The following is a 115,343-nucleotide window of genomic DNA, read 5'->3' on the forward strand; positions in this document are numbered from 1 at the left end:
TCAAAATGAGCTTGACATTGTGGGCAAACCATTTCGGCAGTTGGTATGGTTTGTGGCAAGCTTTCTGTTTTAAGGCTCAAATTATTGTTATAATTCATAACGCTCCTTTTGTGTTTTGGTTTGGTCACTTAAACTTTAACACAAAGGAGCTATTTGTTAACATGTCAGCCTATTTATGAAAGGCTCACAGTCCTTATCAATCAGTCCGTGGTGGCGGTCATTCAGCCGCATATCTATCATGGTAATTTTATGCAAGAGATAAATTTGTATCTGCAAATCTTAAATAACTTGACTGATCAAAAGCGCTTTTTGGCGGAATCCCTACTCGCTAGACTTGCGCTACATTTAACACAAAATTCGCAAAATGAGAAAACGAGGAAGCAACTTTGGATTGAATACACTTATTTGCCAGATGCAATTGAGAAGAATAATTTTAGTTTCCTTGATTATTTAACTGATTCTAACCCAACTTTAACATTTGAGCGAAGCATTGAACAGGTTGGAGAAGTATTTGGTTGGGCGTTAGAGTCTGGTTTTTTAGATAGTACTGAGCGTCTGCTTTTCTTCTCAAACCCTAGGCTCCAATATTATTTCTGTGCATTAGGATGTTACCAGTTGCAGATAGATCCAACTAAATTAAGAATAGATGGGGAGTCAGCTAAAGTGTTGGAATATTGGCAATACATTGACCCAACTCTTCAAGAAAAAGTTATAAATACATTAAAACAAACCAAGGACAAACATTTTTATATAGCAGTTAATATTTTGGGAGCTTTACTAAGTCATAAGATAGATAAAAATATTATGAGTCTTATAACAGATAGAACTATGTTAGGAGAGATTAGATCAGAATTAATTAAAAGCTTTTTTTGGATTAACCCTGATACAACGTGGATAGAAGAACTCTTTATAATTTTGAGTGACGTTTCTGAACATAAATGGACTCGACAGTCTGCTGCAATTGCTATTGGAAAATCTAAAAGCCAATCCAGTGATCGGCTGATTAATTTGTATTATGGTAGTCAAGATCCTTTTACTCGTCAATTAGCAATAATTGGACTTGGTCAAATACTTTTACCTGGAACAGTCGAGGTATTCTGCTCAGCGTTAAACGACTCTGATCAAAAGGTTAGAGAGAAAGCTGCTAGTTTTCTATATCAGCTCAACTCAGGTAACAAAAAAGCCTGGTATTGGGACAAGTTGCTGAAATTTATAGACGACTCAAACAAATATGTGAGAATTGGTATTGTAGCAGCGCTGACAACAATCTTTCCTGAAGAAAGCGTTGATTTATTGGGCAGTAGATTAATAAATGAACCTGGGGGATTTATAAACAGCTGTATAGTAACACACTTAAGAGTGCAAAAAGCGATTCCCTATCTGATAAAAGCATTAGATGATCCAGAGAAAGAACCTGTAGCTGTTGAAGCCGCCTATTCATTGCAATTAATTGGCGATAAGCAGGCTATTCCAACCCTATATCGCAAATTAAAGGATAAAAATGAAGATCATATTTTAAGATCTGCTTGTGCATCTGCTTTAATTGTTTATAAGGATGAACAATTACCATCTGTATTACTTGCCATTGCCAGGAAAGAAGGATACTCGCAATGGTGGTTTGAACTACTAGAAGCAATAGAGGAATATCAGCTTCCCCAATTTCCGCGTGAACTAATTGTAGAAATGAGAAGTTTAGGTTATTACGAATTAGAGAAAGCCTGTGAGGTATGGGGGTCTTTGCAACTTCCTGAAAGTGAGGAGTACTTTATTTTGTTATTAAATGAGGGAAGTGAAGCAGAGAAGAATGCAGCATTAGTGGGACTGGGAGCTACAAGAAGAAAAGAGTATTTTGAGATGTTAAAAAATAAGTATCAAAGCGGTAATACTTCTACTCGAATAGCGGCAGTAAAAGCTTTGAAGTTGCTGGGTGGTGATGAAGCTAAAAATTTACTAGAGTGGATAAAACTGAATGATATAGGAGAAAAAGTTCGAGGTGATCAAATCAGATATTATGCCACTGCAGCATTAGAAGAATTAAATGCTGAAGGTAGAACTTAACCTGATATTCTAAACCACAATAGTTTAGACCTGATCTGACAACTTCTACTTGACTGACATGCCTGAGCAAATCGGCTTGATTGATCAGGTGTGCGGTTTCTTTCAGCAAGTCCAACCGCTTCTGATTAACCGATGCTTGCAATCCTGAAAGTCGCCTATATGGTATAGATGTTCAGAAAAGGTTTTGGGAAATTACGGCAATGGTTAAGTACAAAACCTGACAGAAATTCCAAAACCAAACCTGAACATCTATAGTACGATAAATATTAGCCTGCCCCTTTGTAGCTACTACAAAGTTTTCAGAATACTCGGATATATAAAACTAAAACCAAGTTCATACCCTTTAAAACAGAAGCTAATATGGAATATTTACAGTTATGGTTGGTAGTAAAACTTAATTATTTCACAGATAACCCAACCAAACCCAATCCGAAATTGATCGGGGCTTTCAAAATCCCAAAGCACGTTTTCTTGAAATTTCTATCAAGAGAAACCATTCTTTTAGCCAAGTCCGGACTAACAATAGACACAGCGCTCTTCGCTGCATTTACTACTACCCCATCCAAGGCTTTTGCAGTGCCCAATACTACCCCAATTATACCTCTCCCGGCGGTGGAAGTTTCCTCGTCCAAAATTTCCTCATCCATTTTTTCAGCTCCTTTCAAACTGTTGATGCACATACTTGTCAGTGCTAGCACCAAACAACAAAAACATACGGCTGATAAACTTCTATAGGCAAGTATATTGCATTAGTGTAAAAAAAGAGGTAAATAATGGTAAACACTACAAATATACTAGTATGAATTAAGCGAAATAACCTGTTAGGATGCTCGGTTCAATCGAGTGTTAGACTCAATTCTATACTACCCTTTGATTTAACAGATTCCACATCTTTTAAATACGCTGGGAGAACTGTATTTGGCTTGCGCTTTGTGCTTCCTTCAAGGCGACTCGTCTTTTGTCATAGCAAAATTTTAGACCCTTAGCCAGCCACGGAATGCTCTACCTGCATAGTAAGAGGACGCACCGTTGTGATATACGAAAACATTGTCATAGCGGCGATCAGCAAAGAGAGCGCCACCGAGTTTTCTAATATCAGAGGGTGTTTTCACCCAGCTCGACGTTTTCGCATCGAAATTCCCAAGTTTTTGCAACTCTCGATATTGTTCTTCCGTTAAAAGCTCAATGCCCATGGCAGTTGCCATATCCATAGCGGTTTCTTCTGGTTTAAATGCCTTCCTTGACTCCAGCGCTTCACGGTCGTAACAAATATTTCTGCGACCTTTAGGACTTTCCTCTGAGCAATCATAAAAGATGTATTCGCCCGTGTTTATATCATGACCAACAACATCCGGTTCACCACCGGTTCTTTCCATCTCGTTGAGTGACCAAAGTTTTTCAATATTAGCTTCCAGCTTTGCTTGTACTTTAGCCCATTCAAGACCTTTATGGCGGTTCATGTTTTTCTCAAAACGGGCTTTCAATACACTGAGTAGTTCTTCAAGTTGTTCTGGTGACAACTCCTTTTCATTGCTATTAATGTTGCTCATACTTTTATATTATTCCTGCCTATTCTCGGTTGTGTTAGCTTTCAATTTAGCCTAGAGTTATTATAACAAATAACAGGTAGTGTCAGAATGTAGAAAGCTTGGAAGCGTGCAGAGTTTTGATAGTATTTATGCTAAGTTGATTAAATTTTGCCATTAGGAGGATAGCTTTGCCCTATCCGGGGATTTAAAATGTGCAGAATCTAAATCTAATACTTAAAATAGCCGCAAGAAAGGCGCTTGCGGCTTTTCAAAAAATGTCAGCCCCTTTTGGTTTACTCTTTCGTACCAGATTCTTCTTCGAGCGCCATCAAACGGATTATATCAGAGCGACTTACAATACCGCTTAGCTCCCCCTTTGCGTTAACTACCGGCACTGGGTTTATATCTTTCTTCATCATCAAGGTGGCTAAGTCCTGCACTGTGGCAGTTTCATCAATAGTCAACACATGAGCGGTCATCAACTCGCTGGCGTTAGTTGCCAATACGCTGGTCAACTCTTTCTCGAATTCTTTTTTCTTGCCGAAATAAAAGACCGAGTCAAATAGGCTAAAGACATGCGGCGTGTCTATAATTGCGGTGCGAATGATTAAATCTTCTTCGGTAACAATACCGAGAATTTTACCGTTATCTACCACCGGAACACCGCTGATTTTGTACTTATTTAAGAGACTGGCTATATCGGGAACCTGTGTCTCTGGCGTAACAAAAATTACATCTTGGGTCATTATATCTTTAACTACAATCTGTCTTTGCATTTTCGCCCGCTTTCCCCTAAAACCTATTCAAGACTCTCGCCTTGTTTTATTGCTTCGACCGCGAGTGGAATAAGTGGTAATAAATCTCCCGCCAGTACCCCCATATCCCCTTTTTCGCGTTTCGCCAATTCTCCCGCCATAGCGTGAAGATAAACCCCACAACAAGCAATTTTAAAAGTGTCAAAATCTGCGAAACGGGCAGCCTGTACCAACAACCCACCGCAAATACCTGCCAGTACGTCGCCACTTCCTGCTGTAGCAAGTGCAGAATTAGCCGCAGGATTCACCGCAATACGCCCATCCGGTGCGGCGATCACGGTATAAGCGCCTTTTAATACAATCACCTGCCCGAATTTTTGCGCTGCCTTTTGTGCCGATTCTAACCTGTTTGCTTCTATTTCGCCAATCGTACTTTCGGTGAGTCTTGCTAATTCAGCCGGGTGGGGTGTAAGGATATTGCCTTTGCTCAGATTAACCCACCATTCCGACGTGCGTGCCAGATAGTTTAAACCGTCTGCATCAATCACCAAAGGAAGTTTCTTGATGGAATCAATTGCCAACAATTGCGCTAATAGATTGCTATTCTCTCCAAGACCCGGTCCGATTAAAGCGGCGCGATAATCCGCCAGTTTTTCTGCAAAACTACTGAGAGTTGCTTCGGTTAATTCAAGATAGGTGTTTTCGCTGCTACGGGCTGCCATAACCGCAATTACGTTGCGGGTGGCTGCCAGCGTTACAAGCCCTGCTCCAGCCCGCATTGACGCAACGGTGCTGAGATAAGGTGCGCCTAAAAATTCATCAGAGCCGCTGATCACCATCAAGCGCCCAAACGTACCCTTATGTCCGCTGGCAGGACGCGGTGGTAACCACCGTTTGATATTGTCTGCCAGTACAAAGGTTGGCAGGTCTGAGCTTTCAAAGTCGTCCACCAATTTGGGAGGCAATCCAATATCGCCGAGTGTAACCACCCCGGTATATTCAAGGGCTTCGTAGCTTATCAACCCCACTTTAGGCATGCCCAAAGTAACGGTCAAATCAGCTTTCAAAGCAATTCCCATGGCTTGCCCGGTATCGCTGTTTATACCGCTCGGCACATCAATTGCTACAACCGAGAGAGGGTATGGGTCAAAACTACGCGCTTCTTTTACCTCGTTTATCTGCCGAATGATATTGGCGAGTTTTCCGGTAACCTCGCGGGATAAGCCTGCCCCCAATAAGCCATCCACTACCAGATGTGTTTGTTCAAGATCGGCACAAAAATCCGCCCAATCGTTTTCATCATTGATAAATTGACCAGTCTGATTTTCAGCCTCAGTGTAAGTAAGTTTGTTGTTAAAGCCGTTTTTGGGGCGAGGGCGATTATAAAAGTAGATTCTAACCTGCAAATCGGGCAATTCTTGCTTGAGCAAATTAGACACAACCATAGCATCCCCGCCATTATTGCCCGCGCCGGCAAGAATCAGCACCATTGTATTTTCTTGGTAGTAATCGTCGCCATCACGATCAATTAACTCTGCTCGGTAAATTGCCTCGGTAACGCTAGAACCGGCATTGAGCATTAACTCCGATTCTGGTACTGCAAGTTGTGTCGCTCGAAGCTCAATCTCTTTCATCTGGGCAGATGTTACAAGTTTCATGTCTTCCCCTTTAGTTACCCATAGCAACCACAAAAGCAATAGCATCACCACGCGAATGAGAAATGCTAATACTCCACTCAGAAAGCCCCAATTTTTCGGCACGCTTGGCGGCTTCCCCGCTTAAATTAAGGTGCGGCTTGCCCTCCAAGTCGTTTACTACCTCAATCTGATGCCAGCTAACTCCCTGCCGCCATAACCCTGTGCCTAAAATCTTAGCAGTTGCCTCTTTGGCAGCAAAACGTGCTGCGAGTTGGGGAGCGCGTCCCCGACAATACTCACGTTCTCTTTCAGTGTATATTCTGTTCAGAAAACGTTCGCCCAGACGCGCTACCGCTTGCTCAATTCTTGCTATTTCAACCAAATCAACGCCACATTCGAGCATATTAACCTGCTAAAATGGGCGACCTACACCCCGATACTCGAAACCGAGTTTTTGAATTTCAAGCGGGTCGTAAAGATTACGCCCATCGAAAAGATAGTGTTGCTTCATCAACTTTTTAACCTTTTCAAAATCTACCTGCTTGAACTCGTTCCACTCAGTCAGAAGCAATACTGCATCAGCTTCTTGGACTACACTATAAGGATCATTGCAGAACTCAACCGCATGTGGTAGATAGCGTTCTGCTTGTTTCATTGCCACCGGGTCGTAGACACGCACCTCTGCGCCCTTACGAATCAGCGCATTTATAATGTCTACCGAAGGGGCTTCGCGCATATCGTCAGTATTCGGCTTGAAAGCTAATCCCCAAACCCCAATGCGGCGGTGTGTAACCGAACCCAATGTTCGCTCAACTTTTTGGACAAAAACGCGGCGAGAGTCTTGGTTAATATCCATAACCGCCAGCAAGAGTTGCGGATGGCAATTGCTCTTTTCCGCCATATGCGCCAGCGCTTTTACATCTTTCGGGAAACAACTGCCGCCATAGCCAATCCCTGCCTGAAGGAATTGATGTCCGATACGTTTATCGTAACCCATACCCTCTGCTACTACCTTAACATCCGCTCCCAACGCATCGCAAATTTGCGAGATTTCGTTAATGAAGCTGATACGGGTTGCCAGAATAGCGTTTGAGGCATATTTGATCATTTCGGCGGTACGCAGATCGGTAATAATGACCGGCGCTTTCAGCGGCGCGTATAGCTCTGCCACTTTCTCCGCGCTTGCCCTTACTGTACTGCCGAGTACAATCCGGTCAGGAGTCATAAAATCGAAAATAGCAGAACCTTCCCGTAGAAACTCAGGATTGCTGACCACTGCAAAGGTAGCCTTTTTTGGGTTACCGGTTCGTTCGAGGGTATCCTGCACAATATTGGATACCCAATCGCCTGTTCCAATCGGTACAGTGCTCTTGTTAATTATGATCGAATGCCCTTCTAACACCTGCGCTATAGATTGTGCGGCAGTTTCCACATAGTTTAAATCTGCCCCGCCATCTTCGCCTTGAGGCGTGCCGACCGCAATAAAAATAAAATCTGCGCCCGGTACAGCATCCTCATAACTGGTGGTAAACTTCAACCGTCCGGCTTTGACATTATTCTTAACCATCTCTTCCAAGCCGGGTTCATAAATGGGCATTTCGCCTCGTTTTAGGCTGAGTATCTTTTCTTCTATAATATCTAGACAAGTGACATTATTTCCCAAATCAGAAAAGCAAGTTCCCGTTACCAGACCAACATAGCCTGTTCCAATTACACAAATATTACTCACTTAAGTATGCCTCCTGCTCAGCCTTTACCCACCAATGAAAGGTCGGTAAAATAAGCTTCATAATCATGACCTGCCGAACCTACAGTGATAGATAATATCTTTTGTGGTTTGTTACGCCGCTGCATTAAATCCTCACTTGAGAATTCTATCCACTCACCCTGCTTAACTTGCTCTGATACTATATACTTTGCAACACGAGTATTATCTTTCGGGTCAAAAGGGGTAATATAAAACCCGGCAAAATATTCATTATACGGATTACCTTGTGTATCCACATAACTGATTCTAACAAACAACGGGAATTCGATGCCTTGCTCACCACCACCGCTCAAGCTTTGAGTTTGAATTTTGAGTTTGAAATTTAGAACAAGACTTTGATAGCGTGAGACATCGGTGTTAAGTTCCTGTATCACACTACATTCATGAGAGTCTTTAGTGTTCTGACCCCTGTAGGTGTGTGCCCGGTAAATAGTGCCGTCATCTACTTTTTCACTATCAATAAATAAGCTGCAAAATATATTATCCAGATTGCCGCTGTCTTTTTGCTGCACTTCCCAGCCATCTAACCCATTAATAAAAGCGCGGTTGTTTCTGATAAGTTCGTCCTGTAACCCGTTCGATTCAACCGGAGGTTGTCCACTATCTACAAATACACGTTTGCCCGGCGCTAATGTTTGAGTTTTACCGGCTGCGCTAATCTGTAAATTACCCGTATTAGTCACAGTGGAATTTATCAGTGTACGGCTAGAACCGTCAGTTGAATGTATCAAGTCAATCGAGTAAGAATCTTTATCTTCGCTGCCCTCAAATATGAGGGAGGCTCCATCAGTGCAATTAATTTCTAATGGCTTCCCGATATATTCTTGGTCGTCCTTATTATCGAATTGTACTGAAACCTTGCCAACTCCGGCTCTATCATCCTCGCTTGAGTTCAGGCTTACTTCTACCACAAGCTGTTTTTCACGGCGAACAAAGTTTGTAGTTACGATACGCGACTCACTTAATCTTACTTTACTGGAGGAATATATATCCAGTTTTGTTCCGTCAAATAACTCTAGCACCGCTTGGCTTTGGTTATCTGTAAGGATAGAATCGCCGGGTTGGAGGGTATCAAGGGGATTTGCCACCAATAAACTGCCTTGTCCAGTGCGAGCAATATAAACAGGACCGCGAGTTACAGTTACAATGGCGCTTCGGTTCTGGCTAGAGCGGCTGAGGTAATCACTGACCAGATTAGCTACCAGATAAACCAGCAAACAAAAGATTGCGAAGGATATAAATATTACTACCCAAGCAATTGTTTGCGGCTTGAACTTTGGTTTGAGATTGCCTTTTTCTACATTTACCGGCGCTGTTTTCAAACTCATGCTTTTAGTAAGCTAATGAATATTAGTTGTATGCGCATTGTTGTGCTATTTTTGGCAAACTTTATATTTGCGTTCATTTTACCTTCCAGCCCTACCCACGTCAATGCGCCGACACTATTCTTTTATTTCACCGTCAGCTAAGGTTTCTTTACCTCGTTTACGCGCCTGACGTTGTGTTGAAGTAACCTCATTAACAACGCGCTTCTCATTATCGGTTTTAATTGCAGGAGAGTCGCTCGAATCAAATTTTGAGCCTAGAAAATTCATCAGCTCAATCGGAAGTGGGAAAATAATAGTTGAATTTTTCTCAACCGATATTTCACTGAGGGTTTGCAAGTAACGTAATTGCATGGTTTGCTTTTCCTGCCCCATTATATGGGCGGCTTCTGCCAGTTTTTCACTTGCCATCAATTCGCCTTCTGCACTAATTATTTTAGCCCGTTTCTCGCGCTCGGCTTCTGCCTGTCGTGCCATTGCGCGTTGCATTGACTGGGGCAATTCTACATCTTTTACTTCGACACTGGAAACCTTGATACCCCATGGTTCGGTTTGGGTGTCGATTATCTTCTGTAGTGACTCATTAATTTTATCACGGCGTGAGAGCAAGTCATCAAGATCAGATTGCCCGATAACGCTACGGAGGGTAGTTTGAGAAATTTGCAGGGTTGCCCGGATAAAATCAATGACGTTTACCACCGATTTGGTCGGATCGGCTACCCTGAAATATAACACCGCATTTACTTTAACCGATACGTTATCACGTGTGATGGTTTCCTGAGTTGGAACTTCCATTGTTACCGTGCGTAAGTCAACTTTAACATAGCGATCAATTCCGAAAGGAATTATAAAAAACCAGCCCGGTCCTTTTACTCCTAGCAAACGCCCTAACCGGAAAATAACGCCCCTCTCGTACTCCTGAACAATTTTTAGGGAGCTGAAAAAGATTGAAATAATGACTATCAAAATTACCAGAAGGATAAGCGGAGTTTCCATTGTGACCTTAAGCTCCTATAATTCATTTTAGCAAGCAGATTACAAAACCACTATTTTACAAATACTTGATTATCAGATTTCGGAAGGGTAATTTAATCGTTTGTAATCTTTTCTTGTCTTCAGGATCGAAACCACCCAGCATTTTGAAAACCACTACAAATATTATCACGCCTGCCACTACAACCCCAAATGTAACAAACCAATTTACCGGAAGTAGCAAGACCAGTATTTGTAAAGGAATGGCAAAGGCAAGGCTGGATTTTAGCACCTTCATAAAGAACCCCACCGGATACCGTAGCCCAAATTGGCGTTGCGCAATGAATACCTGAATTGCTCTTGAGAGTACTGCCAACCCACCCATAACCAGAACTGCTACAATCGCCCCCAATTTCAGCAAAGCAACTAATGCCAGTAAAGGTCCGGTAAGGTAGGGCAAAAGTTGGGTGAATATAATCGCCCGGTATTTTTCATATACCATTAATATAATAGAAGGTATCACCAGCAATGACTCGCCGAAGGTCATAATCACAGTAATTATCACCGACCAAGTAGCAGGAGTAAGCATGTCAGGGGTTAGCACTGCGTCACCACTCTGGCGCAACATTAATAATTGCAGCAGGTTACGCGCCAACACAATGAACCCTAACGCGCTTGGCACGAGTAAGAAAATTTGAATCCTTGTTAGGGTGGCATAAGCTACCTGAAGGTCTTTATGCCGCTCTTCCGCATAAATCGAAGAGAATAGAGGCATTTGCACCCCATTTAAGGGAGTCATCAAGTTTTTAAGTAAAGTTCTTATAAAAGTGTAAGTGATACGAACAATTGTAGCAGCTACAGCTTCGCGGAAATATACCAATACCACTACTGCAAAAGAATAATCCGAAAGTGAGTAGGATACATTCAGGAAATACATTAGGGTTGAGTACTTTATAAAACGCCAACGCAGTTTTACTTTTTCTGCAAGATTCTGTTTCTCGGTAATGCCTCCGCCGCTTCCAACACTTTTCTTGCCAATCTCACGTGCTTCGTGTGAAGCAGTCCATGCTTGCCATGTAGCAATTACCACACTTACGATAGTAGTTAATAGCAGTGCGACTATAACTCCAAATACTTCCCATTTGAATATCAGAATAAACACAAGAGTCAGAGAGGTATTGACAATAGTTACAGTTATATCAAGTATATTTGTGACTTTTTGCTTAAAAAAGCTGTATAGTACTTGGGTTGCTATATCATAAAAAGCTCCCAACACCAACAGCAACAAAATGAGGGAAAGATAGGCTCTGGCATATTGGGTTAAATCCAGCCATTGTGCCACCGTATCAGCGAATATCCCGAAAACGAGGCTTAAAACCGCTAGAATTGCCAGCTTGATTATGACTATATTAAAGATAAAGCGGCGTAGGTAAGTTCTGCCAAATTTGACCTCAATTTCGCTCACAAAACGGGGCAATGACCTTTCAATACCTAGATCGGTCACGACTCCTAGTAGTGCAAGCGACGCGCTAATTGCCGCTAGGTCTATATAGGCGCTTCTCTTGAAATCCTTAATAATTACCAGAGAGACAACCAGTCCAAGCAAAGCTTTAGCAGGAAGAAAAATTATATTCCAGAAAAGCGCCCAGCCAGCCTTTTTTTGCAAAGAGGGTGGTTTTGGAGGTTTTGGGGAAGTGGCTTTTTGATCAGGCTGTTCTTTTAGGTCTGTTTGCATAAATTCAGGCTGCTTCTATCAAGCTGCGCAAACGGGCGAGGTTTTCAATATCTTCCAGCCCTTCCTGTCCTTTGGGGGTTTCTAATACCTTTGGTATTTCGGCTAGTCGCACATCATTCATTATAAAGCGGAAGGGTTCTAGACCCATTGCGCCTTGCCCAATATGCTCATGACGGTCAACCCGACTGCCCAGACCTTTTTTGCTGTCGTTCATGTGAAAGGCTTTTAGCTTTTCTAAGCCGATATAGCGGTGAAATTGCGCCATTGTATCTTCATAGCCTTCCGGCGTTGTTAGGTCGTAACCGGCAGCAAACACATGGCAGGTATCAAAGCATACCCCAACTCGCTCAGGTCTTTTGAGCTTTTCGAAAATAGTACCCCAGTGCTCGAATCGATAACCTATAGCTGTACCTTGTCCGGCAGTCGTTTCCAGCAAAACCGTAACCTGTTCAATTCCGGGAATACCGGATTCACTGAATTCATCTATTACCCGGTTAAGCGCATCTGCCACCCGTTGCAACGCAAATTCTTCCCCGCTACCAACGTGTGAACCGGCATGTGTAACCAAATAGGGAATCCCTAGGATCGCGCAGCGAAGGAGTTCATCCTTAAAGGCAGTCTGCGACTTTTCCCAACCTTCTTCCAGCGGTGAAGCAAGGTTAATTAGATAGCTATCATGGCTTAAAATCGGTCCTACCTCGCTGGTACTGCGGGCATTCTGCCATGATGCAATCTCTGCCTCATTCAAGGGGCGGGATTGCCATTGGCGTTCATTTCTAGTAAATATTTGCATGGCGCTGCAACCCGCTTTTGCCGCTCTTTCAAAAGCTAAGTGTAAACCGCCCGCCACCGACATATGCGCCCCTATTAGCACACTGAATCCTTTCAAATTTTTATATGAACATTAGCATTATAGCATAGCCACTTCATGACTTTTCACTTTAAAAATAAGACCGCCGCCGGACAAGTAAGCTACTTATTCCGGCAGCGGTTAGGGAAATGTTATGAGTTAATAGTTATTTGAAAAGGTCTGGATAGAGAGCAAGCGCAATTTGCTCCACCCCTTCAGCAGCGCGAGGTCCGGGGCGATTGGTGAGATCGGCAATTACAGTTCGAATATTTTTGTTTTTTACTGCCGTAAGTTTATCCCAACCGGCGCGGGCGGTAACGGTGCTAATGGCAGCAGCATCATCCTTCACAAATCCGCCATCCCCAGAACTGAGAATAATAACCTGCGGATCGGCGGCAATTATCACTTCGTTTGTCAATTGGGGATAGGGGTTAGTTCCGGCAGGCGCAATATTTACCCCACCGGCTTTTTCAATCATATCGTTCAGGAAGGAACCGGCGGCAACCGTATAAAGGTCGCCAAGATCAAAGAAAACGGTTACCTTTTTGCTGGCATTTTTGACTTTGGAAGCTACATTATCAAGGCGATTCTGGAAATTCTTCGCCTCAGTATCACCCTTATCCGGCACACCGGCGGCTTTACCCACCAGTTTAATGTTAGCTACTACTCCCGCCAAATCCTTTGGATCAAACACTATCACGTTTATGTTTCTTTGTTCAAGAGTCGGCACTACTGTTTTGAGGTGCAGGCTGGTAGCCAAAACCAAATCTGGGCTGAGGCTAATAACTTTCTCAAGATTAATATCGGCAAAGCTACCGACCTGCTCTTTTTTGGCAGCTTCCGGTGGATAGTTGGAAAACTGGTCAACCCCAACCACCTGCTCTGCTAAGCCTAGAGCATAAAGTATTTCAGTGCTGCTGGGTGCAAGCGAAACTATTTTCGTGGCAGCTTTAGCCAGCTTAACAGTGCGTCCGGCATCGTCTTTCAACTCTAGCGGAAAGGTTGCAGCGGTAGTGGCAGCAGCGGTAGTGGTTAGAGCACTTGCAGTAGTAGCTGCCGAGGTGGTTGCAACTTTGGTTGTAGTAGTAGCCGGTACAGAAGTTGCGGTATTATCACCACAAGCAACGAGCAGCACCGTCAGAATTAGTAGAGCAGTGCCAAACCAACGAGTCAAATAGGATTTTTTCAAGTCTCTTCCTCTTTCTAGCTCTGGGCGGGTTTCACGCCCGGTTTACACATCCAGAACTCATTGCCTTGAAAAAAGAGGAGATGCTAGCCAATAGCAACATTTTCGGGAATTAAAAAAGCCCGGCAAATGTTGCGCTGGGCTTAAAGAATGATTCTGAGTTTACTTCTATTTAATCAATACATAGAAGTATGACCCGTGCGTCCTCTCTCTCGAAGGCGTTCGCAACGGCACGATTAGGGACAGGCATTCTGGCTTTCGGGATGAACCGATTTACAGTAGCGGGACTGCGCCGGAATTTCACCGGACTTTCCCTGTGTCAATCTTCTGCTTGGCGGATTTGCACCGCGCCTATTTTATTCAAAAGGCGAGAAGATATTCCCTAATTGTATCTATATGCAAATTTAAATGAGCATTTCGGAAAACTGGGTTAATAATATCATCCGGTTTTGGGACTGTCAAACGATAAGTGGATAATGGGCTGAATAAAACCAAACCCAAAAGGATATAGTACGTTCCTTCGGGTGGAATAGTTACTTTAGAAGCATAGCTGCCAATATGAAAGTTAGTTTGTTTCGTGCTATTTCTATCAAAGGGCTAAGCTTGGCTATCTTAATGCGGTAAATTGGCTTTGTATTACGCTTTGACTACTGCAAAATAAATCTGACAGTTGTAAAATGAGATCAATCTTTTGTCTATGTACTTTGAGCCTTAATACCTGTTAATTGCAGAGTAATAGATTTGTTGGAATAGAGGGTAGCTATGAGCAACTTTAATATAAATCATTATACTGAACTCAATCGGGAAGATTGGAATCGCGAGACGGCGCGTTATCAAGAGAAACACAAGGATAATTTGGTAGGTGCAAACGGTCTGTGGGGACCTATATTTGGCGTACCGAGAGAAAGCGAACTTCAGATATTGGGAGATGTAGCCGGTAAAAAGGTGCTTGAACTGGGGTGTGGTGGCGGGCAATGGTCGGCGAGATTGGCGAAACAGGGCGCACATGTTATCGGGCAAGATATCAGCGACAGTCAGGTAGAATTTGCACGACACGCCTTCAGTAAGCTTGAATTATCTGTAGAGGCAAAGCTTGAATTTGTACAGGGTAATGCAGAAGATTTGAGTGAATGGCAGAATGAATTCTTTGATATTGTCTTCAGCAATTTCGGGGCAGTTGGGTTTGTAGATATAGTGCGTAGTTTCAAAGAGGTGGCGCGTGTGCTCAAAAAAGGTGGGCTTTTTGCTTTTAGCTGGCTCAATCCCTTTTTTGATTGCTTTGCTGATGATGGTGAAAATCAGCTTGAGATAGTGCGCAGCTATTTTGATCGTAGCCCCATGACCGCCGAAAGTGGTTGGAAAGATGGGGTTAGTACGCTTTACGTGCAATTTCACCATACCTATGGCGATTGGCAACGCGCTATCACTGCTGCGGGTTTGCTTTTAACCGACATTATTGAGCTTGAGCCACAGCGTGAACGTTGGAGAGAGAGTACATGGACTAACGTACCTTGGTATAAGGTTTCGATGATACCATCTACCACAATCTGGCGTGCTAGAAAACCAAAAGTGCCCTTGAGCGCAATCTTTTAATCAAAGAACTGTTCAAGCGAGTAGGTTGGGAAGAATTAGATGACCAGCAAAAGTGTTAAAGAGCGCAGCCAACAAGCTTTGACCCTGCTTTTTCATGGTCGATATAGATAGTCGCTAATCCGGAAAAAGTAGATGGCGCTCACCTGACTGCGAAAACAACCTAAGACCTTTAAAAGGCTTTCGGCAGTTCCCTGTTGCAATAATCTGCCCCTCTATTAATTAAAACTTGCATCCCAAAAGAACAACATGCTATATTAATCACCAATTAATATATTATCAAAAGAGGTTATTTTGAAGATTTTACCCGTTACTCTTGAAGGAAGCTATGTAAGGCTAGAACCGTTGACGCATACTCATGCGGTGGATTTGTTCGAGGCAGCACAGAGCGATGAGGTTTGGCGTTATTTACCAGCCCCACGCCCAACCCGTTTAGAGGAAATAAACAACTTAATCGAGAGCGCCTTTGCTCTAAAAGTTGGGGGTACCCAAATGCCCTTCGCTATCATTGATCGTGCTTCTAACCGGGCAATCGGCAGCACTCGCTATCTGGATATTCAACCAACTAACCGCAATCTGGAAATAGGCTGGACATGGTTAGGGCGTGATTACTGGCGCAGTCCCCGCAATACTGAGTGCAAGTATTTATTATTGCAACATGCTTTTGAGACTCAGCAAGCCATCCGCGTTTGCCTCAAAACCGACAAACGCAACCTGATTTCGCAAGCTGCGATTGAGCGGATTGGCGGCGTAAAAGAGGGTATTATGAGAAACCACATGATACTACACGACGGTTATATCCGAGATTCGGTGTATTACAGCATTCTAGATAGTGAATGGGGGGCAGTCAAAGCCACCCTCGAAACATTCCTTAAGCGTTAATTCGGCTTATCGGCGCACAAGGCGGTGATTCTGGAACTTGCCGGGATTTTCCGCCATGCATTTGTCACATTCGCATAGAGCGCGCAACCAATCATAAGTATATAACCCGGTATCGTGACCATCTTTCCAACTAGGGCGCAGCGCATACAGTCCAATTGGTTCGAGGCTCTCCAACACTGATTCATCAGCTTTTAGTTCTTGCACAATATCGAGCCGACCCTTAGATCCCATCTCTCCGGCACACCCGGCGCATGGGCAATTCCAGCGCAAAGTCAAAAAGTTATTACGTCCGGCGTGCCCGTCATTCCACTGCACCAACATATAACTATCGGCACGTTTAAGTTCAATTTCAACCGGTTCTAAATAATCATAGTTTGAAGTCATTTATTACCTCTTCTGACAAGGGATTTTAGCTCTTTGCCTTTACTGCAAAGTGTTGTGTTTTACTTGGAGCCAAGTTGCTGCCCCAGAAAAGTACGTACCGTCTCCACCAAGAACGTACCACCCAGTTGTGATGGGCTGATTTCCTGCAAGGCTACTACCCTTTGCGGGGTAAGACTATAACGCCGAGCAATATCCAAGGATAAGCCCAAAATAGCGCGAGTTTGCTGCACCCCGGGTTGCTCATCTGGCGCACCCCAGCGAGCAATGCTAATCACAATATAATTCAACAGGTCGGAACCGTTATACTGACCTTTCCACTCGGTATTGAAAGGATCAACCCACCTTGAAGGAGCAGAATCGCTACCATGTATTGTAGAAGTTACTCCGGTTTCAGGGCAAATTAGAAATACAGGTGCTCCTAACTCTTCTGCTCCAACATAATAATTAACCGAGTAACCGTTGGCGCTTTGCAATGCGGTTATCGAAATATTTTCCCGCGCCTGATACCCCGCTGCATCAAGATTTAAATCATTTCGATCCGGGTTACTGCTGTCACCGACCGTATCGAGAATAACCAACAACTGCGGTCGAAAGGGGTTACGATCAGCCAGATAAGCCTGCGGTGAGGTGTTATCCGTTCGATCGGTAAGCACCGGCATTTCAACCGGAGTATAAACCGCAGTTCCAATTACCGGGGTTGGCGGCTTTTCTATCGGTGGCGTGAAGGTGGCAGCGAGGTTCATTATTTTTTCAATATTTTCGCCATAGCCCGTTCCCGGCACCGCCCATTTCCCGTTAAGGTCTGTCAGAACTTGCACAATCGGTAACTTCCAACCCTTTGCGGCAAAATAGCTACGCGCAGCTTTAAAGCGGGGGTCATATTGGCTGGCATTATTACGCTCATCGCTGGTAGTATATGCCACCATATGCGCATAATGACAATTCACTGCCGCTGTCCAATCCGCAAAGGATAAGCCCTTGTACCATTTGCCATCTTCCTGCTTAAAAGCCCATTCACTAGTATTGGGGTTAGTATTAGCCACTTCACCGGTTACACCGATACCCGCCATATTGCGGCGAGGGGGCTTGCTCCACCAACTGGTAAGATACCCGGTTTCATGGCACATCTGTGCTGCCAGTACATCTGCTCTTATGCCCCATTTTGATTCAAGGTCGTAATACGAATCTATTACTTCCAACGGGGCAGCAGGATTTCGTTGTGATAAAAAGGCTTTATAAGCTTCACGGGAGACAGTTGAGCTACCCAGTATGGTCACGGACATTCAATTTCTCCTTTAAATTACCGATTCTCAGCCTAATAATAATAACCGCACTTAACATAGTTGTAAATCTTAAAGACGGCACAGGTTAATTTTAATACAGATATGCTATAATTGAGCCAGTTAAACAACCATTATGGAATTGTTCTACCTTATGCAGGAATTGCCACATCAAGAAAATGAAAGATTATATCGCACTGAAGCGGTCATAATACGGCGTGCCAACATGGGTGAGGCAGACCGTTTATTAACGGTATTTACCCCCGCGCGAGGCAAGTTACGAGTGGTGGCAAAAGGCGTGCGCCGTACTAACAGTAGGTTAGGGGGGCATGTTGGTCTATTCACTCAATCACGTTTGTTAATCGCTGCCGGGCGCAATCTTGACCTTGTAACCCAAAGTGAAATCATAAATCCTTACCCACAACTTCTCTCCGACATTAACCGGATAAACCATGCTACTTATGTGGTTGATCTGCTCAACCACTTGACCGAGGAAGAAGACCCGAACCTAGAAATTTATCGGTTGTTGGTAGATACTCTTTCCGCCATCAATAACGATCAAGACCCTGATACTACCATTCGCGCCTATGAGTTGCACCTATTAGCCCACCTAGGTTACCGCCCACAACTAACCTCCTGTGTGCGCTGTAATAACAGCCTTCAGCCGGTGCGCAATTATTTTAGCCCTGAAATGGGGGGTGCGTTGTGTCCAACTTGCGGCGGACAGGAAAAACGTAGCCTTGTTTTGAGCGCAGAAGCGTTGAAAATTTTGCGCTATTTGCAACGCAGTGAGTTTACATCAGTGCAACGTATCAGGCTAAAAACGGAGTTACGGCGGGAAATGGCTATCGTAATGCAAGGTTACACCCGCTATTTGCTGGAACGAGATTTAAAATCGGCAGAAATGATCCATACTCTTTATTAAAGAGAGGCAGGTTCACATATGGCGTACATTGACGATAAACTGGGACGTGGTGAGAAAATAATTCATCAAGGTCATCAGCACATTATCGTAGTAGCCCTCAAATCCCTTAAATGGGTAGGTTTATTTGTAGTAGGTTTTGTAGCAGCTTTATGGGTAGGTTTCGCGTGGAAGCCAAAAGCCGGAGACTGGACAAGTACCGCTCAAACAGTAGTGATACTGGCGTTGGCGTTGGGCTGTTTGATTGCTTTTGTAAAGTTGTTTATCGACTATCTGGTATGGCAAGCGGAAGAATATCTGGTTACCAATGAACGAGTCATCAAAGTCTGGGGGATAATCAACAAAAACCTCAGTGATAGCAGCCTTGATAAAGTAAATGATGTGGAAATGTACCAGTCAATGTTTGGCAGGTTATGGGGTTATGGCACTATCAAAATCCTGACCGGCAATGAAACAGGCGCAAATGAGTACGACTACATCAGCAATCCAAACGAATTCAAAAAAGCAATGCTGGATTCTAAGAACGGCTTTTTTGGAGATGCTTCGGATTTAGCGCGCCAAGAAAGAGCTATGCATGAACAGCCCCAACCCGCGCCCATTCCACAGCAACAACGTTATTATGATGAGCGTGGCGCAGGCGTTCCGCGCCAACAAGCGCAACCGCCAAACTACGGCTACCAAAATCAGCCCCAACCCGCGCCTAAAACTGCCCCTACCAATCCGTCTCAAGCGGATATACCTGCATTAATTGCGCAACTCGCCCTCTTGCGAGATCAAGGGGTTCTTAGTGAAGCCGAATTTCAAGAGAAAAAGAATGATTTATTAAGAAGAATGTAGGCATGGATAAAATATACGAAAAGGCGGAAGCCGCTACAGATTTTCTACGCAAGGTGCTTGAAGACAGGCTATCAAAAGTTGCTATTGTGCTGGGTAGCGGTCTCGGCGCTTTAGCCGATGAGTTGACCGATCAGGTAGCGATTCCCTACCGACAAATACCTTTCTTTTCCCAATCAACCGTAGAGGGGCATGCCGGGCAACTGGTAGCAGGTAAACTAGAGGGTATCCCTATAATCGCCATGCAAGGACGTTTGCATACCTATGAAGGTTACGACATGGCGACTGTAACCTTCCCGGTGCGCGTGTTGAAAGCGTTGGGAGTTGATATTCTCATCTTAACCAATGCTGCCGGTGGGTTGAATCCCTCGTATCAAGCCGGAGACCTGATGGGCTTAAACGATCATATCTTTCTACCCGGTATGGTTGGCAATAACCCCTTGCGCGGCTTTAACGATGAGAGATTAGGGACACGTTTCCCGGCAATCAATCGCGTTTACCCTCCCGAATTTCTTGATATAGCGGTGGAAGAAGCCGAAAAACTGGAGATAAATTTCCATAGGGGCGTTTACATTATGCTGACCGGACCAAACTTTGAAACGCCCGCAGAATTGCGCTTCCTGCGTGGAATCGGTGCCGATGCAGTGGGAATGTCCACCGTCCCAGAAGTTATTGTAGCTGCCCATAGTGGAATGAGAGTTTTGGGAATAAGCACCATCACCAATATGGCAACCGGTGCGCCGGGAGTTGAACCCAATCATCTTGAAGTGCTAGAGGTAGGCAAGCAGGCAGGGCCACGACTTGCCAAACTAATCAAAAATATCATTCCTCGACTTCTGGAGAGTTCAAATCAAGGATAGATTGGCTTAAATGAACCTGCTTGCTAACGTTATGCGCGGCAATATTATGGAAAGCCGTCATTATGGTTTTATTGCACTGGCTGACTCAAGCGGACGAGTGCTTTTGAGTAGCGGTGCGCCGACGGACGATTTTATCAGTTTCTTGCGCTCTAGCGCGAAACCGTTGCAAGCAATCCCGCTAATCGAGAGTGGCGCAGCTGATAGATACGGATTAACCGATAAGGAGTTAGCGTTGGCATGCGCTTCTCATAACGGTGAGCCTGAGCATGTGGAAACCGCGCTAGGCATATTGCGAAAGGCAGGTTTAGAGCCTGAATATCTGCGCTGTGGTAGCGATTACCCGCTTTATGAGGCTGCTAGAGATGCACTGTTAATACAGGGTATTGCGCCCGCTCCGCTCTTTAACAATTGCAGCGGAAAGCATGCCGGAATGTTGCTGGTATGCAAACACATGGGCTGGGAACTAGAAACCTACACCGAACCAGATCATCCGTTACAGCGCGAAATTATGGGTGTGGTGACAGAGTTTAGCGGACTTGACGCGGCGAACATTGCTACCGGAATTGACGGTTGCTCGGTAGTTTGTTTCGGAATGAGCACCGCTCGGATGGCTACCGCTTTCGCGCGACTTGCCGATGCCGCCTACTGGGAGAAACAAAATAAACCCCAACGCGCTATAGCAGTTAGGCGCATCGCAGCGGCAATGCAAGCGCATAGCTTTATGGTGGGTGGCACTGCTCGTAGCGATACCGATTTGATGAACTCGGCTGGCAGTAGTAAAATTTTCAGCAAGATAGGGGCAGAAGCAGTGTGGTGTGCCGGGTTTCCGGAACACGGAATCGGTCTTGCTTTCAAGATAGCGGATGGGGCAAGCCGGGTGCATCCGGCAATAATGGCGCGAATATTGCGACAGGCTCATTTGTTACCGGAAGCGGACATCCAGAAGTTTGAAGAAGTACAGCTAAAACCGATAACCAACAAACGGGGAACAGTAGTTGGCGAGTATCTCCCCATGTTCAACCTTCAGGAGTGGGCTTGAAACTATGCAAGACCTTAAAGACTGGCAAGATTTGGTTATTTTCTTCTTACTCGGCTTGGTAATGGGCTTATTGGCAGAATTGGCAGCGCGTCGCAAAATCTGGATTCCCACCCTCCAGCGTTTGATGGCAGCAGTGCTGGGAATTGTAGGCGGGTTCTTAGGTTCACTTGTCTTTAATGATTTATTTGGCTTACTAAATGAGCCGATTCTGGATCATGTCTCAATTGTACCTGTTTTAATTGGAACACTACTTCTTTTAGTGCCGTGGTGGTTGATTCGCTCAGGACGCACCAAGCTTTCCGCCAATCAGAAATGGCGTAAAAATTACTGGCGAAAGTGAGCTTTTCTTGAATTTTAACAAGCTCTACGATGTAAGTGTACCGATCCATCCCGGCTTGAAAGTGTGGCCCGGAGACCCTTTGCTTGAGATTGAGCAAGCCGATAAAATCTCGGAAGGGGCAACTGCCAACGTTTCGCGGATAAAAATGAGCGTGCATACCGGAACGCATCTGGATGCGCCTGTTCATTTTATTGAAGGGGCTACCGGAATTGATACTCTCCCGCTTGAGGCGTTGGTCGGTACTGTGCTGGTGGTTGAAATTAACCCTAGCGGGGCACACATCGAAGCAACTGACCTTGAGAAATTAGACTTGCCCGATACGTTTGAGCGTATCATCTTCAAAACCCGCAACTCTGAGTTCTGGAATGATAACACTTATTTCAGGCGCGATTTCGTAGCGATTAACCCTAGTGGCGCAGAATGGTTGCTGCAACACGGGGTAAAGCTTATCGGGATTGATTATCTCAGTATTGAACGGTTTGATTGTGAAGATTATCGCACCCATCACCTGCTACTCTCAAACAGGGTAGTTATTGTGGAGGGGTTAGACTTACGCGCTATCGAACCGGGCGAATATACCCTAATGGCGCTTCCTCTTAAAATCGAAAATGCCGATGGCGCACCTGCGCGAGTTTTGCTGGCAAAATAGAGCGACCTGATTAAAATTTAAATCTGCTTTACCCTTCAAAGGAGAAGATTATGGCAAAAGAGCATGAACAAGCCCTAATTGCTGAGTTCGGCGCAGAAACTATACATGGCGGGCGATTGGTAGCTCGTATGCTTAAACGTGAAGGTGTGGAAGTAGTATTCACTCTCAGCGGCGGGCATATTGCGGCGATTTACGAGGGTTGCAAGCATGAAGGCATCCGGGTAGTGGATGTTCGGCACGAGCAAAGCGCGGTTATGGCTGCCGAAGGTTGGGCGCGAGTCACCGGAAAAATCGGGGTCGCGCTGGTCACTGCCGGACCCGGTGTAACCAACGCTATGACCGGAATTGCCAACGCTTTCCAAGCAGGTAGCCCTGTAATAATTATTGCCGGACGCGCTCCTCTGTCACAGGATGGGATGGGTGGGCTTCAGGAATTGGATCATATCGGAATGGTACGCCCTGTTACCAAATATGCCCGCACCGTTTATGAGACTCGCCGCATCGCCCAATATGTAGGGGATGCCTTTCGCGCTGCTCTGAGCGGCAAGCCCGGTCCGGCTTTTCTCGATATTCCGTTTGATTTACTCAACAACCTGATACCGGTTACAGATGCGGTCATTCCTGCTCCCGGTTATCGTGCCATATACGGGAGTGAAGCGCATCCGCAAATCGTGGAAGAGGCTGCGGAGTTGCTGGCGCAAGCAGAACGTCCGGCTATAATGGCGGGTGGGGCAGTATGGTGGTGTCGGGGGGTTGCGCCCTTCCGCCAACTGGTTGAAAATCTTCAGATTCCCACTTATTTGAACGGCATGGGGCGCGGTTTGCTACCGAGCGACCATCCTCTTTTCTTTTCACTGAGCCGCAAGCATGCCCTTAAAAATGCCGATGTGTTGCTGATTATCGGAACACCGCTGGATTTCCGGTTGAATTTTGGTGAGGGTATCGGCGCGGACACAAAAATAATCTGGATGGATGTTGAACCGCGCGAAGTGGGCGTAAACAAAAGCCCAACGCTTGCTATTGCAGCGGATGTAGGCTTAGCGTTGGATCAGATAATAAGAGCCTTAAACCTTCCCGGCTGGCGCAATAAAGGTGAAAGCAACGCGCGACATGATTGGTTGAAAACTCTGCATGAAAATGAAGCCAAGCAACTGGCAAAAGATGAGCCATTGATGAACAGCGATGCAGTACCGATTCATCCGTTGCGTTTGTGTCGCGAAATCCGCGATTTTCTTGATCGAGATGCAACTGTTATCGGAGATGGTGGCGATATTGTAACGTTTGGGGCGCGGGTGATTCGAGTAAATGAACCTGCCCACTGGCTCGACCCCGGAGCAATGGGTACTTTAGGAGTGGGACCCGGCTATGCCATTGCCGCCAAATTGGCACGTCCTGATAAGCAAGTGCTATTGCTATTTGGAGATGGTAGCTTCGGCTTAAACGGGATGGATCTGGAAGCAATGGCGCGACAGAATATTCCGGTTGTATGTGTAATTGGCAATGACGGCGCATGGGGGCAGATAAAACATCCACAAAAGATGTTTTTCGGTAACAGCATCGCCGCCGAACTTTCTCAAACGGTACAGTATGAGAAAATGGCAGAAGGCTTGGGCGGTTACGGTGAGCGGGTGGAACGTCCTGAAGATATTTGCCCTGCTCTAGAACGAGCTTTTGAGTTTGCCAAACAACGGCAAAAACCGGCGCTGATTAATGTAATTACCGACCCAACCGTAGCTTACGGGCGTAGTTCAGTAGTAGGCTTGTAGAGGGTCTTGCGTTCGGTCAATGGGTAAGAACGAAACCTCTTTTTCCATGTTGACAGGCATAAAGCAGTTGAAAGCCAACTTACTCGTGGGTAAGCTGGCTTTTTGACTAAATCGCACAATTTCCATGTAGATGGCACACAATTCAAAGGACATTTTGCCATCCCATAGTAAAAGTTCTAACTCCGATTAGACATTCTCGTTGTCGCGAAAATGGTCTATTACGCGCCTCAAAATTTCATCCAGTGATACTTTAGGTTCAAATCCGATCATCTTTTGAACCTTAGTGATGTCCGGCACGCGCTCTCGGATATCTTCAAATCCTTCGGTATAGGCGTTGATATAAGGCACATATTCGATGGTGGATTTACTGCCGGTAAGCTCAATCACCCGACGAGCAAGATTTTCGATTGTTACCGGTTCTGGATTTCCGATATTATAAATCTTTCCTGCTGTATCTGGATGCGCCATTAGTTTTTCTAGCGCCCCTACAATATCGCCCACATAGGAGAAAGCGCGTACCATTTGACCATCATCATATACGGTGATATGCGAACCGGATAGCGCCTGCTTTACGAAACGCGGAATTACCATACCATATTGCCCGGTTTGGCGAGGTCCTACAGTATTAAATAGCCGAGCAACAAGCACCGGAGTACCCATTTCTCGGTAGTAAGCCAACCCAAGAAACTCATCCAATAATTTAGAGCAGGCATAACTCCAACGCCCTTTATAACTGGGACCGAGCAACAGGTCATCCGTCTCTGTAAATGGGATTTTTGTACTCTTGCCATAAACTTCGCTGGTAGAGGCAATTATGACTTTCTTCTTTTTCTTAGCTGCCCACTTCAAAACCAGTTCAGTTCCTTTGGTGTTGGTTTCGATGGTGCGAATGGGCGACTCGACAATTAGGCGGACACCCACTGCCGCCGCCAAATGATAAACCACATCGCAACTATCAATTAATTCCGCCAGCACCGGTTCGTGCATCATAGTATCAATCACATAATGAAAGCGTGGGTTCTCCTTGAGATGTTGGATATTATAAATGCTGCCGGTGGATAAGTCATCAATTATGTAAACTTCTTGACCCAAATTTAGCAAATACTCAGCCAGATGAGAGCCGATAAAGCCCGCGCCACCGGTTATCAGTGCTTTGGTCATGCTTTCCTCTTCAATAGTTTATCTATTCTTGTTCTAAGGTGAACCGCCTTACTTTTCAGCTGAAATTCCAGACTAGAGGAGTGTTCACTATCTAATCGCTGGAACTGCTCTTCCAGCTTTTGAATATGCTCGTTTTTGCGAGAAACTTCACTTTCTAGAAATTGGATATAGTCGGCGGGTGTCGTTGGTTGATCTGCAACAGACTTATTACCCTCAGCATAGGAATGTAGTAATGCTTGCAAGGTTTTATTGTCTTCTTCAAGGTGATTTGCCCACGCACGCACATCATCTGCCATTTTAAGTAACCTGCGAATGGCAAAATCTGTGGATTTCCCCACTTTATCGGGAAATTGTGCTGCAATTAATTGGCGGGCTTTAATCAGGCTGGTTCTCATGCGTTCTTCTTTACGACTGTTGTTGGAATCATGCATGCGGTAATATGCCCCTCTAAAATCGAGGTAGTGCACCTGACAGCCCAAACCGACTATACGCAGCCAATATTCCCAGTCTTCATTGGCTGCCAGCAAGTCTTTGTTAAAGTATCCGGCTTTTTGTATCCATTCACGCCGAACCAACGCGGTATGGATTGGGAATACGCCTTGTAACCACAAACTATCGAATATATCACCTTCCGCTGGTCCAAGGCATCGCCGCTTGCAAGAGTCCCACTCTTCAATTTCATCTTCACTCTTGGCAGCATAAAATTCAGAGTAAGACAACCCGTATTGAGGCTCATTTTCCAGTATTTCCACTTGGAGTTCTATTTTTTGGGGATGAAGCCAATCATCGCCATCCAGAAACTGCACATAGTCACCTGTTATAGCCGCGATTCCAGTGTTACGGGCAGTTTCAACCCCCGAGTTTTGCTGGTGTATTATTTTGATACGGGGGTTATCTTTATAACATGAGAGTATTTCAGGTGTCTGATCGGTAGAACCATCGTCTACAACTATAATTTCAAGATTATCGTAGGTTTGCTCCAAAACACAGCCGATTGTTTGGGTGATAAAATTTGCTTGGTTATAAACTGGAATAATAACACTGACCAACGGTTTGCTCATTTATTATTTTACCTTTTATTTAATTGTAGATTTCCTCATTTTTTAAGCAAAGCTCTGGCTTTTGTAACAAGCCTTGAGATATTATCGGCGATAATTTTGGAACCACGGACAGTTTTGGAATTTTGCAACCTATTCAATTCTTGCTCTAGTCCTTGTGACCAATGTTGTAACTCCTCGAAATTTCTCTGCCAGATATGATACTGTTCATCGAGTTTGAGTTTTGCTTCTTTAATCTCCAGCTTTGCCAATTCCCGGTATTCTTTTTTTTCTTCCAACACTTGCCGAATAGTGCTAACCTCAGTCAGAATAGACCAACTTTTTAACCAAGCCAACCGCTGCAATAAGGCTGTTTCCTTATCACTTCCCTGTTCTGTAGCAATAAAATTTATACTTATAGTTATTTCAGAGGCAGTTTCCACCTGAATGAAATTGGCAAGACGCATCAGAAAGACCCAATCAAATGGTACTTCGAGTTCTTCCCTGAATCGCAGTTTTGTGTCCTTAAAAATAACCCGTGGGATTACCAGACAAGCCAGCGGTACATTTGGGTGGTAGGCATAATGAAAAGAGTTAAAAGGGGTTGTATAACTAGGGTCAATATTTTCGACAGTATATGAAAAATGCTCGAGCGTATTATTTAATAGTTTTACCGTACGCGAAACTCCCAGAACCTGCATTATCTTCCGCGAACCATGCTCGGTTAGAGCTTTCTTAATAACTTCAACATGGTGTTCAAATAATAAGGTATTCTCATCAATAAAATTCAAAAAGATTCCATTTGCCGCTTCAGCCAGCGCATTAAATCTCAACGCGGGTTCTTGTTGCTCAATACCAACAATTCTGATTCTGTTAGCCAGAGAAACGGGTAAATATTGAAGCAAACTACTTATTTCCGGTTTGCAAGCTTCTGAAGTACCAATTATTACTTCGTAATCATCTGAGGATTGCACAAAGATGGAGAAAAGAGTTTCTTCCAAAAGTTCCGGACATAGTCCTGAATAATTGATTAATATTGAAATAACGGGGTAACTTAAAGCCTCATTCTCAATTTGATTAGTTAAAATCCCGGGATTATTCAGCCATTCAATCAAATCTGCTAAAGATTGAGAGGGAAATACTGACTCAAGTTCAGTAAGCCAGTTTGCTATGGGTATCTGATTTTCAGCTTGATTAATTTTACTGGTAGCAGATTGTGCGGTAGTTATAGGATCACTCATTATTAAAGTTGATCGCTCCTTCCAAACTTGTCACGGAACGAATCATATTTCCAACGGTGGTGGGCGTAGAAACCAGAACCTTCAAACCTAGCTACTTTCCGTTCCTCCGGCGTGGCAGGAGTCATATTTTCCAGCGCTTTTTCATAACCCTCAAGAATAGCTTTATTTATAGGTTCGGTATTTCGCTTCAGCCAGGCTAAGGCATTTTCGTTTAAATCTTCGCGCCCATATTTCGCTTGAAGCATAAGGCTATATATCGGCGAATAAAACAGCTCACTTTTGGAAGCAACTAAACCCGTTTGATTAAGTCGCTTTACATGATAAAACCAGCCATTCGGGCAATAATATATCTTGTAACCTAATGCTCGAATACGCCAGCTAATATCGGTATCTTCCGCATATAGAAAAATGTTCTCGTCAAAGCCATTACAGCGTTTAAATGCTTCATATTTTACAAGACTACACGCCATGCTTGCCCATGCACCCTCATAAGTTTGGTAATCAAAGGCTTTAGGATGTTCAAGAGGGTATTGACGTGCCTCAATAATGCCGTAATCGGGGTGAGTCTCTGCCATTGCAACCAAGCGTGAGAAAAAGTGATAGGGGAAAACTGTATCGGGGTTGAGAATTATTACCGCTTCGCAATCGGGTAATTCCTGAAACAGTCTGTTATGTCCTTTGCCAAAACCGAGGTTCTCATTAAAAAAAGTATATTTAAATGAGACATCCGAAACAGAGAGTTCCGCCTCAATTTGTGCAAGTTGCTCTTTATCCAATAGCGGTTCTACCGAGCAATCGCCCAGATGGAAAAATAATTGCCAGCCCACCGGAACTTGAATAACTTTTAGACACTCGATGAACTTACGGATACTGTGTGCTTCATTATGGTAGAGCAAAGTCTGGAGTTTAAGTAATTTCAATGGCATATTATTTTCTACGCACTCGCTCAATACCATTTTCAACCTTTAAGGCTAACCTTATGTAGCGATTGCTTTCCAACTCCTCCAATTTTTCTTTGAGTGTTAAGGCATAATTTTTGGTTTCTGACAAATCTTGTTCAAGCTTACGCACATATCTAGTTTGAGCATGATAAACTTCGTCTAGCTCAGAATAAGCATTCTCTAGAATATCATGATTTTCTTTTAGTTCATTGAAAGATTCCGATAAAGAATTGAAAGATTCCGATAAAGAATTGATAGATGCTCTCAACTCGACAATATTATAATCCTGACGTTGTTCCCAATTATTTTTTTCTTGAAAATATTCGGCAAAAAACCTGATCATTTCGACCGTTGTTGCTGCTACTTTTTCCGGGAAATCTTGAGCAATCGCGGTTCTTGCTCCAAGATAAGCATGCTTCATGCGCTCTTCATTTTTGCTTAAGCTCTCCGGGAAATCACGATAATAGACCAGTTTGCGGTTTAAAAGATACATTTTGCAACCGAGCGCCGCCAACCGCAACCACATTTCATAATCTTCGCAGCCTTCAACACCAACCCGAAAGCCCGGAGTTTGTATCAACCATTCACGCCGTAACAGCGCAGACAGCGGGGAAAACACATTACCAACCCAAAGAGCAGTTAAAAGCTCTTCCTGCAATGGCATTATATGACGGGTTATAGGTAGCTCTTCCGTAATACCCCGATCAGGATAGACTACATACCAGTCGCAATATACCAATCCAATATCAGGACGCGCTTCCATCACTTCCATTTGAAGTGCGGTTTTTTCAGGATGCAACCAATCATCCGCATCTACAAACTGAAAATATTCCCCTTGTGCCAGAGCAATTCCGGCATTACGCGCTTTAGATACTCCCTGATTTTCCTGATCAATTATTTTCACTCGCGGGTTTTCTGAATACGCCTGCAATACTTCCAGCGTATTATCCAATGACCCATCATTTATGACTATTACTTCAATTTCCGGGTAAGTCTGATTAAGTGCGCTATCTATTGTCTGAGCCAAATACTGCGCTTTGTTGTAGCAAGGAATGATAACACTGACGAGGGGTTTCATTTTATTATTTTCCTCTTAATACCACTGGCAAGTGAGGTTGCTTTCCCAGCCAAACCATTTAACCCGGAAGCATTAGCCTGTTCCATATTTTTGATTTGCTCTTCTAGGCTGGTTATATATTGAGTCTTATTTTGCCAATCCAATTCCAGTTGTTCATTGCGTTTTTGTAATTGTTCCAACTTCGAGAGCATGGTTACTCTTTCAGAATTCAGAGTATCATATTGTCCTTTTAGCCAGTCATGACCTTCTTGCAGAGAGGTGTTTTGCTGTTTCAACCAATCTATGCTCTCCACAAATTCTTTTTCGCGGCGAGACATAAAGCTTACTATTTCAGCGATATGGGTGGCATGAAAATTTTCAGCCTTGAGTAAAAGCTCGTCCCATTCAAGAATACGTGCAGCATCGCCAAGATAATCAATTGCCCAGTTTTGGGGCTTGCCCATCCAACCTTCAGGCTTACGATAGCAAAACCAAACCAGATAATCCGGTACATTTTTATAAAAAGACTCTTCTAGCTCAGGCAAGTGAATCAAACCTTGCGCACTAAAAGCGGCTCGCCACCATTCTTTGGGTTTAAGCGAAATATGCGACTCTATTCCGGCATGGGCAATGGAGATGCTAAGACAGATATATTGGCGTGAAATTCTAATAGTTTCATTTATTAAAAGTGGTAGTTGTGAGCGCGGCACATGTTCGAAGGCTTCAGAACTAAACACAAGGTCAAATGAATTATCTTCGAAGGGAAGTAGACTATCAGAAAATTGAATAAAACGCGCTTTTGGAGCTGCTTTTGTGGCTTGATCGAGCGCAAATTGGCTGACATCTACTCCGGTAACATTATAATTCTCATCTTCTGAGAGTAATTTGCATACTTGCCCTAGACCACAACCAATATCCAATACCGATTCCAAACCGCTGATTGCTCTGATTGTGGTGACTTGACCTCCATATAGAGCCTTGCTTTGATACCAATCGTTATTAAAAAATTCTTGGTCGTAGTATTCGCTATCAAAATTAGGCTTTACGGTCATTTTTGAATTTTCTCCTCAACCAATTGAGTACGTAGGTATTCCCAAAGTCTGTCTTGTGCAGGGGAGGGTTGGCGATCCAGATTTGCTGCAAGTTTTACTAGGGTTAATTCACGACACAAGGCAGCGCCTGCTGCCTGTTCCTGCACTGAGAGTTCAATTCTCGCAATAGCTAACGAACCACCTACTGCAAAACGAGTAACTACCGATTCGCTAATTAACCCAACCCCTAGCCCATTTTCAACTGCCAGCGCAACCCCTTCACCGCTATCCATTTCAGCTACAACCTGTAAGTCACTATAAGTCATACCGGCAGAGCGCAGCGCTAATTCACCCATTCGGCGTGTCTCCGAACCGGTAGAGCGTAAGATGAAAGGAACACCTTTTAAATCAGTTATTTTAATTTGCTTACCTTCCCACTTATGCCCAATGGGAACTGCCAACACAACCTGATCTTTAGTTAGCATCAGAGAATCAAGACCACGTTGACGTGTCACACCGGTAATAATACCAAAGTTAATTTCTCTTTCCAGCACCATATTCTGGATGGTTTCTTCGTTCATTTCGTGGAAAGAAAACTGTACTTTATCATAGCGTTCGCGGAAAGATGTAAGTAATTTAAGAAAGGAATAAAGTGCCGCAGCACTATTACGCCCATAACTAATATTAAGCCGACCTCGCAAATCGCCCAATCCAGCGCTAAAGTGTTCTTCTACCAAATAAGCTTGGGATAATAATTTGCGAGCGGGTTCTAGCAGGCTTCTACCCGCTTCGGTCAGTTCGATTCGTTGCCCGATTCGGGAAAATAGCTTCACACCATAGCGTTCTTCGAGGGTACGCACTTGCATACTGACTGCGGGTTGAGTCAGATGTAATTCTTCGGCAGCAGCAGAAAAGCTTCCCTGCTCCACCACCGATAGAAATATTTGCAATTGGTACATACTTATCATTTAAAAACCCATTCCCTCAAACTGGTCAAGAGGAAATTTAGCATGATTGCGTGCGAGTTTGTGGATGAATGCTTCTGACAACTCCAACCCATAAGCATCGGCTAACTTTAGCATGTGAAAATATACGTCCGCCAGTTCGTCCGCCAATTCTTCGAGAGTGGAGACTGCCGCACCACGCATTTCTTGCACTTCAGCGCGGCGACTTTCTAGATGGGTAATACTGCGGGCTACTTCTCCTAATTCTTCCATCGCGTGAATTACAGTGTAATAGCGCCCCTCGGTGTCGCGCGGCGACCAACCCCGTTCTTCAAGGAATTTACGCACTTCACGTTGACACTGCGCCACTGTCAGGTTTTCAGGCTCAAGTTCTTCCATGTAATTTATTGTATCCCAAATAGCTCTTTTACATTTCCCCCGGTGATCTGAACCACCTCATCATAACTGATTGCCTTTATTTCGGCAATTTTTTCAGCTACAAATCTTACATAAGCGGGTTCGTTCCTTCTTCCCCGAAAGGGATGAGGAGTCAGGAAAGGACAATCGGTTTCTACCAGTAACCTGTTCATAGGTACAATGCTGGCAACCTGATGACGTTCATGTGCATTTTTATAGGTGACAGGTCCTGCCAGAGAAATATATACGTTTTCGCCTAATTTAAGACAGTCCATTGCCTCTTGGGGTGTACCTGTAAAACAATGCATCATAATTGGCAATTGGCTAGCATAGCGGCGAAGAAGGGCAATGGTATCAGCCATCGCATCTCGGCAATGGATTACAAGCGGTAGCTTTACCCGCCGCGCCAACTCGATTTGCTTCAAAAAATATTCTTCTTGTAGTTCGGGAGTGGTATCTTTGTGATAATAATCCAGTCCTGTTTCGCCAATCGCTACGATTATATTAGGGTTGTCAATAGCCAGCTTTTCTAAATAAAGCAAGGCTTCATCAGGGTTTTGCTCTCGATTAATATCGTTAGGATGTAAACCTAACGCCAAATAAATATAGCCTTGATTCTGTCGCGCTAGTTCGAGCGAATTTTGCCAGCGCGAAGATTCAATCCCTACATTTATGATTCGCTCAATCCCATTTGCCTTAGCGCGTTCTATGGTTTGATCACGGTCATGATCATAATGTTCGAGATCAAGATGTGCATGCGCATCAATTAGCACTGTCTGATTTTTTCCTTGAAACACTAATTCCCCCTACCTGTTCGGAAGGGGGAAACTAAATTCTTTAGTTATTAGCGGTGGTCGCGGCGTGTAGGTGGCGTGTTATTTCCAACACGAGTATTGTTTTGCGGCTTATTCCCCCTAGACTCAACGCCCTGATTTGTTCTTGTCCAATCACGGTGTTCAGGAGGCAACTGTCTATAGTCATCTGCTTGGTTAAACAAAACCAAACGACATAGAGCCGCATCGCCTATACGTGAACGAATCCGACCATCCAACATATCCATATCCACATTAGTGGTGAATACTGTTGGTAGCTTCAGATTATAGCGGTGATTGATAAGTTGGTAAAGCTTTTCACGCGCCCAAGGGCTGGCATTTTCTGTACCTAAATCGTCCAAAATTAACAAAGGCACATTTTTGATTTCTTCAAAGCGATCATCATAGCTACCGCCGGTAGAATTGGGGTCAAAAGAGGCACGGAGATAATCGAGCAAATCAGGGACAGCCGTGAAATATACCTTCATTTTGAGGTTGCGTAGCGCATAATTGGCAATTGCAGCGGCAAGGTGGGTTTTCCCGGTGCCAAAGTTGCCAAAGAAAAGCAACCATCCGTTGGGGTCACGGGCATATTGCACAGAGATTTCGAAATTTTCGCGCACGCCCCTAAGGCGATTAAAATTTTCAAAGGTCATATTGCGGAAAGCATCGAGGTTACTGAGCTTCTTCAGCCTCTCAAATTCGCCCGCAAGTTGTTCGTCTATTTTACAACCGCAAGGAATAATCCTCCCAAAGTTGGGGTCACCAACCTGCGCATCCATTCGTAACCAGCCAGTTCCTCTGCAAACCGGACAAGAACCCGGCTCTGGCGGAAGCTCAGGGTAGATTTCCTGTTGAGGTGTAACTACGCGCCAACCTTGTGGAATCCGCCTTTGGGGAAAATCATTGTTTGTCTTTGGAGTCTGGTCTGGTTCGGCGTTGGGCGTTGAGATAGGCGTATTTGCCGGTGGTATATTTGGAGTAGTCGATTGCTGCATCGCCCGGCGCATGTCTAGACCCAGATCTTCCAGACCGATTCGGCGTGGCATGTCTTCGCGATCCCGACGTGGCTTCTGACTCTTGGGGCTGCGTTCCAGGCGTTCCTGTTCCGCTGCCTGCCAGATCAGATCTTCCATTTCTTCCGCGGGCTGCTTGTCCTTCTCGTTCATATCCATAATTCTCGCGCCCTTCCGTAGCCCAATTTTCCAATATTCTAGAGATATAAGCCCAGTTTCGCCGATTATATGTTACTGCTTGTTGGAAAGCATCTTCCAACCATTCTATCGGGTAAAGCTTTGTAGCTTCTCCAAGTCGCTCACTCAACATAGGGGTTAATACCCCAATATTTTGCTCGTAAAGAGTATATACGTCAGGTCGGGCAGATTGCAAACGCACTTCCTGCCAGCGATTGATTGCATTCCGTGCGCCTTCCACAGAGTCATATGAAGCATTTGAGGCAGTATTCCATTCAGGAAAATCAATCCCGCTCACCAAATTGGTGTTTTCCAGCGCAACTTTGCCGCTTTCGAGGTCTGCTATAAAAGTACGGTTACCGGAGGTATTTAATAGAAACCATGTCACAGCGCTAGGCTCGGTCAAAGGCTCGAAATCATTCCCTTCGGCAAAATCGTTGGGGGCAGGCGCAACCATCAAACGCAAGAGCGAACCACGAGTAACTGCCAATTCTAGACCTTCGCGTAATAGCTCAACAGTGGGACGAGGGTCTCCCGGACGCTTCAGCCCTTCCAAAAGCTCTTCATTGCGCGCCAATTCCCAGTAGCCAACCCATTTGGGTTCGCCCCGTTTTTGACCTGCTAAGTAGAGAATATAAAGCACAACTTTTAGTTCGCTAAGATTATTGATGCTAGGCAGCAAGCGGGTAAAAAAACTGGCAGGAACTCCGGTCAGGCGTAAATCCCCTGACTTCCCACTATCAAAACCATTAAAAAGATTAGATGGCAAAGCCATTAAACACCTACTTTGCCCTATTGGCGCATGGTTTCAAGGTCAGTAAAGCGCGTGGTCTTATTATGGAAGAAGAGTTGGACTGTTCCAACCGGGCCGTTGCGATGTTTGGCAACATGGACTTCAGCAATATTCTTTTTCTCAGTTTCCGGGTTGTATAGTTCATCGCGATAGATAAACATTACAATATCTGCGTCCTGCTCAATCGAGCCTGACTCACGCAAGTCGCTTAGCTGTGGTACATGGCTGGTGCGGCTTTCCACTGCGCGGCTCAACTGGCTCAAGCATATAACCGGAATATTGAGTTCGCGGGCAAGCGCTTTAAGATTGCGGGAAATTTCCGAGACTTCTTGCACCCGGTTCTCATTGCGAGAGCCGATCATCAATTGGAGGTAGTCAATTACCAAACACTCGATACCGTATTCTGCATGAAGGCGGCGCGCTTTGCTACGCAATTCCATAATGGTTATGCCCGCCGAGTCATCTATGTAGATAGGCGCAGTGGCAAGCCGTCCAAATGAGCGGGTTAATCTATCCCATTCGCTTTCATCGACATATCCGGTGCGTAAACGTTGCGAGTCAACGCCCGTTTCCATTGCCAGCATACGCTGTACTAACTGCTCTCGCGACATTTCAAGGCTGAAAACGCCAACCGGACGATTATTTTTCATCGCCATGTTATAGGCAAAACCTAACGCAAGGCTAGTTTTACCGACAGCAGGGCGGGCAGCAAGGATAATGAGGTCAGAGTTCTGGAAACCTCCGGTCAAGCGGTCGAGGTCGGCATAGCCGCTCGGCACTCCGATGATTTCACCCCGATGCTCATGGAGATACGCCAAGCGGTCAAAATATTCTTCTAGAATCGAGCCGACTTTTACAGCGTCACGTTTAACCCCGTCTTGTACTACACCAAATACGAGTTCTTGCGCCTTATCCAGCATTTCCTGCGTTTCGATACGATCATCGAAACCGAGGGCAGTTACCTGCGCTCCGGCAGCAATCAAGCGGCGCATAATAGCGAAGCGAAGCACAATTCGTGAGTAATATTCGACATGCACCGGAGTAGCGGTGGCGCGAATCAGGTTTATCAGGTAACTCGACTTAACCTGACCGTCCCCTTCACCAAGCCTTCCACTCCGCCGCAATTCATCACGTAACGTAATAATGTCGCCGGGAGCGCGCTGTTGGTAAAGACTCATGATAGCCTCATAGATAGAGGCGCGTTCTTCTCCAAAGAAATCGGTAGGCTTAAGGATGGGGGCAACTTTTATGACTGCATCTCTATCAATCAGCAGCGAGCCAATTACTGCCTCTTCCGCTTCAGGGCTATGGGGAATTTGCTTCTCAACAGGGGCAGAAGCTTGGATATTTGTATTGAAGCGGCCTCTAGGGTTTTGCCCTCTCAGGCTATCGCGGTTATATTCAGGGTTGGGGGAGTAAACTTGCTCAACGGTCATAGCCAGACCACCCTTTTAAACTTGATAGCCCGACTACAATATAAAAGCTGAAGCGTGCGCAAATAAACCTTTTCGGTAAAGCACAGACAACAGCCTTTGCTTACAACCGTCCAGAAGCGCCACAGAGTCTGTTTATATACGCAAAAAGGGTGTCTTCTTTCAGACACCCGACACGTAAATATACATAACTCCGCGCTTTGCAACGCGCTACAAATGAGCGCCATTAATGAAATGGCTAGACTCACTTTGAGGATTATTACCTTGCGTCGGGGACAAGGCGTAACCCATAAATTATTATGTTTTTAGAATGGCTGGCAAGGCTTGCACCTTGCCGATTACATAAATTCTAACTCTCGGTTGAAACGGGTTATTCGGCAGTCTGTTCTTCTGCCTCGCCCACCACTTTTACCGTTACCTTAGGTGCGAGTTTGCCTACTAATTTGATAGCAACCTCATAAGAACCGGTAGTGTGAATGTTTTCGGTGAGTTCAACCTTGCGGCGATCAATTTCATGACCGATTTTTGCACTCAAAACTTCAGCAATTTGAGCAGCAGTTACCGAGCCATAAAGGCGACCCTCTCGCCCAACCTTGGCAGTGATGGTGAGAGTTTGCTTAGCAATAAGTTCTGCCAGCGACTTGTTTTCTTCTTCAAGCTGAGTTATACGGCGTTCTTCCGCAGCTCTTTTGCGTTCAACTACCTTTACTGCGCCTACAGTAGCAGGTCTTGCCAATCCGCGAGGCAACAAAAAGTTGCGCGCGTAACCGTTTGCTACTTCTTTAATCTCACCGGTGTTTCCCAGGTGAGCAATCTCCTGGGTCAAAATGACCTTCATTGTATCTAGATTTCTCCGCGTTTCTTTGAATTACGAATATAAGTTCCAATATCGGTTTACACTTTATTATACCATTGACCTACAGACATGGCAAGGTGAAAACGTGGTCTGAATTTAGCCTCGTTGCTTTTTTGCACGAGGTGCGGGAGCAGCAGGTTATTGCCCTAAAAACGTTTCTTGTAACAGTCCTGAAACCGTAACATCACAGTTGAGAAGGCTACTAGGCTAACTGTTATAACTTATTTTCGGGGTCTGGTCTTTTGGAGTTCACTCCAGATTCTCTAAAAAGCATAAGCCAAAGTAGCAGCATAATTGCAGTCAGAACTAATAGGTACGGTAGTAAACTCCATAAGCCCAGTTTTTCTGCTAGATTGCCCGCCAGCCAAGGGAAAAAAGCCGCGCCCATACTACCCAAACTTACCAGAAGCCCTACTGCACTGGCAAGTAATCTTTCGGGAACAATGTTGGAAATAAGCGCTATAGTGGTGGGAAATATAGGACCCAAACTGTAGCCGCATAGGGCTAAACCAATGGCAAGCCAAACTCCCGAAGTACCTGCCAAAAAGATTAGTATTAAAATACCACTAACTGTCCCAGCCAAACAACCCCAGATTAAACGTTGCGTACCAACCCATTGCGAAACTCTAGCCAGCGTTAGCCTACCCAATGTCAGCCCCATCCAGTAGCCGCTTACCAACCAACCCGCAAACCAAGCAACTTGTTCTCTCTGTTGGGTGAGCCAACTGTAGCCCCAATTTCCCAGACTTACTTCACTTCCAACATACAGGAACAAGAATAGCGCAGTTAGCCAAACAACTTTTAGCTTTAAAGCTGCCAGCAAAACATTTTCACCTGATGTTTGTGCCTCTTTAGTATGTAATTCTTGTTTTGCTGTTTCGAGCGGCTTGCTGAAAACCAACCGGAAGCTAATCAATACTAGCGCTGCCAGAAAACACCATACATAGTAAGTGTTATTCCAACTCCAGCCGTTGTTAATCACGAATGAGGCAGCTAATGGTCCTGAGAGCGCCCCTACCCCGTAAAAGCCATGCAAATAATTCAAAATAGCCGAGTTGTGGGGCCAACTGGCGACATAGGAATTGACTCCAGAATCGAGGGAGGCTATTCCAAATCCAAGACTAAGCCATACCAGCATCAACAAAACGAAGGGAGGTTGTAGAGTTACCAGAAAAGCTCCGGCAAAGATTATAGCAGTTCCAAAGAGAATAAAGTTTCGATGCCCGAATTTTTCAACCAGCAAGCCACTGAGTATTGCTGCCGTCAAATACCCGCTAGTACCTGCCAGAAATAAGAGGCTGACAACTGCTTTATCAAGACCATAACTTAGCTGGATGGAAGGAATCAGTACCCCTACACCACCTTCAGTAGCGCCAATCAGAATAAATGCCAGAAAAAGCAGTGCAATTTGCAGTCTTTGAAGCGGTTTCATACTTGAGGCGCTAACAGGGTTACCTTCAATTACCATAATTTATATTTCTTCGTGTTTCTGCCCGTTATAATTCGTTTTATAGCTAATATTAATCCTTATACACGTATAAACACGAAATGTCAAGATGATATAAGAATTACTGTGAGGATATTTGGTATTTGGATAGCAATTTAGCTTTAATTATTGATTATATTGTAGCTACTATCGGCAACCATGAGTATAATACATACGAAACAAATTATTTGGATAATCAGTTTGTACCAACCTACAATCCGAGATTATAACCTATTGTCGCATAATTGAAAGGCTTTCCGGGAAATTTTATAATGCTAGAACCGTCAGAGAATACTCCTGAAGTATCGAACGAACAGCCAAAAGTCGGTCTGGGCTTAGGCTTCTGGATAATTATTATACTTTTTTATCTTAGTTTGGTAATTATGCTTTTCACTGTTTTACTTATAATTGCTTTGAAGTAAAAATATGAATTCAGCAAATAGTGAAACACTTGTAGTACTTATCAGACATGCCGAGTACGAATTGCCCTACCCTGCCGGGGACTCTATGCGCCCACTGACACAGCATGGGAAAAGGAGTGTGCAAATTCTGGGCAATGGTCTGGTCAAAAATCTTCCACCTATCCACTTCGAAGATACTCTAGCTTATACCAGAATCATTTTTACCAGCCCCTTCCTGAGAGCAGCAACAACTGCTAGGCTACTTTCGACTCAATTAAACCCTATTGCCGGGGTGCATGAAGTGGATGAACTGGCGTTGCAATCTCCAAATGTAGTCAATTGGAGTCTTAAAACAATTGTTGCTAACCTCGGAGTAGAAAGCCTAGTATTTGTAAGCCACATGCCTGAGTTAAACGCTATCGGACAACGTTTGAAAACCGACCTCAAACTGGATTTACAGCTATGCGAAGCTGCTTGCCTGAGTATTTCCCCTAATGCTTTAGGTTTCTGGCAAGTCGGTAGCGCTCAATTACTGTGGAAAATCAAAGGGTAATCCGACAATCTAGGGAAATTTTTCCGGAACAATCCTATAATCGTATCTAGATAAATATAGAGCATTTTTATTGCTTGTTTCGGTTTGCCTTTAATTGTCTAATCTGTCTGGAGAGGAATTATAAAATGATATACCGCCAACGTGAGGAATTTTCCCTTGACCGATTAAACCAGATGCAATGCTATCTGGCGGAAGAAACTATTGATGATTATCGTGCAGGACACATGAGTCGGAGGCGAATGCTAAGACGCTTGATATATATTTGTGGCAGTAGCGCCGCAGCAATGTCTTTGCTGGCAGCCTGCGGGGATTCTACCGCAACCAACGTTCCAGCAACCTCTACTGCTACAACTACCATAGCAACTACTACCACTGCTGCTACCACCACTACCTCGGTGGCAGCTACTACGGCAGTCGCTGTAAAAAGTCCGCTCAGTGTCGCTGCAAATGACCCTGCGGTGGATACCAGCGAAGTTACATTCCAAAGCGATACTCAGATGTTCGGGTATCTGGCAAAACCAAAAGCGTCCGGCACTTATCCGGGAATCATTGTCATACACGAAAATAGGGGATTGACAGACCACATTCGTGATGTAGCGCGGCGATTGGCAAAAGCGGGATATATTGCATTAGCGCCTGATCTGGTATCCAGAGCGGGTGGTACTGGCAAACTTTCCGCCGACCAAATTCCCGGATTCCTCTCTCAAGCTAAAATTGAAGATTTGGTGAAAGATTTAAACGCCGGGGTAACCTTTCTGGAGAAACAGCAAGGGGTAAAAGCTGATAAATTAGGAGTGGTAGGTTTTTGTTTCGGGGGGTCTTACACCCTCCAATTAGCTGCTGCTAACCCTAAAATCTTAGCGGCAGTGCCCTATTATGGTGTAACCCCTAATCCTGCTAGCATAATGAGCAAGACCAACGCGGCAATTCTGGGGAACTACGGAGCAACAGATACTCGTGTGGACAGCACAATACCTGATCTAGAAAAAGTCATGAAGGACAACGGCAAGATTTACGAAAAGAAATTATATGATGGAGCAGGTCATGCCTTTAATAATGACACAGGCGCAAGCTATAACGAACCTGCGGCACTGGCAGCATGGCAGGCAACCCTCGACTGGTTTGGCAAATATCTCAAGTAAATTTCATCAAACCGTTTATGAGTAAGTCAGTATGGGTGAGTAGAAGACTCACCCTTTTTATATGCTTTTGCTCTAAAAAATGTGCGGAAATAGGCTATAATACCCCTTACATTTTCCTGAAAGAATACATGATTTAATTGAAAGGGGAATATAGATAAATATGCAATCACTATCAAAACGCGCCGAAATAGATGAGAAATACAGGTGGAATCTAGAAAGCATTTATGCTACTGAGGCTGATTGGGAAAAGGATTTTATTGCGGTAGCTGAAAGCTTACCGGGGTTGGAAGCTTTCAAGGGCAAATTGGGCGAATCAGGTAAAGTTTTGTTTTCTTGTTTGCAAAGACAGGATAAGCTTATGCTCCAAATGGAGCAAGTGGGGGTTTATGCTCACATGCGCCGCGATGAAGATACCACAAACACCCCCTACCAAGCATTATACGATCGGGCGATGGGCTTATGGTCACAACTTGGGGCAGCCGCATCATTCATAACCCCCGAAATTGTAGAACTTTCCGATGAAAAATTGGCGGACTTCTTCAAGCAAGAGCCTCAGCTAGAGCTATATCGTTTTGCATTAGAACAGATAATGAAAATGAAACAGCATACGCGCTCTGCAGAAGTTGAAGAAGTATTAGCTCAAACTTGGGAAGTTATGAGTGGACCAAGTAACATCTACGATATGCTGACCGATGCTGACTTCAAGTTCGGCACTATTTTGAACGAGAAAGATGAAGAGGTAGAAGTAACTCACGGTCGTTATATCAGCTATCTCGAAAGCCAGAACCGCAGAGTTCGGCAGGATGCTTTCAAAACCCTATATGCTACCTACGCGAAATATAGTAACACGCTTGCTTCAGTCTATGCCACCTCCGTTAAAGCGGATATTTTTGGAGCAAAGGTGCGAGGCTATAAAAGCAGCCTTGAATCCAGTCTGAAGCCGTTAAACGTACCGCTTGAAGTTTATTCAAACTTATTAGAAACGGTAAATAAAAATCTGCCCACGCTTCACCGCTATTTACGGGTACGTAAACGCATGCTAGGGCTAGATGATTTGCATATGTACGACCTTTACGTGCCGTTGGTAGCCCAAGCAGATCGCAAAATTCCATACGAAGAAGCAGTCGAAACGGTAGTCAAAGGGTTGAATAGGTTGGGAGAAACATATGTGCGCGAAATGGCAACAGGTATAAACTCGCGCTGGATAGATGTTTACGAGACTCCGGGAAAATCTAGCGGTGCTTACAGCAGCGGAAGCTATACAACCCAACCCTTTATCCTGTTAAACTATCAGAATAATTTGGATGGTATGTACACCTTGGCGCACGAACTCGGTCATTCCATGCACTCTTTCTATACCAACAAAAACCAGCCATTTCCCTATGCCAACTATAGCCTGTTTGTAGCTGAGGTAGCTTCTATCACCAACGAAGCGTTGCTGACTGACCATTTGCTTGGGCAAACCACCGATTCGGCGCTGCGTATGTACCTAATTAACGCTGAATTGGAAAAATTCCGCACTACTCTTTTCCGCCAAACCATGTTTGCTGAATTCGAGTACGAAACTCACCGGCGTGCTGAGGAAGGTGAAGCCCTTACACCTGATTTGCTCAATAGCATTTACAAGGAATTGAATGTCAAGTATTATGGCGCAGAAACAGTAGTGGATGAAGAAATAGCCTACGAATGGTCGCGTATTCCGCATTTCTATCGCGCTTTCTATGTGTACCAGTATTCTACCGGAATTTCAGCGGCTGCCGCACTTTCAAAACAGATTATAGAAGAAGGCGACCCGGCGGTTGAGCGATATTTACAATTCCTCAAAAGTGGTTCTAGCAAATATCCTACCGATCTACTGAAAATGGCAGGGGTAGATATGACTACACCACGCCCGGTACAACAGGCGCTTGATCATTTTGCTGATATGGTGGATAAATTTGAGCAGATGTCTCTGCAAACTGTTTAGTAGTAACCTGCAATAAAGTAGCGTTCACAAGCCAACAAAGTCTATGGAGACAAACACGAATGCCAGATTTTGAATTCGATTTCTTACCTAACCATCCGGCGGGAGTTTGCGCTCCTGCTGGTTGGCGTTCCGGTAATACCTATTGCGGTTTGAAAACTTATGGAGCGGGAAAGCTCGATCTCGGTTTGCTAGTTTCAGATGTTCCCGCCGCTGCTGCCGGGGTTTTCACTACCAACGTGGTGAGGGCAGCCCCGGTTTTCCTGTGTGAAGAAGTAGTTAAAAGAGGTCAGGCGCAAGCGGTAATTTATAACGCCGGAATTGCCAACGCTTGTACGGGCGAACAAGGTATGCTTGATGCGCGCGAAATGACACGCATTGCAGCGTTAAAGCTAGACATTGACCCTAAGTTGGTACTGGTAACCTCAACTGGAGTTATTGGGCATTTACTGCCAATAGAAAAAATCCAATCCGGGGTATCGAACATTGAACTTCAATATGGCGAACCAGCAGGTGCAAGTGCTTCCTTTTGTATCATGACCACCGATACCCGCCCGAAACGCTGCGTCGTACGCCTCAAACTAGATGGTAAAACGGTTCATATCGGCGGTATGTGTAAGGGCGCAGGTATGATTCATCCCAATATGGCTACGATGCTCTGCTATTTAACCACCGATGCCGCCGCCACTTCCGACTATTTGCAAAAAGTGGTACGTGACTTGGTAGATGATAGTTTTAATTCCATAACGGTGGATGGCGATACCAGCACGAATGACAGCGTTCTGTTACTGGCAAACGGGTTAGCGGGTAACACTACCCTCGGAGCGGGAGCAACACCGGAAGAGGAACAACACTTTAAAGCTGCTTTGCGCGAGGTGATGGTATATTTGGCTAAAGAAATCGCCAGAGATGGTGAGGGTGCTACTAAACTGATAGAGGTTCGGGTGAGGGGTGCGCAAAACAAACAGGAAGCGCGCTTAGCTGCTCGTACCGCTGCCGGGAGCAGTCTTCTTAAATCGGCGGTTTATGGTAGTGACCCAAACTGGGGGCGGGTTATAGCCGCAATGGGGCGCAGTGGCGCAATTTTTGACTCGAACAAAACCGACATTTGGATTGGAGAAGTACCGCTGATGTTGAGCGGCACACCCCAGAAATTTGAGAAAGCCTCGGCGCAAGCTGCCCTAAAAGGTCCAAACGTCATAATTACGGTGGATATGCACACCGGGAATGAGGGCGAAGCAATTGCTTGGGGCTGCGATTTAACCGAGCAGTATGTGGTAATTAACAGCGAATACGAGACTTAATTTCAAATCCTATTAGAAAAGCAAGGAGCCTATTTTATCGGATAGGCTCTTTTTAAATCAGAAGGCTAATTGCTACCTAAAGCAGCCAGCAAAAAAAGGATGTTTATAGTTTATCCAAATTTTTACTCAGCGAGTATTGAGCTAAAAGTTAATCATTATTATAATGGAGAAAATAAGTAGTTATTTTCTAATCAAGCAGTATCTATGGCTGAACAAAACAAACATACTTCAAATAAGACTCAACAGCGACCCGGAATTATTAATGCCACAATGGTGATTACTTTCTTACTCATGGCGGCAATCGGAATTGGCATATTTTTCTCTGCCAAAACCGACACTCAAATCCACGCCTCAAGTAAACAAGTCACACCGACTACCGATTCCAGCAATATTAATTCTCCTTTGGATAGTGTTATAAAAGTTCATATCGCAGGGGCTGTGCGTAATCCCGGAGTTTATCGGCTAAAGGAAGGTGACCGGGTGGAGGACGCGATAAATGCTGCTGGAGGCATAACTGATGAGGCGGATTTGCTGAAAATAGATTTGGCACGCAGAATAGTGGATGAGATGCAGATAATTGTACCTAGTTGGACACCTACCGCTGCCCCACTCACTACTACTACAACCATTCCGCTACAAAATACTCCTTCACCACCTCTCGAAAATGGGAGTGATGGGAAAATAAACGTAAATTCTGCCAGTGCCACGGAGTTAGATAAATTGCCTGGAATCGGTACGGTGCTTTCCGCCCGCATTGTGGAATATCGTTCCAAAATCGGGCTTTATCGCAATATTGAAGATTTGCGTAAGATTCCCGGCATAACCAACAGCGTTATAGAAAAAATCAAAGACCTTATAGCCTTCTAGTTGAGCTTAAACTTTCTATTCGTACAAATTGCACATAGTCTTTATGTATAAATTATGCAATGTGCCCTTGATTTTCAATTATCATTTTGGTAACAATAATGTAGGATTATAGAGATAATAGGTAAAACCTATAACTCCTGAAACTTACGCCTTGGTATTAAAATTGGGCGATCTGCTCATACTATTCGGGAGATAAGAACAATGGAAAAATCTAAGAACAACGAAATTAACAATCAGATTGATGATTTAATCAACTATGATGGTGAGCCGTTGAAAGGTGATTCCTCTGGCAGCAAAGATTCATTCCGCTATCGTGGCACAATGGAAGAAACTGTTACCCCTATCGCTCCTTTTGTGGTGAGTGACGATGATTCTGAGGACGAACATTTCTCCTTCCGCGATTACACCGCCGGTTAGTCTTTAGCCATATCCACGAGAGTTTGAATTTATGCCGGACAATGCTGAGTCCGGTTTTTTATTTGCTCTTATAAAGTTCGCGATACACCGCATAATTGGTATAAACGATTCTTACATACTGGCGAGTTTCCCCGTAAGTGATACCATCCACGAACAGGTCGAAATCTTTCTCCGGTGGGTTTGCCTTTAACCAATCCCCCACATTGCCGGGTCCGCCGTTATAACCGGCAAGCGCGGCATAAGGGTTGCCGTTGAAATTATCCAACTGCCGATTGAGGAAGTAAGCCCCAAAGCGGATTGCGGTATAGGGTTGGTATAAATCTTCAGGGCTGAAATCGCTAATCCCTAATGTTGTGGCAATACTTCGCCCGGTAGCGGGTATTACCTGAGATAAACCACGCGCCTCTGCTCCCGAAGTAGCGGTGGGGTCAAATGCGCTCTCCTGCTTGATAAGTCCTGCCAACAAAAGAGGATCGAAGTCATATTGCTTTGAAAACTCAAGGATAATATCCTGAAAATCCAACGGATAGATTAATTTTTGCAGTAGAGTCGGTGTGCTGCGTAAGCCCGTGGCAAGGCTTTGCTTCTGGTATAGCGCGAATACTTCCTTAGCGGCAAGAATGGATTGGCTATACTGACGATTGTCATTGAAAAGCAGCGCCAGACAATATAATTCGAGCGGCTTACCTGAAAAACGAGCTTGCGCTTCCATAGCTTCCCGATTAGCTTGCTCAGTTTTGCTCAGTCGGGTTAATTCTATCATTCGTTTTATGCCGCTATCTTCCCTTACAGCCTTGAGCGCTGCTTCTAGCGAAGGACTAGAGGGCGTAGCCATATTTGGGGTTGTTTTTGTTGCCCAACCCGACAACCATGTTTCCAATTCCTTGCGTTCTCGCTCGAAATCGGCTGCAAATTTTTGCGGGTTAAAAACTGCCGGATGTGTTTCGGGAGTGGCTTTTACAGGCGCAAGGGGATTAACTCCGGCGAGTATTTCAGCCGCCCTTATAGAATAATAATCGTCAAATTTGGCGGCTGCCAGTTTTTGGTAAAGGGGACGCGCTTTATCGGGGGCTTGTGCGCTATAAGCCTCTGCCACTCTAAAGAGCGCTTCTCTGCCGCTGGATGAGTTGCTATTGAATAATTTCGTAGCCGATTCCAATGCGCCGTCTGCGCCATCTTTTTGCAAAATCAGACTGAAACTATTGAATTGTGCCTCTACTCCATAGCGGGGACTGCCTGAGAGCTTGGCAAACTCGGTAATTGCTTCATCCGCCTTGTTTTGCTGGCGTAGCAACGTTGCCAGTTGCCATTGGGCATCCTCTCCAGCTTCGTTAGTGGGGAAGCGGGCAGCAAGTTGCTTGTATTCGCTAATTGCTCTATCCGAGTTGTTGAGCCGCTCATAGCTAACCGCTTCCCAGTACCATGCGCGGGCGAACCGCAATTGCTCAGCCGCTAACACTTCGGCGGATATTGCGGGAACGGGCTGTGTTGGGGCAGGACGTTTCAGGAACTTATCCAAAATAACGAGCGTATTGGTAGAATCGCCTTTTCGATAAGCGTTATATCCCTTGAAATAATCATCCATACCGGAGTCATCCCGGTCAATTAATATTTGCAAGGCATTTCCGGCTGCGCTAGTTCCAAAATACTGGTCAATCACTACCCGATAAGCGGCGTTAGCTTGCTCTACCATCTTGGCTTTATCGTATGCTGTCGCGATTTTAAATGCCACATCGGCGCGATAGCTTTGTACTTTCGCAAAATCAAGAATACGCTTGTAAAACGCTACCGCTTCTTCGGCTTTACCCTGCGCTGCGTAGTAATCGCCATTTTTCTCAAGCGCCTGTGCTTGTAATAGGTTCGAGCTACTTTCCTTTAAATCCGCCGCTTTTTTGTAACTATCCAACGCTTCTACCTGCTTGCCACCCTTAATATAGGCTTCGGCGATAGCGTAGTTTACATAACCTTCGATTACTTTAGCGTTTTCCTTGCCTTCCGCCAGATACTGTTGATATGACGCAATTGCCTGTTCCCACTGACCCAGATTCGCCTGCGCTTCGCCAATTCCGAAGTAAGCTAGGTAGCGGCGAGGGTCGCTTGGAAATTCAAGCTGGAACTTGAGATAGTCATCTATCGCTTCTTTGTATTTTCCCAAACGGAATTCGGCTTGGGCAAGTCCATACCGCGCCGACCCTGCGCCTGTACCGTTAGGATAACTTTGTAGCACAAAACGATAGCGTGAAACTGCCTCGCTATACTGCCCGTTGTAATAGGGCACATCGGCAATAGCTGCCAGTCGCGCCGAATCGTCTTGTGACTGTGTAGCTTTGGGGGAAGTATTAAGGCTGAAATCATCTGTAGATGGGTTAGACGAGGTATTTGTGCTGGATGTAGTATTAGTGGTTATGGTTTTTTGCCCACCTTGTTGCCCAAGTTGGAAACCGACCCAGATTGAACCAGCGATTATAAAGATTATACCCCCGCTTATCAGCAACCAAATTTTAAGGCGCTGTGGCGAGGGTTTACCCGATTTTAGCATTATGAACGAGGTCTGGAATTAATTATCAATTCCAGAAATTCCTCCGCTTCCTCCAAATTTAGCTCGTAGGTCATTTTGCCATAGCGACGCTGACTACGTTTGTCCACAATATCCGGCGCAATGTTATGACGGGTGCGGGCTTCATTGTAAATCTGTTTTAACGCCAAACGGGTTTGGACATCCTGTACATTATTTAGCCTATCCTCAATCACCGGATCGATTAATTGAGGTCCACCGCTAAAGCCCGGCTTACGAACGGTCGGTACGTCAGGAACACGCTCAAGCGGTGTAAGGATAGGGGCAGAATCAAGTTCTTCCGTGCGTGGAACGGGGCGTAAACGTGGAGCTTCTTCTCTAATTAATCGCACCTCTCCCAAGCGTGGTTCATCCAGTTCATTCGTCTCTTCCGGTTCTTCTTCTTCGCTGAGAAGTTCTAGCGGCAATTCAATGGAAGCCGGTTCGTCCGTTTCGTCATATTCTGCATCATTATCACCGGGCAGTGTAATCGGCGCATATTCAAGGGGTGGGTCAAAATCGGTGGCATATTCCAATCCGAAGCCAAGCATCGAAAGCGCCCTTGATAACGCTAGGTTTTCAGCAGCGATAAGATAGGATAAATCGTTCCGATTGTCCTCAATAGGAGATTCTGCACCCCATCCGGTAGCCACTGCGCCATTGGGTAGTTTAATTTCAGCTTGAAAAATCGCCATCCCACTATCTCGGCTAATCAATTGAGTACGGATTTCTGCTTGGGGTTGCTCAAGTCGAAGCCACGCAAGCTGCCATTTTAGCGGTAAATACTGGCTATTGCCACGTGGCTGTAGATATTGGGTAGGGTCAAATTCTGTTTTGTTGCCGGTACGATTGCCGCCCGTTGAAGCCATTTTTCCACCGAATCCTGCTGATTTAGGTAAATAATAGGTAACTATTCACCCCCTGCCCCCTCAAGGGGAAAAGAGAGAGGAGTAATAGGGGACACCCCTATGACCCCGCACAGGGGTTGCCACCCCTAAGAACCCCGCTCGGAGTTTCTAGGTCTATTTTCTATCTAGCTGAATTGTTACAATAATTGTTCAATTAGCCGAATTTTACCACAAATTGTCAACTTATTTCTACTTTACCAATTCCATAACTTGCTCAAATAACCAACCGTTAGTAGAAATCCCGCATTGCCCGTAAATTGTAGCTTCTCCCTTATAATCGGTAAAAGTTCCGACGGCTTCCCGCAAAATCGGCAACAGCGCGGCACAATCCCAGATAGAAAGCTCTGGGTCAAGCATAATTTCGGCGCGTCCGGTTGCTACCAGCATATGGGCGTAGCAATCGCCCCAGCCTCTGAAATTCTTGACACGCTGCCTGACCTTCCAGAAAGACTCATCGGGAGTTGCCGGAACGTTACCTGCCACCAGCATCGCCTCGTCCAGTCGCTTTACCTCAGATACTCTGGTAAGTCTGCCGTTGAAGAAACAACCCAATCCTTTGGCAGCATATACAATTTCATTTATGGCGGGCATATTTACTACCCCCAACACAGCTTCCCCCTCAATTTCCAGCCCCATCATCACCCCATAAAGAGGTACACCATGTATGAATGAAACGGTACCATCAATAGGGTCAAGAATCCAGCGATAACTGGAACCGGCGTTAATTTCGCCAAATTCTTCACCTAGAATGCCATGCTCTGGAAAGCGATCTTTAATAAGGCGGCGTAACATCTTTTCAGATTCACGATCGGCTATTGTAACGGGGGAAGTATCAGCTTTAGTTTCAATTTCAAGATTGGTTTTAAAATAATGGCTGGTAATATCGCCTGCCTGTTTTGATGCCCACACTGCAAATTCAAGGGTGCTTTTCAGATTCTGCATGTTTTACTCTCCACGCGCTATCTATATAGTAACTAGTATGACGGTTGTAATCTACCGGGAAATTGTAATAAATGCAAATTTGCAGAGTTACCAAAATAAAAAAAAACAGTTCCGGCTTCATTGGGTCGAGACCGGAACTTTGGGAGAGAAAGAATGGATGGACAGATAGATATTTGTAAAATGTGAGAGGAAAACTGGTATATACATTTAGTGCCCCTTGCCGGATACCGGGAGGGGCACTCATTACTGAAAATTAGTTGTTGGAAACTTTCTTGCCGGTCGAAGTGAGTTTTTCGTTGATTGACTCAATCTTGCGATCCAGTTCAACTACTGCGGCATCGCTGGCTACGCGCAAGGCATTCATATTGGTGGTGGTGGACTTTACGCCTTCCTGCCATACTTCCTGGATGATACCTTGGGTGCGGCGTGCGCGCTCGGTGTAATCTTCAAGCAACTTCTTGCCTTCGTGCTGGTTGGCTTCAACTTGAGCAACAATTGACTTGGTCAGTGCGAGGGATTTCTCGGTGCCCCATAGTACACTGTTTACCGCGCCGTAGAAATATTCGTTTGCCAGATCCATCATTTTGTTAGTAGTGGTTATCCAATCGTTCATTTGTTTTAGCCTCCTGCAAGCTACTTAGTATTTTTATCGTTATTTTCCCCGATAATGGGGTTAAAACTAAAGGGACTAGGAACCATTCCACCAGTGTATAGTTTGAAAAAAAAGTCTAAAGTCTTTCTATATTGATCCAGGCCATTAGCCCAAACGTTCAAGAATTCTTCGCCTGCATCAGTCAGGGTGTAAATGCGACGGGCTGGACCTTCTGCATTGGTGTCCCACTCGCTTTTTACTTTGCCTTCCTTTTCAAGCTGCCTCAGCGCTCGGTACACAGTAGCGCGATCGTTCTGGTCGAAACCTGGGAAACCCATTCGCATCAACCGCTCCCACACCTCATACCCGTGCATACTCCATTGCTTTAACAGAAGTAGCATATAAGGTTGCAGAAAAGTTTTTGGGGCAAAGCTAAAACTTGATTCCTCACTTTTAGCTTTTGGTGGAATTTCATTTTCAGGAACAGGATTTTTATCCTCTTCCTCCCGTACACTCTTGATGCCTTTGGCGGGTCCTCCACCATTTCGGTGGGGTTTTAAAACCTCTGCCTGAAAAGTATCTTTCAGAGTGTTTTCGCTGTTTTCTTTACCAGCAGTGTCTTTAGTATTCATATTTTTACTGCTATCTGTCCTTGGGTTAGCATTCATCTTTAATCTCTACCTATGTGCATTATACACCTATATACAAATATGTCAAGGGGTTTAAATCGAATTGATAAAATTCCGCTGAAATCGCGCTTTGGCTAACATAAGCGGGTAGCTAAAACAAAAACCGCGATTTCCCTTTTTTGCTACCGTACAGATATAAAGGAGAGGAAAAGGAGGAGAAGGTTGAGGCAGAGTGGTAAACTGTAGTTTTCTTACCGACCAAAGTAGAAAGCAAAAGGATACCAAAATGAGTGACAACCTTCGCCGACATCGTGCCATAAAACAGCAATTGTTGCAACTCCACCCACAAGCGCAGGGGCGCGAATTACAATATTTAACAATTCTAGCGATGGTGATCAGTGGGATTGTAGGTAGTCGGCATAGTGCGTTGCCTAATATCGCCGCCAAAGTGCCAGATAAAACTAAACGGGAAAGCCGCATCATCCGAATGCGCCGATTGCTCAAAAATGATAACTTTAACCAAAAAGTGGTGTATGCTCCTTTCGCCAAACAATTGCTGAGTAGCCTGTGTCATTGTCCACTGGTACTGGTGATAGATGGCAGTCAGGTTGGTGCTGGTGGAATGGGCTTAGTAATCAGTGTAGTATATCAGGGGCGGGCTTTACCTTTGGGTTGGTTGGTGGTTAAGGCTAAAAAGGGACATTTAGCTCAAGCTTTGCACATCAGATTGTTAAAGCAAGTTCACTCGTTGGTTCCGTCTGGTAGCCAAGTAGTCTTTTTGGGTGATGGTGAATTCGATGGCTGTCGTTTGTTAAGACGGTTAGATTATTACGGTTGGCAGTATGTCTGTCGTACTGCTAAAAATAGCCAGGTCTGGTTGGATGAACAAGCTCATTATGCCATCAGTAAGTTAGGGGTTCAGCCTGGTCAGGTAGTGAGTCAGAGCGGCGTAGCATTCAGCAAACACGAGTACGGACCAGTACTGGTCATAGCGGTCTGGCAAAAGCCTTACCGTGAGCCACTTTATCTGGTGAGTAATTTGGCTCTAGCCCAGGAAGCAATCCGGTACTACAAAAAGAGGTTTAGGATTGAAACCTTCTTTTCCGATAGCAAGAGCCGAGGGTTTCGGCTGGACAAGAGCCATTTGGATGACCCTAAACGGCTAGAAAGGTTATTGTTAGCGGCTTGTCTGGCTTATCTTTGGATTGTACATCTGGGTACGATAGCTTTAGCTGAAGGCTGGAACCGGGTCATTCATCGCACCGAACGACTGGATTTGAGCCTGTTCAATTTAGGTTTGAACCTGCTTGAGCATTTTTTGAATGAACATTTACCCTTACCAGTCGCCTTTATCCCTTTTCTTTTAGAGGATTTCTAATTGTGTACGGTAGCAAATTCCCTTTTAGAAGATGCGCGGTTTTGTAATCAACTTTTCTATTCAGGCTATTTTTTAGGCAAAGGCAGGCGATTGGAAGTTTCCAATGTAATTGTCTAGGCTGAGTATTCTGATTATGTGTCGCTGGGTGTGATAGTTTGAGAAGCGGTAACCCGCCGCTACTTGCTCAAGCGCATTTTCATCCAGTTCCAATACTATTCCAAATACTGCATGAATTGCTGATCGCCAGTCATTGGAAGTAAAAGCATAGCCATCTCTGGTGGCAAATCTGACCAATCCGGGTATATCATTTACATCAGATTCAAACAGTTTCTGCTGAGTAATGGGATCGTTAAGCATCTTATCCAAGTAAGAAAGCGCTCTAACCTTAGACATACTCATACCTCTCTCTCCGATTGCCCAATAGGGCAATTTAATACTAATTTTCAGCTATCATTCATTTCAGGTAATCTTCCAAATTTGTGGGATGTGCGTTTTGCTTGTCTGTGCTAATTCTAGCCAATACTCTTGCATTTTACAGTTAGGGTAATCACCTGAAATACGAATTATTCGTCACAGTATTTGTGTGACCTGAATAACATTATGAGGAGGATTGAGTTTTGGGCTACTTAACCTAATTATTTTGGTTTGGTTATTTGGCTTTTCAAATAAAGAACCGGAAGAGCAAACCTTCTATCCGGTTCTCTATTAATAATTATCTAGAAACGACCACCTACGATAATGATGCCTTGCGCAGCTATTGGGTTTGTCCATTTCAAATATTGGTCTAGGTAGCGAGGGGTTAGCGGTTGGGGGTTGATACCACCTGCGACCTGCTCAAGGACGTTCTCATCTAGTTCGCCATAGGAAGATTCAACGGCATCCCGCCAATTTTGGTGGTTGAACACATAGCCCTGCTGGGCTGCGAAATTAATCAAGCTTTCAATGTCCATATTCCCCAATTTTTCCAGCTTATGCTGTAGGGTGACATCACTGTTCATTTTCTGAATAAAAGCCGCCGCATTGATTTTAGACATTAGGATACCTCCAAACTATTTTGACTAGTAAAGATAATTTTATTTACCGGATCTCTCTGCTTATGCTAGGTGGTGCAATAATCACATTTATGGAGTTGCTTTATTGACCTTGATAACGAAGTGGAAATCCTGAAATGATACTTTCCCACCAGTGATTTGATCAAGTGAGTTATCATCTAGTTCTCCGTCAGAAGATTCAACTGTATCATACCAATCTTGGGAACTGAAAACATAACCCTGTTGGGCTGCGAAATTAACCAGCGATTCTATATCTCCTAAGTTTTCGAGCTTGTGCTGTAAGGTAACCTCGCTGTTCATTTTCTGAATAAAAGCTGTCACATTGATTTTAGACATCTGGATATCTCTATTTACTATCGCCACACAAGGGCAAACTATATGTTTCTTGAATTCAATTTGCTAAAACGTATTGATTTAGCACTACAGAATTGGAGAGAAGCGTCTCAGATCTTATTATCTTCCCTCGACTCCTTGTTAGTTATTTTCGACAATACGCCTGTGAAGTCCGGCGGCAATGGTTGTGGGTTTATACCGCCAGCGACCTGATCAAGCGCATTCTCATCCAACTCGCCGAGAGATGATTCAATCGCCTCATGCCAATCCTGCGCGCTAAAAATATAACCCTGTTGGGCTGCGAAATTAACCAGCGATTCTATATCTATGTTTCCCAATTTTTCGAGCTTGTGTTGTAGGGTGACATCACTGTTCATTTTCTGAATAAAAGTCGATGCGTTGATTTTAGACATCAGGACACCTCCACTTTTTACTTACTCGGTTTAAAAACAAGAATGGGTCAGGCATTTCACCCGACCGATTCTCCAAAAATTGTTGGATTAGAAGCGACCGCTTACGATAATGATGCCTCGTGCGGATAATGGGTTTGTCCATTTCAAATAATGCGCAAGGTAGCCAGGAGGCAGGGGTTGGGGATTTAGCCCTCCGGCAACTTGTTCAAGCGAGCTTTCATCGAGTTCGCTATAAGAGGACTCTACTGCTTCTTTCCAATCCTGCGCACTGAAAACATAACCCTGCTGGGCTGCGAAATTAACCAGTGATTCTATATCCATGTTTCCCAATTTTTCGAGCTTGTGCTGTAATGTGACATCACTGTTCATTTTCTGAATAAAAGTTGATGCGTTGATTTTAGACATCAGGATACCTCCACTATATTATCGCCACATAAGGACGAGTTATACGTTTCTTGATTTCAATTTTGCTAGTGTGTATTGGTGTAATGATGTGCTAATTATATTAATACTGCTGTCCATATACTGTAATAGCGCACACATCTATAAGGCGACCTATATCACATTAAAAAGCATATTAGATAACACAAATATTATTTATTACACAAGGAATGATTTTATTGTGGGTGCGGGGTAGTAAATTCAAGTGCGGCTGCCAACAGCGCAAATACTAGGTCGTTTGCTACCTGTAAAATCCGGTTGAGCGCTACAATTAGTAATAATGTGGGTGTAATTGGCACTACCAAACCAAGCAATGCTAACAGACTCAGTTCTATTGCACCCAAACCTAGCGGTATAAAAAAGAGTAGGTTGGCGGCTATGCTGGTGATTGATGAAGCCCAAATGCAGTAAGCTAAAAGAAAAAACCAGTGTGTATAATCCGGTTGGAGATTAAAAGCATATAACAAGATTACCAAGCGCAGCCCGTTTAATCCCCACACCCCCAATGAAGTAAGCCCCTCCAGCGGTCAAATTAAATCCTGGTAAGTCGAAAAACCATCGGTACAATAGAAAATCGCTGGGGGCAATTCGTCAGCAAATTCTTGCATTTTTTCCTGGCTGCGCTCTTCCATTACCGCACAACCCGTGATTAGAAGAGTGTCTCGGCATACACCCATTACGACGCAGACTTGTTTTTTTTTGGCTTCTACAAAGCTAAAAAGCTATCTACCTCAATGTAATCAGTGCGCTCCTGGTCGCTTACCTGGTCGGGTAAAAGCTTTTGGGCGGCTTCGACCCAGTTAATAACGCTTTGATTGTGGACGTTTAGCAACCGACCAATCGCCCGATAAGAAGTGCCTTCCAAATAAAGTTGAACGGCTAGCTTACGGGTCGGGGGTCGTAGCCTAGCGGTTTAGGCTGGGGTGTAAAATAGCGAGCGCAGTCCTGACAGCGATAACGCTGGGTACGGCTGCGATTGAGACCAGCTTTAATGACATAGTGATTATGTTGGCAAGTCGGGCAGTTTGGGTGACTCATTGCTTCTCCTTTTTCTTCTGGGCTTCTCGAAGCAATTATATCCTACTCTGCTAGTATAGGCACTCCCAGAGGGGTAGTAACCGCCTGACTATTAGGGTGTGTTGTTTCTAACAGTTTATCCAATCGTTTCTGATCTGCCAAGTGCTTGCTATCTCGAAAGGTTTGAAGAGGGGTCTTGCCGTAACAGTACCGCCCACTATGCGACCGCTCCCGATTGTAATACTCCAGCCATTCATCCAGATCGGCCTGAACATCCTCCACACTTTGATACAGCTTCTTGCGAAAAGCAATCGCATAAAACTCTTCCTGCATTGTTTTTTGTAAGCGCTCTACGATCCCGTTCGTTTGGGGCGAATATGCCTTCGTCTTCGTATGGTCGATGTCCTCGATTGCCAGATATAACTCGTATTCGTGGTGAGCCAGATTGCCGCAGTACTCCGTTCCGCGATCGGTCAGCACCCCGCAACACCTCCACCTCCTGCTGCTCGAACCAGGGCAGCACACGGTCATTGAGCATATCCGCCGCCGCCAGGGCATTCTTGCAATCATACAGCTTGGCGAAGACCACCCGCGAGTAGGTATCGATCACAGTTTGTTGATAGATACGCCCCACCCCCTTAATGGTTCCAACATAGTAGGTGTCCTGGGCAATCAGGTAACCGGGATGCTCAGTTTCAATCTCCCCGTGAGCTTCCTTCTCTTCTTTAGCTTTTTCCAGAGCCTTAAGCCGAGACTCAGTCAAAACCAGGTTTTCCTGAGCTGATTTTGCTTCCAGAGCTTTTAGTCGCTTTTTGAAGGTTTCAAGGTGAAACGAAAATCCCACGCTTTTTAAGTTCATTGCTAACCCGCAACTGACCGAAGGCGGGCTGGTCGTAGGCGAAGGTGACCACGGCTTCTTCGATATGGGGTTCGACCCGATTAGCCGGGAGGGGCTTTTTGCGGCTAATATCTTGAAGCGCCTGATCGCTCCCGGTATCGTACAGTTCACGGTAGCGATAGAAAGTATCGCGGGAATAGCCGAGGACTTTGCAGGCCTGGCTGACATTGCCTAACTCCTCGGCTAGCTTCAGCAGTCCTACTCGCCCTTTGATGATTTTTCGTTCGACTGACATCGGACACTCCTTCTGATAATGCTTGTGTTGATTTTACCATACGTGTCCGATCTAGTCCTAATCATTACAACTTAATAGCTGTTTTTATTTTCGGCTATCTTACTATCAGCTTTTTCCATTTACACACACAATTTTACACTCTCGAAGGTCTCCAATTGTTTTCGCAGCAAGCAAGGTGTATGGTGGGTTACCTTGTCAAGACAATCGGTTAAGATAGTTTAAGGTCGTTAGCTCCTTACTAATTGAATAAGGTCGAAGTCGTCATTCCCTTTGTCAGTGTTTTTAACCGAAGTAAACCCTACTTGGAGTCTGGTAATCCAGCGACTGATGCGGTCGGCGATTATTATAGAAATCGAAATATTCGCCTAACCCAACAGTAGCTTCAGCGGTATTTGCGTAATCGGCTAAATAAACATTTTCCCACTTTGCTGAACGCCAAAGCCTTTCGGTGAAAATATTATCTAAGGCCCGACCTTTACCGTCCATGCTGACCTTGCTGCCGGCTGCTTCTACCAACCGGGTGTAGTGCGGGCTGGTAAAGTGACTGCCCTGATCGCTATTAAAAATCACAGGTTGAGCTCTATTCAAAGCTCGCTCAACCGCCCGTGTCACAAAAGGTTGTTCTAAAGTTTCGCTTACTTCCCAACTTACAACATAGCGGCTGTACCAATCAATGATCGCAACCAGGTAGGCCCAACTCTTACGCAACGGCAAATAGGTTATGTCAATGCCCCAAACGTGATTGGCATAGCTGGCTTCAATGTTGCGTAACAGGTACGGATAAACCTTATGCTCGTGATTACGCTTCGATAAATTTGGTCCGGGAGCAATGGCTTCCAGGCCCATTTCTCGCATATAACGCTGGACTGTCCGGCGATTAACCGCAAAGCCAGTCTGGCCGAGCTGACAGGTAATGCGCCGTGAACCGTAAAAAGGATAGTCGGTATAGATCAGGTCAATACGTCGCTTGAGCTCGATTTCAAAATCGCCAGGTTCAGTTTTCTGGTAATAAAGGCTCGACCGTGCCACTTGTAGCAAGTGGGCCTGAGTGGAAAGGGCCAATTCACTTTCTTCCCGTTCGACCAGGCTCAGACGGTTCGGTCGAGATACCGACACTTTCAACTTTTTTTTTCAGCCAGTTAAGCTGGATAGTTAGCTTACCGATTTCAGCGTAAAGTTTTTCTTTTTCTTTGTCGTGTTGCTCATTGATGGCTGCCAGATGCTTCTGAAACTGGGCTTCATCTGCAAAATTAGCAGGCATCGCCGTTAATGCTGCTTCGCGCCAGCGTCTCAACTGGGTGGGATGAACCCCATGTTTCGAAGCAATCTGGGTTAGAGTTTGCTCCTCTTTGAGGAGTTCCTGGACAATTTGAGCCTTAAAAGTCGGCGAGTATTTCTTTCTGGGTGTAGTCATAGTTTTTAGTATACACCTTCCTTAATCCTCACCGATTGTCCGGATTTGCTACGCCATTATAGTGCGACTTTCTTCTGTCGCATTCGCAGTTACATTTCCACGCTGCGTAAGCAGGGGATGCGTGCTTTTTATGCTTTGCTCCAATCCTTCTTGGGTCGTCCGATTATCCCTGTCTACCACTCCTGAGTAATTACATTCAAACTCCCTTTTCAGTGTGGCTTGTATTTTTCTTTTCTCCACTTATATACGAAAAAGGGTTTCATTTTTCTTTTTCCCACTTTACCACTAAATTTTACTGAGATCCTGATCCTTCTTAATTACTAATCTAATACCAAAATGCTTGGGCATCGCTTTAAGAGCCGCATCCCTCCAACGGCGTAGTTGGGTAGGATGAACGCCATTTTTTGAAGCAATTTGTGTCATAGTTTGCCCCTCTTTAAGGAGCTCTTGCACGATCTGGGCTTTAAAAGCCGGTGAATATGCTTTTCGAGTAGTTGTCATAGTTATCAAGATTTCCACCGTTCTTCTAGACTTTGGGTTAAGTAATATTGGTCTATTCCATGTACGATTCACGGTTTCGTTACTTTTAGCACTAGAGTTGCGGCTGAACCGAAGAACTGAACAACGAAAAAGGGTTTGGTAAGGCCTTAACTTTATCCCATCCAAAAATTTGTTAAAAGCCATCTTGCTTCCTTTCGCTATTTTGGTTTATTTGGTCACTACCTTTAGCGAATCGAAGCTTTTGCTTGTTTTGTTATTCTCTGAAACGCCCTGTCCTGTTTATCCATCGATACGCATCTTCCCGTTTTAAAAGTGATATAATTCTAAGTAAGCTTGTAAAAGCTCAGAACTTTCGTCTGGAACAATAATGATTCTAGAATAGATACAAAGAGCTTATGTCTCTTGCCTAAAGCGAAAGTACAAAAGCTATTAAATAGATAACATATATAGAGGAGAATATATAATTGTGATGCCTATTATAAATGACGAAATTGTGCTGAAAGCCCTTAGTACTGTGCAAGAGCCTGAATTGGGTGGTGATTTGGTGAGCCGTAAGATGATACGTAACCTAAAAATCGAGGGAAGCAATATCACCTTTACCATTATGCTTACTACTCCCGCTTGCCCTCTAAAGGATGTTATGGAAAAACAAAGCACGGCTGCTATTCGGAGCATGGTTCCCGACGCAGGTGCAATAAAGATAAACTTTGACTCCGATGTACGAATGAATCGCCAGAATCCCAATGGCCAACAGGAACAGTTGTTGCCTATGGTTAAGAATATTATCGCAATATCAAGCGGTAAGGGTGGAGTTGGCAAGTCTACCGTGAGCGTAAACCTTGCGGTGGCGTTAGCTCAGGATGGAGCTAGAGTCGGCTTGCTTGATGCAGATGTTTATGGTCCAAATATTCCCATGATGATGGGCAGTAGCGAAAAGCCAAAGCAAGTTTCGGCTGATAAAATCGGCGCATTGGAAGCGCATGGCGTAAAAATGATGTCAATCGGGTTTCTTGTACCACCGGGCAGCAGTATGACTTGGCGCGGGCCGATGGTTCATGGTGCTTTGCAGCAATTAATGCGTGAGGTAGAATGGGGTACGCTTGATTATTTTATCGTGGATATGCCTCCCGGAACTGGCGATGCCCAATTGACCATGACCCAATCGGTGCAGTTGAGTGGTGCGGTAATTGTCAGCACTCCTCAAGATGTAGCATTGGGTGATGCAGTGCGTGGAATTGCGATGTTCCAGCAAATGCGCGTGCCCATTTTAGGTATTGTTGAAAATATGAGTTATTTCAACTGCCCTCATTGCGGTATGCGTACCGAGATTTTTGATCACGGCAAGGCTGAAATAGAGGCGAAAAAACGCAACATCCCATTTTTGGGTAATATCCCGATTGATACCAATATTCGAATCGGTGGTGATAATGGCGTTCCGATAGTAGTTTCTGAACCTGATTCAGCAGTAGCACAAGCTTTCAAGCACGCAGCTCGGCAAATGGCAGCCCGTATCTCGGTACTGGCAACTCGCACCCTGCCTGTTATCAAAGGTTAATTCTTATAACACTGTCGATGTTGTTAAGGGCTGCAAGTAGTTTGTGTTATATTGAGCTTAGATAGGGGAACTAAAAATAATTAAGTACCCGTACCAAGACAAGAGGGGTGGATGGTAGGGTAGCTTAGTGTACCTGTGAAATGACAATAAGAGCGGCAAAAATCAAGTTATGAAAGGCTCTGTGAAATAGTTAATACCATAATAACGCTCTATTTCCACAAATAATAGCCATATTTGGGCTATAATATGCAAGGTGTTGTGAAAATTTTATAGAACGGATAAGTAATGAATATCAAGCGATTTAAAGCGGCTGGCTTGAATTGTATTGAAGTATCGCCCTTATTTGCGCGAGAAGATTTGCCTATTGTGGTGATTTTGCATGGATGGGGCGAGTGGGGCGAAAATTATTCTCTGTATGCCCCCTTAATTAATAGCTTAGAATATCGCTTTATATTTCCGAACGCTCCGTTTAAAGTTCCCGGTGCATTATTTAGCTGGTTCAAACTTAAATACGAGGGGTTTTTTCTCTCAAATCTGGCTCCCCAAGTTGCTACCGCCCGTTCTTATATCACTTCCTTGCTGGATGAACTCAAAGCACGTTATAACTTACCGGCGAATCGTATGGCTCTTGGTGGCTTTAGCGTCGGTGCGATGACTGCGTTGGATACCGGTATTAGTTATCAAGATAAATTGGCAGGGCTTTTTTCTCTCAGCGGTTTTATGGTAGCCGATACCCCATTTGAATCATCCAATATGTTGAATCTGGACAATTATTACGCGAATGACCGGGGCACATTAGAAAAGGATCTTCGGAATTTTGCAATTAGCAACACGCCGGTGTTGATTGCGCATGGCATTTATGATTTTATGATACCCTCGCAAGCCGGACGTGCTGTATATAAACAGCTAAAAGCTGCTGGTGTTCCGACCCAACTTTATGAATTCATCGGAAGCCACCAGTTTACCATTGATGAATTTGTAACTCTGAATTATTTTTTGAAAAATGCTTTTAAAACTGCCCTACTACAGGAAGCACCGATAAAATAAAGGAGAGAATTCCAAATTATGATTTTACATAACTATTGATTACACACAAAATAAGGAGCAGAAAAGTTGATGCGCCTGTGCTACAACATCCTCGCCTTTTGCCGTATTCTTCTCTAACGCTTGTTTTACGTGCGTTCGCCAGCGGCAAAGATAAAGCCGTGTTGGTGCTCTCTGATACGCTCTCTAATTCTGCTAGGATAGCCTTCAGTTGTTCGAATCCTGCTAACCTCTCCCCATTACCAACCCTCTATGGTTGTATCTGACTACAAGCATTGCGAGTCTTTTATATTTTATTACCAGAGCAAATCAATAATTTACTTTCATTCTAGAAACGTGGGAAAGAAAACAGTTAGGTAGTTTGAACAAATTTGGTCGCAAAACCCAAGAGCCAGATAGTGATCAAGAATCAAAGTTATTTATAGTATGAATAGATGCCGATAGAAAGTTTCGGCGCTTTATCATTCAGTTGTAGATTTCACTTTTTTTGCTTTCACCTACCACCTACATTTTTCTAAAAGATGGGTCAAAATAGCCTATAAGTTTAAGTTATACCCATTTTAGTTTTCAAACCACTTGACATTTTATAGGCAGACTCTTAGAATTATTTCAACTAAGCCAGCAGATGTTTCCAATTATATAATCAGTTGTTTCTGAATAAACTAGTTTGCAAAACTTACTGGCGTTTTAATTCTTGTGCAACTTTACCTCCTTCAACCTACTCGCACAATCTGCTTTTTAGACCTATTACTCGAAAGCTAAAAATATGTTCCCGGTGTTATGGCAGAGCGATGGTCTGGTACTTTATACGCACGATTTTTTTACAGTATTGGGTTTGGTAGTAGGTCTGGGAGTTTACTACTATGAACTCCGCCGTAGAGCGATGCTTTCCTACAAAATCTTTTGGATTTCGCTTATAGCGATATTGGGTGGTGGGCTTGGTTGTCGACTTATTACAGCCTGGGAACATCTTTCTTACTATACTAATCAGGGAGGCGTGCCATTTACATGGCTGGTAGCACATAGCGGGAAAAGCATTATAGGCGGGATTGCAGGAGGCTATCTGGCTATCAAGATAAGCAAAAAGGCGTTTAACTACAGGATTTCTACCGGGGATTGTTACGCCCCCGCTATCCCTTTGGCAATGGCAATCGGTCGAATAGGCTGTTTTCTAGCAGAATTACCGCTTGGAAAACCTACCGAGCTTCCATGGGGTATTGCTGCTACCGCTGATTCAGCCTCGCATTTTGTCAGTTGTCCCTACTGCCTACAGAATATGCATCCTAGTATGATCTATGAAATTATCTTTCACCTCATAGCTTTTGTCGTGATTTTAAGATTCCGACACCTCGTCATAGTACAGGGTGACACCTTAAAACTTTATCTGCTGGCGGCAGCGCTTTTTCGCTTCCTAGTTGAATTTGTACGTGCCAATCCTGAGCAGTTCTGGGGACTTACCGGACCGCAGATTGTATTAATTCCGCTTACCGGACTACTACTTTGGTATTTTATCAGGCAATTGAGAAAAGGGGTTTACCGGATGCCCCCTGCCCCGCCTTATGAACTTACTATTGAAGAAAAGGTTGGTTGAGGATGAGCGAATATTACCAGATAAAAGGCTATATTAGGCACAATCGGAATACCTATACTCGTGAGGCAATTACAGAGGAACTTTTGAAACGAGGGTATTCACAAAGTGACATTGATGATGCCTGGAAATCCCTGTTGGAAGAGGAACATATTTTAGAAAATGCCAGTAAGGAGTCCGTAACTGAATCGGGTAAATTCTGGTGGGCATTTGCAGCTTATTTTTTTATTCTTCCTGTAATAATCGGTATTCTAGCCAGAATAGTCAGAGAAAAATCTTATTACATTATGTCTAACAATTCTTTTAATGTGTTTCTTATTGGTGGGGTTATTACAATTCTATCGGGCATTATTCTCAGTTTAATTTTTTGGGATAGCGATAAGCCTCTGTCGAGAGGCGTTTTTTACGGTTGCCTGTTTACTACTGTAACTCCAGTTATATCCCTTGGAGTAATCATAGGTATCTGTAGCGCTGGTTGATAAAGCCACACAGGAAATAAACTGAGATAAAAGAAAATGGCAAGCAAAAGAATCGAAGAAATAATTGAATATATTCGGCAAACCGATGCCACCTATACCAGAGAAGCAATTAATCAGGCTCTTAAAGAGCGTGGTTATAGCGCCGAAGAAATTTCAAATGGCTGGAAGGACGCGGAAAAGTTAAAAGAACCGAGAGCAGAACCTAGAATTAGTTTGGTAAAGGCAAAGAGCTTTTGGCTAGCCCTATTCGGTTTTTTGCTAGGCGTTCCTATCTTTACAGCCCTATTCGCTATACTGGGTGCGCTTTTATCAAATAATTCACCCTACAGTATTATGGCACCGCTTCTCGGTGCATTATTTGTTTTGATAGTGCTGATTTGGGTCGTTTCTTATATAACCGGACACTGGAAGGATAATATGGTTGTTTCCAGAGGACTATTGACAGGCTTGGTGTTAACCATAGTATTGCCATTTATCCCTTTCTTTATAGTGGCGGGTATTTGCACTACTTATAGCAATTGGAAATAATCTTACCAGGATTTGGTATGACTGCCCGTTTCTACTATAACCCGATTGCAATGCTATCAGATAAGGTAAAAGATGAGAGACTTTTCAGAAGCGAGAAAGTTTATAGAGAAATACCAAGAGATTTATACCCGTGAAGCTATAACCAAGGAGCTTTTGAAACGCGGTTACTCAGAAACAGATATTGAGGAAGCCTGGTTATTGGTTACGAAGGAGGAAGAGCAGCTCATGTATTACTCTTCTTCCAACTCTTCCGGAAGTAGTAGTACTTTCGAAAGTATTACTACTTCCGGCAAATTCTGGGTAAGTTTTTTAATCTATTTCTTGGTAATACCAGTAATCATTGGTATTATCTCCCGAATACTTGGAGGTTCAAATTACTCCGAAGCATTTACCGCTTTTTCAATTAGCGCATTTGTTGCAGTAATATCTGGAATTATTCTCAGTATCATTTTTTGGGAAACTGACAAACCTTTAGCGCGAGGGGTATTTTACGGTTGCTTTTTCTCTACCATAACTCCAGTGATTTCTCTGCTAATTATAATTGGAATTTGTAACGCCGGTTGAAGGAAATAATAGGATGGATTTACGACCTTTTACGCCACTACAAATGGTACTCACGGTATGTGGTAAATGCTTCTCTGAGGATCCGGGTCGCAAGATAGAATATGAAAGGGATGTGCTACAAGGTAATCTCATCTTGATGGATGGTAAAGTCTATCTGCGCCGTCATTGCCGCCGTGGTCATGGTGAGGTAATCAGTTTGTATGAGGAAGATTACGGACTCTGGGAATATTTGCAGCAGTGGCGGGTACCGACAAAATACCATATCTCCGATACTGTGGGTAATAACCTGCCTATACCGATGGGTTACTTGAATGGTCTAGGTGAGTTGCAGACTCAGCATAGTTGTATTTTTTTGCTAGATATAACTGAGAACTGTAACCTGAAATGCCCAACCTGTTTTGCCGACAGTGGTCCTTCAATAAACCGTTTTGTACGGCTCGACCATATTATGCGTTCTCTTGACGCTGTGATAGAGCGCGAGGGGGGCAGAATCGATGTGCTGATGCTGAGTGGCGGTGAGCCCACTGTCCATCCTGATATCATCGAGATTATCAAGGAAGCCACTCGCCGTAATGTGACCAGAGTTTTGCTTAACACTAACGGGATACGAATTGCCCGTGAGGATAAATTGCTTTCTGCCTTGGCAAAACTGCGAAACCGGGTGGAAGTGTATCTGCAATTTGATGGGTTTTCGCTAGAATCCCATCTGTACCACCGGGGTGAGGATCTGCGGGAAGTCAAGAAGGAAGCGGTTCGACGTTTGGCGGAAGCCCGTATTTTCACAACTTTAGTAATGGCGGTTGCACAGGGAGTAAACGATCATGAGGTTGGTCAAGTAGCAGAATTCGCTTTCCAGACCGATTATATCGGCGGGGTTTCCTTCCAACCGATATTTGGGTCTGGTCGTGCCAATACTATAGACCCAATGAAAAGAGTTACTACTACTGGAGTATTGCGACTTCTGGAACAGCAAACTGGCGGAAGCTTGGTACCACAAGATTTTATTGCATTACCGTGTAGCCACCCTGATTGTTGTACCCTCACCTATTTTATTAAGGGAGATGAAGGTCAGCTAACTTCGATACCGAGCCTGTTGGGACACGATAGGCTAAAAGCTAACCTGAGTCTGGTTTCAAATCGGGTTGCTTATCCCGATGCCAATCCGGCTATTCAGGCTGCCCTCACGGGAATGATGAGCGAAACCACCACTATAACCCGCCCGGAATTAGTAGATTATGTGCTGAATATCTGCGAAAATTGCGAATTGGGTCTGAGCAGTTTTGTAAAAAGTGTGACTAACCTATTGCTCAAACGCGAAGACCCGGTTGAAACAATCGCTAAAAGGATGAAACGAATTACTATTAAATCTTTTATGGATGGTTGGACTATGAATGTTGAAAGGTTGCAGCAATGCTGTGTGCATGTGGGAACTACGGAGGGCGACTCTAACCCTATCCGTATCCCTTTTTGCGCCCGGCAGCTTTTCCAAGAAGCGCGAGACAAAACTCTAACCGGAAGAGTTAGGGCTGATGAACTAATTCAGGTAAAACGTAACAAGGAGGTAAGAATATGAGTTATCCGGGGGTAGAAACGCTGAGTCGAACTCAGAAATATGATCGCTTAGCCTTTACTTTCTGTAGGATGGGTACCACCGGGTTGATTTGCTGGTTCTTTACCCCACCCATCTTTATTTTGTTGGTCGGTATAATAACTATTCTACTCTACATTAAGGCTGTATATGAGGGAGTAAGGCGTAGTCGCTGTTTCCTGCGCAAACCCTTTTTGATCATGGGTTTCTGGAGCTTGGCAGTTATAGCAGATGCAGGCTGGTTCTTTTTTCTGCGATAGAAGGCTTGCTTTGGTTGCGGTCTTCGATTAATAAATGAGAAAGATCAGTACCAGAGAGTAACTCGCTGGAGATCTATCTCACCCCAAAGCAGATAGAAGTTAGCTCGCTTTAATAAGAATGGCGAGAGGTGATAGGATTGCCTACTCAAATCCTGGCTATCCTCATTTCTGACAAAACCTTCTTTTCTGTACGCTAGCAAATTGCGAAAAACAAAGATTAAAAAATTTGGGGTAGCGCTTGCCTACCCCGAAACCTTTCTGAAATTTTGAAATTACTTACTCCTAGCGCTTACCTGAGTTTCGAGCCAGTTATTGGAATCTTCTGCTGAAAGGGGGAATGATAAAAAATTGCCTTGAAAGTAATCAAATTTCAGATTACCAAATTTTTTAACTTGCTCTTCGGTTTCTATGCCCTTTACAACAACTTTCATGCCTAGATTACGGGCGGTATTTACAACCGATTCTGCCAGTGCAATGGTTTTACGGTTTTCGAGTAGTTGATACAAAAAGCTCCGGTCAAACTTAATTTCATCCAATTGGAAACGACTGAGCCAGCCTAGAGAAGACTTACCAATCCCGAACCCATCCAATACCGCTTTAACACCCAATACTTTTAGATTAAGTAACTGTCGCGCTGCCAATTCTGGGTTGACCATTAATGAATCCTCACTGATTTCAAGGTGAAGGCTAAAGGCTTCAAGCCCGGTTTGTATTAGCGCTTTTTCAACTTCCATTACTAGGTTCGGATCCAATATTTGTCCGGTGGAAAGGTTTACACTAACCGAAAGCATTGGATACAAACCGAACTTTGCTTTCCATTCTCTGGTTTGATTGCATGCGCGTTTTAAAACCGTATAGCTGATTGCTTCTAGCAACTTGGCTTCTTCTGCCACTTCCAAGAATTGCGTGGCGGTCAATATCCCTCTCGTAGGATGCTTCCAACGTGCCAGCGCTTCAAATCCCTTGAACTCATTGCTACCAAAAGCTACAATCGGCTGATAATATACCAAGAATTCGTTATTGAAAATTGCCCTTCTTAGCTCTAGTTCCATTTCAAAGCGCTGGGTAAAATTTGTACGGATTTCAGTTTGGTATATTTCAAAGTTACCACGCCCATGTGATCTAGCATAGAACATAGCAATTTCGGCATTTCTAAGCAGTTCTTCAGGGGTTTCCAGTTCCTTCTTTTGACTTACGGCTACTCCCATTGTGGCGCTTACACTGATGGCTTTACCTTTAACGGTAAACGGTCGAGCGAGTTCCTCTTGAATTTTTTCTATAAGCGTTAAGGTGCGAGACCCGTCAGCAATAAAGGCTACAAAATTATCGAAATATAAATGTTCAACAAATTCATCAATTCCAAAGCAGGAAATTAGCCGACGAAAAATATCTGAAATTAATTGGTTGCCATTTATATATCCCAATTCTATATTAGCTAGTCTGAAAAAATCGATATTGATATAAATGATTGCAAGTGGTTCTTTAACATGCGGGTTATCCAAAGAGTTACCCACTTTACTTAAAAAACCCGATCGCCTTGCTGCTTCTTCCATTGTCACCGGGTCAAGAATTTTTTTCATATGCCTGCGCTTTCGATTTACCAGCTACGTAATACCATATTGTCATAATTATTATAAATTTACTACATTACAATATATATATCTATAGTCTTAAAGATTATTAATCATCTTAAATAATACAAATATGGAATTTTCTTGATTCTTATGTTAAGATGAATACTTGAGCGGGTGTTCTATATAAGAGTTAAATCGGGGACATGCTAAATTCGCTTTTGTTCATAATTTTGCTACCAGTGATTGTTACGTTGCTTGTTGTAGCCTTGCTAATTTTCAGGCGCAGACGTAAGGTTTTGGCTCGCCCAGAACTGGAAATTGAAGATAATCCGCTTCTTGAAAATGATAATACTACCGATATACCCCGCAATACCCAGCAATTAAATCCTACTCTGGTAAATCGCTCTGCCACGCAACTGACCGGAATGTTTGGCACTATCCGGGGTCGCGCTACCCGCCCCCGCCGAATTCGTCCAGAAGTCCGTCCCCGCGACCCCGACCGTAATGTTCCTAAGTTGACTCCTCGCGCTTTACGCCGTGCCGGGTTACGTTCTAGGGTATTCAAGATAACCGATGAGCAAATCTTGGCTACTTCTGGTTATGCCATTACCGACGATGTGCAGAAATTACCCACTATAGATCCCCAATTCAGCTTTGAATCAACCGGGTTTGATTTGCCGCAAAGCCTTAACGAATTTGGGGCTGTTGTGTCTCCCTCTGTGATTACCGGTAGGTTATATACCGGTGGTAGCCAATTCGGAAAGGCTACTTTCCAGACCACCGCCGGACGAGAGTTCGTAGAACGTGGAACTGATGTTGGCTTCGACTATGAATCAATACCATCGCTTGATTATGAAAAATTCGCTGACAAATCGGTTCACAAAGAGCTTGATTTCGAACTAGAATATGCCTCCCACCCATACACCAGCTTTTTTTCAGGGGTTTCGGGTTCTGGTATGCTTCCTTTCAGTGGACGTTTATTTGAGCGGACTGAGCAGGGTAGGGATTTTGTAATTAGCGGTGGCTCAAACGGTAACGGTCATTACCAAAACGGTAAGAATGGTAATGGGTTGCACGTAGTTGGCGAACCAGCTTTAGAAATGGATATTCAGGACTTCTTTTACCGTATGGGAAAAGGCATCGTACTTGATGAGCCTCTCCCGCCTGAAGAAGTAGAAGTTGCGCCAGCTTATGAGCCTATGGTACGAGAGCCGCTATTTAACTATGGCTACACCGGAACAATAGGTTTTTTCACCCGCCCTACTGCCGAACGTCGCCGCTTGCGCCGCTTGATAAGCCGTGACCCACTCGCGCCTTTCCGCGCCTTATTTCGCCAACGCAACCGCAAATCAATAGTAACTGTGTTCTTGGGTAGCCTTTTTGTAATTTTCACTATTATTTTCGGGCTTGTGTTTTTGAGCAAGCAAATCGACCGTGCGCCACTTGATACTTTCTCGGTGGTATTAGGTCCGTTGGGGCAAGGTGAAACTTATCGCTCATTTCAGGTAGGGCGTGAGATTTCGGTCAGTTTGCAAAAAGCGTTGGTGACTTCGGCAGGTGCAGACGTGCGTTTTGCCGATAATACCGTAGAAAATGAGCAGCAGGCGCTCCGAGAACTGCAACGCACTAAGGCTGACACCGCGCTCTATGGTTATCTCGATGATGCAAATCAGGTTCACATGCAAGTTTTACTCGCTCCCAATGGGCCCTTTGATCCCGGTGGGGGAGGACGGATTGCAGTAGAGCTGTATTCGTTTGAACCCACACGCTTGTCATTCATATTTCCGCTCGATTCTAAAGCAGTAGAGCAATTGGTGATGGCTCTTTCAAATTACTACAGTGGAAATTATGACCTTGCAGGGGCGCAGTTCCAAGCTACCTCACAAACATTAGGACAGCAAGATATACCTGAATTGCATATGCTGGCAGGGATTTCATTCCAGTTATTACGGAGTTTCGATGGTGCGGTAAGGGAATATGATACCGCATTGACAATGATACGGGAAAAACGCAATCCGCTTAATCTCGATCCAGATCAAGTTACTAGTAACCGTGCTTTTGCTTTGCTGAACCTGCCCGACCATCTGCCCGAGGTCACTAATACCTTGCTCCAACTTTCTACCAATCACCCCGATAATCCCCATATGCTGTCTAATTATTTCTATCTACAATTAGATAGAGCTAACGGATTGAATAACGAGCAGCTTTTACTAGATATGAGCGCGAAGTTGAGCGCTGCGTTAGTTAAATACCCCGATTTTTGGGCAGGGTATTATTATCTCGGCGTAGCCTACTATGGTTTGAAGGATTACAATCAGGCTGAGGCAGCTTTCACCACTGTTGAGAAATTAAAGCCGGAGTACCCGCCTGCCTATAATATGTTGGGAATGGTTTTGCTTGATCGCTATTACCAATTCTACTTGGGGCGTACTACTTCTGAAAGCGCCGTGCTGCTGGACAATGCCCGTACTCAACTTCAGAGCGGGTTTGATCGTGCCAATACCCGCCGCGAGCGTACCAGCGCCTATGCCAACGCAGTGCGTCAGACTCAGGATCGAAATAAACTTGTACCCGCGTTGGAAGAATTCGCTAGAATTGCCAGCGGTGAAGCCGATCAAGCCAAATTCGGGCTGGCGCGTGATATTCTGGAACGCGGTCGAATAGAGGGTAACAAAGTTGGCAATGTCTTTGACCAAGCTTTACGCTGGCTTAAGAGTGAAAAAACCGCTTTGGAAGATGCACGCGAACGCTTCCAACAAATAACCAACGACCGCAAAGAGTTTGGTGATGGTTATTTCTATCTTGGCGAAGCTTATTATTTGCTAGGGGATGTCAATAATGCCAACGCTAATTATGAGCTTGCCAAAAGTAAACCAAATCCGCGTGTATTATATTATTCCACTGTTGCCGAGCACTTGGTGAAACAAGACAAAAAGCAAGAGGCAGTGGCACAGATTCAAGACTATACCAAGAAATATCCCAACTCATCAGAAGGCTATGTGGCTTTAGCGGATTTGTATCTCAAGATTAGCCAACCGCAAGATGCCCTTAATGCTGCTGCTGAGGCGGTGCGTCGCAATAATCGTGATCCTTACACTTATCTGGTACAAGCACGCGCACAAATCGCAGTTGGTCGCAATAAGGATGCCGATACCAGTTTCCAACGCGCTTCGCAGCTAGAGCCAAATAACCCGGATATACCTTATGAACAGGGTTTGGCTTTCTATAATCTCGGTCAACCTGCCGAAGCGTTGAAAGCCTTGCAGCAGGTTGCCAAACTTAAGCCTGATGCTTACCCTTATGCCCACTACTTGATAGGGCGTATTCTTCAGGATAGTTATAGCAACCCGTCCCAAGCGGTAACTGAATATCTGAATACGGTTAAGCAGGATGATGGGCAATTTCAAGCGTGGCTAAAATTGGCGCAATATTATAGCCAGGTAAATAATCTGGATGAAGCCATAAAAGCTTATGAAAAAGTGTTAAAGTATGACCCCAAGAACTATGTTGCTGCTTATAGCGAAGGTTTGTTGTGGGAGGTTAAGAAGCAGAGTGATACTGCCGAACGCTACTATCGGCAAGCAATTGAGCTACAACCCGGTTTGGTAAACGCCTATACCCAATTATCTCGTCTTTTGGCGAGTAAAAATAGCGGCAATTCTCAGCAAGAGGCTATTACGATGGCTCAAGTTGCTTCACGTTTGGATGCTAACAACCCTCAAACCTATGACGCGCTTGGCTATGCTTATCTCCAAACAGGGGATTATCGCAACGCTATTCAAGCGTTTGATAAAACCGTGTCGCTGAATGCGAACTATCTTGAAGGATATTATCTTCGTGCCACTGCTTATATCGCCTTGAAACAATATGACCGTGCCCAGACAGATATTAATCAGGTAATCCGTTTGAAACCGGAAGACCCTAACTATTATTTAATTCTAGGGCAAATTGTGGAGGCGCGTGGTAATGGCGAAGAAGCGCTGGTGGCTTATGATAAGGCTTTGAACCTTAAATTAACTAATCCCTCCCCCGCTTATGTCGGTATCGGCAATGTATATCTTGCCAGAGGTCAGATGGCGGTTGCTCGTACCAATTATCAGAAAGCAGTAGCTGCCGATCCCAATAATCTTGATGCAAATTACCAACTTGCCAGCGCATACTTTTTGGAGGGTAAATTTGACCAAGCTACCACCGAGTTTGAAAAAGTGGTTAAACGCCAGAATGATCGTGGGCTTGCTTGGTATTATCTAGGGCTATTGTATTCACGCCAGAATAGAGTTGACAATGCGCTGCAAGCCTTTAAGAACGCCGTTCAATTCGACCCTAACCGGGTAGAAGCCCATTACGAATTGGGAAATGCTTTCCGGGTCAAAGATCAGCGTGAACAGGCTCAGGCAGAATATGATGCCACCCTTAAATTGAACCCAACTTTTTACCCTGCTTATCTGCAAAAAGGCTTGGTACTTGAAAGCTTTGGTCACTATGATGATGCCCGCACCGCTTTAAGTCAGGCTTTGAGAAGTAGCGACCCAATAATCAACCAGCAAGCCCGCGATGCACTTACTCGTATTGGTAATCAATAAGTAGTTTCCACTCATCAGAATCCCCCAATTGTGGCTGTATTAATTTTGACGTTTAGATAAACCAAAGGGCAAGCAGTGTTGGCACAACTTGCCCAGACGAGTAATGTTCTAATTGAGAAAGGACACTACTCGTATGAACCTTAACACACTTAAAGAATTTCGGCACGAAATCTATGACTGCTTTGAATACGCCAGTGACGCATTGTTTAATCTGGCGGATGCCCTTATGACAGAAAGCCAGGCTCAATCGGTACTGGAACTGACCCTTTCGCCCAATTTTGAGCGAAAATGGCCCAGTTTGTATGAGGCTTTGCAAATGGGTCAAGTTAACCAAACTCGCTTCGAGCAAACCATGGTGCGCTACGCCCCTCATCCCTTCGATGGTGAAAGATTGGTACTGGCAGTGGATGCTACCAATATCGAGCGACCCTTTAGCACTACATCTGCAGATCGTGGCTGGCTTTACAAACACAATCTGCCCAATTGTGATAAGCCCGTGACCGTGGGTTGGCAATTCTCGACCGTGGTGGTGGTGCCGGCTCAAACCAGTAGCCATACATACATTGTCTCCAACCGCAGGATCAAAACCAGTCAAACACCAGCAGAGGTAGCCAGCCAGCAACTGAGCGAATTGCGCCCATATTTTGCTGAAAGACCGCTCAATCTGGGAGACCGGTACTACCCCACCAAAGCATTTATTCAAAATAGCAGTAAGGACTATGACTTGCTGCTGCGGCTCAAGTCTAACCGAGTATTCTATCGAAAAGTGGTGAGAGATGAGCAGAAACGAGGTCGCGGCGCTCCCGCTAAACACGGTGCTCGTTTCCAATGTAATGATCCCAATACGCACGGTTTGCCGCAGCGAGTGTGGGTTGGGACGGACGAAAATGGACACAAACTGGTAGTAAGCGCATGGACTGAGCTGCATTTGAGGGAAGCACCTGAACTGGCACTGAGCATAATCCGAATACAGCGTGAGGCAGCCAGTGGTAAAACCCATGACCCTCTGGAAAGTTGGTATGTGTGGTCGGGTCAAACTGAGCTTGACCTGACGCAAGTCTGGTCGTATTACAAGAGGCGTTACTCGATAGAACACGGCTATCGTTTTGACAAACAAGATTTGTTGTGGGAAAAACCACGCTTGCGCTATCCGAGCCAGTTTGAGTTGTGGACGGCGATAGTCAGTTTGGTACACGACGAATTGCAAATCGCTCAAGGCTTGGGCTTGGAAGTGTTGCGACCTTGGGAAAATAGTCAACGACAGCCAAGCCCTCAGCAAATTCGACGAGGCTTGTCCGGAATAATTGTGCAGTTGGGCAGTCCGGCCAAAGCCAGCAAAGTGCGAGGAAATGGGAAGGGTCGAGCGGTTGGCACCAAAGTAAGACCGGCTACCCGCTATAAGGTGGTCAAAAAGGGGTTTTCTACCTCTAATTTGACGAATATTCGCTGTTAAATTTGCTGGTAACTGGCTACAAACTGTCATTCTTTTGTAAGTTCCGATACGGGTTTCTATTTCCTATAGCCCCGTTTATCTAAACGTCAAATTAATTAATAAGTGCAAAATATATATGAGTTAAATTTGCGTAGGGGTTGCGTTAACCTTGAAGTTCCGCTATATTTGTTAAAACATCCTTATCACTAAGTTTAATAATGACAAGGGGTAAAGCTAACTTTACTGAGGTTTGGGGTAGAGAATTAAAAAATGCAATATGCTAATGATTCTTCAGGATTGCCTTCTCGCCTTGAAAGGCATACCGGTAATCTTCGACGCTTAGACTCAAGCGATTCTTCTGCGGGGAGTTGGCTGGCTGAGATAAAAGCCGAATTAGAAGCCAAGAGACAGGCTGATGCTGTTTTACAGTACAGACGAGATGCGATGGTTACCCGTTTGATGTTTGAATTAAATCGGGTACATTGTGTTGAACTGCTTGAGGAAATGAATCGTGAATTGCTTAATCGCGAGGGTAGGGTTGAGCCGGTTTATAATGAACGGCACGAATTATCACTAACTTGGCCCGTTCCGGGTGGCAGAAACCATATTAATGTAGGGGCTGATTTTGATGATGCTTCTGAGAGAATTTACTTGGTGGTTACCGGAAACCACATAAAGCATATACCCGTTGACGAAGCCGAGCTTAAAGCAGCCCTAATAGGCGCTTTCCGCAATCCTCAATTTGAGGTGTATCGCTGGTAATTAAGAACAGAAACCTGTTTAACGATAATTAAAAGCAAAATCCCATAAAAATAAACGAAAGTGGCTAGCCCTACTCTAGGGGTTAGCCACTTTCGTTTTTATACCTTGTAGAACTGATTTTTACTTCAGTCTTGCGCTAATGCCGGAACGCTTTGCTTGTTAGCCCGATTCTTCAGGGCTTTAATAATATACTGAATAGCGTTAACCAGCACTGTAAAGTAGGCGACCAATATCAGTATCAACAGAGCCTTGTGATCTACACCAGTTACTAGCGCCATTACATAAAGAGTATGCAATATAAGAACAATGGTTGATACTACATCTTCCCAGAAAAACTCGCGGGATAGGTAGTAAGCCCCAATAACTTCTTTCTCCCAGAACATTCCGGTTATGAACATGAAATACAGGAATGCAGTTTTGAAGATAATGGTAAAGTTGGTTACATCAAACAGTTTATCGGTAGTGAGCGTATAGATTACAAATCCCAAGCTGATGAAAAGTATCAACACCTGTATCGGCGCACCGATATACTGCACAATAGTCCATTTGCTTTTAGCTTTGCGTTCCATTTGTTCGGCAGAATAACGACTCATAGCATCTCCTTCGGTTGAATTTTCAAATCTCACAACTTATTGTGATGAATATACAACTAACAAAGACCTTAGAATGTAGCTGAGATTACAATTAATTGTTTGCTCGGTTTGTCGTTTGAGGAAAGAGGCGAGGAATGCACGGGGACTAGTTGATATGGATTAATCTTTATACCCTGCTTTGTGTTTGAGCCGTTTTAATAAAAGCGCCGCTTCTCTCATTTTAGTATCTCCGGCTTCAAACAGGATTTTTCGGTATTCTTCGATGGCGGTAATTGCTTCGGGTAACATGCTGGCTTTCTCGTATGCTATTCCGAGATTTGCCAAAGTATCAGCTACTGCTACCAATTCATCGGGTTGTACGCGCGCCAACATCAGTGCTTTCTGATAGTATTGCACCGCTTCAAGGGATTTGTTCTCATTTGAAAGTAATACGCCAAGCGTGTTCAAAGTAGAGTATGCTGTTTCGAAATCTAGCCCATCGAGGTTATTTGCGGCAGCAGCCAGATATTTAACCGCTTCTTCATTATCTGCTATTCCCGCGTAGGCAAAACCGAGGGTGATGTACAAAGTCTGTATATTTCCCGATTCACCTAATTGTATAGCAAGCTCAAGGGCGCACTGAAAATCCTCGATTGCTCCGCTCAGGTCATTGCTTTCTTGGCGCACTAACCCGGCGTAATAGTGGGCTTCTAGTTCTTTCTCAAACCATCCTTCGGCGGCTGCCATTGCTGCCGCTTCGTGGTACAGGGCTGTGGCAGATTTAAATTGCTTTTTGGCACGCAATTCTTCCGCCTTTTTGTACTTTTCTTCAAGATATTTATTGAGAACTTCCTTTTCCATATTTGCTACCGTACACAATTAGAAATCCTCTAAAAGAAAAGGGATAAAGGCGACTGGTAAGGGTAAATGTTCATTCAAAAAATGCTCAAGCAGGTTCAAACCTAAATTGAACAGGCTCAAATCCAGTCGTTCGGTGCGATGAATGACCCGGTTCCAGCCTTCAGCTAAAGCTATCGTACCCAGATGTACAATCCAAAGATAAGCCAGACAAGCCGCTAACAATAACCTTTCTAGCCGTTTAGGGTCATCCAAATGGCTCTTGTCCAGCCGAAACCCTCGGCTCTTGCTATCGGAAAAGAAGGTTTCAATCCTAAACCTCTTTTTGTAGTACCGGATTGCTTCCTGGGCTAGAGCCAAATTACTCACCAGATAAAGTGGCTCACGGTAAGGCTTTTGCCAGACCGCTATGACCAGTACTGGTCCGTACTCGTGTTTGCTGAATGCTACGCCGCTCTGACTCACTACCTGACCAGGCTGAACCCCTAACTTACTGATGGCATAATGAGCTTGTTCATCCAACCAGACCTGGCTATTTTTAGCAGTACGACAGACATACTGCCAACCGTAATAATCTAACCGTCTTAACAAACGACAGCCATCGAATTCACCATCACCCAAAAAGACTACTTGGCTACCAGACGGAACCAACGAGTGAACTTGCTTTAACAATCTGATGTGCAAAGCTTGAGCTAAATGTCCCTTTTTAGCCTTAACCACCAACCAACCCAAAGGTAAAGCCCGCCCCTGATATACTACACTGATTACTAAGCCCATTCCACCAGCACCAACCTGACTGCCATCTATCACCAGTACCAGTGGACAATGACACAGGCTACTCAGCAATTGTTTGGCGAAAGGAGCATACACCACTTTTTGGTTAAAGTTATCATTTTTGAGCAATCGGCGCATTCGGATGATGCGGCTTTCCCGTTTAGTTTTATCTGGCACTTTGGCGGCGATATTAGGCAACGCACTATGCCGACTACCTACAATCCCACTGATCACCATCGCTAGAATTGTTAAATATTGTAATTCGCGCCCCTGCGCTTGTGGGTGGAGTTGCAACAATTGCTGTTTTATGGCACGATGTCGGCGAAGGTTGTCACTCATTTTGGTATCCTTTTGCTTTCTACTTTGGTCGGTAAGAAAACTACAGTTTACCACTCTGCCTCAACCTTCTCCTCCTTTTCCTCTCCTTTATATCTGTACGGTAGCAAATTTCCATAACCATATTATACACCTTACTAATGATTGACAGCACGCTCAAGGATGGTATCATTTCCATATTGTTGTATTGGAGAAAGGAAAGCTACAATGTCTCGACCCCTCTGGCTAGCTAGTGTCCATCATGATGGTTCGTCCATGTATCTATTTGCTGATAAACCTAAAATCGGCGATAGCGTTACAGTACGACTACGCGCCGGGCTGACTGCACCTATAGAGAAAGTTTATCTGCGTACTGCTCCAGATGGTGAGCAGGAAATTGTGCCTATGCATTTGGTGACAGCAACCGACAATTGTCGTTGGTGGGAAGTAACCTTAAAACTGCGAATGCCTCGCACCGGCTACCGCTTTTTGATTAGCACTGCGGAGGGTGGTTGGTGGTACAACGCCGCCGGAATTACGCGCTATAATCCTACTGATATTCGCGATTTCAAACTCATTGCCGGTTACCATGCGCCCGCTTGGGTTCGACACTCAACTTTTTATCAGATATTTCCCGACCGCTTTTATGATGGTGACTCCACCAGCAATGTACATTCCGGTGAATATACTGCACAGGGTAAACCTGTTGTCGCCAGAGTATGGGGAGAGCGCCCCCACACGCATCAAGAAGGGGGCGGCTACGAGTTTTTCGGGGGCGATTTACAAGGAATTGCGCAACGTTTGGATTATTTGCAAGATTTAGGTATTACCGCGCTGTATTTGAACCCCATTTTCACCTCGCCGAGCAACCACAAATACGATGTGGCAGATTATTATGAGGTGGACAAACACTTCGGCGGCAATGCGGCGCTGGTAGCTTTGCGGCGCGCTCTAGATGAACGTGGGATGCGTCTTATGCTGGATATAGTGCCAAACCATGTCAGCGCCACCCATCCTTGGTTTCTGGCGGCACAGACTAATCTACAAGCCGATACCGCCGAGTTTTTCACCTTTCGCCGCCATCCCAATGAATACGAGTCGTGGTTGGGGGTAAGAACCTTGCCTAAGCTAAATTATAATAGCTCTAAGCTGCGCCGCCTTATGTTTGAGAGTAAGGAGGCGATAATGCGCTACTGGTTGCGCAAACCATACCGTATTGATGGTTGGCGGGTGGATGTAGCAAATATGATGGGTCGGCAAGGCGAAATACAGCTTGGCAACAAAATCGGCAGAGCAATGCGCCGCGCTGTTAAACAAGAATCGCCGGAGATGTATCTGCTGGGCGAACATTTCTTTGACGGTACGTCCCACCTTCAGGGTGATGAACTTGATGCCAGCATGAATTATCAGGGCTTTACTTTTCCGCTTTGGCATTGGCTGGCTGCTTTTGAAACTCCTTCAATTTGGAGGCGGGAGTGGGAAGATAATGTGCCGCTGCCTGCCGCTGAAATGGCGGCTCAATGGCTTGAATTTATGTCGGCTGTGCCTTGGCAAATTGTAGCGCAGCAATTCAATCTGCTCGACAGCCACGATACGCCCCGCATACTCTCTATAGTAGGCAATGATCCGGTGCGTGTGAAAATTGCTTCCACCCTCCAATTTACCTTTCCCGGTACACCCTGCCTGTACTATGGCGATGAGATCGGGTTGGAGGGAGCAGGTGATCCTGATAACCGCCGTTGTATGGTCTGGGATGAGAGCAAATGGAATCTTGATTTGCGTGAACATTATCGCCAGTTAACCAGATTGCGCAAAGAATCGACTGCATTACAAGCGGGCGGTTTTCAGATAATCTATGCTCAAGATGAGACGGTGGCATATCAGCGTGAGGCTGAAGCTGAAGGTTTGCTGGTGGTAGCGCGGCGCAGCGATGATGGGCTGAAAGCGTTGCCTGTTGCTCATACTAATCTGACAGATGGCATGCAACTGGTAGAATATTTCAGTGGCGCGAGCGCAATGGTCGGTGAAGGGCTGTTACCGCTAACTACTTTGCCGAGCGTAGGGGCGCAGATTTGGATTTATAAGTCAAAGTAAATCATTTATATGGATAAGCCTTATCTAAAAGATGGATAAAACCGAAATGTGCTAACCGAGCTTGTGAAATCGCTAAAATGCGGCAGCTTTCGAGGCTTTGCAACTATGGGCGCAATATCGCCCTAAATTTTAACAAGGGATAAAGCAAAATGCCCTCATTTCACGAATTGTACCAATTGGCGGACGAGTTACGAGCTATTGGAGCGCAGGGATTGCATTTCAATCATCTTGAATATGATGTTCATCGCTACCGACGTGTTCTGGAAATTAGCGCTCGCTTGTTAGCCGCCTTGGAGCAACGTGAGGTTAATGAGGTATTGGCTGAGTTTCATGGGATTATGCAGCAGGTAAGCCCACGTATTGGTGCGGATGCAGTGGTTGTACGCGAGAACAAAATATTATTGATACAGCGGCGTGATAGCGGCTTATGGTGCTTGCCGGGTGGCGGGGTTGAAATCGGTGAAAGCCTGACCGAAGCAGCGCAGCGCGAGTTGCGCGAAGAAACCGGGCTTCAGGGTAAAGTGGTGCGCTTGTTGGGATTGCTCGACTCACGGCATTGGAAAGCCCTGAGCAAGTTCCAAAATTACTATGCCATGTTTCAGGTAGAAGTTGAACCGGATCAGGAACCTACTCCAACCCTTGAAGCCTGTGCTTTTGGTTACTTCGGTGAGGATGAATTGCCCCCTTTATTTTCCAGCCACAGTACCAGATTGCCTTTTATTTTCCGGCAATTGCGCGGGGAAGAAACAATCCCTTATGTTGATTAGTCCGGCACAGGTTTGAAAAATCTACTACTGCGCAATAATTTCTTCGTTTTCTTCCGTGCGCTTTAACTGGCGGCGCGCGCGCCTTTGCCGTTCAGCTAGAAGCGCATCCCGCCGACCGGGTGTTTTAATTTCGGCTTCTTCTGGACTGACCCCTAGGACGGTGCGTTGGTAAAGGTAAACGAAAACGTCCCGTATCAGTGCAGTAAACGGCACGCTGACAATCGCACCCGGTAACCCTCCGATTTCGCTGCCGATAATGATGACCAACATCACCACTGCCGGGTGCAATTTGGTGCTATCCCCGGCAATTTTGGGAACCAGAATGTTACCTTCAATTTGTTGGACGATGATGTACAGGATTACAACTTTAAGTACCAAATCGACATTGCCGGTACTACCATAGAAGAAGGAAACCACTATTGCCGGAATTGCGCCAAGAATTGGTCCGATAATGGGCAAAACTTCGAACATCCCGGCTATAAAGCCAAGAAATATTGAGGTTGAAGTATCAAAACCAACAATTAGCAAACCGATTGAACAGAGTATTGCTACAGAACCAGCCAGTATTAATTGTCCCCGGATGTAATCGTTCAAGTCAAAGCTGATGATATTAATCACTCGCCGGGCATCGTCACGCAAGTTAGGCGCAACAATGTTAAACAGGGTTTGCATACCTTTTGATTTATCTTTCAACACGAAAAATAGCCAGAAAGGTACAATTAATACCCCCACTACAAAGCCGATAGTGCCAAATACCAGCGAAAAAGTGCCGCCGATTAAGCCGGTAACAATGTCCCGTACAAAGTTGATGGCGTTTTTGCTGAAGTCGTTCACAAAATCGGTCAGGGGCTGCCGATAATCGGAAGGAATTTGCTGAGCAATTTCTTTATAAGTCTGGTTCAGCCACTTTTGAACCTCGTCAATGTAGCGCGGCGTTTCCTGAATTAGCTTGTTGGATTGATCAACTATAATCGGCACAAGGTAGATAAAGAACCCCGCCAACGCCCCAATGATCATGATATAGACCAGCAGAATGGCAAGGGCGCGAGGCATTAAGCGGTTCAAAGCATCTACCAGAGGCATTAACACAAATGCCAGCACCAACCCCACGATGAAAGGGGTCAAGCCATGCTGCGCTCTTAAAAAAACCCAGCCGATAAATAGGAAAGCAATTCCCAGCAAACCGATGCGCCACCAGCGCCGCGTTTTGTCAGAAGGGTTTGGATACATATTTTTACACTAGGGTTTTAAATCTGATTGGATATTGTTTTTAGTTTTGACTAAGTCCCGGTAAGTTACACGAAGTTTTATGGATGCAACTACAATGCTAATTGTAAGTTATATTTTGACGGGGGACAACGCCCCCGCCTATTAAATCTTATCTAGTTTTAGAATTCGGACAAAACTTCGTCAAGAATGTCAATCGCCTCATCCACATTGTTTTCGGTGATAATTAGCGGTGGCATTAGGCGAATTGTCGTTGGGCTTACCATATTAATTAATAAGCCTTCCTCCGAACAGCGCAACATAATATCGCCCGCTACTTCTTTACTAATGTCAAAGGCACAAAGCAAGCCTAGCCCGCGCACCTCGGTAATTATCGGGTGTTTCTCCTTTAATTCACCCAAGCGCTTGACCAAATATTCACCGGTAGCGGCTGCTCGTCCAGAAATATCATTGTGCAGCACCTCATTCATTACCGCAACCCCGGCGGCGCATGCTAACGGGTTTCCGCCGAAAGTTGAACCATGGTCGCCCGGTTCAAAGACCGCACAATGTTGTTTGGACAAGAGCGCGCCGATTGATACACCGCCCCCTAACGCTTTTGCTAGGGTCATAATGTCCGGCTCAATGCCGTAATGTTGATAGGCAAAAAGCTTGCCGGTGCGCCCGATTCCGGTTTGTACTTCATCAAGCATTAGCAAAAGCCCATTCTCATCGCACCATTTGCGCAAGCCATGCATATATTCCTGAGTAGCTACATTTACGCCGCCTTCACCTTGCACCGGTTCAATCATAATGGCTATGGTGCGTTCGTTGGTGGCTTGTTTGATAGCCTCAAGGTCGTTGTAAGGTACGTTGAGGAAGCCTGCCGGTAGCGGTTTATATGGTTCTTGATAATGCGGTTTGCCGGTAGCGGCTACCATAGCGAGGGTGCGCCCGTGAAATGATTTCAGGGTGGTAATTACCTCGTAAGCTCCGTTTTTCTTGACTTTGCCATACTTGCGTGCCAGCTTAACTGCGCCTTCATTTGCTTCTGCACCGCTGTTGCACAGGAATACTTTATCCAACGCCGAGTTTTCTACCAGTAAACGTCCTAATTCAATCTGGGGGATAGTATAATACTGGTTTGAGGTGTGAATAAGCGTAGCAGCCTGTTGTTGGATGGCATTGACTACGGCAGGGTGGCAGTGTCCTAGAGCGTTTACAGCCCAGCCTCCCACAAAATCGAGATAACTTCGCCCGGTCTGATCCCACAAGCGCACGCCTTCACCCTTAACAATAACCATAGGGGGGCGTTTGATGTTAAACATCAAATATTTCTTTTCCAAATCGGGCCAGCTTGAGGTAATCACAGGCTTTCTCCTTTTTAATACGGGCGTGTGTTACGCCCCAGATTGAAACAAATATCCAAGGAATATGGTCTTAAAGAGTGAATGAATTGTATAATTTTTTCGGGGGATGGTCAATCTATAGTTGTAAAATTAGACGCACCCCCCCCATTTTAAAGTATACTTAAGAGAGTAATTCTAGCACCCATTGGGTGTAGTGGTTCAGGAGCCTGTATGTTTTGTCCATATTGTGGCGCTCAAAATGAGGATGCAGCTAACACATGCAAAGAGTGCCAGAAGCCTTTGCCCAAGCCGGAAGAGGAGCGCAAGGAGAAAGAAAAGCCGGTTTATAATCCGCCTCCGGTGCGCCCTTTCCAGCCCGGATCGCCCGGTAGTGAGTATGTATTTGCCGCACCCGTCAACTATTCTTCCGGCTATGTATACCAACCAGCCTCAACAGTAGGTGTTGCACAGAGTGATTCAATCGCGTTGGCAAGGTTGGGTGCTTATATTATAGATAGTATAATCACCGGGGTAATTAGCCTAGTGGTGGTGGTAATACCATTAGTATTTTGGGTAACCAGTTTTGTGAGCCGTTATTACTCCGATCTGGAAGCAACCTGTAATACTTCCCGCGATACTGTGGCATGTGATAATCTGCTTGAAAATATTATGGTAGAGAAAGGTGAGCTTTGGGGGTTCCTTGGTGTGGTAGGGGGCTTTGGGTTATTGGCAACCCTCCTGTGCCTAGCCTACTCCGTATATTTCACAGCGCGGGGGGCTACACCGGGCAAAAAGGTTTTTGGAATAAAAGTAGTGCGTCAGGACGGTTCCACGCCCGGTTTTGGGGCTGCCTTACTTCGCCAAACCGTGGGTTACTTTATCAGTAGTACAGTTTTTATGCTTGGTTTTCTTTGGGCAGTATTTGATAAATACGGGCAAGGCTGGCATGATAAGCTGGCGAAAACTTATGTGGTGAAAGCTTAACATGGAAAATAATGCTTCCGATTAACAACTTTAATTCAGGAGGAACCACTATGAATTATGATGTATCCAGCCCGGAATACAGAGAAGCATATCGAATGGCGGAACGCCGCGTAAAAGCCAAAATCGGGTTTTACTGGCATCTGGCTTCCTACGTCATTGTAAACGGTATGTTGATTGTTATTTACCTACTTACTACTATGCCAGTAGGCGGGCTATATTATCCCTGGTTTGTATGGCCTATGCTCGGATGGGGAATCGGGTTATTATTCCATTTTCTTGGGGTGTACGTTTTTGCCTCAAATAACTCTCCGGCAGTACGACAGCGCATGATAGAGGAAGAGCTTCGGAAAATGGGAACGCCGGTTCCACCTCCCGGCGTACAATGGCCTAATACCGGTTATGGGCAAGCTAATGTGCCAGACCCTAATAGAGAGCAGAAATATTAGGGCTGTAATATCTTGTCTGATGTACTATAATTTAAAGATATAAGGTCTATTTGGTCATGGTCAGTAGAATTTGTACCTAAATAGCAAGCTAAGTAAAATTTAATGAACTCTTAATATATCAATAAGCTATTTATGCTTGTATAATCTTATAAGAGGTGTAGTATTTCCAGTGTTAAGCTGAGAGTGAACTTAAAATAAAAATGACATACTGGGTTGGTGTATTAATTAAATCAACAAGGGGTCATTTCTGTTATCGGGCTTGAACTTTATACCAACTTTTTGAAAGGTCAAAATGCATAATCCTAACACTGGTAGAGTTTTGGCAATTGATGATGATCCGGGTATTAGAAATGTCCTTAAGCGCATTTTTGAAACCGGTGGTTATGATGCTGAGATTGTATCTTCCGGTCAAGAAGCGCTTGCTCTCCTTTTTTCTACTGACCATAATACTGACGATTGCCCATTTGGTTTAATTTTAACCGACTTAGGGATGCCAGAAATGGATGGATGGAGTGTTGCTGCTGCCATTCGTAGTCGCTGGTTAGATGTTCCGGTGGTATTGGTGACCGGATGGGGCGACGATGTAGATAATAAAAAAACTAAAGAATGTCAAATTAACGAAGTTATTTCTAAACCTTTTAATCTTCATAATCTATTAGAACTTATATCCAAATATACAACCCACTAATCTCAAAAATACTAGGAAAAGACTGGCACTAAAGTACCATACGCCTCCTAATTGTGTAAGGTCTTGTGTAATGTAAAAGTATTATAATTTAACTAATCAGTTTATACTTATGGTAAGGTAAATTATATTATTTTTAATACAAGAGAGGCACAAGGGTAATAGCGATGCAGCCAGCCTATCTAACAGAACAACCCTTAACAAATGTCATGACTATGATCGAAAATTTGCCTAAACGCATACTTATTGTAGATGACGATACTGATATTCTAACCCTACTCAAATTTCAATTACGCTATACAGGGTGGACTATTTCCACTGCGACTGATGGTGCAGAAGCTTTGGAATTATTCTTATCAACTCCGTTTGATTTGGTTTTAACTGATGCTATGATGCCCGGAATGTCTGGTTATGACTTAGCACGCCTTGTAAGAACCAGCGAGAAAGGCTGTTCAACCCCTATTATTATGCTTTCTGCTATTTTAGATACCCCAGATCAGTTAGAATTAGCTAAAGATAGCGGTGTGGATGTTTATATGACAAAGCCCCATGACCGCAGGAAATTGCAAGAGCAAATTAACGCTCTACTGGAATCCCCACCACGAAGGCAAGTTTCAACAGTTTAAATTTCACTTCCATTCATTGGTCAGGTAATACTGGCAACTCATCCAACGTTTGATTAGCTAATACCTAGCCGATTTACTAGGTGTGCTTCTGCCCGTTCGATTGGCGCGTTATTATGAAAGCTTCGCTAAACTTGACTTGTCAAAAGTTCAATTTGAGGCAAAATAGTAACGGAGGCTAGTGATGAGTATTTCAGGTGAAAGTATAAATCTCCTAAAGACCCTATCAAATCAGTTAGCCGATGCGGTGGCACTTGTCTCCCCCGCATTGGTTCAGGTTAACGGGCGACAACGCCAATCCGCCAGTGGGGTGGTATTTGCCCCCGACCTGATTATGACGGCTGACCATGTGCTAGAACGAGAAGACAATATAACAATCGTGACTCATGATGGACGTACTCTTGAAGCCGCCTTTGTGGGACGCGATATTTCAACCGACCTCGCAGTTCTGAAAGTTTCCGACCTGAACATTTCCCCCGCGAATGTAGCCACCGAGGATGCCAGAGTAGGGCAATTGGCGCTGGCTATCGGTCGCCCTGATGGTAATGTAATGGCAAGTTCTGGTATTGTGAGCGCAGTGGGCGGTCCCTTGCGTTTCCGTTCGGGCGGCACTCTTGAGAAATATCTCCAGACCGATGCTACACCTTATCCGGGCTTTTCGGGTGGTCCTTTGATTGATGTGGAAGGTTTGGTATTGGGCATACTCACTACGGGGCTGGCGCGTGGTGTAACCCTATCTATACCCGCTTCTATCGCTTTAGCTTCTGCTTCAACCCTTTCTCAGCAAGGTTATATAAAGCGAGGTTATCTGGGTATTAGCAGTCAGGCGGTTGAAATTCCTGCTGCCCAACGCGCTGGGCGTGAGCAAGAGCATGGCTTGCTGATTGTGCGGGTAGATGCTGATACTCCTGCTGCGGGTGGTGGTATGCTGCTTGGTGATATTCTATTGTCACTGGATGGGCAGAAGGTTGATAGCGTTGAGGATTTGCAAGCATTATTAACAGGTGAACGAGTGGGTAAGGCAGTGGCGGTAGAGGTTATAAGAGGTGGGCAACTCCAGACTCTAACTGTAACGATAGGGCAGCGCAAGTAGGGGAGGATTGATAAAATGGCACTTGACATAATAACTAAACCATCCGGCTCTGAGCTTGCCAATCGGATATCGGAAACGCTGATACAATTATTCGATCAGGTCAAGCCCGGAGTGGTGCAAGTAACCGGGAAAGGGCGCGGCAATGGCGCAGGCGTGGTATGGCGTGCGGATGGTGCAATTCTGACTAATCAGCATGTTGTGGGTAATCAGGACTCTGGTATAGAAGTGCATCTTCCCGATGGTCGTAAGTTTGAGGCTCAGGTCGTAGCGCGGGATTCTACCCTTGATCTGGCTCTTTTGACGGTGGCTGCTAGTGACCTACCTGCTGTGCCGGTAGCCGATTCTTCCCAATTGCGAATCGGTGAAATGGTTTTTGCCATCGGGCATCCTTGGGGCATTAAGGATGTTGTAACCGCAGGAATCGTTAGTGGTTTGGGTACAGTTACAGCCCCGCATAACGGGCGAACCGCAACCTACATTCGTTCTGATGTAGTGTTAGCTCCCGGCAATTCGGGTGGTCCTTTGCTAAATGCCGAAGGAGCAGTGGTGGGCATCAACGCCATGATATTTGGCGGCGATATGTCGGTCTCAATTCCGGCGCATGTAGCGGCGGAGTGGGTAGCCGGAATACCCAGCCGCAGGGTTTATCTAGGGGTTGGGGTACAGCCTGTCGAGCTACCCGAAACACTCAAGGTTGGCGATTGGTCGGAACGTAGTGCCGGTTTGCTTGTAGTTGCTACCGAAAAGGGTGGGTTGGCAGAGTCGCATGGCGTATTTGTCGGCGATGTGCTGATGGAAATTGCAGGCACGCCCGTAAAGGATGCGGAGTCTCTACGTAGCGCCTTAAACCTTTCTCAACGTGGTTCGTCTATTCGATTGGGGCTTTTGCGGGGTGGCACAGTACTTGCACTTGATGTCAATATTACCGATACGGCGGGACAATAGTTATGCTCCGTGCTTTCATCGTTGCTGCCACGCCTGTGCTACGTTCCGGGCTGCGGGCAATGCTCAACTCTCCCGGTATTGAGGTAGTTGGGGATGCGCCTTCGCTTGCTGCTGCACCGGATTTGCATAGCGCAAGTGTGGTAGTGGTGGATGAAAGATTACTCGATGATGTGTTACGCGGTATTGAAGGAGAGCGCGGGATGGCGGTGCTGGCGCTGGCGGATGATGAACGTTCCGCTACTTCCTTGCGTATTTTGAACCTGCGGGGTTGGGGTATAGTGCTACCCGATGCACCTCCCGATGAATTGCAAGCAGCGGTAATGGCGGTAGGGCAAGGCTTGGTGGTTTTGCCACCCGCACTGGCAGAACGTATGCTCAACCGCCTTCCGGTGTCTCTTTCTGAACAAAACACTCCGCTGGATGAACCTTTGACTCCGCGTGAAATGCAAGTGCTGGATTGGTTAGGTCAGGGGCTTTCCAATAAATTAATTGCCCGCCAGCTACAGATTAGCGAACATACGGTTAAATTTCACATTTCCTCTGTTTATGCCAAACTGGGAGTATCGAGTCGAACCGAAGCGGTGCGGCGCGGCTCACAGCTAGGCATTATCACCCAATAGTGAAAAATTTTGTAACAATTCAGCCAGATAAAAAATAGACCTATTTAACTAAAGGAATCCAAGCAGGGTTCTCCGGGGTGCAACCCATAGGCGTATAGTTAAGCCTTTCACAAGTTAAAATCAGGCAACTTTGCATATTAGTGTAAGGTCGGGAGCATGTAGCTCGCGGGTGCTTAACTGAATTTGGCTAATCTGTTGGTAACTAGTGAGGCGATCTGCTCTTTTCTCTTTCAAACTATAGCGGCCCCATCTTTTCCTGAGCTTTTTAATCAATTTCTTTACTTTCTTGTCTTTACCTCTCAGCAAGGCTTTGCCCAGCCTTACGATTTCTGTACCTAAGGTCTGAAGCGCTTTCGTTAGGCTCAACTCCCGCGTTGTCTTTATGAGCGCCTGCAATATAAGGGGCTTCGCCCTGCCTAACTTCGCTTTGTCCGTTTCTTGCCATTGACGGTTGCTTTCTCCTCCTGATGATCCCACCAGTGCTTCCACCAAGTTGGTTTCTTCCGCTTCCCCCATTTCTTCACTCCCTGCTACTCCCCAACTCAAATAGATCAGCAGGGTGTAGCCAATTAACCGGGCATAGATTTCGCACCATACCCGGCTCAATTTCTTGTTGCCGCTCTGTGCTAGTCCCAAACCACTTTTCCAGAGCTTAAAAAGCAACTCGATTTGCCAGCGCAAGTGATAGACTATACCCACCTGATAACCACTTAACAAGCTCTCGTGCACATTCGTTAGATACAAGTTCCAGCGTAACCGCTCAGCTGTCGCGGCACTCAACTCCCGCCCTTTGAGTTGGCTAACCTTTTTCGCTTGCGCCAACCGCTGGAGATAAGCTTCTTGCGGTAGCACTTGTGCCACTACCCGTAACTTCAACCGTTCTTTTTGCCCTACTTCCACTCTTAACTCTATTACTGTTCCTGCGCAGGTACCTCCTCTGCGCCTTAATTCCGACCCTAAAGCCAGGGGCTGGTTACTCCCCTGCTCATACAAATGCACCTTGGGGGGCAAGCGGCTCACAAAATAATGAGCTGCCATCAGCCGTTTTAGCCGTTCCAGGGTGCAATAACCCAAATCAAACAGTACCAAACTGCCTTCCGGTAATTTTTCCAACTTATCTTCAAAGCTCTGATCTGGTTCCAGCGCCGCTTGTGCCGTCACAACCTCCACTTGCTGCTGCAAATAATCATAGGTTATTTGTAACTTCATACCGGCTTTGCCAGCCTGTCCACCACTGGCAGGCTGACTATCCGCCAGTTTGTTAGCTAGCCCTATATGAGTGCTATCTATCAGGTACACTCCTCTAAAAGGTTCAAACAGTTCCAACCACAAACCTTCTCGCTGCTGCCACACTTGTAGCGCTTCTTCGAATAGCAAGCGTAAAAACTCCACTGTCACTGAGGTTAAGCGTTGGCTCAACCCCGAGCGGGTGACATTTACACCGAATTGTTGGGCTATTTGGCTCAATTGGTTAAGGCTGGCGCCGGGCTGGCTCATAAAGCCTGTTACCAACACCAGTGCCAAAATTGTCCCTGTGATTTTCGAGCTGCGTTTGTTCACTCCTTGCTCGTTCGCTAGTGCTTTGGCTCGTTCCCCAAATATTTTTTGCAAAGCTCCAACTATTTCGTCTATACTAGGCATGTGAGTTTCCTTTGGTTTTGTAGTAAGAGTTGAAGAGTCTTACATCTTACCAGAGGAACTCACCTCTTTCTATTTGTGATTCTCTTAACTATACGCTTATGGGGTAGGGGGGGTGAATAGTTACGAAATTCTTACGGTTGTAGATTAATAATATCAGGCAATTTCACCAACGAGGGATTATTTCCGGTTGGTGTAGGCAATACAGACTCGCATTTACGAGGGTCACGCTCACACTCACGTCCTCTTGCGCGCAACTCAACCTCGGTCAAGCAGGTTAGCAAGAAAAAAATCAAGGTAGCCCCCAATGCTACAATCGCCCATGCTCGCAATTTGATGCTTGCTCGTGTGGGTAGAGAACGTTTACCCGGCGGTATATATCTAGTTTGGTCGGGTGGGGCAGCGTAAGGGTGATTAGTACGTGTTAGTGAGGTTGCAAGGTATGGTGCATATTGATAAGGTGCGCCTGCTCGTTCCACACCGGGCGCAGACCAGTAATCCGGGGCGATAGCTTCCCCGGTATAGCCGTAAAAACCGTATAGATAGGGATAGCCGGGCGAGTAATAATCGCCTTGGGCATAATAAGGGGAATCTGGATATAAATCTTTTACCAGCCCGGAATAGCCCAATACCAATCCGGTTCGGCTGGCAGCCGCTCGTTTGCTGACTGAACGTAACGCTAGAAATAACAAACCTGAACCGAGCAGCGATAAAATCAATGAGCTTGTCACCAGTTCGGGGGTTACTACCATCAAGCCGCTATCTGTAGAAGATTCTCCTAGCACATCATTAATAGTGTTCTGGAAAATGAACAGTATCCAATATACTACCGCGGGAAACAGGTTAAAACCAAAATGTGCTGCCATACTGGCATAAATTGAACCGGTAGATAGTGCCAAATATGCCAGCATAAAACCGCCTAGCATTGTTCCGGTGAAGGTGTACATATACTGGTGAAATATCCCAAAGAATATACCTACCCATAGCACAGTGCGCCAGAAACTCGACTCTCCATTCCGGTGAAAACCTGACATCAAAAAGCCACGATTTAAAAGTTCTTCACAGGTGGGGGCAAGTATAAGAAGGGCGACGGTTAGTAGCGCCATACCCAGAAAAGTATTATCGCTCAGGCTACCTGAGTCAGGAATATATAGCGTTCCAAAGATAGCCTGTAATCCCCAGCGTACCAGCACATCGGGAAAGCGCACTGCGAACTGAGCCGCTAACCCGGCTAACATGCAAATTAGCAAGGTGCTGATTTTTAGCTTTCGTAACCTGAAAGTCGTTTTATAATCGTAGCGAAAAATTAAGGTAAACAATAAGGGTAAAGCGGCAATAACGGCTATTTGTGCTGCAATTGAAGCCCACAGGCTACGCCAATGCAAAAAACGTGTTACTGCATAGCCAAGCACATTAAATAGTACCGCAACCAGAAAAAAGCAGAAAATGGCTATGGCAGTGTTTGGGATACGTGGTTTTTTTGCTGCCTCAAAGCTCAATTTTAGCTCCTTCCTCCGGCACTATACAGCGCACCCCGCTCATTTCTTGTATATAACGCGCCATATCGTGCGCCAGCCCGTTATTTATGAAATAAGCAATGTCAAGGTGCGTAATCAGGCACAACTTTACACCTGAATCCTTCAAGAGATGAATTAGTCCATATGCGGTCAGGTGGCGATGCGCGAAGGTGTGATGAAAACCCACATTGGCGATTAATATATCCAGCCCAGCATAATTTTCCTTGAGGTCTTCATGATACTCATGAACTTGTATAAAATCCCGCATTTCCCCTAACGCCAACCCACTATTGACGGTTACAATCTCACCGGATTTGCACTCGAAAGAGCGGATATAGCTGGTATCGCTAGTGTAGCCTAGTTTTAAACCCTTATATGCCAGTGTAAAACCATAATTCTCGTTACCATGATATGCTCGGTGCGGTATTAGGACAACATCTCCGTGCAACTCAAGCGGGTTTTCGGCTTGCATTGCCAGCACTGCTGCCGGACCACCCCGATAGGGACCAAAGCCGGGTGCAGGTAGTTTGCCCTGATGAAAGCGGGTTATATAGCCCTGCTCCAGCAATTCACCGGGAGCTAACACTGCTCCTCGCCGTTGGCTCATGATGTGGCTCATCGCCTCGATTACCACCCCCGCTTCGGTAAAGTGATCGGTATGACCATGCGAAACAAATACCGCATCCAGCGCGGTTAAATCCAGCCCGAAATAATTGGCATGGTAAATTGCGCCGGGACCCGGGTCAATGTGCATCATAAAGTCGGGGAAATTCAAGACAAAGCCACCGGTACGTTTTGTTTGAGTAAGCAAGTTACGGGGAGAACCACCTGTGCCTAGAAAGCAAATCCACTTGTTCCGGTCACGCGGCTTGCGAATTTTTCCACTAAACCATTCTTGGGAGAACGATTCAATAGTAAGACGGCGCAGATGCTCATCCAACGCTTCCAGTTCGGGATTAAGGTCGTTAGGTTGGTGATTATTCAAAGTTAATGCTCGAAGGTTAAAGTGTTAAGCTGTTTCCAGTTAGCATGCCCGATATTTTCCAACTCTTGCAGCAAATCGCGAAAACGCAAACAATCCTGATCGGTTAAAATGTGAGAAATATTCAGGGATTCGGTATGCGTCTGGCTTACAACAAAGGTAAAGTCGCCCATCGTTAACGGCTCACTCCAAAATTGATCGAGTGGGCGAGTCATTGAGAAATGTAGCAAGCCTTTAGCATCAATATGAAGACTTCCGGCAATTTGTCCCCATTCACGGTATGCACGCACCAACAACGACTCATCTGGCGTAGGCAACAACTCGTAACCAATATTTACCAGTGTTGCTTCCATTTCCTTGAGGTGTATACTCCAATCATAACCGCTCTCAGGGTGTTGTTCATTTTCCAAATGTCTTACTCCAAACCTAAAAATAGATCCTTAACCACTTAGTGAATATTAATGTAAGCAAGCGTGTTATATTATAAGGATGAGCTAGAATTGAACTTTCCAGATTTATTGTAGCATACTCATTTGTTGTTGCGGTGATATAGCCTGTTTACTTTTTTAACTCTAAAATTTCACCAGCGGTTGTGCTCCATATCTCTGGCACTAGAGCTAGTAGCGCTACTATAAAAACCGGATAATACTCGCAAAATGAGTGATTTAAAAGAATTTATCAAATTGCAAGCGCTGGCTGAAGGCTTCGACCGCATAGGTATTGCCCGGTCTGAACCGTTTACTGAAACACAGGAACGCTTGTTGGCGCATATTAAAGAAGGCTTGATTCGTGGGTTGGCATGGTTCACCCCCGAACGTGTCGCTTATTCCTGTGACCCTGCCAATCTGCTTCCTCAGGTAAAATCAATTATTTCGCTTGCAATTTCCTATCATTCACTTGACATAAATATAGAACCCAAACCGAATAACCCATGCGGTAAAGTAGCCCGTTATGCATGGGGTCAGGATTACCATAAGGTATTACGCTCTAAAATGGAGCAGCTTTTTGAAAAGATAAGTGAGCGCGAGGGGGTTCGAGAAGCGCGTTTTCTGGTAGATACTGCCCGCATTGTTGATCGGGCGGTGGGGCAACGTGCCGGAGTAGGTTTTTTCGGTAAAAATACTAACCTAATAAGCAAAGGTTTGGGCAGCTATTTTTTTCTATGCGAAATTCTGACCGACCTTGAGCTTGAACCGGATGCACCTGCTATCGGAACATGTGGCAACTGTACTCGTTGTCTCGATGCCTGCCCTACTAAAGCTATCGTAGCGCCTTGGAAACTAGATAATGACCGCTGCATTTCGTACCTAACTATTGAGAAGCGCGGTAGTATAGCGCCGGATTTACGAGATGGTATTGGCACATGGATATTTGGCTGTGATATTTGCCAGCAGGTTTGCCCTTATAACTTTAAAGTTGTTCCCTACAACCACCCTGAATTTATCCCTGCAATACCCGCTATAAGTCAACCGGAGTTGTTAGAATGGTTGAGGATAACTGCTACCGAGGAAAGTTTTCGAGCGCAATTTAAAGATACCTCTTTGGTGCGCACGAAGCGTACAGGCTTACGCCGCAACCTAGCAATCGCATTGGGTAATTCGGGTGAGTCAAGGGTTTTACCTCATTTATATACAGCTTTGGAAGAGGAAACCGACCCAGAAGTAAGGGAACACCTCGAATGGGCAATCCAGAAACTATTGCATGTTATGGTAAGTTGATGTAAGATAAGCCATGAAGCTCACATTAATTATTATGAGAATTTTTCAGGGCGGAGGGCGCTTAAATGTGGTCTGAACTAAGGTATTCACGCCCGGTAAGAACGGGTCTGTTTATAACAATCATCCTGGCTTTAACGTTGGCTTTGGCGGCTTGCGGCAATGCAGAGTCCCCAACTAACGTACCTGAACCTACTGCTACAACCATCTCAACTACGTACAGGGTGGAAAAAGACAATGACCTGTTCTTTCAGGGTTCGGTTCTGAGCGATTGGCAAAAGAAAACCAATGCGGCTAACTCGGTTACTTATGCTCCGTTAGCTTTACCTAATACCGAGTTAACGATTAGTACCAGCAAAATAACCCGCCTGCAAGCTAATTCTACTGCACTGAGTGATAAGTATCTCAATGATTTGCGCCAGCAATACGGCAATGTACAATTGGGCGCATCTCAAACCCTCAAAATGGTTGACCGTGAGGTGACGGTTACTGAGATTCGGTATAATAATGGGAAAGATATTACCGAATATGTCACACAAGTTAATGTGAGCAAAGCAGACCGCGCCTATCTGCTGATTGGATCACTTTCCACTGCCGATTCAGACCGCTTGAAAAGCCCCATCTTACAAATGATGTCCTCCCTGAGCTTCAATCCGCCTGATGCGCCGCTTGATCCCCGTTTAACACCGACAGTTCCCACTACCCCAATTATTGATAGTGGTAAACTTCAACCTACACCCGGAAGCGCTTCCTCTTCAGGAAAAAAAGTTGGCTTGTTGGACTGGACTTCTCCTTCGCTCAATCTGGGAAAATCTCCTACAGTTACATTTAGTGGGAAATTCCCGGTGAATTGGAATTGGGGTATCAAGCCGTTTCCCACCGAGAATGACCTCGGTTTATTTCTGGTATCTAACATAACTGCTGCTAAAGGACCGGTTGGTCAAAGCTCGGCAGAAGCAAATATCCAGCTTGGTGTAGTCCAAAACGTTTTTGCTGCCGAAGGTACGCCCAAACCTGTTGAGTGGGAAAATGGCATCAAACCGGTGATGGATTACTTTCAGACTGTTACTTTGCCGGGAATAGGCTTAAATGTACAACTGGGTTTGCCTGTGCTAGATATCAACGGCACTAAGAAAGTAACTTTTGCCGTTCGTTCTGATAGCGGTGGTCAAGTCAACTCCGTAGGCAGTATTTACTTCCGCAATATAGGTAAAAATATGTTGGTAGGTATACTTTACATTAGCCCGGACGTTGCCTTCAAGGATATCGAAGCGCAAAATTATGATACAGATATGCTTACTATAGTGAATAGTGTTCGAGTAAATATTAAATAGTTTGTAATTTATATCACGATAATAAGAGGACGTGTCTATCACGTCCTTTTTATTTTCATAGCATTTTAAGTGCCTCGTAGGTTCAATAAGAGCGAATAAATATCCCATTTAATACATAGTTATATTAAGATTATGTTACAGCATGCCTGTAACTATTTTTCGTAATGTTAACCGTTATATTAACCAAGTAAAATAGCCTGCAAGTAAATAATTAATATTTCAAAAAGAAATGTGATCATTAGTAATTATAAATTGGAAAAGCACTTGTCAAATAATCGAGTTAAATAATAGCTGAGAATAATATTATGAAGTATTCAGTAGCTGACGATGATAAAAAACTAATAAATGGGTGTCTTTCCGGTTTTGAAGAAGCTTGGGAAGCGCTTATCTCGAAACATCAGCGTTTAATTTACACAATTTGCAAGCGTTACCATTTAGACGATGACGAGGCAGGCGACATTTTTGGGCGCGTCTCGATGGTTTTATTACAACATCTCAAAAGTATAAAAGATCATTCTCGGTTGCCCGCATGGCTAATAACTACTACCAGCCGAGAATGTTGGCAATATCATAAAAATTTAAGAACCGTATCCCTTACGCCCGATGAAAATAATTACGAGATTGCGTATATGCTTGAACCGGCAACTGAGCTTGCTTTACCAGAAGAAGAGTTGTTGAGTTTGGAGCAGCGACATCAAGTGCGGGATGCTTTCAAGCAATTGCCGAAACGCAACCAGAAATTATTATGGTACCTTTTCTTTGATGATAAAAATCTTTCTTATAATCAGATAGCAGCCGAACTCAATATGCCAGTTTCCAGTATAGGTCCTACCAGAGGTCGTAGCTTAGAAAAGCTACGCCAGTTAATGGAATGAAATATCAATATACTGGTTATCTTCCAGTCGCTTGAGTTGTATGTATTTCCTGTAAGGAACAGCTAACTATCCACCACACCACTTCATAATCTAAAGCTGTTTCTGGTATTTGTCCCTTTATCTTATTGTCACATCCTTCTGTGCTTGGGTATGAGCAGGGTTGTTTCAGATACCCCTGCTTGATTTCGCCTTGATTAAGGCGGGAAAGGTTGTCGGGGTACTTACTCCGGCAACTTTTCTTCAAAAATGTTGAAGTTTGGTAAAGTTGGTTAAATAGCCTTTGGTGGAGGTCTAACATGAGCGAAAATATCACTCCCATAAATAGGTTACTTATTGCTGTAATAGATCCAGATGAGAATAGTCGCTTGATTTCCAGACATGTGTTGTCGGGGGCAGGGTACGATGTTATAGAAGCTTCAGACGGACTTTCAGGTCTTGCCCAGTTTAATCGCAGGCAACCGGATATGGTGGTATTAGATACAAACTTACCCCAACTAGACGGTTTTGAAGTTTGCCAACGCTTACGCCTTATGCCCGGAAGTGAAAGTATTCCAATCCTTATGATCAGTGACAATTCTGATGACAGATCTATTGCCAGAGCTTTTGAATGCGGTGCCACCGATTATCAGACCAAACCCTTTAACTGGACTATTATTCTCAGGCGGATACAAAACTTTCTTAAGGTGAGAAATAACGGTATTGAATTAATACGGAATCATAGCCGTATTCTCGAACTGCTTAACAACCAGTCTGTTTCGCTGGATGAAGCATTGAACCGGATAGCCGAGCTTGCTCAAGATCAATTGCCTCATATACATTGTGGAATAATGCTACTAAAACATGGGCGGTTGTATTTTGGTGGCGCTCCAAGCTTGCCTGAGACTCTCAAATATACCTTAGATGGCATGCAGATTGGTAATAGCAGTACCAGTGCTGGCATAGCAGCCTATACAGCAAAACCCGTACTGACTTCTAATATAATGCAGGATCGTGCCTGGGAAGATTATTTTTTTGTAGCTATAGATAATAGTATTAATTCTTGTTGGTCAATGCCGGTGCAATCCAGCAGTGGGGTTGTGTTAGGGGTTTGTTCGTTTTATCTTAGCGAGAGTCGGTATCCAACACCATCAGAATTTGAAATGCTTGAGCTTATTTCACGTTTAACGTTGACGGCAATCCGCAGCAACCAACTTCGACAGCAAGTTAAGGTCGGTAAACCGACTGAATCGGTAACACGCCTACCAGAATTGTACAGGCTACAGACTAAGCTACAGGCGGTGCTGGATTCTGATAGGTTGTTTGGGAATGGCACTGCCGTAATGATGATGGAATTGGAAGGCTATAATCAAATTGCTCATGAAACTACTGAGAAAGAACTGAGTTCGCTAGTGGCTATCAGCCTACAAGCGGCGCTTCGAAAGGGCGATATGGTGGTTTGTCTTGAGAACGGCAAGTTTGCGGTATTGGTTACAGGCTTAAAGCATCAGACCAGCCCTAAGCAATTAGCCGAACGCCTTTCACAAAACTTGATCAAACCATTTGTGATTAAAGGGCAGCAATTGCGTGTTTCCGCAAATATTGGTGTAAGTATTGCTCCTGCCGATGGAGATAGGGCAGAAATGCTGCTGGAAAAAGCGCGCTTAGCCCTTTCATTGGCTTGCCGTCGTCAGGGTCAACCGGTTCAACTATTCAGTCATTCCTCGGAGAATCCCACGGTTGCTACTTCGCTTGTGGGACAAACCGGGGACATTACCGCTGAAAGGTTATCAAGCCTTCAGGCGAGTTAAATCAGTTTTATTTATTTATTCTACTCGTTTTATCTTTACCCTGTATCTAGGGCTTTCGCTTGGAACTATAAAAAAGAATTTAAGGCAAGAGGCTAAAACCCTTGCCTTAAAACGAAAGCCCTTGCTTCTTTCCGCTACCTTTCCTGTTACTTGGAAAAAACCTATTTGGAAAAACCGAATTTACGCATAACGTTTCACTCTTCTCAAGCGTTATATTTCATATCAAATATGATTTGAATTCTGATTAGATGGTTATTTTCAGAAAGGCTATGAGAAGTATGACAAAAAAAGATAGCAAATATTTAAGTTTGCTACTGCTTAGTATTTGTACCGTTTTATTGTTAGCCTGTGGCGATTCTACTGCCACGCCTTTACCGCAAAATGTTACAACTTTGCCTATTGCTCCAACCGCTACTACCCCTCCGATAGCGCTAACAACCACCCAACCTGTTGTACCTACCGCTACTATACGCCCGACTACCCAAACCGCCACAACCAATGCGACAACTCTCGCAACTACTACCCAACCTACCACTGTTGCGCAGAATACTATCGGTGGTTTGGTGGTGCGTACAACACCTGTACCAACGGTAACGCTGATTTCTACGCCAACTAATGCGAACGGGTTTTTACAGGTTGGCGTTGGCAAAGATTTGTTTATAGAGGATCGCAGTACTCCGGTGCAATTGGTGCGTTCCTACTATAATGCCATTTCACGACAGGAATATGCTAGAGCTTTCAGCTATTGGGGTTCTGGGGGTGGGCAAGTTCCGGGTTCACCTGCTTCCTCGGCTGCACTGGCTAATACTTATAAAAATCTCAATACCTTGCAACTAAGTATCGGGGCATATTGGAGTGGTGCTGCTGCTGGCTCAACTTATTATTCTGTCCCGCTGGTTTTGTCTGGTTCGTTCGCCTCTAACGTAAATACCACCACAGCGACTTGCTTCCAGATACAACAACCAAGGGCGATTAATTTTGGCGCACCACCCTTTAATTCTATGGCATTTATAACAATCAAATCCCAACAGGTAGCGGCGGATGCAAACTCCGAGTCTATAGCAGAAGGGCTTTGCCAATCCACCGGAAACCCTAGAATCCCTCCTTCTATTCCGGCAGCAAAGCCACCAATTGAATCCGATAATTTTGTGGATGATCGCAGCACTTCCGATAATGTCCTCCGCTCATATTTTAACTCGATAAATCGAAAAGAATATGTCCGCGCTTATTCTTATTGGGAGAGCGGTTCGCAAGAGTCGGGGGTATTACAGCCTTACACCCAATTTGAACAGGGCTATAAGAATACGGTTTCAGACCAGTTAAGTGTAGGTAATATAACCAGCAATGGCGCCGCAGGGTCTATTTACTATTCGGTTCCGGTTGTGGTTGTTTCGAGGTTAATTGGCGATAGATTCCAGACATTTGTAGGCTGCTACACCATACGACAATCTAATCACTCTTTTTATGGTGAAGGTCCCTTTGTCCCGTTGGTTATCTATAAAGCAAATTTGCAGGAAGTTCCGGCTAATACAGATACACCCGTGCTGTTGCAGCAGGCTGTTCAGAAGTGCAGTATATAATATACTGAGTGCCTTGTATGATATAAAAAACAGGTGAAAACTAGGCAGGGTGATGGAGAGGTAGCTGAGAGTCTAATGACGTAACCCCGAAAGAAAAATAGACCCCATCACCCTGGGCAGCCTTGATTTTGAACTGTATCTAGTATCAATGCAAGGTTTCTATCAAGCTTTTTTGAATTTCTGGCTCCAGTATAGATGTTTTATTTAGCGTTTAGTTGGAGTTGGTGAGGGCAGCGATGTTGGTTTGCTAGCAGTGGTGATAATATCATCCAGACCGGGTGGAACGGTTGGTTGAATTGGAACGGTTGGGGTTGGCACTAGGAAAGGGGCTTCGGTCGCAGGAGGTTGGACTACCACATTAAGAGTTGGATACAGGCGAATACTAGTAGTAGTTGCTTTATTACCAGAACTAGCTTGATTAGCCGGATTAGTTAGCAAGATCGTAATGGTAGCAACTATCAAGATTAAAGCCACCGCACAGGCAGCCAACACCCATGTACGGGGACGATCCACCCATGATATTTTTGTAGATTGGCGGGAGGGTTCTTTCGATAAGCTTTCATCCCAGATTAGTCCAGACGAATCGAAAGCAGTATGGACGGCATGTTCAAATGCCTCCAATCCCGGATAATAAGGTTCTTGCTCTCTTACAATTTGCGCCAAAGCCTTTGCTTGTGGAAAGAACCCCTGCGAAAAGGCTTTTCTTGCCAGCTCATAGAAATAGGCAGCCCCAAAGTTTTTATCCGGCTCTTCTTCCTGAGTTTCTTCTTCGGTATGTTCTTCACTTTTTAGGTGCAATAAATCATCTAGCTCCTGTCGCCATTTGCTTAGGTAGCGCTCGTAATCCGAAATTTTTTGTCTTATTGTGGCACGCTCTTCGGTATTAGAGGTTATTATTAATTTTTTTTCGGCTTCGCTCATAAGTGTATAGGTTTCTTCCATGAAACCTTGCAACTTGTGAATTTCCGCCACCGTTGGCTCACTTGACATAATATCCATTCAAATTTGGATGATCTATACCTTAAACGCTATTATTACTTTAACAGACCCTAGACTCTCTGTAAACCGGAAAGACCCGGTACTTATTTACCGAGCCTTTCCTAGTAACCTATATTAACTTGTGTAACCACGTCTTGTTTTTAATTTGTTTTCGCTAGAAGCGGGCTGTTCGCATTTCCAATTGCTATACCAATGCTTCTTGCTATATCTTGCAACTATCTCGAACGGCTCCCATATTCCATCGTGTTTTGCCCATGCTTCGCTCACAAAGTAAGCATATGAGTCGCGTTGGGGATAATAAACCACAATAAAACTGCTGTTATCTTTAACGTGGCTACTTTTTTTTGCAGCTTTAGTGGCTAAGGCTTCACTAACCCACATTTTGACCGATTCCTTTGCCTGAAACACGCCGCATCGAGTATTCTTCAGCATATTTATTCGGCTTCTTTACTCTGCCACACCTTATGCTGCAACTTTGTAGCGTTTGTACCGATTGTTTCTCCTTAACAGTTTGATGCCTTTCCATTAAGGATCGGCAAATTCTCAGGTGTGCAATAATAAAACCGATTAATATTATGATAACTATTAGTAAGAGAAATATTCTCACCTTACACTGTTATAAACGCATTTAGCAGCACGATAGTTCCGTTTTTGGCAACAACTACCCTAAAAGTTAATCCCCCCTTCATTTTCAATAGGAGGGATTGGACAACGAGTTATTTACCTTTCTAATACGTATGTGCCTGGCGCAGCACATATTGGTGGATTAGTTTTGCTGCCCATTGGCGGGGGAGATACTTGTTCTCCGGCGCGAGCTTTAAGCCACTCCGCCCAGTCAAACCACCAACTACCCTGCTGCGGCTGCGCTTTATTGAACCAATCCTCTGCCGTTTCTGCGCTTGCTTCGTTAGTCCAATAACCCCGCATTTTGGAAGGAGTGTTTATAATACCCGCGATATGCCCACTTGAACCCACTATAAAGCGTTTTTTACCGCCCGCCAATTTGGTAATACGCCATGCCGATTTCCAAGGTACAATGTGATCTTGCTGCGTACCTACCGCATAAACGTCCTGAGTGATTTTACCCAAGTCAATCGGCACACCTTTAAGAATGATTTTGCCGGGTTTAACCAAGTTATTCTCAAGGTAGGTATTGTGCAGATAGAAGGAATGTGCGGTACGCGCCATACGGGTTCCATCAGCATTCCAGTACAGTAAATCGAAAGCGGGAGGCTCTTTGCCGAGCATGTAGTTATTGATTACGTTGCTCCAAATCAGGTCGTTAGCCCGCAAAACATTGAACATTGATGCCATCTCTTTGCTGTCCAAATAGCCACGCGCCATCATCTGTCCTTCAATGAAAGTAACATACTGCTCGTCAATGTAAACTGAAGTATCGCCCACTTCCTCAAAGTCCTGTAGCGTAACAAAGAAAGTGGTGCAATTAACAGTATCATCACCGATAGCGTTTAGATAAGGCACGGTCATAGAAAGCAAAGTGCCGCCGATACAATAGCCAACTGTATTGATTTTATCTGTTCCGGTTATCTCTTTGATAACTTTTATAGCGGTCAACGGACCCATTTCAAGGTAGCCCTCAAGCCCAATATCTTCCATTTGGGCATCCGGGTTTTTCCAACTGATTACAAATACGGTGAAGCCTTTATCCACCAAAAACTTAATCAGGCTGTTTTCGGGTTGCATATCAAGGCAATAGTACTTGTTAATCCATGGCGGTAAGAACAAGACGGGAATAGAATAGACTTTTTCAGTAGTAGGCTTGTACTGAATAATCTCCACCAATCTGCTACGATGGATTACCTGACCGGGGGTAATAGCTAGGTTAACACCCGGTTTGAAGGCGTCAGTATCGGTCATTTTAATTTGACCGGTTTTTACATCCCTGAGCAGGTTATTCAAACCATCTACCAGATTCTTGCCACCGCTTTTAATGGTTTCATGAATGACCTGAGGATTGGTGAAAAAGAAATTGGTAGGGCTAATCGAATCCAGAAACTGGCGTAAATAAAAGGTGATTCGCCGCTTCTGCTTATCGTCAAGACCCTTCAAGCTTCCTGCGGACTTCAGAAGGGTGGTTGCACCTAGCAAATAGGTCTGTTTCAAAGCGTCATAAGCGATATTTTGCTGCCAGTCTGGCGAGTTGAAACGTTTGTCACCTTTCTCTGGCTCAACCGCCGGACCGGTGGGTTGCCCCCACATCTTCAGCATGGTTGCTACCATGAGTTGGTTATACTGCTGTAAATAGTCGGTATAATTTGCCCATACTCTGGAGGGGTCACTAAACATACTTGTCCAGAGTTGCTGCATTGAATGCATGATTTCAGCCGGGTCGAGCGGCAATAGCTTACTGTAGGGGTTTGCCTCCCACAACTGATCAATCATTAACATCCAAGGATCAGGTTGATTACTTTGTCCATTAAGGCTAGGTATTTTAAAGGTCTGTTCGACCAATTTAGTCCAATCTTGCGGTTGCATCGTATGTGTGCCACTCCTCTAAAATCAGGCGAATGCGTTCATTCCGGTTATCGCCTGTCCTATAATAAGGGTATGTATATCGTCAGTACCTTCATAAGTGAAAACAGATTCAAGGTTGTTCATATGTCTGCTAATTGGATACTCCAGCGTTACGCCATTAGCGCCCAAAATTGAACGAGCTTCGCGGGCAGCTTTGATAGCTTCCCTTACGTTATTGCGTTTAGCGATAGAGATTTGCACAGGATGTAAAATGCCTTCATCCTTAAGTCGCCCAAGTTGTAGTGAAAGTAATTGTGCTTTAGTTAATTCCGTTGCCATAATCGCCAGTTTTTGTTGTACCAATTGGAATCCGGCGATAGGCTTTCCAAACTGAACCCGGGTTTTGGCGTACTCCAATGCCGTTTCGTAACAGGCGCGCATCGCCCCCATTGCACCCCATGCTATACCAAAACGGGCTTCATTCAAGCACGAAAGTGGTCCTTTCATGCCTTTAACGTTTGGTAAAACATTTTCTGCCGGGATGCGGCAATCATCGAAATGCAGTTCTGAGGTAACAGAAGCACGTAATGAGAGTTTATGCTTTATATCGTTAGCGGTAAAACCGGGAGTGCCTTTTTCTACAATAAAACCGCGAATACCTTCATCGGTTTTAGCCCACACTACCGCTATATCGGCGACACTTCCATTGGTAATCCACATTTTGCTACCGTTCAAAACGTACTGATTCCCCTCTAACCGAGCGTTGGTGCGCATACCGGAGGGGTCGCTGCCGAAATCCGGTTCGGTCAGACCAAAGCAGCCGATAAATTCACCGCTTGCCATTTTTGGGAGGTATTTCTGTTTTTGTTCTTCCGAGCCATAGCTGTAAATTGGAAACATTGCCAGTGAACCTTGTACCGATACGAAAGAGCGAATCCCACTATCGCCCGCTTCCAGTTCCTGACAAGCTATGCCATAGCTCACCGCATTTAACCCGGCACATCCGTAACCCTCCAAATGCATTCCCAACAAACCTAATTCGGCGATTTCAGGTATTAGCTCACGCGGAAATGTACCTGCTTCAAAATGTCCACCGATTACCGGGTTTACTTTTTCCTGCACAAAGCGACGTACTGTATCGCGTACCATACGCTCTTCTTCACTGAGAAGATGATCAATATTATATAAATCAATGGCAGAGGGCATTGGGGTTTTAGGGGTAGTGACTGTCGCAGCCATTTCTATTTTTACTCCTCCTGCTACCGGGACAATTTAAGGTTAAATTTCCCTTCTTCCTGCAAAAGCTTGCTCATTCCCACAATTATAAGCACTTCAAGCAAGTTTAACAAGTATAGACCCGGAAAAACCCAAAGTGATTCAGAGAATAAACCATCGCCGCCACAAGCAGCGTGGTATGAGGTAGTTTTTGTTACTACGTTTATTTACAACCCTTAATTATTCTGCTAGTATCCCTGAAGAACAATTTACATGCAAATCCTTTATTTATCCGAAATTCCAGCTTAAGTTGAGGTGGCTATGACTGAAATATCTGATAATTATATTGAAAATTTGTTGGTGAGGTGTGTTGCTATAGCCACCAGCACATGGAGTGATGCACTTGATCAATTAGAATTAGCCGGTGTGATTCAAGGTCTACAACATCGAAGCGGTATAGGACGTATTGCGGGTAGAGCGGTTACCGTAAAAGAAGTTACCGGAGAACTAGGCGACCACCTGCTAGAAGATTTTAACGTTGGCGCAATTTTGGCTGCTGGCGGCGCAGGGGAAATTTTAATTATTGATATGGGCGGCTACGAAATATCGACTTTTGGCGGTTTAGCTGCTAGAGCCGCTACAAACCGGAATATTACGGGAGTACTGATTGAAGGTGGTTGCCGGGACTTGGATGAGATTCGTGCTACAGGGCTGTGGTTGGGTAGCCGTCATGTAACTCCGCTATCAGGTAAAAGACGTGCCAAAGTAACCGGAATTAATATACCAATATATATAGATGGGGTAGAAATTAATCCCGGAGATTATATAGTTGCAGATACTACGGGCAGTATTGTAATTCCTGCCGGACGAATTGAACAGGTGTTGGAAATAGCCGAAGAGCTAACGGCGCGTGACATGCAATTTGAAGACGCGCTCAAGCAAGGGCAACAATTCGGCGCAATTGCCCAAACCTTAAAGCACATGTAAGACGGAGTGCGTTATGCCTACGGTTGCAGATTATCTGGTACAGTCACTTAAGGATGCGGGCGTACAATATCTATTTGGAGTGCCGGGTGGTGGCAGTAATATAGATATTATTGAAGCTGCCGGGAAAGCCGATTTGCCCTTTGTGCTAACTCAAACTGAAGTAGCTGCCGCTTTTATGGCAAGCGCACAAGCTGAAGCGCTAGGTAAGCCCGGCGCTTGCCTGACTACGCTTGGGCCGGGTGCAGCTTCGGTAACAAATGGGGTAGCTAACGCTTATCTAGAGCGAATACCGTTACTGGTATTTAGTGACGTTCACCCTGAGAGTATTCGGGCAGTGATGCAGCATCAAACTATTTCACATTCAGATATATTCAGTGGAATCTGCAAGTGGACTTCTGAAATTCGCTCGACTGACGTAGCGCATACCCTTATGCAAGCGCTTACCACCGCTACCCAATTACCTCAAGGACCGGTACATCTGGACATCAGTGCAGATGTTACAAAAGCAAAATACAAAATGTTAGAACCTGCCGTTATTCCGGTTCAATCTGAGTTTGTAACCGATTTAGCGGTCACCAAGCTTTCGCCTGCACTCGAGAAATTATTAAAAGAAGCCCGCCGACCGTTGGTTTTAATAGGTTTGGGGGCGCGGTCGTTCGGGGCAGCGGCAGCCATACGCCAACTATGCGAAGAATATAACATTCCCGCTTTGGTTACTTATAAAGCAAAAGGAGTCATTCCTGATGTTCATCGTTGTTTTGCCGGAGTGCTGACAAACGGTGCGCTGGAGAGACCAATTTTAGAGCAAGCCGATTTGTTTATCGCGATAGGTTTAGACCCGGTGGAGTTACTTCCAAAAGAATGGGATTATCCTCAGCCGCTTATCAGTTGCTCAAGTTGGGGTATAGAACAAAAGCAATTGCCCGTCACTACGGAATTGGTGGGAGATATTGCCCAACATTTAACCTTACTTGGTTCTAACCTTGCGATAAAAAACGGGTGGGATTTCTACAAGCTCTCTCAGGAAGTACAAACTCAGCTAGAAGCAATGCGCCCTGAAGGTAAAAGCGGCGCTTTATTACCACATCGGGTAGTAGTACTAGTGGCAAAGTCGTTTCCCAATGAGCGCGTAACAGTGGATGCGGGGGCGCATATGTTTCCGGTAATGGCGCTGTGGCGTGCAAATTATCCCAATAACGTGCTGATTTCCAATGGGCTGGCTACTATGAGCTTTGCGCTGCCTGCTGCAATCGGGCTGGCTTTGTTAGATCGCACTAAAGCAGTCGTAGCCTTTACAGGCGATGGCGGCTTGCAAATGTGCCTAGCAGAATTAAGAACGGCAGTACGCGAAAACTTGCGAATCCGGGTGGTAGTGTTTGATGACGCAGAATTGAGCCTGATTAAAATCAAGCAATTGCAACGCGGTTATGCCCCCACCGGGGTGCAGATGGGACAGTTGGATTGGGAAATGTTAGGCACTGCGTTAGGTTTAGTTGCCAAAACTGCCACTACCGAAGCCGAGCTTTTGCAAGTATTGGCTGATACTGCCGATTGTAACGGGCCGGTGCTAATTGCTGCAAAAATAGACCCTACGCCTTATCAAGCTATGATTAATGCGTTGCGCGGCTGATTATTTTACCTTAGTGACCTCAATCGGGCGCAGAATTAGCTGTTGGGCAGTAGAAAAGGTTCTGGCGCGTATAAGCAATACTGAGGTAATTGACGTTAAGCCCGAAGCGGCATAAATCATAGCGATTACGGCAAACTGGTAAATAGCTGCGTAAATTGGGTCACTCCCTGCCAATATCATACCGGTCATTAAACCCGGTATCCATACAATCCCCAAAGAACTGAGATTATCAATACGTGGTATCAGGCTGGAATGAACCGCCGATTGTATGTAAGGCGCGACCATCGTCTCAGGAGTTGCGCCAAGCGCCAAACCCGCTTCAATGAGTCCGATATGTGCCTTTACATCCGAATTGTAACGCTCTAATGCTTGTGCTCCAGCATTCATAGCATTGGCGACTAGCATACTTCCCACCGGAATAACCGAAATAGAGGCGCTATCAATCACCCCAATTAATACCATCAATAAGATAACCACGCCTGCGCCCAGTCCGATTCCATAGAACGAGACCCAGAATGCGCCGGGTATGGTTTTAGTTCTTTGATAGTTCATAGAGGAGGCTGCAATAATCATTGCCAGCAATATAAATACGCTAATCCAACCGGGTCCCTTGAATACAAATACCAGTACCAACCCCACCAGCACTATTTGTACTATCCCGCGAATTAGTGCAACGATTACTTCTTTTTCAAGGTGGATTTTCTGCCAACGTGCGCCTAACGTGACCAACAAAACTAATGTAACTGTGGCGACTGCTTGAAAAATTCCCAGCATGAACTGATCTTTAAACAAGTTGCTAAGCATGTATAATTTCCTCTACTGTGCCAATTGAAGCTAATTTTCCTTTAACCAGATACAAAGCGCGGTTGGCAATTCGGGCAGCCTGTGCCATATTATGGGTGATGATAAGGCAAGTTAGCTTCTCTTCTGCAATAATACCGCTCAAGAGGGTTTCCACTTCATGCTCAGCCTCTGAATCAAGTGCTGAGGTAGGTTCATCCAGCAATAATACTTTTGGGGAGTTAGCCAGAGTGCGTGCCAGCGAAACTCTTTGAGCTTCACCACCGGAAAGATTGTTAATAGCGCGTTCCTGATAACCGGGCAACCCCACTCTTTCCAAAAGCCAGCTAATTCTTTCAGAACTGAGGGTTATTCCACGCTGGCGAGGTCCAAAACTGATATTCTCAGCAATTGAACCGGGGAAAAGATAGGGCGATTGCAAGACCATCCCGATTTGCTGACGCACAATTGCAGGCGGTAAACTTCTGTAATCTTTCCCTTCATAATAAACAGTACCTGAAGTTGGCTCGTCCAAACGGTTAAGTAATCTTAAAAAGGTGGTTTTTCCTGCTCCGCTCGGTCCGATAATTGCCAGAACCTCACCCTGCTCTACTTGAATGTTTATATCTTCGACTAGGATTTTATCTGCAACCTGCCGACTGAGGTTCTTTGTTTCGATTATCATAATTTGTATTTTTCCGCTTTGTAAAACAAATACTACTTTACACACTAAAAATTAAAAAAGATGGAAGAAGTTGTTCTAACCAACGCTTTAGATTACAGCGATGCTGACTTTTCCTTATATAGAATACTCTTTTTAAATTCGGTTGTTAATGTTCTATTTTGTATAAACTCGAATTTACCCACGCATCTCTCAGCTTGTTTCAAGGAATAGATGCACCTGTGCGCTTATTCTCGCGTAATCCACCTGCGCAAAATCGGTGGTATCTAGACATAGCAACTCGCCGCCGATTTCAAGAGGTTCGTAACGGCTGACCAGCCTTGCGGGTGTCAAATCAGCCAATATGCCCGCTTCACCATGTCCGGGATGACGCTTGGCAGAAGCGGCGCGAGCCTGCAACCTTTGGAATAACGCCTCATTATCGGTGTAACATTGGATTTGGAAAACCCGGAAAGGGTAACGCTGTTTCAATTCCAGCAGAGGCGGGGTGGCGTACTCCGTCAAGAAATTGCTCTCAACTACACAGGCGTTTCCGGCTTTCAATTCTACTTCTAGCGTATAGTAAAGCAGGCTGATGCTGGCTACTCCCAATTTCATTGACCGTTCCCGGTCGCTCCAACCTAGCGTATCGTATAATATTTCTTTTAGCCCATCTTTATAAAGGAAAGGTAGGCGCAACTCTTCTGCCAACCATCTGCCTAGCGTGGTTTTACCGCTACCGGGTGGACCTGAAATGATAATCAACGGAATTAATGACATATCGTGTGACATATATTTGGTAGAATTCCTATTTAGACTCTGATATTTGTAATAGCACAACTGTAACAAATCTAGCAAAAATATAAAGCAAGTAGGGAATAAAGGCAATTTTAGCTTTTCAGAAAGCCTGATCTATACAGGCTCTAGAAAAAAAGGTATAATTAAATTGCCTCAAATTACTGATTGGCACCGCTGTGCTGAACAGAACAGGGAGAGAGAAATGTTCACTAAAATAATTGTTCCGCTGGATGGCTCCACTCTTTCTGAAAAAGCTTTACCCCTTGCGGTATTGCTTGCAGCCGAATTTAAAACCGAACTTCTTTTACTAAGAGTAGTAGAAGATGGTGAATACGGTTCTTCCAACGAAGCCCGGCATTATCTTGAAAATCTTGAAAAATTTCTTAACGGGCAAGGTTTACCCGACCACCAACCGCCATATCAGGTGCGCTTGTTGGTAGCTAATGGCAGTCCTGTTGAGCAAATAGTTGAGACAGTTCAGGACTATAAAGCTGATCTGATAGTAATGAGTACACATGGGCGTTCTGGTTTGGGTCGATTATTCAGCGGCAATGTTGCTTCCAAAGTATTGCATGAGGTTATTTGCCCGGTTTTGCTGATACATCCTAAACACGAAGAGCCTACCGATCTTTCTGAAGCTTTCCGACTGATTACTTCTGAAATATTTAAAAAACCTGTACTGGTTCCTCTGGATGGCTCATCTCTGGCAGAAGTGGCGTTGAAACCCGCGCTATTAATGGCAGAAATCTATAATGCGCCTTTGCATTTAATCGAGGTTTTACCTCCGCTTGAGGAATTAGCGGTAGAATCTGCGCCGCTTACGGTCGGGGGGTATTTCCCACGCGGGCTTACTTCGCAAGAATTAAAAGAAGAAGCGTTGGATTATCTCCTAACGGTTGAGACCGACCGCTTGCCGCCTACACATCATATCGAAACCCATGTTGTACAGGGGCAACCCGCGCCGGAAATTATACGCCATGCCCATACCGTGAACGCTGGTTTGATAGTTATGGCTTCGCACACTCGCACCGGTATAGGTCGTACTATTCTTGGGAGTGTGACCGAGGAAGTTTTGCGCAAGAGCGAAGTTCCGGTTTTGATAATCAACCGCCATGCCGGGCATCTGGAAGAAATCAAAACCCATTAGAACGGTTGCATTAAAAGCTTGAAAGTGATAATATTTTAAACCAAATTGAATAACGGCAAGGATGAAGAATAGTAAGCGTATCTATTCTTTCCAAAACAGAGAACTGTACCCGGCGCAATAAAATGCGTTTGGCTGAGAGGGCAGCGGGAAGAAATGCGTGGAAGGGGCTTCGGAGCCGGTTTGTAAAAAAAGGGGGAGTCCTTTGGAGCCTTTCGATCAAGCGAAGGCAAGGATTTCAACCGGGGTGGAACCGCGCGAGTTTAACGTTAAGCTCTCGTCCCCGGGCTGTGAAAGCACCGATTCAGGGGCTACAGGCTCGGAGGCGAGAGCTTTTTGTATGCCTGAACTCTCTGAAAATGGAGCAAATCGTATGATTAGGGAGGTTCACCTGAACAATGGCTAGTAATGTCACAATGGATACAATCGTTTCCCTGTGTAAGCGACGAGGTTTTGTATTTCCCAGCAGTGAAATTTATGGTGGTTTTGGCAGCACCTACGATTACGGGCCGTTGGGCGTAGAATTGCTACGAAATGTGCGCAACCTGTGGTGGCGGGCAATGGTACAAGAACGCGAGGACGTTGTAGGGCTGGAAGCTTCCATTCTCGGTCCAAGCGCAGTATGGGAAGCCAGCGGACACGTCAGCAACTTTACAGACCCTCTGGTAGATTGTAAAAACTGTAGAATGCGCTGGCGCGAGGATCATTTGCTGGAAGGCAATTACGAGGCAGAATATGGTGCTACCAAACGCGATGCAGCGGGAAAATTGCTTTGTCCAAACTGTGGCGGCGAGTTAACTGACCCACGTAAGTTCAACATGATGTTCAAAACTTTTGTGGGTGTGGTGGAGGATACCGCTTCGGTGGCTTACCTGCGCCCCGAAACCGCACAGGGTATGTTCTATAACTTCTCGAATGTGCTGGGCAGCATGCGCCGCAAATTGCCTTTTGGTATTGCCCAAGTTGGCAAGAGTTTCCGTAACGAAATCACGCCGGGAAACTTCGTATTTCGCACCCGCGAATTTGAGCAAATGGAGATGGAGTTTTTCGTAAAGCCCGGTAGTGATGATGACTGGCATAGCTACTGGATAGAAGAACGCTTTCAATGGTACTTGAAATACGGTATAAAGAAAGAGAACCTGCGTATTCGTCCACATACCAAAGATGAGCTTTCGTTCTATTCTAAAGCCACCAGCGATGTGGAGTACGAGTTCCCGTGGGGTTGGGGCGAACTAGAGGGTATTGCTAATCGTACCAACTATGACCTTACCCAACATGCCAAGCATAGCGGTAAAGACCTAAGCTACTTTGATGAGGAAACCAAAGAGCACATAGTACCTTATGTGATTGAACCGGCAGCAGGCGCTACCCGTACTGCTCTAACCTTCCTGATTGATGCCTATGCCGAAGAACCGGATAAGGATGAAACTCGGATTGTGCTTCACCTACATCCGGCAATAGCCCCGGTTAAGGTGGCGGTGCTACCTCTCAGTAAGAAGGAACCATTGGTAAATCTCTCCAAAGAAGTGGCAAAGAAGTTACGTCGCAAATGGGTAGTACAGTATGATGAAAGCCAAAGCATCGGCAAGCGTTACCGCAGACAGGATGAGATCGGTACACCTTTCTGTATAACGGTTGACTTTCAAAGCTTAGAGGATAACGCTGTAACTATTCGCGATCGTGACACAATGGAACAAATTCGCGTTCCTATTGCCGAGCTTAGCAGTATGCTAGAGGGAAAACTGGCATTAGATTAGCTTAGGCATTCCGGGCACAGCTATATGCTGGATAAATAGTTTATTGTATGTGCCCGGCTTTTTAAGCTTTTTTGCCCCAACCGCTCTCTTTATATTCGCGCAAAACTCGCTTGTAAATAGCGATAGTTTGAGCTGCGATACCCTGCCAGTTATAATGTTCCTTGACAGCCTTGTAAGCGTTTTCCACCCGCGCTGTCGTCCAAGTAGGGTTATTGAGGGTATGCAAGATTCCCCAAGCGATAGAGGATGGATCGTTGGAAATAACCTTAACTCCGGTTTCGTGATTTTTCACTACATCGCTCACTCCGCCGGTATCACTAACAACTAAAGGGGTGCGTGCTGCCATTGCTTCCAATGCCACTATTCCGAATGGTTCATATAGACTTGGAAAGGTCGCTACATCCACTACTTTGTAAAGTTTGTCACGGGTTTCATCTGAAATGAAGCCGGTGAAATAAAATTTGTGACTTACCCCCAATGTTTTAGCTAAAAGCTTGTATTCTTCCAATTGCGGACCTGTGCCTGTCAGAACATACTTGACATTTGGAGTGGTTCGGAGCACATATGGCGCACTTTCGATTAATGGGCGCAAGCCTTTTTCATCGACCATCCGTCCCACATAGAATATAATTTTCTCTTCTGGCAAAGCGTAATGAGAGCGGAATTCGCTTAAATCTTCACCTTCCAACAAATCAAATCTTTCAGTGTCAACCCCATTAACCACTATATCAATTTTATCGGCAGGTGTTTCAAAATAATCCATTACTTCGGACTTCATATATTCGCTGCAACAGATGATGCGCCATGCTTCGAAATTAAGCCACCATTCAACATTATTGATAGCGCGTGGCAGGTCGCCCGGAAGGTAGCCACGTCCTCGTCCGCGTTCGGTGGCGTGGATAGTGGCAATCATCGGAATGTGATATTGTTCCTTTAGTGCGCCCCCGGTGAAGGCTACCAACCAATCGTGTACGTGAATAAGGTCAAACTGTTTGTTTTGTAGCTTGTAATGGTCAATTAACCGATTGGCGGCTTCCTGTAGCTTGAGGTTGGTTTCCCAAGCTAGCGAAAAGAAATCGTTAAAGTCTGCTTGAGGTGGCTCTACCCGGTGGATGTATATATTTTTAGTAGTATGTTCAAAACTATCCCCACCCTTTAACATCGGGGTTAGTACGTGAACCTCGACTCCTAACTTTGCAAGTGCCGGTGCTAATTCAGTTACATGTCTCCCCAAACCGCCCACTACATTTGGGGTGTATTCCCACGATAATGTCAAAATACGCATTAAGGACGCTTATTTCCTTTACTAAATTGTTATTAATCGATCCAACGCCCTATAAGATTGTATTCAAGGTTCTGTACTCTCTGGAATCCAAATCTTTCATAGAGCCTTTGTGATTGATGATTGGTAAGTTGTGTGCTGAGTGTGACGCGCCGCGCTCCTTTTGCCTCCATCATTTTGATCGCAACTGAAAGCTGATATGCACCGTAGCCCATCCCCTGAAATTCCGGCGTTACCGCTAAGCGATCTAGGTGTCCCCAGCGCTCATACATGGTAAATCCAAAATAACCCACTGGTTTGTTGTCTTCGCTACGATAACAAATTTGAATGGTAACATCGGGTTGTTTGGAATAGAAGCCCATCTCTTCCCGACTGTTCCACCACAACCAAGGGAATGCAGCATGGTCAACTATTAATAAATCCTCCTCCATCAGATAATTATATGGGATGGTATAAAGTGGTACACCCCGGAAGGAGTTATACACAATAGTGTCTGGTTTGTCGTAATAAATTATATTCTCCAGGACTATGTAACCTGCATCCATATAAAAGCGAGGATTCTCGGCATGTTCATCATTCGCTACAACTACCGCCCGCAACTTACGCTGCCGGAATTCTGCTTCCAAACTTTCAAGTAATTCTTTTCGGTGGGTACGTGCCCGCACTTCGGTAATATGCCCCACCTCTTCGTGCCTTCTCCATAAATCGCCGATTATATAATCCTGTGAGCCGACTACTCGCAGAGAGAGACCCGGATACAACATTAATTGATTGCGCAACGTCGAGCTATTAAATCGGCTATTCCAACCCAAATTTATAGTAGCTACATCTGCTGTCGTTAATTCTACGATATCGGATGAGCCGCGTTTATATTTTGGGTCGCCACCAAATCGCTGCCGCAATTGCTCGAACAACAACGCACCTACTTCACAATATACACATCTTTTAGGCTAAGTATGCTGGATGAAGTTAATTCCAAACCTTTGACATAAGGTTTTACGAGTAGAAAACTAACACTATGATAGAGCGGTAAAATCGGCGCGTCTGTCAAAGCAATCTGCTCGGCTTTGGCATACATTTCAAGCCTTTTTTGTGCATCGCGTTGTTCATCGCCCTGTTTAAGTAAATTATCGAATTCGGCATTATTGTAACCGCTATCGTTATAGGCGCTTCCATTACCAAGCAAAGTGCGTAGGAAGTTTTCAGGATCAGGATAATCCGCAGCCCAACCATCAATATATATCTGGAATTGGCTTGCTGCCAGACCAGCTTGAAAATCTTTATAATCCGGTTGGCGAACTTCTACTTCGATGCCAAAGGCTTGTTGGTACACCTGCTGTAGTAACCCCGCCATAGCAGTACCGGTAGAATAAATTGTAATTTTTGGTAGATTCTGTGCGCTACGGTAACTTGATTGGGCGATTAAATCACGCGCTCGGTTAATATCATAAGATAGTGAACCAGTGTTACCGCTATACCCGGGCATTCCCGGTGGTAAAATCGAATCGGCTTTAACCACCCGGCTTTCAAACATAACCCGCGCAATACGCGCCCGATCCACTACCAGACTAAAAGCTTGCCGGATACGAGGATCATCAAAAGGTTTGAGACGATTATTAAAACCCACATACTGCAAATCGAGTTGCGGCTTGATAACTAGTTCTTTACTCAGCGGATTATTCTTGTCGAGATAACGCTCTACATCATTTCCGGAGGTAAAAACAAAGTCAATTTTGCCCTGTTCGTATAGGGTGAGTGGATTTGAAGCCGCTGACCCCAGCAAAATGTTCACCTGTATCAGGTTGGGTGCGCCATTCTGGTATTCTGGGTTGCGCGCTAGGCGCATTATTTCATCCTTGCGATATTCGATTACCTTGAATGGTCCGCTGCCATCCGGTTTATCAAACCCTGCGCTTACTGTTGCCTTGTTGACCACCATAAAGGTGTTAGAGGTCATTTTTGCTAGAAAAAAGGGCTTGGGTGCATCGGTTTTAACCTGTAACGTAAGGCTATCCAACACTTTAATGCCTTCAATATCGGTAGCTTTACCTTCTAGTTTTTCTTTTACTCCCACGATGTCGTTCATATAATTGGCGGCGGGTAGGCTACTGGCAAGGGAAGGCACAGCAAGTTTGGGGTCGGCGGCGCGTTCCCAGCTATATTTAATATCATCGGCAGTAAG

111 protein-coding genes, 1 pseudogene and 1 riboswitch (2 of these 113 cut by a window edge) are annotated in these 115,343 nt (G+C 44.8%); of the genes and pseudogenes, 48 read left to right on the top strand and 64 right to left on the bottom strand.

What is annotated here, in order from left to right:
• Together OZ401_RS08645 and OZ401_RS08650 are read left to right on the top strand one after the other, a co-directional pair.
• Positions 1-73, top strand: partial view of a hypothetical protein gene (locus OZ401_RS08645; protein WP_341467830.1) — the end only. It extends 92 nt beyond the left edge of the window; the window shows 73 of its 165 coding nt (coding positions 93-165); the start codon falls outside the window, past its left edge; the stop codon is at positions 71-73.
• Positions 74-153: 80 nt separating this feature from the next.
• Positions 154-2,058 carry a HEAT repeat domain-containing protein gene (locus OZ401_RS08650; RefSeq protein WP_341467831.1) on the top strand — a complete coding sequence of 635 codons (1,905 nt, stop codon included), beginning with the start codon at positions 154-156 and terminating at the stop codon, positions 2,056-2,058.
• Between the two features lie 398 nt (positions 2,059-2,456).
• Here OZ401_RS08650 and OZ401_RS08655 read toward each other — a convergent pair whose 3' ends face one another.
• The 11 genes from OZ401_RS08655 to OZ401_RS08705 form a co-directional block, all read right to left on the bottom strand.
• Positions 2,457-2,705 carry a hypothetical protein gene (locus tag OZ401_RS08655; RefSeq protein ID WP_341467832.1) on the bottom strand — a complete coding sequence of 83 codons (249 nt, stop codon included), beginning with the start codon at positions 2,703-2,705 and terminating at the stop codon, positions 2,457-2,459.
• Between the two features lie 327 nt (positions 2,706-3,032).
• Positions 3,033-3,608 carry a DUF4256 domain-containing protein gene (locus tag OZ401_RS08660; protein ID WP_341467833.1) on the bottom strand — a complete coding sequence of 192 codons (576 nt, stop codon included), beginning with the start codon at positions 3,606-3,608 and terminating at the stop codon, positions 3,033-3,035.
• A 272-nt stretch (positions 3,609-3,880) separates the two neighbouring features.
• On the bottom strand, positions 3,881-4,363 hold the full coding sequence (locus OZ401_RS08665; RefSeq protein ID WP_341467834.1) for a CBS domain-containing protein: 483 nt from the start codon (positions 4,361-4,363) through the stop codon (positions 3,881-3,883).
• A 23-nt stretch (positions 4,364-4,386) separates the two neighbouring features.
• Positions 4,387-6,000 carry an NAD(P)H-hydrate dehydratase gene (locus OZ401_RS08670; RefSeq protein WP_341467835.1) on the bottom strand — a complete coding sequence of 538 codons (1,614 nt, stop codon included), beginning with the start codon at positions 5,998-6,000 and terminating at the stop codon, positions 4,387-4,389.
• Positions 6,001-6,010: 10 nt separating this feature from the next.
• The gene (gene acpS, locus OZ401_RS08675; protein ID WP_341467836.1) at positions 6,011-6,382 is read right to left on the bottom strand and encodes a holo-ACP synthase; all 372 of its coding nucleotides are present in this window, start codon (positions 6,380-6,382) and stop codon (positions 6,011-6,013) included.
• Between the two features lie 9 nt (positions 6,383-6,391).
• Entirely contained in the window at positions 6,392-7,708 is a 1,317-nt protein-coding gene (locus OZ401_RS08680; RefSeq protein WP_341467837.1) for a UDP-glucose dehydrogenase family protein, read from the bottom strand.
• 17 nt (positions 7,709-7,725) lie between these two features.
• Positions 7,726-9,075 (bottom strand): FecR family protein, encoded by a 1,350-nt coding sequence (locus OZ401_RS08685; protein ID WP_341467838.1) that lies wholly within the window; start codon positions 9,073-9,075, stop codon positions 7,726-7,728.
• Positions 9,076-9,189: 114 nt separating this feature from the next.
• The gene (locus OZ401_RS08690; RefSeq protein WP_341467839.1) at positions 9,190-10,068 is read right to left on the bottom strand and encodes a slipin family protein; all 879 of its coding nucleotides are present in this window, start codon (positions 10,066-10,068) and stop codon (positions 9,190-9,192) included.
• 55 nt (positions 10,069-10,123) lie between these two features.
• Positions 10,124-11,779: an MATE family efflux transporter gene (locus OZ401_RS08695; RefSeq protein ID WP_341467840.1), complete on the bottom strand. Its 1,656-nt coding sequence runs from the start codon at positions 11,777-11,779 to the stop codon at positions 10,124-10,126.
• 4 nt (positions 11,780-11,783) lie between these two features.
• Positions 11,784-12,653 carry a deoxyribonuclease IV gene (locus OZ401_RS08700; RefSeq protein ID WP_341467841.1) on the bottom strand — a complete coding sequence of 290 codons (870 nt, stop codon included), beginning with the start codon at positions 12,651-12,653 and terminating at the stop codon, positions 11,784-11,786.
• Between the two features lie 142 nt (positions 12,654-12,795).
• Positions 12,796-13,818 carry an ABC transporter substrate-binding protein gene (locus OZ401_RS08705; protein ID WP_341467842.1) on the bottom strand — a complete coding sequence of 341 codons (1,023 nt, stop codon included), beginning with the start codon at positions 13,816-13,818 and terminating at the stop codon, positions 12,796-12,798.
• Positions 13,819-14,051: 233 nt separating this feature from the next.
• Positions 14,052-14,146, bottom strand: a riboswitch (adenosylcobalamin-variant (AdoCbl-variant) riboswitch).
• A 431-nt stretch (positions 14,147-14,577) separates the two neighbouring features.
• Here OZ401_RS08705 and OZ401_RS08710 point away from each other — a divergent pair.
• Both OZ401_RS08710 and OZ401_RS08715 read left to right on the top strand, forming a co-directional pair.
• The gene (locus tag OZ401_RS08710) at positions 14,578-15,408 is read left to right on the top strand and encodes a class I SAM-dependent methyltransferase (RefSeq protein ID WP_341467843.1); all 831 of its coding nucleotides are present in this window, start codon (positions 14,578-14,580) and stop codon (positions 15,406-15,408) included.
• Positions 15,409-15,699: 291 nt separating this feature from the next.
• A complete protein-coding gene (locus OZ401_RS08715; protein WP_341467844.1) occupies positions 15,700-16,287 on the top strand; it encodes a GNAT family N-acetyltransferase in 588 nt (195 codons plus the stop codon).
• 6 nt (positions 16,288-16,293) lie between these two features.
• On the opposite strand, the gene OZ401_RS08720 is transcribed toward OZ401_RS08715, so the two are convergent.
• Together OZ401_RS08720 and OZ401_RS08725 are read right to left on the bottom strand one after the other, a co-directional pair.
• Positions 16,294-16,671, bottom strand: a complete 378-nt coding sequence (locus OZ401_RS08720; RefSeq protein ID WP_341467845.1) for a gamma-butyrobetaine hydroxylase-like domain-containing protein — start codon at positions 16,669-16,671, stop codon at positions 16,294-16,296.
• A 59-nt stretch (positions 16,672-16,730) separates the two neighbouring features.
• Positions 16,731-17,954, bottom strand: coding sequence for a glucosaminidase domain-containing protein (locus OZ401_RS08725; protein ID WP_341467846.1), 1,224 nt, complete (start codon positions 17,952-17,954; stop codon positions 16,731-16,733).
• Positions 17,955-18,105: 151 nt separating this feature from the next.
• Here OZ401_RS08725 and recO point away from each other — a divergent pair, with 151 nt between their 5' ends.
• From recO to OZ401_RS08760, 7 genes are read left to right on the top strand one after another with little or no spacing between them, the layout of a single operon-like run.
• Entirely contained in the window at positions 18,106-18,876 is a 771-nt protein-coding gene (recO, locus tag OZ401_RS08730; protein ID WP_341467847.1) for a DNA repair protein RecO, read from the top strand.
• An 18-nt stretch (positions 18,877-18,894) separates the two neighbouring features.
• Positions 18,895-19,710, top strand: a complete 816-nt coding sequence (locus OZ401_RS08735; protein WP_341467848.1) for a PH domain-containing protein — start codon at positions 18,895-18,897, stop codon at positions 19,708-19,710.
• Between the two features lie 2 nt (positions 19,711-19,712).
• Complete coding sequence (locus OZ401_RS08740; protein ID WP_342398970.1) at positions 19,713-20,567, top strand: purine-nucleoside phosphorylase; 855 nt, start codon at positions 19,713-19,715, stop codon at positions 20,565-20,567.
• Positions 20,568-20,577: 10 nt separating this feature from the next.
• Positions 20,578-21,606: an asparaginase gene (locus tag OZ401_RS08745; protein WP_341467849.1), complete on the top strand. Its 1,029-nt coding sequence runs from the start codon at positions 20,578-20,580 to the stop codon at positions 21,604-21,606.
• Between the two features lie 4 nt (positions 21,607-21,610).
• On the top strand, positions 21,611-21,946 hold the full coding sequence (locus OZ401_RS08750) for a GlsB/YeaQ/YmgE family stress response membrane protein (protein WP_341467850.1): 336 nt from the start codon (positions 21,611-21,613) through the stop codon (positions 21,944-21,946).
• Positions 21,947-21,953: 7 nt separating this feature from the next.
• On the top strand, positions 21,954-22,595 hold the full coding sequence (locus tag OZ401_RS08755) for a cyclase family protein (protein WP_341467851.1): 642 nt from the start codon (positions 21,954-21,956) through the stop codon (positions 22,593-22,595).
• A gap of 50 nt (positions 22,596-22,645) precedes the next feature.
• The gene (locus OZ401_RS08760) at positions 22,646-24,361 is read left to right on the top strand and encodes an acetolactate synthase (protein WP_341467852.1); all 1,716 of its coding nucleotides are present in this window, start codon (positions 22,646-22,648) and stop codon (positions 24,359-24,361) included.
• Here OZ401_RS08760 and OZ401_RS08765 read toward each other — a convergent pair.
• The 15 genes from OZ401_RS08765 to OZ401_RS08835 all read right to left on the bottom strand — a co-directional run bounded on the left by OZ401_RS08765 (position 24,344) and on the right by OZ401_RS08835 (position 38,745).
• A complete protein-coding gene (locus tag OZ401_RS08765) occupies positions 24,344-24,514 on the bottom strand; it encodes a hypothetical protein (RefSeq protein ID WP_341467853.1) in 171 nt (56 codons plus the stop codon). The two genes, OZ401_RS08760 and OZ401_RS08765, sit on opposite strands and share 18 nt — an antisense overlap.
• A gap of 33 nt (positions 24,515-24,547) precedes the next feature.
• A complete protein-coding gene (locus OZ401_RS08770; protein ID WP_341467854.1) occupies positions 24,548-25,522 on the bottom strand; it encodes a GDP-mannose 4,6-dehydratase in 975 nt (324 codons plus the stop codon).
• Positions 25,519-26,583 (bottom strand): glycosyltransferase family 2 protein, encoded by a 1,065-nt coding sequence (locus OZ401_RS08775; RefSeq protein ID WP_341467855.1) that lies wholly within the window; start codon positions 26,581-26,583, stop codon positions 25,519-25,521. Before OZ401_RS08775 ends, OZ401_RS08770 begins: the two co-directional genes overlap by 4 nt.
• Positions 26,584-26,618: 35 nt before the next feature.
• Positions 26,619-27,800 (bottom strand): glycosyltransferase family A protein, encoded by a 1,182-nt coding sequence (locus tag OZ401_RS08780; RefSeq protein ID WP_341467856.1) that lies wholly within the window; start codon positions 27,798-27,800, stop codon positions 26,619-26,621.
• A gap of 2 nt (positions 27,801-27,802) precedes the next feature.
• A complete protein-coding gene (locus OZ401_RS08785; RefSeq protein ID WP_341467857.1) occupies positions 27,803-28,726 on the bottom strand; it encodes a glycosyltransferase family protein in 924 nt (307 codons plus the stop codon).
• Position 28,727: 1 nt separating this feature from the next.
• The gene (locus OZ401_RS08790) at positions 28,728-29,819 is read right to left on the bottom strand and encodes a glycosyltransferase family 2 protein (RefSeq protein ID WP_341467858.1); all 1,092 of its coding nucleotides are present in this window, start codon (positions 29,817-29,819) and stop codon (positions 28,728-28,730) included.
• Positions 29,816-30,850, bottom strand: a complete 1,035-nt coding sequence (locus OZ401_RS08795; RefSeq protein ID WP_341467859.1) for a class I SAM-dependent methyltransferase — start codon at positions 30,848-30,850, stop codon at positions 29,816-29,818. The genes OZ401_RS08790 and OZ401_RS08795 overlap by 4 nt, the downstream gene beginning before the upstream one ends.
• A complete protein-coding gene (locus tag OZ401_RS08800) occupies positions 30,847-31,797 on the bottom strand; it encodes a LysR family transcriptional regulator (RefSeq protein WP_341467860.1) in 951 nt (316 codons plus the stop codon). Before OZ401_RS08800 ends, OZ401_RS08795 begins: the two co-directional genes overlap by 4 nt.
• Positions 31,798-32,172 carry a MazG nucleotide pyrophosphohydrolase domain-containing protein gene (locus OZ401_RS08805; RefSeq protein ID WP_341467861.1) on the bottom strand — a complete coding sequence of 125 codons (375 nt, stop codon included), beginning with the start codon at positions 32,170-32,172 and terminating at the stop codon, positions 31,798-31,800.
• Between the two features lie 5 nt (positions 32,173-32,177).
• Positions 32,178-32,987, bottom strand: a complete 810-nt coding sequence (locus OZ401_RS08810; RefSeq protein ID WP_341467862.1) for a TatD family hydrolase — start codon at positions 32,985-32,987, stop codon at positions 32,178-32,180.
• 47 nt (positions 32,988-33,034) lie between these two features.
• Positions 33,035-34,012, bottom strand: coding sequence for an ATP-binding protein (locus tag OZ401_RS08815; RefSeq protein ID WP_341469867.1), 978 nt, complete (start codon positions 34,010-34,012; stop codon positions 33,035-33,037).
• Positions 33,906-34,970 (bottom strand): DnaD domain-containing protein, encoded by a 1,065-nt coding sequence (locus tag OZ401_RS08820; protein WP_341467863.1) that lies wholly within the window; start codon positions 34,968-34,970, stop codon positions 33,906-33,908. Before OZ401_RS08820 ends, OZ401_RS08815 begins: the two co-directional genes overlap by 107 nt.
• A gap of 17 nt (positions 34,971-34,987) precedes the next feature.
• Positions 34,988-36,424 (bottom strand): replicative DNA helicase, encoded by a 1,437-nt coding sequence (gene dnaB, locus OZ401_RS08825; RefSeq protein WP_341467864.1) that lies wholly within the window; start codon positions 36,422-36,424, stop codon positions 34,988-34,990.
• Between the two features lie 367 nt (positions 36,425-36,791).
• Complete coding sequence (rplI, locus tag OZ401_RS08830; protein ID WP_341467865.1) at positions 36,792-37,259, bottom strand: 50S ribosomal protein L9; 468 nt, start codon at positions 37,257-37,259, stop codon at positions 36,792-36,794.
• A 232-nt stretch (positions 37,260-37,491) separates the two neighbouring features.
• Positions 37,492-38,745: an MFS transporter gene (locus tag OZ401_RS08835; RefSeq protein WP_341467866.1), complete on the bottom strand. Its 1,254-nt coding sequence runs from the start codon at positions 38,743-38,745 to the stop codon at positions 37,492-37,494.
• Positions 38,746-39,035: 290 nt separating this feature from the next.
• On the opposite strand from OZ401_RS08835, the gene OZ401_RS08840 reads away from it, so the two are divergent.
• The 7 genes from OZ401_RS08840 to OZ401_RS08870 all read left to right on the top strand — a co-directional run bounded on the left by OZ401_RS08840 (position 39,036) and on the right by OZ401_RS08870 (position 45,410).
• A complete protein-coding gene (locus OZ401_RS08840; RefSeq protein WP_341467867.1) occupies positions 39,036-39,185 on the top strand; it encodes a hypothetical protein in 150 nt (49 codons plus the stop codon).
• 4 nt (positions 39,186-39,189) lie between these two features.
• A complete protein-coding gene (locus OZ401_RS08845; RefSeq protein ID WP_341467868.1) occupies positions 39,190-39,717 on the top strand; it encodes a SixA phosphatase family protein in 528 nt (175 codons plus the stop codon).
• 125 nt (positions 39,718-39,842) lie between these two features.
• Complete coding sequence (locus tag OZ401_RS08850) at positions 39,843-40,859, top strand: dienelactone hydrolase family protein (protein ID WP_341467869.1); 1,017 nt, start codon at positions 39,843-39,845, stop codon at positions 40,857-40,859.
• A gap of 160 nt (positions 40,860-41,019) precedes the next feature.
• Entirely contained in the window at positions 41,020-42,825 is a 1,806-nt protein-coding gene (gene pepF, locus OZ401_RS08855) for an oligoendopeptidase F (protein ID WP_341467870.1), read from the top strand.
• A 59-nt stretch (positions 42,826-42,884) separates the two neighbouring features.
• Positions 42,885-44,126: a bifunctional glutamate N-acetyltransferase/amino-acid acetyltransferase ArgJ gene (gene argJ / locus OZ401_RS08860; RefSeq protein ID WP_341467871.1), complete on the top strand. Its 1,242-nt coding sequence runs from the start codon at positions 42,885-42,887 to the stop codon at positions 44,124-44,126.
• Between the two features lie 204 nt (positions 44,127-44,330).
• Entirely contained in the window at positions 44,331-44,993 is a 663-nt protein-coding gene (locus tag OZ401_RS08865; protein ID WP_341467872.1) for a ComEA family DNA-binding protein, read from the top strand.
• A 201-nt stretch (positions 44,994-45,194) separates the two neighbouring features.
• Positions 45,195-45,410: a hypothetical protein gene (locus OZ401_RS08870; RefSeq protein ID WP_341467873.1), complete on the top strand. Its 216-nt coding sequence runs from the start codon at positions 45,195-45,197 to the stop codon at positions 45,408-45,410.
• Positions 45,411-45,468: 58 nt separating this feature from the next.
• Here OZ401_RS08870 and OZ401_RS08875 read toward each other — a convergent pair whose 3' ends face one another.
• The 5 genes from OZ401_RS08875 to OZ401_RS08895 all read right to left on the bottom strand — a co-directional run bounded on the left by OZ401_RS08875 (position 45,469) and on the right by OZ401_RS08895 (position 51,074).
• Positions 45,469-47,949: a lytic transglycosylase domain-containing protein gene (locus tag OZ401_RS08875; protein WP_341467874.1), complete on the bottom strand. Its 2,481-nt coding sequence runs from the start codon at positions 47,947-47,949 to the stop codon at positions 45,469-45,471.
• Positions 47,949-48,833 carry a hypothetical protein gene (locus tag OZ401_RS08880; RefSeq protein ID WP_341467875.1) on the bottom strand — a complete coding sequence of 295 codons (885 nt, stop codon included), beginning with the start codon at positions 48,831-48,833 and terminating at the stop codon, positions 47,949-47,951. Before OZ401_RS08880 ends, OZ401_RS08875 begins: the two co-directional genes overlap by 1 nt.
• A gap of 228 nt (positions 48,834-49,061) precedes the next feature.
• The gene (locus OZ401_RS08885; protein ID WP_341467876.1) at positions 49,062-49,814 is read right to left on the bottom strand and encodes an inositol monophosphatase family protein; all 753 of its coding nucleotides are present in this window, start codon (positions 49,812-49,814) and stop codon (positions 49,062-49,064) included.
• Between the two features lie 253 nt (positions 49,815-50,067).
• The gene (locus OZ401_RS08890; protein WP_341467877.1) at positions 50,068-50,427 is read right to left on the bottom strand and encodes a hypothetical protein; all 360 of its coding nucleotides are present in this window, start codon (positions 50,425-50,427) and stop codon (positions 50,068-50,070) included.
• Positions 50,428-50,447: 20 nt separating this feature from the next.
• Positions 50,448-51,074, bottom strand: a complete 627-nt coding sequence (locus OZ401_RS08895) for a helix-turn-helix transcriptional regulator (protein WP_341467878.1) — start codon at positions 51,072-51,074, stop codon at positions 50,448-50,450.
• Between the two features lie 247 nt (positions 51,075-51,321).
• On the opposite strand from OZ401_RS08895, the gene OZ401_RS08900 reads away from it, so the two are divergent.
• Positions 51,322-52,413, top strand: a complete 1,092-nt coding sequence (locus OZ401_RS08900) for an IS4 family transposase (RefSeq protein WP_341467879.1) — start codon at positions 51,322-51,324, stop codon at positions 52,411-52,413.
• 72 nt (positions 52,414-52,485) lie between these two features.
• Here the strand turns inward: OZ401_RS08900 and OZ401_RS08905 are convergent, their stop codons facing one another.
• The 11 genes and pseudogenes from OZ401_RS08905 to OZ401_RS08955 all read right to left on the bottom strand — a co-directional run bounded on the left by OZ401_RS08905 (position 52,486) and on the right by OZ401_RS08955 (position 58,900).
• Complete coding sequence (locus tag OZ401_RS08905) at positions 52,486-52,806, bottom strand: Nif11-like leader peptide family natural product precursor (RefSeq protein ID WP_341467880.1); 321 nt, start codon at positions 52,804-52,806, stop codon at positions 52,486-52,488.
• 323 nt (positions 52,807-53,129) lie between these two features.
• Positions 53,130-53,447 carry a Nif11-like leader peptide family RiPP precursor gene (locus OZ401_RS08910; protein WP_341467881.1) on the bottom strand — a complete coding sequence of 106 codons (318 nt, stop codon included), beginning with the start codon at positions 53,445-53,447 and terminating at the stop codon, positions 53,130-53,132.
• An 87-nt stretch (positions 53,448-53,534) separates the two neighbouring features.
• Positions 53,535-53,801, bottom strand: coding sequence for a Nif11-like leader peptide family natural product precursor (locus OZ401_RS08915; protein WP_341467882.1), 267 nt, complete (start codon positions 53,799-53,801; stop codon positions 53,535-53,537).
• 107 nt (positions 53,802-53,908) lie between these two features.
• Complete coding sequence (locus OZ401_RS08920) at positions 53,909-54,211, bottom strand: Nif11-like leader peptide family natural product precursor (protein WP_341467883.1); 303 nt, start codon at positions 54,209-54,211, stop codon at positions 53,909-53,911.
• Positions 54,212-54,298: 87 nt separating this feature from the next.
• Complete coding sequence (locus OZ401_RS08925; protein WP_341467884.1) at positions 54,299-54,616, bottom strand: Nif11-like leader peptide family RiPP precursor; 318 nt, start codon at positions 54,614-54,616, stop codon at positions 54,299-54,301.
• A gap of 212 nt (positions 54,617-54,828) precedes the next feature.
• Entirely contained in the window at positions 54,829-55,158 is a 330-nt protein-coding gene (locus tag OZ401_RS08930; RefSeq protein WP_341467885.1) for a hypothetical protein, read from the bottom strand.
• A gap of 200 nt (positions 55,159-55,358) precedes the next feature.
• Positions 55,359-55,517, bottom strand: a complete 159-nt coding sequence (locus OZ401_RS08935; protein WP_341467886.1) for a hypothetical protein — start codon at positions 55,515-55,517, stop codon at positions 55,359-55,361.
• A 14-nt stretch (positions 55,518-55,531) separates the two neighbouring features.
• The gene (locus OZ401_RS08940) at positions 55,532-55,690 is read right to left on the bottom strand and encodes an IS1/IS1595 family N-terminal zinc-binding domain-containing protein (protein ID WP_341467887.1); all 159 of its coding nucleotides are present in this window, start codon (positions 55,688-55,690) and stop codon (positions 55,532-55,534) included.
• Between the two features lie 42 nt (positions 55,691-55,732).
• A pseudogene (locus tag OZ401_RS08945) lies at positions 55,733-56,802 on the bottom strand (IS481 family transposase).
• Positions 56,803-57,084: 282 nt separating this feature from the next.
• Positions 57,085-58,216 (bottom strand): IS3 family transposase gene (locus OZ401_RS08950; RefSeq protein ID WP_425607600.1). Its coding sequence is split into 2 segments (ribosomal slippage): positions 57,085-57,925 and positions 57,924-58,216, totalling 1,134 coding nucleotides; the frame shifts between segments, so codons are not numbered across the junction.
• A gap of 285 nt (positions 58,217-58,501) precedes the next feature.
• Positions 58,502-58,900 carry a transposase gene (locus tag OZ401_RS08955; protein ID WP_341467889.1) on the bottom strand — a complete coding sequence of 133 codons (399 nt, stop codon included), beginning with the start codon at positions 58,898-58,900 and terminating at the stop codon, positions 58,502-58,504.
• 286 nt (positions 58,901-59,186) lie between these two features.
• Here OZ401_RS08955 and OZ401_RS08960 point away from each other — a divergent pair, with 286 nt between their 5' ends.
• From OZ401_RS08960 to OZ401_RS08995, 8 genes are all read left to right on the top strand, one after another.
• Positions 59,187-60,272 (top strand): Mrp/NBP35 family ATP-binding protein, encoded by a 1,086-nt coding sequence (locus OZ401_RS08960; RefSeq protein WP_341467890.1) that lies wholly within the window; start codon positions 59,187-59,189, stop codon positions 60,270-60,272.
• Positions 60,273-60,557: 285 nt separating this feature from the next.
• Positions 60,558-61,319, top strand: a complete 762-nt coding sequence (locus OZ401_RS08965) for an alpha/beta hydrolase (protein WP_341467891.1) — start codon at positions 60,558-60,560, stop codon at positions 61,317-61,319.
• A gap of 763 nt (positions 61,320-62,082) precedes the next feature.
• A complete protein-coding gene (locus tag OZ401_RS08970) occupies positions 62,083-62,907 on the top strand; it encodes a prolipoprotein diacylglyceryl transferase (RefSeq protein WP_341467892.1) in 825 nt (274 codons plus the stop codon).
• Positions 62,908-62,909: 2 nt separating this feature from the next.
• Positions 62,910-63,383: a hypothetical protein gene (locus OZ401_RS08975; protein ID WP_341467893.1), complete on the top strand. Its 474-nt coding sequence runs from the start codon at positions 62,910-62,912 to the stop codon at positions 63,381-63,383.
• A 36-nt stretch (positions 63,384-63,419) separates the two neighbouring features.
• Positions 63,420-63,911: a hypothetical protein gene (locus OZ401_RS08980; RefSeq protein WP_341467894.1), complete on the top strand. Its 492-nt coding sequence runs from the start codon at positions 63,420-63,422 to the stop codon at positions 63,909-63,911.
• A 72-nt stretch (positions 63,912-63,983) separates the two neighbouring features.
• Positions 63,984-64,475: a hypothetical protein gene (locus OZ401_RS08985; RefSeq protein ID WP_341467895.1), complete on the top strand. Its 492-nt coding sequence runs from the start codon at positions 63,984-63,986 to the stop codon at positions 64,473-64,475.
• Between the two features lie 13 nt (positions 64,476-64,488).
• The gene (locus OZ401_RS08990; protein ID WP_341467896.1) at positions 64,489-66,048 is read left to right on the top strand and encodes a radical SAM protein; all 1,560 of its coding nucleotides are present in this window, start codon (positions 64,489-64,491) and stop codon (positions 66,046-66,048) included.
• Positions 66,045-66,323, top strand: a complete 279-nt coding sequence (locus tag OZ401_RS08995) for a hypothetical protein (RefSeq protein ID WP_341467897.1) — start codon at positions 66,045-66,047, stop codon at positions 66,321-66,323. The genes OZ401_RS08990 and OZ401_RS08995 overlap by 4 nt, the downstream gene beginning before the upstream one ends.
• Before the next feature lie 272 nt (positions 66,324-66,595).
• Here the strand turns inward: OZ401_RS08995 and OZ401_RS09000 are convergent, their stop codons facing one another.
• Positions 66,596-67,903 (bottom strand): putative bifunctional diguanylate cyclase/phosphodiesterase, encoded by a 1,308-nt coding sequence (locus tag OZ401_RS09000; RefSeq protein ID WP_341467898.1) that lies wholly within the window; start codon positions 67,901-67,903, stop codon positions 66,596-66,598.
• 197 nt (positions 67,904-68,100) lie between these two features.
• Between OZ401_RS09000 and OZ401_RS09005 the strand changes: the two genes are divergently transcribed.
• The 3 genes from OZ401_RS09005 to OZ401_RS09015 all read left to right on the top strand — a co-directional run bounded on the left by OZ401_RS09005 (position 68,101) and on the right by OZ401_RS09015 (position 74,674).
• A complete protein-coding gene (locus OZ401_RS09005; protein ID WP_341467899.1) occupies positions 68,101-72,480 on the top strand; it encodes a tetratricopeptide repeat protein in 4,380 nt (1,459 codons plus the stop codon).
• Positions 72,481-72,613: 133 nt separating this feature from the next.
• Positions 72,614-73,933, top strand: a complete 1,320-nt coding sequence (locus OZ401_RS09010; protein ID WP_341467900.1) for a transposase — start codon at positions 72,614-72,616, stop codon at positions 73,931-73,933.
• Between the two features lie 249 nt (positions 73,934-74,182).
• Positions 74,183-74,674 carry a hypothetical protein gene (locus tag OZ401_RS09015; RefSeq protein ID WP_341467901.1) on the top strand — a complete coding sequence of 164 codons (492 nt, stop codon included), beginning with the start codon at positions 74,183-74,185 and terminating at the stop codon, positions 74,672-74,674.
• A 125-nt stretch (positions 74,675-74,799) separates the two neighbouring features.
• Here the strand turns inward: OZ401_RS09015 and bchF are convergent, their stop codons facing one another.
• The 3 genes from bchF to OZ401_RS09030 all read right to left on the bottom strand — a co-directional run bounded on the left by bchF (position 74,800) and on the right by OZ401_RS09030 (position 77,217).
• Positions 74,800-75,267: a 2-vinyl bacteriochlorophyllide hydratase gene (gene bchF / locus OZ401_RS09020; protein WP_341467902.1), complete on the bottom strand. Its 468-nt coding sequence runs from the start codon at positions 75,265-75,267 to the stop codon at positions 74,800-74,802.
• Between the two features lie 159 nt (positions 75,268-75,426).
• A complete protein-coding gene (locus tag OZ401_RS09025; protein ID WP_341467903.1) occupies positions 75,427-76,107 on the bottom strand; it encodes a tetratricopeptide repeat protein in 681 nt (226 codons plus the stop codon).
• Between the two features lie 18 nt (positions 76,108-76,125).
• Positions 76,126-77,217, bottom strand: coding sequence for an IS4 family transposase (locus OZ401_RS09030; protein WP_341467879.1), 1,092 nt, complete (start codon positions 77,215-77,217; stop codon positions 76,126-76,128).
• Positions 77,218-77,421: 204 nt separating this feature from the next.
• On the opposite strand from OZ401_RS09030, the gene malZ reads away from it, so the two are divergent.
• Both malZ and OZ401_RS09040 read left to right on the top strand, forming a co-directional pair.
• Entirely contained in the window at positions 77,422-79,287 is a 1,866-nt protein-coding gene (gene malZ, locus OZ401_RS09035) for a maltodextrin glucosidase (RefSeq protein WP_341467904.1), read from the top strand.
• 149 nt (positions 79,288-79,436) lie between these two features.
• A complete protein-coding gene (locus tag OZ401_RS09040) occupies positions 79,437-80,054 on the top strand; it encodes an NUDIX hydrolase N-terminal domain-containing protein (protein WP_341467905.1) in 618 nt (205 codons plus the stop codon).
• 24 nt (positions 80,055-80,078) lie between these two features.
• Here OZ401_RS09040 and OZ401_RS09045 read toward each other — a convergent pair whose 3' ends face one another.
• Together OZ401_RS09045 and OZ401_RS09050 are read right to left on the bottom strand one after the other, a co-directional pair.
• On the bottom strand, positions 80,079-81,284 hold the full coding sequence (locus OZ401_RS09045; protein WP_341467906.1) for an AI-2E family transporter: 1,206 nt from the start codon (positions 81,282-81,284) through the stop codon (positions 80,079-80,081).
• Between the two features lie 158 nt (positions 81,285-81,442).
• Positions 81,443-82,627, bottom strand: coding sequence for an acetylornithine transaminase (locus OZ401_RS09050; RefSeq protein ID WP_341469868.1), 1,185 nt, complete (start codon positions 82,625-82,627; stop codon positions 81,443-81,445).
• Between the two features lie 213 nt (positions 82,628-82,840).
• On the opposite strand from OZ401_RS09050, the gene OZ401_RS09055 reads away from it, so the two are divergent.
• The 7 genes from OZ401_RS09055 to OZ401_RS09085 all read left to right on the top strand — a co-directional run bounded on the left by OZ401_RS09055 (position 82,841) and on the right by OZ401_RS09085 (position 88,005).
• Positions 82,841-83,593: an RDD family protein gene (locus OZ401_RS09055; protein ID WP_341467907.1), complete on the top strand. Its 753-nt coding sequence runs from the start codon at positions 82,841-82,843 to the stop codon at positions 83,591-83,593.
• A gap of 50 nt (positions 83,594-83,643) precedes the next feature.
• Complete coding sequence (locus tag OZ401_RS09060) at positions 83,644-84,039, top strand: 2TM domain-containing protein (RefSeq protein ID WP_341467908.1); 396 nt, start codon at positions 83,644-83,646, stop codon at positions 84,037-84,039.
• A 292-nt stretch (positions 84,040-84,331) separates the two neighbouring features.
• On the top strand, positions 84,332-84,727 hold the full coding sequence (locus OZ401_RS09065; protein ID WP_341467909.1) for a response regulator: 396 nt from the start codon (positions 84,332-84,334) through the stop codon (positions 84,725-84,727).
• Between the two features lie 164 nt (positions 84,728-84,891).
• Positions 84,892-85,350 carry a response regulator gene (locus OZ401_RS09070; protein ID WP_341467910.1) on the top strand — a complete coding sequence of 153 codons (459 nt, stop codon included), beginning with the start codon at positions 84,892-84,894 and terminating at the stop codon, positions 85,348-85,350.
• Positions 85,351-85,531: 181 nt separating this feature from the next.
• The gene (locus OZ401_RS09075) at positions 85,532-86,440 is read left to right on the top strand and encodes a S1C family serine protease (RefSeq protein ID WP_341467911.1); all 909 of its coding nucleotides are present in this window, start codon (positions 85,532-85,534) and stop codon (positions 86,438-86,440) included.
• Positions 86,441-86,455: 15 nt separating this feature from the next.
• Positions 86,456-87,385, top strand: coding sequence for a S1C family serine protease (locus tag OZ401_RS09080; protein WP_341467912.1), 930 nt, complete (start codon positions 86,456-86,458; stop codon positions 87,383-87,385).
• 2 nt (positions 87,386-87,387) lie between these two features.
• On the top strand, positions 87,388-88,005 hold the full coding sequence (locus OZ401_RS09085) for a response regulator transcription factor (protein ID WP_341467913.1): 618 nt from the start codon (positions 87,388-87,390) through the stop codon (positions 88,003-88,005).
• 120 nt (positions 88,006-88,125) lie between these two features.
• Here OZ401_RS09085 and OZ401_RS09090 read toward each other — a convergent pair whose 3' ends face one another.
• From OZ401_RS09090 to OZ401_RS09105, 4 genes are all read right to left on the bottom strand, one after another.
• Positions 88,126-89,646, bottom strand: a complete 1,521-nt coding sequence (locus tag OZ401_RS09090; RefSeq protein WP_341467914.1) for an IS4 family transposase — start codon at positions 89,644-89,646, stop codon at positions 88,126-88,128.
• Between the two features lie 131 nt (positions 89,647-89,777).
• Positions 89,778-91,142 carry a CPBP family intramembrane glutamic endopeptidase gene (locus tag OZ401_RS09095; RefSeq protein ID WP_341467915.1) on the bottom strand — a complete coding sequence of 455 codons (1,365 nt, stop codon included), beginning with the start codon at positions 91,140-91,142 and terminating at the stop codon, positions 89,778-89,780.
• Positions 91,132-92,145: an MBL fold metallo-hydrolase gene (locus tag OZ401_RS09100; protein ID WP_341467916.1), complete on the bottom strand. Its 1,014-nt coding sequence runs from the start codon at positions 92,143-92,145 to the stop codon at positions 91,132-91,134. Before OZ401_RS09100 ends, OZ401_RS09095 begins: the two co-directional genes overlap by 11 nt.
• A 2-nt stretch (positions 92,146-92,147) precedes the next feature.
• Positions 92,148-92,552, bottom strand: a complete 405-nt coding sequence (locus tag OZ401_RS09105; protein ID WP_341467917.1) for a hypothetical protein — start codon at positions 92,550-92,552, stop codon at positions 92,148-92,150.
• A 246-nt stretch (positions 92,553-92,798) separates the two neighbouring features.
• Between OZ401_RS09105 and queG the strand changes: the two genes are divergently transcribed.
• The 5 genes from queG (at position 92,799) to OZ401_RS09130 (ending at position 99,433) form a co-directional block, all read left to right on the top strand.
• Positions 92,799-93,860, top strand: coding sequence for a tRNA epoxyqueuosine(34) reductase QueG (queG, locus tag OZ401_RS09110; protein ID WP_341467918.1), 1,062 nt, complete (start codon positions 92,799-92,801; stop codon positions 93,858-93,860).
• Between the two features lie 65 nt (positions 93,861-93,925).
• Positions 93,926-95,191: a hypothetical protein gene (locus OZ401_RS09115; RefSeq protein WP_341467919.1), complete on the top strand. Its 1,266-nt coding sequence runs from the start codon at positions 93,926-93,928 to the stop codon at positions 95,189-95,191.
• A 305-nt stretch (positions 95,192-95,496) separates the two neighbouring features.
• Positions 95,497-96,066, top strand: coding sequence for an RNA polymerase sigma factor (locus OZ401_RS09120; protein WP_341467920.1), 570 nt, complete (start codon positions 95,497-95,499; stop codon positions 96,064-96,066).
• A 296-nt stretch (positions 96,067-96,362) separates the two neighbouring features.
• Positions 96,363-97,853: a response regulator gene (locus OZ401_RS09125; protein WP_341467921.1), complete on the top strand. Its 1,491-nt coding sequence runs from the start codon at positions 96,363-96,365 to the stop codon at positions 97,851-97,853.
• Between the two features lie 278 nt (positions 97,854-98,131).
• A complete protein-coding gene (locus tag OZ401_RS09130; protein WP_341467922.1) occupies positions 98,132-99,433 on the top strand; it encodes a hypothetical protein in 1,302 nt (433 codons plus the stop codon).
• A gap of 204 nt (positions 99,434-99,637) precedes the next feature.
• On the opposite strand, the gene OZ401_RS09135 is transcribed toward OZ401_RS09130, so the two are convergent.
• From OZ401_RS09135 to OZ401_RS09150, 4 genes are all read right to left on the bottom strand, one after another.
• The gene (locus OZ401_RS09135; RefSeq protein ID WP_341467923.1) at positions 99,638-100,423 is read right to left on the bottom strand and encodes a hypothetical protein; all 786 of its coding nucleotides are present in this window, start codon (positions 100,421-100,423) and stop codon (positions 99,638-99,640) included.
• A 123-nt stretch (positions 100,424-100,546) separates the two neighbouring features.
• Entirely contained in the window at positions 100,547-100,864 is a 318-nt protein-coding gene (locus OZ401_RS09140; protein ID WP_341467924.1) for a hypothetical protein, read from the bottom strand.
• 288 nt (positions 100,865-101,152) lie between these two features.
• Positions 101,153-102,928 carry a PHA/PHB synthase family protein gene (locus OZ401_RS09145; RefSeq protein ID WP_341467925.1) on the bottom strand — a complete coding sequence of 592 codons (1,776 nt, stop codon included), beginning with the start codon at positions 102,926-102,928 and terminating at the stop codon, positions 101,153-101,155.
• A gap of 24 nt (positions 102,929-102,952) precedes the next feature.
• Positions 102,953-104,146: an acyl-CoA dehydrogenase gene (locus OZ401_RS09150; protein WP_342398974.1), complete on the bottom strand. Its 1,194-nt coding sequence runs from the start codon at positions 104,144-104,146 to the stop codon at positions 102,953-102,955.
• Positions 104,147-104,443: 297 nt separating this feature from the next.
• Here OZ401_RS09150 and OZ401_RS09155 point away from each other — a divergent pair, with 297 nt between their 5' ends.
• Both OZ401_RS09155 and OZ401_RS09160 read left to right on the top strand, forming a co-directional pair.
• Positions 104,444-105,109 (top strand): RraA family protein, encoded by a 666-nt coding sequence (locus OZ401_RS09155; RefSeq protein ID WP_341467926.1) that lies wholly within the window; start codon positions 104,444-104,446, stop codon positions 105,107-105,109.
• A gap of 13 nt (positions 105,110-105,122) precedes the next feature.
• On the top strand, positions 105,123-106,739 hold the full coding sequence (locus tag OZ401_RS09160) for a thiamine pyrophosphate-binding protein (protein ID WP_341467927.1): 1,617 nt from the start codon (positions 105,123-105,125) through the stop codon (positions 106,737-106,739).
• Here the strand turns inward: OZ401_RS09160 and OZ401_RS09165 are convergent, their stop codons facing one another.
• The 3 genes from OZ401_RS09165 to OZ401_RS09175 all read right to left on the bottom strand — a co-directional run bounded on the left by OZ401_RS09165 (position 106,740) and on the right by OZ401_RS09175 (position 108,972).
• Positions 106,740-107,543: an ABC transporter permease gene (locus OZ401_RS09165; RefSeq protein ID WP_341467928.1), complete on the bottom strand. Its 804-nt coding sequence runs from the start codon at positions 107,541-107,543 to the stop codon at positions 106,740-106,742.
• Positions 107,536-108,204 (bottom strand): ABC transporter ATP-binding protein, encoded by a 669-nt coding sequence (locus tag OZ401_RS09170; protein WP_341467929.1) that lies wholly within the window; start codon positions 108,202-108,204, stop codon positions 107,536-107,538. Before OZ401_RS09170 ends, OZ401_RS09165 begins: the two co-directional genes overlap by 8 nt.
• 189 nt (positions 108,205-108,393) lie before the next feature.
• The gene (locus tag OZ401_RS09175; protein WP_341467930.1) at positions 108,394-108,972 is read right to left on the bottom strand and encodes a P-loop nucleotide/nucleoside kinase family protein; all 579 of its coding nucleotides are present in this window, start codon (positions 108,970-108,972) and stop codon (positions 108,394-108,396) included.
• A gap of 208 nt (positions 108,973-109,180) precedes the next feature.
• Here OZ401_RS09175 and OZ401_RS09180 point away from each other — a divergent pair, with 208 nt between their 5' ends.
• Both OZ401_RS09180 and OZ401_RS09185 read left to right on the top strand, forming a co-directional pair.
• Complete coding sequence (locus OZ401_RS09180) at positions 109,181-110,125, top strand: universal stress protein (protein ID WP_341467931.1); 945 nt, start codon at positions 109,181-109,183, stop codon at positions 110,123-110,125.
• Positions 110,126-110,520: 395 nt separating this feature from the next.
• On the top strand, positions 110,521-111,879 hold the full coding sequence (locus tag OZ401_RS09185; RefSeq protein ID WP_341467932.1) for a glycine--tRNA ligase: 1,359 nt from the start codon (positions 110,521-110,523) through the stop codon (positions 111,877-111,879).
• 61 nt (positions 111,880-111,940) lie between these two features.
• Here the strand turns inward: OZ401_RS09185 and OZ401_RS09190 are convergent, their stop codons facing one another.
• The 3 genes in view from OZ401_RS09190 to OZ401_RS09200 are tightly spaced (at most 32 nt apart) and all read right to left on the bottom strand, a layout consistent with a single transcriptional unit that may run on beyond the window.
• Entirely contained in the window at positions 111,941-113,164 is a 1,224-nt protein-coding gene (locus OZ401_RS09190) for a glycosyltransferase family 4 protein (RefSeq protein WP_341467933.1), read from the bottom strand.
• 32 nt (positions 113,165-113,196) lie between these two features.
• The gene (locus OZ401_RS09195) at positions 113,197-114,075 is read right to left on the bottom strand and encodes a GNAT family N-acetyltransferase (RefSeq protein ID WP_341467934.1); all 879 of its coding nucleotides are present in this window, start codon (positions 114,073-114,075) and stop codon (positions 113,197-113,199) included.
• 8 nt (positions 114,076-114,083) lie between these two features.
• A protein-coding gene (locus OZ401_RS09200) for a peptide ABC transporter substrate-binding protein (protein WP_341467935.1) crosses the window boundary here: on the bottom strand, positions 114,084-115,343 show its 3' portion. Its footprint extends 486 nt past the window's final position; the window shows 1,260 of its 1,746 coding nt (coding positions 487-1,746); its start codon lies beyond the right edge, outside the window; it ends in the stop codon at positions 114,084-114,086.

The sequence above is a fragment of the Candidatus Chlorohelix allophototropha genome (assembly GCF_030389965.1).
GTDB lineage: Bacteria > Chloroflexota > Chloroflexia > Chloroheliales > Chloroheliaceae > Chlorohelix > Chlorohelix allophototropha.

Bases quoted from the DNA above. Each gene is read 5' to 3' on its own strand.
- OZ401_RS08655 (WP_341467832.1), bottom strand. From the start codon at position 2,705: ATGGATGAGGAAATTTTGGACGAGGAAACTTCCACCGCCGGGAGAGGT.
- OZ401_RS08660 (WP_341467833.1), bottom strand. From the start codon at position 3,608: ATGAGCAACATTAATAGCAATGAAAAGGAGTTGTCACCAGAACAACTT.
- OZ401_RS08665 (WP_341467834.1), bottom strand. From the start codon at position 4,363: ATGCAAAGACAGATTGTAGTTAAAGATATAATGACCCAAGATGTAATT.
- OZ401_RS08670 (WP_341467835.1), bottom strand. From the start codon at position 6,000: ATGAAACTTGTAACATCTGCCCAGATGAAAGAGATTGAGCTTCGAGCG.
- acpS (WP_341467836.1), bottom strand. From the start codon at position 6,382: ATGCTCGAATGTGGCGTTGATTTGGTTGAAATAGCAAGAATTGAGCAA.
- OZ401_RS08685 (WP_341467838.1), bottom strand. From the start codon at position 9,075: ATGAGTTTGAAAACAGCGCCGGTAAATGTAGAAAAAGGCAATCTCAAA.
- OZ401_RS08690 (WP_341467839.1), bottom strand. From the start codon at position 10,068: ATGGAAACTCCGCTTATCCTTCTGGTAATTTTGATAGTCATTATTTCA.
- OZ401_RS08695 (WP_341467840.1), bottom strand. From the start codon at position 11,779: ATGCAAACAGACCTAAAAGAACAGCCTGATCAAAAAGCCACTTCCCCA.
- OZ401_RS08710 (WP_341467843.1), top strand. From the start codon at position 14,578: ATGAGCAACTTTAATATAAATCATTATACTGAACTCAATCGGGAAGAT.
- OZ401_RS08720 (WP_341467845.1), bottom strand. From the start codon at position 16,671: ATGACTTCAAACTATGATTATTTAGAACCGGTTGAAATTGAACTTAAA.
- OZ401_RS08725 (WP_341467846.1), bottom strand. From the start codon at position 17,954: ATGTCCGTGACCATACTGGGTAGCTCAACTGTCTCCCGTGAAGCTTAT.
- recO (WP_341467847.1), top strand. From the start codon at position 18,106: ATGCAGGAATTGCCACATCAAGAAAATGAAAGATTATATCGCACTGAA.
- OZ401_RS08735 (WP_341467848.1), top strand. From the start codon at position 18,895: ATGGCGTACATTGACGATAAACTGGGACGTGGTGAGAAAATAATTCAT.
- OZ401_RS08740 (WP_342398970.1), top strand. From the start codon at position 19,713: ATGGATAAAATATACGAAAAGGCGGAAGCCGCTACAGATTTTCTACGC.
- OZ401_RS08745 (WP_341467849.1), top strand. From the start codon at position 20,578: ATGAACCTGCTTGCTAACGTTATGCGCGGCAATATTATGGAAAGCCGT.
- OZ401_RS08750 (WP_341467850.1), top strand. From the start codon at position 21,611: ATGCAAGACCTTAAAGACTGGCAAGATTTGGTTATTTTCTTCTTACTC.
- OZ401_RS08760 (WP_341467852.1), top strand. From the start codon at position 22,646: ATGGCAAAAGAGCATGAACAAGCCCTAATTGCTGAGTTCGGCGCAGAA.
- OZ401_RS08765 (WP_341467853.1), bottom strand. From the start codon at position 24,514: ATGTCCTTTGAATTGTGTGCCATCTACATGGAAATTGTGCGATTTAGT.
- OZ401_RS08770 (WP_341467854.1), bottom strand. From the start codon at position 25,522: ATGACCAAAGCACTGATAACCGGTGGCGCGGGCTTTATCGGCTCTCAT.
- OZ401_RS08775 (WP_341467855.1), bottom strand. From the start codon at position 26,583: ATGAGCAAACCGTTGGTCAGTGTTATTATTCCAGTTTATAACCAAGCA.
- OZ401_RS08780 (WP_341467856.1), bottom strand. From the start codon at position 27,800: ATGAGTGATCCTATAACTACCGCACAATCTGCTACCAGTAAAATTAAT.
- OZ401_RS08785 (WP_341467857.1), bottom strand. From the start codon at position 28,726: ATGCCATTGAAATTACTTAAACTCCAGACTTTGCTCTACCATAATGAA.
- OZ401_RS08790 (WP_341467858.1), bottom strand. From the start codon at position 29,819: ATGAAACCCCTCGTCAGTGTTATCATTCCTTGCTACAACAAAGCGCAG.
- OZ401_RS08795 (WP_341467859.1), bottom strand. From the start codon at position 30,850: ATGACCGTAAAGCCTAATTTTGATAGCGAATACTACGACCAAGAATTT.
- OZ401_RS08800 (WP_341467860.1), bottom strand. From the start codon at position 31,797: ATGATAAGTATGTACCAATTGCAAATATTTCTATCGGTGGTGGAGCAG.
- OZ401_RS08805 (WP_341467861.1), bottom strand. From the start codon at position 32,172: ATGGAAGAACTTGAGCCTGAAAACCTGACAGTGGCGCAGTGTCAACGT.
- OZ401_RS08815 (WP_341469867.1), bottom strand. From the start codon at position 34,012: ATGCGCCGGGCGATGCAGCAATCGACTACTCCAAATATACCACCGGCA.
- OZ401_RS08820 (WP_341467863.1), bottom strand. From the start codon at position 34,970: ATGGCTTTGCCATCTAATCTTTTTAATGGTTTTGATAGTGGGAAGTCA.
- dnaB (WP_341467864.1), bottom strand. From the start codon at position 36,424: ATGACCGTTGAGCAAGTTTACTCCCCCAACCCTGAATATAACCGCGAT.
- rplI (WP_341467865.1), bottom strand. From the start codon at position 37,259: ATGAAGGTCATTTTGACCCAGGAGATTGCTCACCTGGGAAACACCGGT.
- OZ401_RS08835 (WP_341467866.1), bottom strand. From the start codon at position 38,745: ATGGTAATTGAAGGTAACCCTGTTAGCGCCTCAAGTATGAAACCGCTT.
- OZ401_RS08840 (WP_341467867.1), top strand. From the start codon at position 39,036: ATGCTAGAACCGTCAGAGAATACTCCTGAAGTATCGAACGAACAGCCA.
- OZ401_RS08845 (WP_341467868.1), top strand. From the start codon at position 39,190: ATGAATTCAGCAAATAGTGAAACACTTGTAGTACTTATCAGACATGCC.
- OZ401_RS08850 (WP_341467869.1), top strand. From the start codon at position 39,843: ATGATATACCGCCAACGTGAGGAATTTTCCCTTGACCGATTAAACCAG.
- pepF (WP_341467870.1), top strand. From the start codon at position 41,020: ATGCAATCACTATCAAAACGCGCCGAAATAGATGAGAAATACAGGTGG.
- argJ (WP_341467871.1), top strand. From the start codon at position 42,885: ATGCCAGATTTTGAATTCGATTTCTTACCTAACCATCCGGCGGGAGTT.
- OZ401_RS08865 (WP_341467872.1), top strand. From the start codon at position 44,331: ATGGCTGAACAAAACAAACATACTTCAAATAAGACTCAACAGCGACCC.
- OZ401_RS08870 (WP_341467873.1), top strand. From the start codon at position 45,195: ATGGAAAAATCTAAGAACAACGAAATTAACAATCAGATTGATGATTTA.
- OZ401_RS08875 (WP_341467874.1), bottom strand. From the start codon at position 47,949: ATGCTAAAATCGGGTAAACCCTCGCCACAGCGCCTTAAAATTTGGTTG.
- OZ401_RS08880 (WP_341467875.1), bottom strand. From the start codon at position 48,833: ATGGCTTCAACGGGCGGCAATCGTACCGGCAACAAAACAGAATTTGAC.
- OZ401_RS08885 (WP_341467876.1), bottom strand. From the start codon at position 49,814: ATGCAGAATCTGAAAAGCACCCTTGAATTTGCAGTGTGGGCATCAAAA.
- OZ401_RS08890 (WP_341467877.1), bottom strand. From the start codon at position 50,427: ATGAACGATTGGATAACCACTACTAACAAAATGATGGATCTGGCAAAC.
- OZ401_RS08895 (WP_341467878.1), bottom strand. From the start codon at position 51,074: ATGAATGCTAACCCAAGGACAGATAGCAGTAAAAATATGAATACTAAA.
- OZ401_RS08900 (WP_341467879.1), top strand. From the start codon at position 51,322: ATGAGTGACAACCTTCGCCGACATCGTGCCATAAAACAGCAATTGTTG.
- OZ401_RS08905 (WP_341467880.1), bottom strand. From the start codon at position 52,806: ATGTCTAAGGTTAGAGCGCTTTCTTACTTGGATAAGATGCTTAACGAT.
- OZ401_RS08910 (WP_341467881.1), bottom strand. From the start codon at position 53,447: ATGTCTAAAATCAATGCGGCGGCTTTTATTCAGAAAATGAACAGTGAT.
- OZ401_RS08915 (WP_341467882.1), bottom strand. From the start codon at position 53,801: ATGTCTAAAATCAATGTGACAGCTTTTATTCAGAAAATGAACAGCGAG.
- OZ401_RS08920 (WP_341467883.1), bottom strand. From the start codon at position 54,211: ATGTCTAAAATCAACGCATCGACTTTTATTCAGAAAATGAACAGTGAT.
- OZ401_RS08925 (WP_341467884.1), bottom strand. From the start codon at position 54,616: ATGTCTAAAATCAACGCATCAACTTTTATTCAGAAAATGAACAGTGAT.
- OZ401_RS08940 (WP_341467887.1), bottom strand. From the start codon at position 55,690: ATGAGTCACCCAAACTGCCCGACTTGCCAACATAATCACTATGTCATT.
- OZ401_RS08955 (WP_341467889.1), bottom strand. From the start codon at position 58,900: ATGGCTTTTAACAAATTTTTGGATGGGATAAAGTTAAGGCCTTACCAA.
- OZ401_RS08960 (WP_341467890.1), top strand. From the start codon at position 59,187: ATGCCTATTATAAATGACGAAATTGTGCTGAAAGCCCTTAGTACTGTG.
- OZ401_RS08965 (WP_341467891.1), top strand. From the start codon at position 60,558: ATGAATATCAAGCGATTTAAAGCGGCTGGCTTGAATTGTATTGAAGTA.
- OZ401_RS08970 (WP_341467892.1), top strand. From the start codon at position 62,083: ATGTTCCCGGTGTTATGGCAGAGCGATGGTCTGGTACTTTATACGCAC.
- OZ401_RS08975 (WP_341467893.1), top strand. From the start codon at position 62,910: ATGAGCGAATATTACCAGATAAAAGGCTATATTAGGCACAATCGGAAT.
- OZ401_RS08980 (WP_341467894.1), top strand. From the start codon at position 63,420: ATGGCAAGCAAAAGAATCGAAGAAATAATTGAATATATTCGGCAAACC.
- OZ401_RS08985 (WP_341467895.1), top strand. From the start codon at position 63,984: ATGAGAGACTTTTCAGAAGCGAGAAAGTTTATAGAGAAATACCAAGAG.
- OZ401_RS08990 (WP_341467896.1), top strand. From the start codon at position 64,489: ATGGATTTACGACCTTTTACGCCACTACAAATGGTACTCACGGTATGT.
- OZ401_RS08995 (WP_341467897.1), top strand. From the start codon at position 66,045: ATGAGTTATCCGGGGGTAGAAACGCTGAGTCGAACTCAGAAATATGAT.
- OZ401_RS09000 (WP_341467898.1), bottom strand. From the start codon at position 67,903: ATGAAAAAAATTCTTGACCCGGTGACAATGGAAGAAGCAGCAAGGCGA.
- OZ401_RS09005 (WP_341467899.1), top strand. From the start codon at position 68,101: ATGCTAAATTCGCTTTTGTTCATAATTTTGCTACCAGTGATTGTTACG.
- OZ401_RS09010 (WP_341467900.1), top strand. From the start codon at position 72,614: ATGAACCTTAACACACTTAAAGAATTTCGGCACGAAATCTATGACTGC.
- OZ401_RS09015 (WP_341467901.1), top strand. From the start codon at position 74,183: ATGCAATATGCTAATGATTCTTCAGGATTGCCTTCTCGCCTTGAAAGG.
- bchF (WP_341467902.1), bottom strand. From the start codon at position 75,267: ATGAGTCGTTATTCTGCCGAACAAATGGAACGCAAAGCTAAAAGCAAA.
- OZ401_RS09025 (WP_341467903.1), bottom strand. From the start codon at position 76,107: ATGGAAAAGGAAGTTCTCAATAAATATCTTGAAGAAAAGTACAAAAAG.
- OZ401_RS09030 (WP_341467879.1), bottom strand. From the start codon at position 77,217: ATGAGTGACAACCTTCGCCGACATCGTGCCATAAAACAGCAATTGTTG.
- malZ (WP_341467904.1), top strand. From the start codon at position 77,422: ATGTCTCGACCCCTCTGGCTAGCTAGTGTCCATCATGATGGTTCGTCC.
- OZ401_RS09040 (WP_341467905.1), top strand. From the start codon at position 79,437: ATGCCCTCATTTCACGAATTGTACCAATTGGCGGACGAGTTACGAGCT.
- OZ401_RS09045 (WP_341467906.1), bottom strand. From the start codon at position 81,284: ATGTATCCAAACCCTTCTGACAAAACGCGGCGCTGGTGGCGCATCGGT.
- OZ401_RS09055 (WP_341467907.1), top strand. From the start codon at position 82,841: ATGTTTTGTCCATATTGTGGCGCTCAAAATGAGGATGCAGCTAACACA.
- OZ401_RS09060 (WP_341467908.1), top strand. From the start codon at position 83,644: ATGAATTATGATGTATCCAGCCCGGAATACAGAGAAGCATATCGAATG.
- OZ401_RS09065 (WP_341467909.1), top strand. From the start codon at position 84,332: ATGCATAATCCTAACACTGGTAGAGTTTTGGCAATTGATGATGATCCG.
- OZ401_RS09070 (WP_341467910.1), top strand. From the start codon at position 84,892: ATGCAGCCAGCCTATCTAACAGAACAACCCTTAACAAATGTCATGACT.
- OZ401_RS09075 (WP_341467911.1), top strand. From the start codon at position 85,532: ATGAGTATTTCAGGTGAAAGTATAAATCTCCTAAAGACCCTATCAAAT.
- OZ401_RS09080 (WP_341467912.1), top strand. From the start codon at position 86,456: ATGGCACTTGACATAATAACTAAACCATCCGGCTCTGAGCTTGCCAAT.
- OZ401_RS09085 (WP_341467913.1), top strand. From the start codon at position 87,388: ATGCTCCGTGCTTTCATCGTTGCTGCCACGCCTGTGCTACGTTCCGGG.
- OZ401_RS09090 (WP_341467914.1), bottom strand. From the start codon at position 89,646: ATGCCTAGTATAGACGAAATAGTTGGAGCTTTGCAAAAAATATTTGGG.
- queG (WP_341467918.1), top strand. From the start codon at position 92,799: ATGAGTGATTTAAAAGAATTTATCAAATTGCAAGCGCTGGCTGAAGGC.
- OZ401_RS09115 (WP_341467919.1), top strand. From the start codon at position 93,926: ATGTGGTCTGAACTAAGGTATTCACGCCCGGTAAGAACGGGTCTGTTT.
- OZ401_RS09120 (WP_341467920.1), top strand. From the start codon at position 95,497: ATGAAGTATTCAGTAGCTGACGATGATAAAAAACTAATAAATGGGTGT.
- OZ401_RS09125 (WP_341467921.1), top strand. From the start codon at position 96,363: ATGAGCGAAAATATCACTCCCATAAATAGGTTACTTATTGCTGTAATA.
- OZ401_RS09130 (WP_341467922.1), top strand. From the start codon at position 98,132: ATGACAAAAAAAGATAGCAAATATTTAAGTTTGCTACTGCTTAGTATT.
- OZ401_RS09135 (WP_341467923.1), bottom strand. From the start codon at position 100,423: ATGTCAAGTGAGCCAACGGTGGCGGAAATTCACAAGTTGCAAGGTTTC.
- OZ401_RS09140 (WP_341467924.1), bottom strand. From the start codon at position 100,864: ATGCTGAAGAATACTCGATGCGGCGTGTTTCAGGCAAAGGAATCGGTC.
- OZ401_RS09145 (WP_341467925.1), bottom strand. From the start codon at position 102,928: ATGCAACCGCAAGATTGGACTAAATTGGTCGAACAGACCTTTAAAATA.
- OZ401_RS09150 (WP_342398974.1), bottom strand. From the start codon at position 104,146: ATGGCTGCGACAGTCACTACCCCTAAAACCCCAATGCCCTCTGCCATT.
- OZ401_RS09155 (WP_341467926.1), top strand. From the start codon at position 104,444: ATGACTGAAATATCTGATAATTATATTGAAAATTTGTTGGTGAGGTGT.
- OZ401_RS09160 (WP_341467927.1), top strand. From the start codon at position 105,123: ATGCCTACGGTTGCAGATTATCTGGTACAGTCACTTAAGGATGCGGGC.
- OZ401_RS09165 (WP_341467928.1), bottom strand. From the start codon at position 107,543: ATGCTTAGCAACTTGTTTAAAGATCAGTTCATGCTGGGAATTTTTCAA.
- OZ401_RS09170 (WP_341467929.1), bottom strand. From the start codon at position 108,204: ATGATAATCGAAACAAAGAACCTCAGTCGGCAGGTTGCAGATAAAATC.
- OZ401_RS09175 (WP_341467930.1), bottom strand. From the start codon at position 108,972: ATGTCACACGATATGTCATTAATTCCGTTGATTATCATTTCAGGTCCA.
- OZ401_RS09180 (WP_341467931.1), top strand. From the start codon at position 109,181: ATGTTCACTAAAATAATTGTTCCGCTGGATGGCTCCACTCTTTCTGAA.
- OZ401_RS09185 (WP_341467932.1), top strand. From the start codon at position 110,521: ATGGCTAGTAATGTCACAATGGATACAATCGTTTCCCTGTGTAAGCGA.
- OZ401_RS09190 (WP_341467933.1), bottom strand. From the start codon at position 113,164: ATGCGTATTTTGACATTATCGTGGGAATACACCCCAAATGTAGTGGGC.